Source organism: Agrococcus sp. Marseille-Q4369, assembly GCF_018308945.1.
GTDB lineage: Bacteria > Actinomycetota > Actinomycetes > Actinomycetales > Microbacteriaceae > Agrococcus.
The window spans coordinates 2449404-2561498 of the sequence record NZ_CP070501.1; the positions used below are offsets into that span (position 1 = coordinate 2449404).

107 protein-coding genes, 2 tRNA genes, 4 pseudogenes and 1 other annotated feature (2 of these 114 running past the window's edge) are annotated in these 112095 nt (G+C 71.8%); of the genes and pseudogenes, 77 read left to right on the forward strand and 36 right to left on the reverse strand.

The window, feature by feature from the left end; all coding sequences use genetic code 11:
• Window positions 1-325, forward strand: the end of a protein-coding gene (gene rfbA, locus JSQ78_RS12295) for a glucose-1-phosphate thymidylyltransferase RfbA (RefSeq protein WP_211447950.1). It extends 551 nt beyond the left edge of the window; only the last 325 of its 876 coding nucleotides appear in the window; its start codon lies off the left edge, out of view; the stop codon is at window positions 323-325.
• Between the two features lie 21 nt (window positions 326-346).
• Here the strand turns inward: rfbA and JSQ78_RS12300 are convergent, their stop codons facing one another.
• The gene (locus tag JSQ78_RS12300) at window positions 347-1252 is read right to left on the reverse strand and encodes a glycosyltransferase (protein ID WP_211447952.1); all 906 of its coding nucleotides are present in this window, start codon (window positions 1250-1252) and stop codon (window positions 347-349) included.
• The gene (locus JSQ78_RS12305) at window positions 1249-2244 is read right to left on the reverse strand and encodes a glycosyltransferase domain-containing protein (protein WP_211447954.1); all 996 of its coding nucleotides are present in this window, start codon (window positions 2242-2244) and stop codon (window positions 1249-1251) included. The genes JSQ78_RS12300 and JSQ78_RS12305 overlap by 4 nt, the downstream gene beginning before the upstream one ends.
• 122 nt (window positions 2245-2366) lie before the next feature.
• Here JSQ78_RS12305 and JSQ78_RS12310 point away from each other — a divergent pair, with 122 nt between their 5' ends.
• The 5 genes from JSQ78_RS12310 to JSQ78_RS12330 all read left to right on the forward strand — a co-directional run bounded on the left by JSQ78_RS12310 (window position 2367) and on the right by JSQ78_RS12330 (window position 10580).
• Complete coding sequence (locus tag JSQ78_RS12310) at window positions 2367-4229, forward strand: rhamnan synthesis F family protein (protein WP_211447956.1); 1863 nt, start codon at window positions 2367-2369, stop codon at window positions 4227-4229.
• A 79-nt stretch (window positions 4230-4308) separates the two neighbouring features.
• Complete coding sequence (locus tag JSQ78_RS12315) at window positions 4309-5163, forward strand: ABC transporter permease (protein ID WP_211447957.1); 855 nt, start codon at window positions 4309-4311, stop codon at window positions 5161-5163.
• A complete protein-coding gene (locus JSQ78_RS12320; RefSeq protein WP_211447959.1) occupies window positions 5163-6386 on the forward strand; it encodes an ABC transporter ATP-binding protein in 1224 nt (407 codons plus the stop codon). The genes JSQ78_RS12315 and JSQ78_RS12320 overlap by 1 nt, the downstream gene beginning before the upstream one ends.
• Window positions 6383-7999: a DUF2142 domain-containing protein gene (locus tag JSQ78_RS12325; protein ID WP_211447961.1), complete on the forward strand. Its 1617-nt coding sequence runs from the start codon at window positions 6383-6385 to the stop codon at window positions 7997-7999. The genes JSQ78_RS12320 and JSQ78_RS12325 overlap by 4 nt, the downstream gene beginning before the upstream one ends.
• Before the next feature lie 133 nt (window positions 8000-8132).
• Entirely contained in the window at window positions 8133-10580 is a 2448-nt protein-coding gene (locus tag JSQ78_RS12330; RefSeq protein ID WP_211447963.1) for a hypothetical protein, read from the forward strand.
• A gap of 120 nt (window positions 10581-10700) precedes the next feature.
• Here JSQ78_RS12330 and JSQ78_RS12335 read toward each other — a convergent pair.
• The 3 genes and pseudogenes from JSQ78_RS12335 to JSQ78_RS12345 form a co-directional block, all read right to left on the reverse strand.
• Window positions 10701-11568 (reverse strand): annotated as a pseudogene (locus JSQ78_RS12335) (integrase core domain-containing protein); the annotation flags it as partial.
• Entirely contained in the window at window positions 11565-12398 is an 834-nt protein-coding gene (locus JSQ78_RS12340; protein ID WP_211447965.1) for a glycosyltransferase, read from the reverse strand. The gene JSQ78_RS12340 and the pseudogene JSQ78_RS12335, both read right to left, overlap by 4 nt.
• Complete coding sequence (locus JSQ78_RS12345) at window positions 12399-13622, reverse strand: hypothetical protein (RefSeq protein WP_211447966.1); 1224 nt, start codon at window positions 13620-13622, stop codon at window positions 12399-12401. It abuts the gene before it with no gap.
• A gap of 120 nt (window positions 13623-13742) precedes the next feature.
• Between JSQ78_RS12345 and JSQ78_RS12350 the strand changes: the two genes are divergently transcribed.
• The 3 genes from JSQ78_RS12350 to JSQ78_RS12360 all read left to right on the forward strand — a co-directional run bounded on the left by JSQ78_RS12350 (window position 13743) and on the right by JSQ78_RS12360 (window position 15678).
• Window positions 13743-14459: a glycosyltransferase family 2 protein gene (locus tag JSQ78_RS12350; RefSeq protein WP_249295701.1), complete on the forward strand. Its 717-nt coding sequence runs from the start codon at window positions 13743-13745 to the stop codon at window positions 14457-14459.
• Window positions 14460-14468: 9 nt separating this feature from the next.
• Window positions 14469-14843, forward strand: coding sequence for a DUF2304 domain-containing protein (locus JSQ78_RS12355; RefSeq protein ID WP_211447968.1), 375 nt, complete (start codon window positions 14469-14471; stop codon window positions 14841-14843).
• Between the two features lie 76 nt (window positions 14844-14919).
• Window positions 14920-15678: a polyprenol monophosphomannose synthase gene (locus JSQ78_RS12360; protein ID WP_211447970.1), complete on the forward strand. Its 759-nt coding sequence runs from the start codon at window positions 14920-14922 to the stop codon at window positions 15676-15678.
• Here JSQ78_RS12360 and JSQ78_RS12365 read toward each other — a convergent pair.
• Window positions 15653-16831, reverse strand: coding sequence for an acyl-CoA dehydrogenase family protein (locus tag JSQ78_RS12365; protein WP_211447972.1), 1179 nt, complete (start codon window positions 16829-16831; stop codon window positions 15653-15655). The genes JSQ78_RS12360 and JSQ78_RS12365 overlap by 26 nt on opposite strands.
• 86 nt (window positions 16832-16917) lie before the next feature.
• On the opposite strand from JSQ78_RS12365, the gene manA reads away from it, so the two are divergent.
• From manA to JSQ78_RS12390, 5 genes are all read left to right on the forward strand, one after another.
• Entirely contained in the window at window positions 16918-18066 is a 1149-nt protein-coding gene (manA, locus tag JSQ78_RS12370; protein WP_211447974.1) for a mannose-6-phosphate isomerase, class I, read from the forward strand.
• Between the two features lie 234 nt (window positions 18067-18300).
• Window positions 18301-18666, forward strand: a complete 366-nt coding sequence (locus tag JSQ78_RS12375; protein WP_211447975.1) for a WhiB family transcriptional regulator — start codon at window positions 18301-18303, stop codon at window positions 18664-18666.
• Window positions 18667-18725: 59 nt separating this feature from the next.
• Window positions 18726-20006: an O-antigen ligase family protein gene (locus tag JSQ78_RS12380; RefSeq protein WP_211447977.1), complete on the forward strand. Its 1281-nt coding sequence runs from the start codon at window positions 18726-18728 to the stop codon at window positions 20004-20006.
• A 64-nt stretch (window positions 20007-20070) separates the two neighbouring features.
• Window positions 20071-22845 carry a glycosyltransferase family 2 protein gene (locus JSQ78_RS12385; protein ID WP_211447979.1) on the forward strand — a complete coding sequence of 925 codons (2775 nt, stop codon included), beginning with the start codon at window positions 20071-20073 and terminating at the stop codon, window positions 22843-22845.
• Window positions 22836-24428: a DUF5719 family protein gene (locus JSQ78_RS12390; RefSeq protein WP_211447980.1), complete on the forward strand. Its 1593-nt coding sequence runs from the start codon at window positions 22836-22838 to the stop codon at window positions 24426-24428. The genes JSQ78_RS12385 and JSQ78_RS12390 overlap by 10 nt, the downstream gene beginning before the upstream one ends.
• A gap of 5 nt (window positions 24429-24433) precedes the next feature.
• Here the strand turns inward: JSQ78_RS12390 and JSQ78_RS12395 are convergent, their stop codons facing one another.
• A complete protein-coding gene (locus JSQ78_RS12395; RefSeq protein WP_211447982.1) occupies window positions 24434-24856 on the reverse strand; it encodes a hypothetical protein in 423 nt (140 codons plus the stop codon).
• Between the two features lie 44 nt (window positions 24857-24900).
• On the opposite strand from JSQ78_RS12395, the gene JSQ78_RS12400 reads away from it, so the two are divergent.
• From JSQ78_RS12400 to JSQ78_RS12415, 4 genes are read left to right on the forward strand one after another with little or no spacing between them, the layout of a single operon-like run.
• Window positions 24901-25125 (forward strand): DUF3499 family protein, encoded by a 225-nt coding sequence (locus JSQ78_RS12400; protein ID WP_021064928.1) that lies wholly within the window; start codon window positions 24901-24903, stop codon window positions 25123-25125.
• A 28-nt stretch (window positions 25126-25153) separates the two neighbouring features.
• Window positions 25154-26542, forward strand: coding sequence for a phosphomannomutase/phosphoglucomutase (locus JSQ78_RS12405; protein ID WP_211447984.1), 1389 nt, complete (start codon window positions 25154-25156; stop codon window positions 26540-26542).
• A 48-nt stretch (window positions 26543-26590) separates the two neighbouring features.
• The gene (gene rfbB, locus JSQ78_RS12410) at window positions 26591-27589 is read left to right on the forward strand and encodes a dTDP-glucose 4,6-dehydratase (RefSeq protein ID WP_211447985.1); all 999 of its coding nucleotides are present in this window, start codon (window positions 26591-26593) and stop codon (window positions 27587-27589) included.
• A gap of 2 nt (window positions 27590-27591) precedes the next feature.
• Complete coding sequence (locus tag JSQ78_RS12415; protein ID WP_211447987.1) at window positions 27592-29010, forward strand: sugar nucleotide-binding protein; 1419 nt, start codon at window positions 27592-27594, stop codon at window positions 29008-29010.
• Here the strand turns inward: JSQ78_RS12415 and JSQ78_RS12420 are convergent.
• Window positions 28971-30104: an acyltransferase family protein gene (locus JSQ78_RS12420; protein WP_211447989.1), complete on the reverse strand. Its 1134-nt coding sequence runs from the start codon at window positions 30102-30104 to the stop codon at window positions 28971-28973. The genes JSQ78_RS12415 and JSQ78_RS12420 overlap by 40 nt on opposite strands.
• A gap of 45 nt (window positions 30105-30149) precedes the next feature.
• Between JSQ78_RS12420 and ahcY the strand changes: the two genes are divergently transcribed.
• The gene (gene ahcY / locus JSQ78_RS12425) at window positions 30150-31601 is read left to right on the forward strand and encodes an adenosylhomocysteinase (protein ID WP_211447991.1); all 1452 of its coding nucleotides are present in this window, start codon (window positions 30150-30152) and stop codon (window positions 31599-31601) included.
• An 88-nt stretch (window positions 31602-31689) separates the two neighbouring features.
• Here the strand turns inward: ahcY and JSQ78_RS12430 are convergent, their stop codons facing one another.
• The 3 genes from JSQ78_RS12430 to JSQ78_RS12440 all read right to left on the reverse strand — a co-directional run bounded on the left by JSQ78_RS12430 (window position 31690) and on the right by JSQ78_RS12440 (window position 33013).
• Window positions 31690-32181, reverse strand: a complete 492-nt coding sequence (locus JSQ78_RS12430) for a MarR family winged helix-turn-helix transcriptional regulator (protein WP_211447992.1) — start codon at window positions 32179-32181, stop codon at window positions 31690-31692.
• Window positions 32182-32202: 21 nt separating this feature from the next.
• Entirely contained in the window at window positions 32203-32805 is a 603-nt protein-coding gene (locus tag JSQ78_RS12435) for a hypothetical protein (protein ID WP_211447994.1), read from the reverse strand.
• A gap of 137 nt (window positions 32806-32942) precedes the next feature.
• Window positions 32943-33013 (reverse strand) — tRNA-Gln (locus JSQ78_RS12440).
• Window positions 33014-33130: 117 nt separating this feature from the next.
• Here JSQ78_RS12440 and glmU point away from each other — a divergent pair.
• The 4 genes from glmU (at window position 33131) to JSQ78_RS12460 (ending at window position 37181) form a co-directional block, all read left to right on the forward strand.
• The gene (gene glmU / locus JSQ78_RS12445) at window positions 33131-34513 is read left to right on the forward strand and encodes a bifunctional UDP-N-acetylglucosamine diphosphorylase/glucosamine-1-phosphate N-acetyltransferase GlmU (protein WP_211450641.1); all 1383 of its coding nucleotides are present in this window, start codon (window positions 33131-33133) and stop codon (window positions 34511-34513) included.
• Between the two features lie 11 nt (window positions 34514-34524).
• Entirely contained in the window at window positions 34525-35502 is a 978-nt protein-coding gene (locus JSQ78_RS12450; RefSeq protein WP_211447996.1) for a ribose-phosphate diphosphokinase, read from the forward strand.
• A 66-nt stretch (window positions 35503-35568) separates the two neighbouring features.
• Window positions 35569-36006 carry a hypothetical protein gene (locus JSQ78_RS12455; RefSeq protein WP_211447997.1) on the forward strand — a complete coding sequence of 146 codons (438 nt, stop codon included), beginning with the start codon at window positions 35569-35571 and terminating at the stop codon, window positions 36004-36006.
• A 47-nt stretch (window positions 36007-36053) separates the two neighbouring features.
• Complete coding sequence (locus JSQ78_RS12460) at window positions 36054-37181, forward strand: methyltransferase domain-containing protein (RefSeq protein WP_211447999.1); 1128 nt, start codon at window positions 36054-36056, stop codon at window positions 37179-37181.
• Window positions 37182-37202: 21 nt separating this feature from the next.
• Here JSQ78_RS12460 and JSQ78_RS12465 read toward each other — a convergent pair whose 3' ends face one another.
• Window positions 37203-39707: a tetratricopeptide repeat protein gene (locus JSQ78_RS12465; protein ID WP_211448001.1), complete on the reverse strand. Its 2505-nt coding sequence runs from the start codon at window positions 39705-39707 to the stop codon at window positions 37203-37205.
• 190 nt (window positions 39708-39897) lie between these two features.
• Between JSQ78_RS12465 and JSQ78_RS12470 the strand changes: the two genes are divergently transcribed.
• Both JSQ78_RS12470 and JSQ78_RS12475 read left to right on the forward strand, forming a co-directional pair.
• Complete coding sequence (locus tag JSQ78_RS12470; protein WP_211448003.1) at window positions 39898-41070, forward strand: hypothetical protein; 1173 nt, start codon at window positions 39898-39900, stop codon at window positions 41068-41070.
• Window positions 41071-41225: 155 nt separating this feature from the next.
• Complete coding sequence (locus tag JSQ78_RS12475) at window positions 41226-42497, forward strand: APC family permease (protein WP_211448005.1); 1272 nt, start codon at window positions 41226-41228, stop codon at window positions 42495-42497.
• Window positions 42498-42593: 96 nt separating this feature from the next.
• Here JSQ78_RS12475 and JSQ78_RS12480 read toward each other — a convergent pair whose 3' ends face one another.
• From JSQ78_RS12480 to JSQ78_RS12490, 3 genes are all read right to left on the reverse strand, one after another.
• A complete protein-coding gene (locus tag JSQ78_RS12480) occupies window positions 42594-43520 on the reverse strand; it encodes a putative endonuclease domain-containing protein (protein WP_211448007.1) in 927 nt (308 codons plus the stop codon).
• Between the two features lie 151 nt (window positions 43521-43671).
• Window positions 43672-45075, reverse strand: a complete 1404-nt coding sequence (gene gnd, locus JSQ78_RS12485; RefSeq protein ID WP_249296070.1) for an NADP-dependent phosphogluconate dehydrogenase — start codon at window positions 45073-45075, stop codon at window positions 43672-43674.
• A 254-nt stretch (window positions 45076-45329) separates the two neighbouring features.
• Window positions 45330-46928 (reverse strand): transposase, encoded by a 1599-nt coding sequence (locus tag JSQ78_RS12490; protein WP_211448008.1) that lies wholly within the window; start codon window positions 46926-46928, stop codon window positions 45330-45332.
• Between the two features lie 49 nt (window positions 46929-46977).
• Between JSQ78_RS12490 and JSQ78_RS12495 the strand changes: the two genes are divergently transcribed.
• On the forward strand, window positions 46978-47589 hold the full coding sequence (locus JSQ78_RS12495) for a TIGR03557 family F420-dependent LLM class oxidoreductase (RefSeq protein WP_211448010.1): 612 nt from the start codon (window positions 46978-46980) through the stop codon (window positions 47587-47589).
• A 6-nt stretch (window positions 47590-47595) separates the two neighbouring features.
• Here the strand turns inward: JSQ78_RS12495 and JSQ78_RS12500 are convergent, their stop codons facing one another.
• The gene (locus JSQ78_RS12500) at window positions 47596-48498 is read right to left on the reverse strand and encodes an NAD(P)-dependent oxidoreductase (RefSeq protein ID WP_211448012.1); all 903 of its coding nucleotides are present in this window, start codon (window positions 48496-48498) and stop codon (window positions 47596-47598) included.
• Between the two features lie 112 nt (window positions 48499-48610).
• On the opposite strand from JSQ78_RS12500, the gene JSQ78_RS12505 reads away from it, so the two are divergent.
• The 16 genes from JSQ78_RS12505 to JSQ78_RS12575 all read left to right on the forward strand — a co-directional run bounded on the left by JSQ78_RS12505 (window position 48611) and on the right by JSQ78_RS12575 (window position 64368).
• Window positions 48611-49408, forward strand: coding sequence for an IclR family transcriptional regulator (locus JSQ78_RS12505; RefSeq protein ID WP_211448013.1), 798 nt, complete (start codon window positions 48611-48613; stop codon window positions 49406-49408).
• Between the two features lie 101 nt (window positions 49409-49509).
• Window positions 49510-50916 (forward strand): MFS transporter, encoded by a 1407-nt coding sequence (locus tag JSQ78_RS12510; RefSeq protein ID WP_211448015.1) that lies wholly within the window; start codon window positions 49510-49512, stop codon window positions 50914-50916.
• The gene (locus JSQ78_RS13930) at window positions 50916-51266 is read left to right on the forward strand and encodes a DUF2437 domain-containing protein (protein WP_249295703.1); all 351 of its coding nucleotides are present in this window, start codon (window positions 50916-50918) and stop codon (window positions 51264-51266) included. The genes JSQ78_RS12510 and JSQ78_RS13930 overlap by 1 nt, the downstream gene beginning before the upstream one ends.
• On the forward strand, window positions 51167-51712 hold the full coding sequence (locus tag JSQ78_RS12515) for a fumarylacetoacetate hydrolase family protein (RefSeq protein WP_249295706.1): 546 nt from the start codon (window positions 51167-51169) through the stop codon (window positions 51710-51712). The genes JSQ78_RS13930 and JSQ78_RS12515 overlap by 100 nt, the downstream gene beginning before the upstream one ends.
• A gap of 17 nt (window positions 51713-51729) precedes the next feature.
• A complete protein-coding gene (locus JSQ78_RS12520; RefSeq protein ID WP_211448017.1) occupies window positions 51730-52785 on the forward strand; it encodes a D-2-hydroxyacid dehydrogenase in 1056 nt (351 codons plus the stop codon).
• Complete coding sequence (locus JSQ78_RS12525) at window positions 52785-53570, forward strand: glucose 1-dehydrogenase (protein ID WP_211448019.1); 786 nt, start codon at window positions 52785-52787, stop codon at window positions 53568-53570. The genes JSQ78_RS12520 and JSQ78_RS12525 overlap by 1 nt, the downstream gene beginning before the upstream one ends.
• Before the next feature lie 24 nt (window positions 53571-53594).
• Window positions 53595-54662 carry a zinc-binding dehydrogenase gene (locus JSQ78_RS12530; RefSeq protein ID WP_211448021.1) on the forward strand — a complete coding sequence of 356 codons (1068 nt, stop codon included), beginning with the start codon at window positions 53595-53597 and terminating at the stop codon, window positions 54660-54662.
• Window positions 54659-55243 (forward strand): gluconokinase, encoded by a 585-nt coding sequence (locus JSQ78_RS12535; protein ID WP_211448023.1) that lies wholly within the window; start codon window positions 54659-54661, stop codon window positions 55241-55243. The genes JSQ78_RS12530 and JSQ78_RS12535 overlap by 4 nt, the downstream gene beginning before the upstream one ends.
• Before the next feature lie 44 nt (window positions 55244-55287).
• A complete protein-coding gene (locus JSQ78_RS12540; protein ID WP_211448024.1) occupies window positions 55288-56697 on the forward strand; it encodes a GntP family permease in 1410 nt (469 codons plus the stop codon).
• 186 nt (window positions 56698-56883) lie between these two features.
• Window positions 56884-57504: a 50S ribosomal protein L25/general stress protein Ctc gene (locus JSQ78_RS12545; RefSeq protein WP_211448026.1), complete on the forward strand. Its 621-nt coding sequence runs from the start codon at window positions 56884-56886 to the stop codon at window positions 57502-57504.
• 17 nt (window positions 57505-57521) lie between these two features.
• Window positions 57522-58097: an aminoacyl-tRNA hydrolase gene (gene pth / locus JSQ78_RS12550; RefSeq protein ID WP_211448027.1), complete on the forward strand. Its 576-nt coding sequence runs from the start codon at window positions 57522-57524 to the stop codon at window positions 58095-58097.
• Between the two features lie 59 nt (window positions 58098-58156).
• Window positions 58157-58630 carry a hypothetical protein gene (locus JSQ78_RS12555; protein WP_211448029.1) on the forward strand — a complete coding sequence of 158 codons (474 nt, stop codon included), beginning with the start codon at window positions 58157-58159 and terminating at the stop codon, window positions 58628-58630.
• 120 nt (window positions 58631-58750) lie between these two features.
• Window positions 58751-62215: a transcription-repair coupling factor gene (gene mfd / locus JSQ78_RS12560; RefSeq protein ID WP_211450644.1), complete on the forward strand. Its 3465-nt coding sequence runs from the start codon at window positions 58751-58753 to the stop codon at window positions 62213-62215.
• Window positions 62212-62871: a nucleoside triphosphate pyrophosphohydrolase gene (gene mazG, locus JSQ78_RS12565; RefSeq protein ID WP_211448031.1), complete on the forward strand. Its 660-nt coding sequence runs from the start codon at window positions 62212-62214 to the stop codon at window positions 62869-62871. Before mfd ends, mazG begins: the two co-directional genes overlap by 4 nt.
• A 25-nt stretch (window positions 62872-62896) precedes the next feature.
• Entirely contained in the window at window positions 62897-63514 is a 618-nt protein-coding gene (locus JSQ78_RS12570; protein ID WP_211448033.1) for a hypothetical protein, read from the forward strand.
• A gap of 125 nt (window positions 63515-63639) precedes the next feature.
• Entirely contained in the window at window positions 63640-64368 is a 729-nt protein-coding gene (locus JSQ78_RS12575; protein ID WP_211448035.1) for a YcnI family protein, read from the forward strand.
• A gap of 127 nt (window positions 64369-64495) precedes the next feature.
• Here the strand turns inward: JSQ78_RS12575 and JSQ78_RS12580 are convergent, their stop codons facing one another.
• Together JSQ78_RS12580 and JSQ78_RS14120 are read right to left on the reverse strand one after the other, a co-directional pair.
• Entirely contained in the window at window positions 64496-64819 is a 324-nt protein-coding gene (locus JSQ78_RS12580) for a zinc-binding dehydrogenase (RefSeq protein ID WP_211448036.1), read from the reverse strand.
• Between the two features lie 65 nt (window positions 64820-64884).
• Window positions 64885-65352, reverse strand: a pseudogene (locus JSQ78_RS14120) (alcohol dehydrogenase catalytic domain-containing protein); the annotation flags it as partial.
• Between the two features lie 165 nt (window positions 65353-65517).
• Between JSQ78_RS14120 and JSQ78_RS12595 the strand changes: the two are divergent.
• Entirely contained in the window at window positions 65518-66204 is a 687-nt protein-coding gene (locus JSQ78_RS12595) for a TetR/AcrR family transcriptional regulator C-terminal domain-containing protein (protein ID WP_211448037.1), read from the forward strand.
• Here the strand turns inward: JSQ78_RS12595 and JSQ78_RS12600 are convergent.
• Window positions 66111-66830 carry a Pr6Pr family membrane protein gene (locus JSQ78_RS12600; protein ID WP_211448038.1) on the reverse strand — a complete coding sequence of 240 codons (720 nt, stop codon included), beginning with the start codon at window positions 66828-66830 and terminating at the stop codon, window positions 66111-66113. The genes JSQ78_RS12595 and JSQ78_RS12600 overlap by 94 nt on opposite strands.
• Before the next feature lie 69 nt (window positions 66831-66899).
• Between JSQ78_RS12600 and JSQ78_RS12605 the strand changes: the two genes are divergently transcribed.
• The 9 genes and pseudogenes from JSQ78_RS12605 to JSQ78_RS13940 form a co-directional block, all read left to right on the forward strand.
• Entirely contained in the window at window positions 66900-68141 is a 1242-nt protein-coding gene (locus tag JSQ78_RS12605; protein ID WP_211448039.1) for a histidine--tRNA ligase, read from the forward strand.
• A 51-nt stretch (window positions 68142-68192) separates the two neighbouring features.
• The gene (gene eno / locus JSQ78_RS12610) at window positions 68193-69473 is read left to right on the forward strand and encodes a phosphopyruvate hydratase (protein ID WP_211448040.1); all 1281 of its coding nucleotides are present in this window, start codon (window positions 68193-68195) and stop codon (window positions 69471-69473) included.
• 61 nt (window positions 69474-69534) lie between these two features.
• Complete coding sequence (locus JSQ78_RS12615) at window positions 69535-69990, forward strand: FtsB family cell division protein (RefSeq protein ID WP_211448041.1); 456 nt, start codon at window positions 69535-69537, stop codon at window positions 69988-69990.
• A 38-nt stretch (window positions 69991-70028) separates the two neighbouring features.
• On the forward strand, window positions 70029-70505 hold the full coding sequence (locus JSQ78_RS12620) for a DUF501 domain-containing protein (protein WP_211450645.1): 477 nt from the start codon (window positions 70029-70031) through the stop codon (window positions 70503-70505).
• A 66-nt stretch (window positions 70506-70571) separates the two neighbouring features.
• The gene (locus JSQ78_RS12625; RefSeq protein ID WP_211448044.1) at window positions 70572-71906 is read left to right on the forward strand and encodes an NAD(P)/FAD-dependent oxidoreductase; all 1335 of its coding nucleotides are present in this window, start codon (window positions 70572-70574) and stop codon (window positions 71904-71906) included.
• A 98-nt stretch (window positions 71907-72004) separates the two neighbouring features.
• Window positions 72005-72601: a TetR/AcrR family transcriptional regulator gene (locus tag JSQ78_RS12630; protein ID WP_211448046.1), complete on the forward strand. Its 597-nt coding sequence runs from the start codon at window positions 72005-72007 to the stop codon at window positions 72599-72601.
• Entirely contained in the window at window positions 72598-73815 is a 1218-nt protein-coding gene (locus tag JSQ78_RS12635; protein ID WP_211448047.1) for an amino acid deaminase/aldolase, read from the forward strand. The genes JSQ78_RS12630 and JSQ78_RS12635 overlap by 4 nt, the downstream gene beginning before the upstream one ends.
• Window positions 73816-73830: 15 nt before the next feature.
• The gene (locus JSQ78_RS12640) at window positions 73831-75123 is read left to right on the forward strand and encodes a D-arabinono-1,4-lactone oxidase (protein ID WP_211448049.1); all 1293 of its coding nucleotides are present in this window, start codon (window positions 73831-73833) and stop codon (window positions 75121-75123) included.
• A 112-nt stretch (window positions 75124-75235) separates the two neighbouring features.
• A pseudogene (locus tag JSQ78_RS13940) lies at window positions 75236-75628 on the forward strand (LemA family protein); the annotation flags it as partial.
• Here the strand turns inward: JSQ78_RS13940 and JSQ78_RS12645 are convergent.
• The gene (locus JSQ78_RS12645; protein ID WP_211448051.1) at window positions 75570-76943 is read right to left on the reverse strand and encodes a winged helix-turn-helix domain-containing protein; all 1374 of its coding nucleotides are present in this window, start codon (window positions 76941-76943) and stop codon (window positions 75570-75572) included. The pseudogene JSQ78_RS13940 and the gene JSQ78_RS12645 sit on opposite strands and share 59 nt — an antisense overlap.
• A gap of 70 nt (window positions 76944-77013) precedes the next feature.
• On the opposite strand from JSQ78_RS12645, the gene JSQ78_RS12650 reads away from it, so the two are divergent.
• Both JSQ78_RS12650 and ilvA read left to right on the forward strand, forming a co-directional pair.
• On the forward strand, window positions 77014-78171 hold the full coding sequence (locus tag JSQ78_RS12650; protein ID WP_249295710.1) for an AI-2E family transporter: 1158 nt from the start codon (window positions 77014-77016) through the stop codon (window positions 78169-78171).
• Entirely contained in the window at window positions 78158-79390 is a 1233-nt protein-coding gene (gene ilvA, locus JSQ78_RS12655) for a threonine ammonia-lyase (RefSeq protein ID WP_211448053.1), read from the forward strand. Before JSQ78_RS12650 ends, ilvA begins: the two co-directional genes overlap by 14 nt.
• A gap of 88 nt (window positions 79391-79478) precedes the next feature.
• Here ilvA and greA read toward each other — a convergent pair whose 3' ends face one another.
• Window positions 79479-79967: a transcription elongation factor GreA gene (gene greA, locus JSQ78_RS12660; RefSeq protein WP_211448054.1), complete on the reverse strand. Its 489-nt coding sequence runs from the start codon at window positions 79965-79967 to the stop codon at window positions 79479-79481.
• Window positions 79968-80022: 55 nt separating this feature from the next.
• A complete protein-coding gene (locus JSQ78_RS12665) occupies window positions 80023-80415 on the reverse strand; it encodes a DUF4307 domain-containing protein (protein ID WP_211448056.1) in 393 nt (130 codons plus the stop codon).
• A gap of 87 nt (window positions 80416-80502) precedes the next feature.
• Here JSQ78_RS12665 and mca point away from each other — a divergent pair, with 87 nt between their 5' ends.
• Window positions 80503-81357, forward strand: a complete 855-nt coding sequence (gene mca, locus JSQ78_RS12670) for a mycothiol conjugate amidase Mca (protein ID WP_249295712.1) — start codon at window positions 80503-80505, stop codon at window positions 81355-81357.
• Entirely contained in the window at window positions 81357-81674 is a 318-nt protein-coding gene (locus JSQ78_RS12675) for a hypothetical protein (protein ID WP_211448059.1), read from the forward strand. Before mca ends, JSQ78_RS12675 begins: the two co-directional genes overlap by 1 nt.
• A 6-nt stretch (window positions 81675-81680) precedes the next feature.
• Here JSQ78_RS12675 and JSQ78_RS12680 read toward each other — a convergent pair whose 3' ends face one another.
• Window positions 81681-82073, reverse strand: coding sequence for an Rv3235 family protein (locus JSQ78_RS12680; RefSeq protein ID WP_211448061.1), 393 nt, complete (start codon window positions 82071-82073; stop codon window positions 81681-81683).
• A 178-nt stretch (window positions 82074-82251) separates the two neighbouring features.
• On the opposite strand from JSQ78_RS12680, the gene JSQ78_RS12685 reads away from it, so the two are divergent.
• Window positions 82252-82821, forward strand: a complete 570-nt coding sequence (locus JSQ78_RS12685; protein WP_211448063.1) for a hypothetical protein — start codon at window positions 82252-82254, stop codon at window positions 82819-82821.
• A gap of 6 nt (window positions 82822-82827) precedes the next feature.
• Here the strand turns inward: JSQ78_RS12685 and JSQ78_RS12690 are convergent, their stop codons facing one another.
• Window positions 82828-83076, reverse strand: coding sequence for a helix-turn-helix domain-containing protein (locus JSQ78_RS12690; protein WP_035254233.1), 249 nt, complete (start codon window positions 83074-83076; stop codon window positions 82828-82830).
• Between the two features lie 109 nt (window positions 83077-83185).
• Here JSQ78_RS12690 and JSQ78_RS12695 point away from each other — a divergent pair, with 109 nt between their 5' ends.
• From JSQ78_RS12695 to JSQ78_RS12705, 3 genes are read left to right on the forward strand one after another with little or no spacing between them, the layout of a single operon-like run.
• Window positions 83186-83797 carry a hypothetical protein gene (locus JSQ78_RS12695; RefSeq protein WP_211448065.1) on the forward strand — a complete coding sequence of 204 codons (612 nt, stop codon included), beginning with the start codon at window positions 83186-83188 and terminating at the stop codon, window positions 83795-83797.
• On the forward strand, window positions 83794-85047 hold the full coding sequence (locus tag JSQ78_RS12700; RefSeq protein ID WP_211448067.1) for a CpaE/TadZ family protein: 1254 nt from the start codon (window positions 83794-83796) through the stop codon (window positions 85045-85047). Before JSQ78_RS12695 ends, JSQ78_RS12700 begins: the two co-directional genes overlap by 4 nt.
• Before the next feature lie 4 nt (window positions 85048-85051).
• Window positions 85052-86560: a sensor histidine kinase gene (locus JSQ78_RS12705; RefSeq protein ID WP_211448068.1), complete on the forward strand. Its 1509-nt coding sequence runs from the start codon at window positions 85052-85054 to the stop codon at window positions 86558-86560.
• 70 nt (window positions 86561-86630) lie between these two features.
• On the opposite strand, the gene JSQ78_RS12710 is transcribed toward JSQ78_RS12705, so the two are convergent.
• Entirely contained in the window at window positions 86631-86879 is a 249-nt protein-coding gene (locus JSQ78_RS12710; RefSeq protein ID WP_021010012.1) for a WhiB family transcriptional regulator, read from the reverse strand.
• A 138-nt stretch (window positions 86880-87017) separates the two neighbouring features.
• On the opposite strand from JSQ78_RS12710, the gene JSQ78_RS12715 reads away from it, so the two are divergent.
• Window positions 87018-87416: a hypothetical protein gene (locus JSQ78_RS12715; RefSeq protein ID WP_211448070.1), complete on the forward strand. Its 399-nt coding sequence runs from the start codon at window positions 87018-87020 to the stop codon at window positions 87414-87416.
• Between the two features lie 9 nt (window positions 87417-87425).
• On the opposite strand, the gene bcp is transcribed toward JSQ78_RS12715, so the two are convergent.
• Entirely contained in the window at window positions 87426-87896 is a 471-nt protein-coding gene (bcp, locus tag JSQ78_RS12720) for a thioredoxin-dependent thiol peroxidase (RefSeq protein WP_211448072.1), read from the reverse strand.
• Window positions 87897-88002: 106 nt separating this feature from the next.
• Here bcp and JSQ78_RS12725 point away from each other — a divergent pair.
• Together JSQ78_RS12725 and JSQ78_RS12730 are read left to right on the forward strand one after the other, a co-directional pair.
• A tRNA-Lys gene (locus JSQ78_RS12725) sits at window positions 88003-88075 on the forward strand.
• Between the two features lie 388 nt (window positions 88076-88463).
• The gene (locus tag JSQ78_RS12730; protein WP_211448073.1) at window positions 88464-89729 is read left to right on the forward strand and encodes a tyrosine-type recombinase/integrase; all 1266 of its coding nucleotides are present in this window, start codon (window positions 88464-88466) and stop codon (window positions 89727-89729) included.
• Here the strand turns inward: JSQ78_RS12730 and JSQ78_RS12735 are convergent.
• Window positions 89709-91019, reverse strand: a complete 1311-nt coding sequence (locus JSQ78_RS12735; protein WP_211448075.1) for an ISL3 family transposase — start codon at window positions 91017-91019, stop codon at window positions 89709-89711. The two genes, JSQ78_RS12730 and JSQ78_RS12735, sit on opposite strands and share 21 nt — an antisense overlap.
• Before the next feature lie 225 nt (window positions 91020-91244).
• Here JSQ78_RS12735 and JSQ78_RS12740 point away from each other — a divergent pair, with 225 nt between their 5' ends.
• Complete coding sequence (locus tag JSQ78_RS12740; RefSeq protein ID WP_211448077.1) at window positions 91245-92555, forward strand: ISL3 family transposase; 1311 nt, start codon at window positions 91245-91247, stop codon at window positions 92553-92555.
• A gap of 4 nt (window positions 92556-92559) precedes the next feature.
• Here JSQ78_RS12740 and JSQ78_RS12745 read toward each other — a convergent pair whose 3' ends face one another.
• On the reverse strand, window positions 92560-93042 hold the full coding sequence (locus JSQ78_RS12745; RefSeq protein ID WP_211448079.1) for a hypothetical protein: 483 nt from the start codon (window positions 93040-93042) through the stop codon (window positions 92560-92562).
• A 2-nt stretch (window positions 93043-93044) separates the two neighbouring features.
• On the reverse strand, window positions 93045-94247 hold the full coding sequence (locus tag JSQ78_RS12750; RefSeq protein ID WP_211448081.1) for a S1 family peptidase: 1203 nt from the start codon (window positions 94245-94247) through the stop codon (window positions 93045-93047).
• A 273-nt stretch (window positions 94248-94520) separates the two neighbouring features.
• Here JSQ78_RS12750 and JSQ78_RS12755 point away from each other — a divergent pair, with 273 nt between their 5' ends.
• Window positions 94521-94754: a hypothetical protein gene (locus JSQ78_RS12755; RefSeq protein ID WP_211448082.1), complete on the forward strand. Its 234-nt coding sequence runs from the start codon at window positions 94521-94523 to the stop codon at window positions 94752-94754.
• A gap of 107 nt (window positions 94755-94861) precedes the next feature.
• Here JSQ78_RS12755 and JSQ78_RS12760 read toward each other — a convergent pair whose 3' ends face one another.
• Window positions 94862-95251: an integrase core domain-containing protein gene (locus JSQ78_RS12760; RefSeq protein WP_211448084.1), complete on the reverse strand. Its 390-nt coding sequence runs from the start codon at window positions 95249-95251 to the stop codon at window positions 94862-94864.
• A 635-nt stretch (window positions 95252-95886) separates the two neighbouring features.
• Between JSQ78_RS12760 and JSQ78_RS12765 the strand changes: the two genes are divergently transcribed.
• The 11 genes and pseudogenes from JSQ78_RS12765 to JSQ78_RS12815 all read left to right on the forward strand — a co-directional run bounded on the left by JSQ78_RS12765 (window position 95887) and on the right by JSQ78_RS12815 (window position 107571).
• Window positions 95887-96333 carry a hypothetical protein gene (locus tag JSQ78_RS12765; protein WP_211448086.1) on the forward strand — a complete coding sequence of 149 codons (447 nt, stop codon included), beginning with the start codon at window positions 95887-95889 and terminating at the stop codon, window positions 96331-96333.
• A gap of 904 nt (window positions 96334-97237) precedes the next feature.
• Window positions 97238-98470 (forward strand): S1 family peptidase, encoded by a 1233-nt coding sequence (locus tag JSQ78_RS12770; RefSeq protein ID WP_211448088.1) that lies wholly within the window; start codon window positions 97238-97240, stop codon window positions 98468-98470.
• Window positions 98461-99015, forward strand: coding sequence for a hypothetical protein (locus JSQ78_RS12775; protein ID WP_211448089.1), 555 nt, complete (start codon window positions 98461-98463; stop codon window positions 99013-99015). The genes JSQ78_RS12770 and JSQ78_RS12775 overlap by 10 nt, the downstream gene beginning before the upstream one ends.
• A 1185-nt stretch (window positions 99016-100200) precedes the next feature.
• The gene (locus JSQ78_RS12780) at window positions 100201-100812 is read left to right on the forward strand and encodes a hypothetical protein (protein ID WP_211448091.1); all 612 of its coding nucleotides are present in this window, start codon (window positions 100201-100203) and stop codon (window positions 100810-100812) included.
• Window positions 100813-101295: 483 nt separating this feature from the next.
• Entirely contained in the window at window positions 101296-102435 is a 1140-nt protein-coding gene (locus JSQ78_RS12785) for a peptidoglycan-binding domain-containing protein (protein ID WP_211448092.1), read from the forward strand.
• A complete protein-coding gene (locus JSQ78_RS12790) occupies window positions 102432-103133 on the forward strand; it encodes an ABC transporter ATP-binding protein (RefSeq protein WP_249295714.1) in 702 nt (233 codons plus the stop codon). The genes JSQ78_RS12785 and JSQ78_RS12790 overlap by 4 nt, the downstream gene beginning before the upstream one ends.
• Window positions 103130-104263, forward strand: a complete 1134-nt coding sequence (locus JSQ78_RS12795) for an FtsX-like permease family protein (protein ID WP_211448094.1) — start codon at window positions 103130-103132, stop codon at window positions 104261-104263. Before JSQ78_RS12790 ends, JSQ78_RS12795 begins: the two co-directional genes overlap by 4 nt.
• A gap of 491 nt (window positions 104264-104754) precedes the next feature.
• Window positions 104755-105108, forward strand: coding sequence for a hypothetical protein (locus JSQ78_RS12800; RefSeq protein ID WP_211448096.1), 354 nt, complete (start codon window positions 104755-104757; stop codon window positions 105106-105108).
• Window positions 105087-105716 carry a hypothetical protein gene (locus tag JSQ78_RS12805; protein WP_211448098.1) on the forward strand — a complete coding sequence of 210 codons (630 nt, stop codon included), beginning with the start codon at window positions 105087-105089 and terminating at the stop codon, window positions 105714-105716. The genes JSQ78_RS12800 and JSQ78_RS12805 overlap by 22 nt, the downstream gene beginning before the upstream one ends.
• A gap of 194 nt (window positions 105717-105910) precedes the next feature.
• Window positions 105911-106312: pseudogene (locus tag JSQ78_RS12810) on the forward strand (transposase); the annotation flags it as partial.
• 635 nt (window positions 106313-106947) lie between these two features.
• The gene (locus tag JSQ78_RS12815; protein ID WP_211448099.1) at window positions 106948-107571 is read left to right on the forward strand and encodes a hypothetical protein; all 624 of its coding nucleotides are present in this window, start codon (window positions 106948-106950) and stop codon (window positions 107569-107571) included.
• 140 nt (window positions 107572-107711) lie between these two features.
• Window positions 107712-107840, reverse strand: a sequence feature (AL1L pseudoknot).
• On the opposite strand, the gene JSQ78_RS14125 is transcribed toward JSQ78_RS12815, so the two are convergent.
• The 4 genes from JSQ78_RS14125 to JSQ78_RS12835 form a co-directional block, all read right to left on the reverse strand.
• Window positions 107798-107968 carry a hypothetical protein gene (locus JSQ78_RS14125; RefSeq protein WP_211448101.1) on the reverse strand — a complete coding sequence of 57 codons (171 nt, stop codon included), beginning with the start codon at window positions 107966-107968 and terminating at the stop codon, window positions 107798-107800. (Overlaps the previous feature by 43 nt.)
• Before the next feature lie 132 nt (window positions 107969-108100).
• The gene (locus tag JSQ78_RS12825) at window positions 108101-108451 is read right to left on the reverse strand and encodes a hypothetical protein (RefSeq protein WP_211448103.1); all 351 of its coding nucleotides are present in this window, start codon (window positions 108449-108451) and stop codon (window positions 108101-108103) included.
• Between the two features lie 314 nt (window positions 108452-108765).
• A complete protein-coding gene (locus JSQ78_RS12830) occupies window positions 108766-110076 on the reverse strand; it encodes a site-specific integrase (protein ID WP_211448105.1) in 1311 nt (436 codons plus the stop codon).
• Between the two features lie 143 nt (window positions 110077-110219).
• Window positions 110220-110756, reverse strand: a complete 537-nt coding sequence (locus tag JSQ78_RS12835) for an SHOCT domain-containing protein (protein ID WP_211448107.1) — start codon at window positions 110754-110756, stop codon at window positions 110220-110222.
• 42 nt (window positions 110757-110798) lie between these two features.
• On the opposite strand from JSQ78_RS12835, the gene JSQ78_RS12840 reads away from it, so the two are divergent.
• On the forward strand, window positions 110799-111068 hold the full coding sequence (locus JSQ78_RS12840) for a hypothetical protein (protein WP_211448108.1): 270 nt from the start codon (window positions 110799-110801) through the stop codon (window positions 111066-111068).
• Window positions 111069-111126: 58 nt separating this feature from the next.
• Here the strand turns inward: JSQ78_RS12840 and JSQ78_RS12845 are convergent, their stop codons facing one another.
• Window positions 111127-111510 carry a hypothetical protein gene (locus tag JSQ78_RS12845; RefSeq protein ID WP_211448110.1) on the reverse strand — a complete coding sequence of 128 codons (384 nt, stop codon included), beginning with the start codon at window positions 111508-111510 and terminating at the stop codon, window positions 111127-111129.
• 126 nt (window positions 111511-111636) lie between these two features.
• Window positions 111637-112095, reverse strand: the final stretch of a protein-coding gene (locus tag JSQ78_RS12850) for an ISL3 family transposase (RefSeq protein ID WP_211448112.1). It continues 852 nt past the right edge of the window; only the last 459 of its 1311 coding nucleotides appear in the window; its start codon lies beyond the right edge, outside the window; the stop codon is at window positions 111637-111639.

The following is a 112095-nucleotide window of genomic DNA, read 5'->3' on the forward strand; positions in this document are numbered from 1 at the left end:
GACGATCGAGCCGAGCGCGCGCGGCGAGCTCGAGATCTCGACCGTCAACGAGCGCTACCTCGAGCGCGGCGACCTGAGCGTGCAGGTGCTCGACCGCGGTGTCGCGTGGCTCGACACCGGCACCTTCGAGTCGATGATGCAGGCGAGCGAGTACGTGCGCGTCATCGAGGACCGGCAGGGCTTCAAGATCGGCTGCATCGAGGAGATCGCCTGGCGGGCCGGCTGGATCGACGACGACCAGCTGCGAGAGCTCGCCCAGCCGCTCGTCAAGAGCGGCTATGGGCGCTACCTGCTGACGCTGCTCGAGCGCGCCGCGCGCGACTGAGCTCGAGCGTCGGGAGCCGAGTCACCACAGCCCGAGCAGCAGCAGCGCGGCGAGCGCGACTCGGTCTGCAGGGCGGCGTCGCAGGCTGCCGACTCCCCGCGCGAGCACGAGCCGGGCGGCGAGGTCGTCGCGCTCGAGAAGCGCGGCGACGGCGTGCAGCCGGGTCCGCTCGGGCTCGGCTGCGACCCGCGCCGCGATGCGGGTGACGACTGCGGCCTCGCGGCGGAAGCCACCCGATCGCAGCCGACGGAGCCGGCGACGAGCCTGCCGCCAACCGAGGTTCGCGCCCGCCACGTTGTCCGCGTGCTGGCGGTAGTCGATGACGGGCGTCGGGTCGATGTGCCACCGCATCCCCGCGGCTCGCACGATCGCGTACACGAGCCAGTCGTGGATGGGCGCTGCCGCCGTCTCCGGGTCCTCGACGACGGTGCGCCGCACGAGCTCGAACGCACGCGCCGAGAGCACGAAGGTGCATCCCGGCCCCGCGCTCTCGAGCACGAAGTCGAGCGATCGCTGCGGCTGCGCCTTGTCGATGAGGATGCGGCGGTCGCCGTAGTCGGCGACGACGTTCGCGCTCACCGCGTCGACGCCGCGGAGCTGGTCGACCTGCGCGGCGAGCCGCTCGACGTGCCAGACGTCGTCCTGGTCGGAGAACGCGACGACGGAGGCTCCGTCCCATGGCGCGTCGGCGATGAGCCGGAGGAAGTTGGCGTGTGCGGAGCCGAGCTCCACGGGCTCGAGCAGCACCACGCGGGGCTCCTCTGCGGCGATCGTCCGCAGCAGGTCGCGCGTGCCGTCGGTCGAGCCGTCGTCCGAGATGACGACCCGCACTTCGACGCCGCGCTGCGCGAGGATGGAGGCGACCTGCTCCTCGAGGAACGACGCCCCGTTGTGCGTCGCCATGAGCACGACGACGAGCTCGGTCATCGGCCCCGGAGCAGTCGACCAGCCAGGCGGGCCGGCGATGTCAGCTTCCACGAGGTGCTCGCGCGCAACTGGGCGACCTCGTCGCCGCGCTGGCGCGCGAGCTCGGTCGCCCGCTCCAGGGCGGCGCGGGCCTCGAGCTCGTCCTCGTGCGCTTGAGCGGCATCCGCCCGTGCCGCGCTCACCTGGTCGTCGAGCCCCGCGAGGCGCTCTCGGAGCTCGACGAGCTCGGCGGCATCGCGCTCGGCGGCAGCGACGCGGCGCTCCAATCGTGCGATCTCGGCGATCAGCGGCCCGGCGGGCCGCGCGGACGCCTTGCCCTGCTCGACGCGTCGGCCGACGTCCATCGGCCACCGGTGGATCGCCGACCCGAAGTTGTCCGCTTCGATGACTCGCGGGTGGAGGCCATGGCTGCGCAGCGCGACCGTGACCGAGAGCTGGTCGCGCCGCGAGTAGCGCAGCACGTGGTCGCACCAGGTGCGCATCGCCCCCGCGACGGCGGGCGTGTGCCGACGCGCGAGCATCGCGGTCCAGAGCGGTCGGTCCGCCAGCGCCTCGGGCGCCGTCGCCGCGTAGTGCATCAGCTGCTCGTGGATGCGCACGCCGTCGTCGTAGCGCAGCGCGAGCACCTCGTCGAACTCGTCGACGACGCGTTCGCGGTAGCTGTGCGCGTGCATGGCGAGGTCATGCTCGCCGAGCCAGTCGTCGAGGATGCTATGGGCATCGCCCAGCAGCTGCACCGCGTTGTCGACGTACAGCGTCTCCTCGTACTCGTCGAGCGCGGGGTGCCCGACGATCTTGAGCATCCGCTGGCTGCGGACGGGGTCCGCGGGCAGCGCGGGCTCCACCGGCACGACCGTCCACGTCGGGCTGCGCAGCGCCGGGTCATCCGTCAAGCAGACGAAGTCGATGCCGGAGTCGGATCGCGCCGAGTCGTGGTTGAGCTGCTCGTAGCCTCCCATGAGCACCGTGTAGACGGCCCGACGTGTTGCCATGACGCCTCCCCTCCCCGTGGGCGGTTCGGCGACCGCCCGACTCATGCTAGCGAAGCGGGCTCGGGCGCCGCCGGTACGATGAGAGCCGCGGCGAGGTGGAGTGCCTTGCGGGGGAGGCCTGGATGCGTCGGCTTGCGATCATCGCCCACTACGACCGAGCCGGTCGGCTCGGGGGCTACGTCGAGCACTTCGTGCGCCACTTGCGGGAGCACGTCGAACACGTCGTGCTGGTCGTCAACGGCACCCTCTCGGACCAGGCGCGCGATGCTGCGGCCGCCTTGGCCGACCACGTCGTCTACCGCGACAACTCCGGCTTCGACGTCTATGCGTACCGTGACGGCTTCGCAGCCGCCGGCCGGCTCGTGCACGAGGTCGACGAGGTGCTGCTGCTCAACACCACGTTCTACGCCCCGGTGCGCCCGCTGGCCCCGGTCTTCGAGCAGATGGAGCGCGCTGATGTCGACTTCTGGGGCATGACCGACCACCCGGAGGTGCGCCCCAACCCGATCACGCGTGGACCGGTGCTGCGGCGCCACATCCAGACCTACTGGGTCGCGGTGCGTCGCCGCATGTACACGTCGACCGCCTGGCGACGGTACTGGAGCCGCATGCCGGAGATCAAGGACTACCTCGACGCGGTCGCCTACAACGAGGGCCGCTTCACCCACTACTTCGAGTCGGCCGGATTCCGGTCCGCGGTCGCGTTCCCCCACTCGCTCATCCCGGTGCAGAACGCCACGATGGAGGCTCCCGAGCTGCTGGTCGAGGCGGGCTGCCCGATCGTCAAGCGCCGGCTGCTCTTCCACGACCCGTTGCACTTCGAGCAGCAGGCCCTCATCGGTCGCGACACGCGCATCGCGCTCGAGCGCAGCGGATACCCGATGGAGCTCGTGTGGGCCGACATGAGCCGAGTGGCCCGGCCGCGCGATGTGCACACGAACATGGGGCTGCTCGAGGTGCTGCCGGACGTGGATGCGGGCGGCACGGACCCCCGTTCGCTCCGCGTCGGCGTGCTCGCGCACGTCTTCTACGAGGACATGCTCGATGAGCTGCTCGACCTCTGCGATCAGCTGCCCGGCGGGTACACGCTCATCGCGACGACGCCTGCCGCCGAGAAGCGCGACGCGATCGAAGCCACGCTGCGCCGGAGGGGTCGTTCCGGCGACGAGGTGCGGCTCATCCCGTCGAATCGCGGCCGCGACATCTCTGCGCTGCTCGTCGGGTGCCGCGACGTCATCGAGGGCGACCGCTTCGACGTTCTGCTCAAGATCCACTCGAAGCGCTCCCCGCAAGCGCACTACAACCAGGCGCGCATCTTCAAGCGGCACCTGTTCGAGAACCTGCTGCACACCCCGGGCTACGCCACGAACGTGCTGCGGATCTTCGCCGACCACCGAACGCTCGGGATGGCCTTCCCCGCGATGATCCACATCGGCTACCCGACGCTCGGTCGAGCCTGGCTGACCAACCGCGAGCCGGCGGAGCGGCTCGCGGACGAGCTCGGCTTCGATGTGCCGTTCGACGAGCTCAGCCCGGTCGCACCCTACGGGTCGATGTTCTTCGCACGGCCCGCCGCGCTGCGGCCGCTGCTGCGGCGGGAGTGGGACTGGGAGGACTTCCCGACCGAGGGCGGCTACCGCGACGGCGAGCTCGCGCACGTGCTCGAGCGGCTCCTCGGCTACGCGGCGATCGAGGCGGACTTCCACGTGCGCACCCTGCTCACCACCGAGCAGGCCGCGACGTCGCACCTGGCGCTCGACTACAAGCTCCAGGAGTCGCTCGCCACGATGCCTGGCGAGGTCTGGGAGCAGGTGCGCCTGGCGCGGGCGATGGGCGGTCACGCGTTCAGCGGCGACATCGCCGGTCTGCTCCGCGTGCTCGCGCGCCGGGCGGTGAGCGCGAGCCCGGCGACCGCTCGGCTCGCCCACACCGTGCTGACCGGGGCCAAGCGCACGCGCGCGAGACTCTCGTCCGCCAGCCGGTGACCTCGAGCGCCTGGGGCCGGCTGTTAGGCTGGTGAGTCGCCCGAGCGTGATGCGAACGCCCGCCGGGATATGGAGGACCATGACCACGCTGCCGAGCCAGTCTCGCGTCACGCTGAACCTGCTGACGAACCTGACGCTCCGCGAGATCCGCAGCGAGTACAAGCGAACCGCGCTCGGCCGTCTGTGGTCGCTCGTCAACCCGCTCGCGCAGATCGCGGTCTTCTCGGTCGTCTTCGGGGTCATCCTCCGTGTGACCGCGGAGCCCGGCACGAACTCGGGCGTGGACTTCTTCCCGCTCTGGATCGGCATCGGCGTGATCTCCTGGGGCTACATCAGCGGGTGCATCCGCGCTGGCATGAACGCCTTGCTCTCGAACGCGGGACTGCTGCAGAAGGTCGCACTGCCGCGCTGGGTGCTCGTGCTGTCGAAGATCCTCTCGCTCACCTTCACGTTCCTGATCGAGCTGCTCGTGATCGCGGTGATCATGGGCGCGATCGGCGGCTGGCAGATCCTGCTGACCCTCCCGCTCATCGTCCCGCTCGTGCTCGTCACAACTGCCTTCGTCCTCGGCATCGGGCTCATGCTCTCGGTTGCGACGGTGTACTTCCGCGACATGGAGCACCTCTGGAGCATCGTCTCGCAGATCTGGATGTACGGCTCCGGGGTCATCTTCCCCGTCGCGTTCGTCGCTGCCGCACAGGAGCGGATGGACGCGGCCGGCTACTCCATCTTCGGCGCTTCCGTCCCCCTGCTGGCCGCGTTCCAGCTCAACCCCGCCGAACGGCTGCTCAGCATGTACCGCAACATCCTCTACGACTTCGCGATGCCGAGCCTCGGTTCGTGGCTGTACGTCTCGGTCTGGGCTGCGGTGCTGCTCGGCCTCGGCTTCCTGATCTTCAACCGGTTCTCCCGCAACATCGTCGAGGAGCTGTGATGGCGAACTCTGCCGTGAGCGTGCGCGACGTCTCGAAGACGTTCCGCGTCTACCACGATCGCAACCAATCGCTGAAGGCGACCGTGCTCAAGCGCGGTCGCGCGAAGTACGAGGAGTTCTGGGCGCTGCGGGACGTCTCGCTCGAAGTGCCGGAGGGCGTCACCTTCGGCCTGCTCGGGCGCAACGGATCCGGGAAGTCCACGCTGCTCAAGTGCATCGCGGGGATCCTCACGCCCAACTCGGGCTCGATCTCCACGCGAGGCCGCGTCGCCGCGATGCTCGAGGTCGGCTCGGGCTTCCATCCGGAGCTGTCCGGCCGCGAGAACATCTACCTCAACGGCTCGATCCTCGGGATGACCAAGCAGGAGGTGGATCGCAAGCTCGACTCGATCATCGACTTCTCGGGCGTCGAGCGCTTCATCGACCACCCGGTGAAGAACTACTCGTCGGGCATGTACGTGCGCCTGGGCTTCGCGGTCTCGATCCACACCGACCCCGACCTGCTCCTCGTCGACGAGGTGCTCGCGGTGGGGGACATGGACTTCCAGGCGAAGTGCCAGGAGAAGTTCGCGGCGCTGAAGCGCGATGGCAAGACCGTGGTCGTCGTCTCGCACGACATGGGCACGATGCGCTCCTTCTGCGATCAAGCGGCGTGGCTCGATGGCGGCGTCGTGCAGGACATCGGGGAGTCGGGGCGGATCGTCGACGAGTACGCCGACGCGAACCACGCGGTGCACCAGATCGAGGGCGATGTCAAGCGCTACGGCAGCGGTCGGGTGCGGTTCACGGGCGCGGCGGTCATCGATGCGTCCGGCGAGCCGACGACCGAGCTCCACCCCGGACAGCCCTTCACGCTGCGGCTCTCGTACACCGCGCCGGAGCCGTTCGAGCGCCCCAACTTCTCGGCGACCATCAACACCATGCACGGTCAGCGCCTGTGGGCCATCATCGGGCAGGATCGGGGCTTCGTGCCGGAGCGACTCGAAGCAGGCGAGGGCACGGTCGACATCGCCGTGGACGGCTTGCCGATCGGGCCGGGGGAGTACGAGATCGGATGCGATGTGCGCGAGATCGACGACCCGAACCCCGCAGACAACGTCAAGGCGATGACGAAGTTCGCCATGGGCAGAGCCAGGCAAGAGACCTACGGGGGCATCCTCGCGGTCGAGTCGCGCTTCGTCGACTTCACGACGGGCACGACCGCCGGCCGCGCAGTCACGTGACGCCCGCAACCGCAGGCCGCGAGCCCCGCAGGCCTTGGCGACGGCTCGTCGCGCTCATCGCAGTGCCCGTCGCGATGGTCGTCGCGCTGCTGTCGTGGGCTGTGTCGTCCCCGCCCGGCTCGAGCCCCGACGACGACTTCCACATGGCGAGCATCTGGTGCGCGGGCGGACCGGTCGACGACCGGTGTGAGATCGTCGACGACGATGCTCGGCTCGTGCCCGACGCGATCTCGCCGGTCGCGGCGTGCTACGTGTTCGTCCCCACGAGCGCGGGTGCGTGCCCGGTCCGCGAAGGGGTCATGACGCCGACCGATCGGGGCAACTGGGTCGACGAGTCGTACCCCCCGCTGTTCTACAGCGCGATGAGCGCCTTCGTGAGCGACGACATCCAGACTTCCGTGGTGCTGATGCGGGCTGCGAACGCGGTGCTCTACGTCGGCGTGATGGTGCTGCTGCTCTTGCTGCTGCCGCCCGCGCTGCGCCCGGTCCTGACCTGGGGTGCCGCGATCTCGATCGTGCCCCTCGGCATGTTCCTGGTGCCGAGCGTGAACCCGAGCTCCTGGGCGCTCATCTCCGCGTCGGGGCTCTGGCTCGCGACGCTCGGGTGGTTCCGGCAGGAGGGCTGGCGGCGCTGGGCGCTCGGCGCTCTCGCCGCAGCGCTCCTCGCCATCGGCGCGGGGGCACGGTCCGACGCAGCGATCTACGCGGTGCTCGGCTTCGGCGCGGCATCGGTGCTCGCGTTCGAGCCCGCGCGGCGCTACGCGATCCGCCTCGTGCTGCCGATCGTGCTCTCGGTCGCCGCGGCAGCCGCCTACTTCTCGACCGGGCTGTCCGGGTCGATCGCCGAGAACGCCGCCTCCAACGAGGGCCTGTTCGAGCGCAGGGCGCTCGCATTCGACAACCTGCGCCAACTACCCGACCTCTGGATCGGTGTGTTCGGCGACTTCGGGGTCGGCGGTCTCGGCTGGCTCGACACCGACATGCCGGCGGTGAGCTCGATCACGGCGGCAGCACTCTTCGCCGCGATCGCGTTCGCAGGACTGCGACGCGGCGGTGTGCGCAAGTGGATCGCGCTCGCCGGGGTCGGTGCGGCGCTCGTGGTGCTGCCGATGTACATGCTGCTGCTCAACGACGTCCGCGTGGGCGAATGGGTCCAGCCCCGCTACATCTTCCCGATGGTCATCATGATCGGGGGACTCGCGCTCGTCGAAGTGCCAGGCCGACGGCTGGAGCTCGGCCGTCCGCAGATCGTCCTTGCCGCGGCTGCGCTCACCCTCGCGCACAGCATGGCGCTGCACGCCAACCTGCGCCGGTACGTCACGGGTGTCGACGTCCTGGGGTTCAACCTCGATCGCGCCGTCGAGTGGTGGTGGGCGACCCCTGTCTCGCCGATGACGCTTTGGGCGGTCGGGTCGCTGGCGTTCGCCGCCGCGGTCGCGACGCTCGTCGCCGTCGGGTGGCGCGGCGGCTCGTCGGCTGCCGCTGCGCGCGCGCACGCCGTCGCGTCAACGCCACCGGCCGCTGGGGCGGACACGGCGGCCGCGGAGGGCGCCGGGGACGCGCGCCCCGCTGCGCCACCGGCTCCCCTGCGAGGTGAGCGAGCACCCGCGTGATCGAGCGGCACTCGCTGGCATGCAGGCCGGCGCGCTCGTCCTCGAGTACGTTTGACGCATCTATCAGGTCACGTCAAATGGGGTTCGTATGCGGTCCGTCCGACTTTGGAGCGCTCTCGCGGCGATCTTCGCGTTGACAACGACGCTGCTGGTCGCCCCGCCGGGAGGCGCGCCGCGGGCAGCGGCGGCGACCGCCGCGGACTTCGATCCGGGCAACCTCATCAGCGACGAGAACTTCTTCGACGGCGATGCGATGAACGCCGACGCCGTGCAGTCGTTCCTCGACGCGCAGCTGCGCAGCTGCACGGCCGGCTACACGTGCCTCAAGGGCTACTCGCAGGCGACGCCGGCCATGGGCGGCACCGCGCGCTGCTCCGCTCTGCCCGCCATGGGCTCGGCGAGCGCCGCCACGATCATCGCTCGCGTGGGCGCGGCGTGCGGCATCAGCCAGAAGGTGCTGCTGGTGCTGCTGCAGAAGGAGCAGAGCCTCGTCACCGATCCCGACCCGACACAGCGCCAGTTCGACCGCGCCACAGGATTCGCCTGCCCCGACACAGCGCCGTGCGACTCCTCCTTCGGCGGGTTCTTCTACCAGGTGTACTACGCCGCCCGGCAGTTCAAGGTCTACTCGGCATATCCCGCGAACTACAACCACATCGCGGGCCGCTGGAACCAGGTGCTCTACCACCCCAACGCCGCGTGCGGCTCGTCGCCCGTCTTCATCGCGAACCAGGCGACGGCGGGACTCTACAACTACACGCCATACCAGCCGAACGCCGCCGCCCTGCGAAACCTGTACTCCACGGGTGACGATTGCTCCGCGTACGGCAATCGCAACTTCTGGCGGATGTGGAGCGATTGGTTCGGCAACCCGGCCGGCCCCTCCGGGCCGCCCTTCGGCAGCCTCGAGGCGGTCAAGGTCGATCGTGACATCGCCGAGGTGTCGGGCTGGGCGATCGATCCCGACGTTCGGGAGCCGATCGACATCCACGTCTACGTCTCCGGGCCGCAGGGCCGCGTCGGCACCGCGGGCGTCGCGAACCTCACGCGCACCGACGTCGGCAACGCGCATCCGAGCTACGGGCCGCAGCACGGCTTCTCGATCGACGTCTCGATCCCCGCCGGGCAGAGCGAGGTGTGCGTCGCGGCGATCAATCGGGGCGCGGGCCAGGACACGTGGCTCGGATGCCGCACGGTCACCGGCGTCGCAGGAACGGGACAGTCGGGCCCGCCGTTCGGCAGCTTCGAGGGCGCGCGCGTCGACGCCGATCTCGTCGAGGTGTCGGGCTGGGCCATCGACCCTGACGTCCTGGGTCCGGTCGACGTGCACGTCTACGTCTCGAACACCTCGGGTCGCGTCGGTACCCCGACCGTCGCGGACAAGCCGCGTCCAGATGTCGCGCGCGTGCATCCCGCCTTCGGTCCGAATCACGGCTTCTCGGTCGAGGTGCGCGTGCCCGCGGGGCAGAGCGAGATCTGCGTGGTGGCGATCAACCAGCGGGTAGGCCAGAATGTCTGGCTCGGCTGCCGAACGGTGGTCGGCGAGCCCGGAACGGGCCGAACCGGTCCGCCTTTCGGCAGCTTCGAGGGTGCGCGCGTCACCGGCGACATCGCGCGCGTCTCGGGTTGGGCGATCGATCCGGACGTCACGCGCCCGATCGAGATCCACGTGTACGCGTCGGGCTCGAACGGCCGCGTCGGCACGAGCACGATGGCGAACCTCGAGCGCGCCGACGTCGCCCGGGCGTACCCGGTGTTCGGCGCGCAGCACGGCTTCTCGGTCGACGTGCGCATCTCGCCTGGTGCTGGTGAGATCTGCGTCGCCGCCATCAACCAGCGCGCCGGCCAGAACACGTGGCTCGGGTGCAAGCCGGTCACGGGTCCGGTGGTGACCGGGCAGTCCGGGCCTCCCTTCGGCAACCTCGAGGCGGTCAAGGCGACGCCGACGGGGGCCGAGGTGAGCGGCTGGGTGATCGACCCCGACACCGCCGCGCCGACCGACGTGCACGTGTACGTCAACGGCCGGGGCGTGCCGCCGGTGCGCGCCGACGGCGCCCGCGCCGACGTGGCGCGGATCTACCCCGTCTTCGGAGCGAATCACGGGTTCTCGACGACCCTCTCGCTCGCCGCGGGCGCGCACGAGGTGTGCGTCTTCGGGATCAACATTGCCGGCCCCGGCGGCAACGTGCTCCTCGGCTGCCGCACCGTCACGGTCGCGGCACCCGCTCCGCCTCCTGCGCCCTCGCCGCAGCCGGGCGTGAACCCGTTCGGGAACTTCGAGGCGGCGACGGTCTCCGGCGCATCCGCCTCGGTGTCCGGCTGGGCACTCGACCCCGACGCGGGACAGGGACCGATTGACGTGCACGTGTACGTCACGAGCTCGACAGGTCGGGTCGGCACCGCGACGGTGGCCAACCTCCCGCGCGCCGACGTGGGGCGCGCCTACCCCTCGTACGGCTCAGCTCACGGCTTCGGCGTCACCGTTCCGATCGGAGCGGGCAGCAACGAGATCTGCGTGGCCGCGATCAACAAGGGCGGCGGCTCGAACGTCTGGCTGGGCTGCCGGACCGTCCGCCGCTAGGGCAGGCAACCAGACAGCCGCCTCGAGGCGCGGCGGGCCCGGAGCACGGCGCCCGCCGCGCCGCCGGGGCCGCCGGGGCCGCCGAGTTGTTCTTTCCCGTGACGTGGTGTGGGCGTTGCATGGGGTGAGGCCGCCGATGCCGGTTTGGGGTCGGTGGTGGTTGTAGTGATGCAGCCAGGTCGGGTAGGCGGCTGCCGGTGTCGCATCTGAGAGGTAGGTCTGGGCGTACGCCCATTCCTCTTCGAGGGTGCGGTTGAAGCGTTCGGCCTACGGGCGGGTACGCGCGCGCCCTGCGATGCCTCACGTCTTCGCCCGGGGGCCTTTGAACGCGTGGGAGCGGTAGCACGAGCCGTAGTCGACTATCACGGCCGTGACCTGGATGCCGAGCGATTCGCAGTGCGCTCTCTCGCGCCACGAATCCGGCCACGGTGTCCTTCCTCTCATCGTCGAGGCCTTCCGAGTAGGCGATGCGGGTGTTGTGGTCGACCGCGTGATGCAGGAACGCGTAGCCGAGCCTCCGCTTGCGGTTGTTGCGGTTGCCGACTGTGCGGCCGAGCTTGCGGGGCCCACCGCCATAGAGGATGCGGCCCTGCTACTTGATGTCGACATGGACCGGCTCGCCCGGACGCGAGAACCCGTAGCGGACCGGCCTGAGCTTGCGCACTGGCAGGCCGATTGTCTGGCCGATCGTGCGTAGCAGCGGCATCTTGAACCGCGCCAAGATCCGGCCGACCGTCGAGCAGGCCACGCCCAGGCGGTAGCCGATCCGGTGCGGTCCCCAGCGGCGGTTGAAGCGCACGCTGATGATGCGACCCTCCATCCTCGTCGGGACCCTACCCGGTGAGCGGTGCGAGCGCGAGGAGCGGTCCGTTATCAGCTCGCCCGCCCGGTACTGGCCGACCTAGCGGCGCGCGGTCCCGGAGACGCACTGGAAGCGATCGGCGACCCGCTCGACCGGCCAGCTCTGATCCACGACCAGGCCGCTCAACTGGCGTCGCGCGAGCGGTAGAACAGCACGCGGTAGCTGCGGCGCATCGCAGACCGAGGGAGGGCGCGGAAGGCCGAGCGAGCGACGAGGTTGAGCCAGGATCGCGGTCGCGATACCAAGCCATATCCCACCAGGTTCCGCTGCATGAGGCGCTCCGCTCGGAACATGCCCGGCGCGGTGCGGCGGCTGAACATGGCGTCCCCGGCTCGGAAGAGCAGCAGTGGCTCAGCGAGGTTTCGGAAGACGGATCCGTGCGCGAGCAGCCGCGCGAAGAGGTCGTAGTCCTCCATGAAGGGGACGGACCGGTAGCCGCCCACCGCGACGAGGTGCTCTCGGCGCATAACGACGCTCGGGTGGTTGATGGGATTGTTCATCCGGGCGTAGCGGACGATCGCGTGATGGTCGAGCGGCAGCGATCGCATGCCGACCACGTTCGTCGGGTCGCCGTCGAACTCGCTCACCGCAGAGCCGATGACGTCGATGCCACCCTCCCGGAGTGCCGCCATCTGCGTCGCCAACCGGTGCGGGACCGAGATGTCGTCGGCATCCATGCGCACGATCCAGGGGTAGCGCGCGACGTCGAGGCCGGCTTGCAGCGCTACGGCCAGCCCGCTGTTCTCGGCCAACGCGACCCGCACGAGCGGTATGTCCTTGCCCTGGTAGCTGTCGAGCACGCGCCGCAGGGGTTCCCCGAGGGGGCCGTCCTCGACGAAGACGATCTCGTCGGGGGCCAGCGTCTGAGAGAACATGCTCTCCAGCGCCTCAGCCAAATGCGCCGGCTCCGCGCGGTGATACGCGGCCATCAGCACCGAGGTTCGCCAGTCTTCCACTTATCGGTTCCCGTCCCGCTGCGCGATTGCAACAGCATGCCATGCTAGCCCGAGCAGCGGCCCGGCGAGCAGGGCGACGATGGTGCGAGCCGTCACGTCGAGCGGCAGCAGCATGAGCAGGGCGAGCGTCGCGATCGTGGCCGCCCACCAGCCGAGCACGTAGGCGCCGTGGCGGTCGTGCGCGAGGGCCGCCGCGCCCGAGAGGAAGAGCGCTGCGGTGGTGCCGGAGGCGAGCGTGAGGCCGGCGAGGTGCACGCCGGGCACGTCGAAGCCCTCGCCCATGAACGCGAGGATCGGCGGGCCGACGAGCCAGGCGGCCGCAGCCCCGAGCGCCGCGATGCCGAGCACCGCGGCGACCGGGAGCGCGAGCGCGCGCGACCTGGCCCCGCGCCGGTCGGCGAAGTAGACCACGATCGCGTTCTGGAAGGAGGTCAGCGGCACGAGCAGCGGCGCGCGCGTGAGCGTGACCGCGAGGATGAGGCCCCCGAGCACCCGTGGATCCTCGGCCGCCGCGGTCGCCTTGAGCAGCACCGGGAAGCCGACGACGAGCGCCGCGGTCGCCGACGCCGCGACCATCGCCTGGAGCACGCGCGAGAGGAAGGGGCGGAGCGCCACGTCGGCGCGCAGGCGCAGCGCGTCGCGGCACGCGGGGGAGAGGGCAACGAGCAGCAGCCAGGTGAGCGATCCGCACACCGTCGCGACGAGCAGGCCGATCTCAGGCAGGCCGAGCAGCGCCGCGGCGAGCGCGACGACGAGCCGGAGCGCGGCGTCGATCGTGAGGAGCGCTCCGTAGAGCCCCCATCGCCCGGCGCCGGAGAGCGCGCCGCTCAGCGCGGCCTGGAGCGTGAAGCTCGCGATCGCGGCCGCGAGCAGGCCGACGCCGACGCCGGTGTGCTCCGGCACGAGCCGCTCCGCCCACGCGGGAGCCGAGAGGAGCACGGCGAGCGCGACGGCGGCGCCGACGACCGTCGCGACGATCGCGGGTCGCGCGCCGCCCGGCCGCTCGGATCCGAGCGCCGCGTGCACGGCGCGGGTCGACTCGTGCATGAGGCCGTTGACGATGCCGGTGAGCGCGAAGAAGGCCGACCAGTAGACGGCGAAGACGTCGTACCGCTCCGCGCCGAGGCTCCTGGCGGCGATGAAGAGGACGAGGTAGCCGGACGCGGCCGAGAAGACCGTCGCGCCCGCGACGCCCGAGAGGCCGGACCTCGCGGCGGTCGTCATGCGCCGTCGGCGCCGCGCGAGCGAGCGGAGGCGAGGCGCGGTCCCATGCGTGCCAGCCTACGTCGCGACCGCGCCGGTGCGGCGCGGCGCTCGCCGCCCGCCCGCCGGTAGACTGCCCGGGTGGCAGCAGGAGGCGACTTCGACGGTGCGCCGCTCGCGACCCCCGAGATCGCTCGCGGCACGTGGCTCGTCGTCCCGCTGTACAACGAGGCGCCCGTCATCCGTGAGGTGATCGAGCACACGCGCCGGACGTTCCCCAACGTCGTGTGCGTCGACGACGGCTCGTCCGACGGCTCCGCCGACGAGGCGCGGGCGGGCGGGGCGCACGTCGTGCGGCACGCCATCAACCTCGGGCAGGGCGCCGCGCTGCAGACGGGCATCCGCTACGCGCTCCAGGACCCGGGCGCGCGCTGGATCGTGACCTTCGATGCCGACGGCCAGCACCGCACGGAGGATGCGCTGCGCATGGTCGAGCGGCTGCGGGTCGAGCCGCTCGACATCGTGATCGGCTCGCGGTTCCTCGACGGGCGCACGAAGCCGGGGCTCGCCAAGCGGCTCGTCCTGCGGACTGCGGTGATCTTCCAGCGCGTCACGAGCGGCGTGCGGCTCACCGACGCCCACAACGGCCTCCGCGCGATGACGCGCGAGGCCGCCGGACGCATCCGCATCACCCAGAACCGGATGGCGCACGCCTCCGAGATCGTCGACCAGCTCGGCGAGCTCAAGCTGCGCTACGCCGAGGAGCCCGTGCACGTCATCTACACCGACTACTCGCGCTCGAAGGGCCAGTCCCTCTGGAACTCGGTCAACATCCTCAGCGAGCTCATCTTCAAGTAGGGCGGGAGCATGGACACCGGCAAGATCGTCATCCAGATCATCCTCATCATCGGGCTCGCGGTGCCCGCGGTCATCCTGGTGCTCCCGACGAAGGGCGCGCGCGGGCTCGCGATCCGGCGGCTGACGATGCTCGCGGCGCTCGTCGTCGGCATCATCGCCGTGATCTTCCCGTCGCTGGCGAACGCGGTCGCGAACGCCGTGGGCGTCGGCCGCGGCGCCGACCTGCTGCTCTACGGGCTCATCATCGTCTTCATCGGCTACGGACTCTCGACCTCGGCACACCTGCGCAGGGTCGACCGGCAGGTCTCGGAGCTCACGAGAGAGCTCGCGATCGCCGAGGCGCGGCCGCCGGCACCGAGCTCGACGGGCGTCGAGGAGCGCTGAGCGCCGCGGCGCGGCCGGGCAGGAATCGCCCACCCGCGCCCACTACGATCGGCTTCCTGCCACTGGACGGAGATCCATGCCGAGAACCATCGTGCTCATGCCGACGTACGACGAGCGCGAAGCGCTGCCGGTCACGGCCGATCGGCTGCTCACGGCCGTGCCCGACGTCACGCTGCTCGTCATCGACGACGGCAGCCCCGACGGCACGGGCGACGTCGCAGATGCGATGGCGACCGCTGACGCGCGGGTGCGCGTGCTGCACCGCTCGAGCAAGCAGGGCCTCGGCGCCGCGTACCTCGCGGGCATGCGGCTCGCGATCGACGAGGGCTTCGACCTCGTCGTCGAGATGGATGCGGACGGCTCGCACCCCGCGGACGCCCTGCCCGCGATGCTCGCGGCCGCTGAGCGCGCCGACCTCGTGATCGGCTCGCGCTGGGTGCCCGGCGGCGGGATCGTCGACTGGCCCGTCCACCGGCAGCTCATCAGCCGCGCCGGCACGCGCTACGCGCAGCTCGCGCTCGGCATCGACGTCGCCGACATGACCGCGGGCTACCGCGTCTACCGCGCCGAGCTGCTGCGCGAGATGCTCGCGTGCGAGATCTCGAGCCAGGGCTACTGCTTCCAGATCGACATGACGCGCCGCGCGGCCGACCTCGGCGCGCGCATCGAGGAGGTGCCGATCACCTTCCGCGAACGCGAGCTCGGCCGCTCGAAGATGTCGAGTGGCATCATCGCGGAGGCGCTCGTGCGCACGACCGCGTGGGGCATCGGCCGGCGCTTCGGCCAGCTGCGCTCGAGCGCCGAGGCGGTCAGGCGAACGCCGACGCTCCGGTGATCGCCTTCCCGACGATGAGCGAGTTCATCTGCGCCGTGCCCTCGTAGGTGTAGATCGCCTCGGCGTCGACGAAGAAGCGAGCGACGTCGTAGTCGGTGACGATGCCGTTGCCGCCGCACACCTCGCGGCACCACGCGACGACCTCGCGCATCCGTGCCGTGGTGAAGGCCTTGGCGAGCGCCGAGTGCGCGTCGCCCTGCCTGCCCTCGTCGAGCATGCGCGAGACCTGCACGCACAGCGCGATCGACGCGGTGATGTGCCCGAGCGACTTCGCGAGCAGGTCCTGCACGAGCTGGTGCGCGGCGATCGGCTTGCCGAACTGCGTGCGCTCGGTCGTGTAGCGCACCGCCGCCTCGTAGGCGCCGATCATGACACCGACGGCGCTCCACGCGACCTCGGCGCGCGTGAGGCGCAGCACGCGCGCGGTGTCGCGGAAGCTCGCGGCGCCCTGCAGCCGCATCGACTCCGGCACGCGCACGCCGTCGAGCACGATGTGGCCGTTCTGCACCATGCGCAGCGCGATCTTCCGCTCGATCTTCGAGACCGAGTAGCCCTCGCTCGACGTGGGCACGATGAAGCCCTTCACCTCACCGTCGGCGACGTCGCGCGCCCAGACGATGACGACATCGGCGTGCGTCGCGTTGCCGATCCAGCGCTTCTCGCCGTCGAGCACCCACTCGTCGCCCTCCCGGCGCGCGGTCGTCGCGAGGCCCTTCGACGCATCCGACCCCGAGAGCGGCTCGGTGAGCCCGAACGCGCCGATCACCGAGCAGTCGGCGAGCCGCGGGAGCCACTCGGCGCGCTGCTCGGGGGAGCCGGCGACGCCGATCGAGCCGGCGACGAGGCCGTTCTGCACGGCGGCGAAGGTCGAGACGGATGCGTCGATGCGGCTCATCTCGAGCGCGATCCAGCCGCGGTAGACGGCGGAGTTCTCGAACCGCGCCGACTCGGCCCACGCGGGGCCGACCACGCCGAGCGCGGCGATGCCGGGGATGAGGTGCATCGGGAACGCGTCGGCGTGCCAGTGCTCGTCGATCTCGGGCCGCACGCGCGTCTCCATGAACTCGCGGATCTCCGCGAGGGAGGCCTGCTCGGCGTCGGTGAGGTCGTTGGCGAAGCCGTAGAAGTCGCTCTCGAGCGGCGTGAAGGTCATGGTGCTCCCGTCAGGATCAGCGGTCGCTCCGCACGCTAGGCCAGCGGCGGGCCGTCCGGTCGGCCGTTGGTAGCCTCGACCCAACTGTGCCCGAAGGAGCCGCCCCCGTGCTTGTGCGCATCACCAACGAGCCCCGCGACTACGCGTGGGGCAGCGCGTCGGCGATCCCCGACTACCTAGGCACGCCGACGACGGGGCGGCCGCAAGCGGAGCTGTGGCTCGGCGCGCACCCCGGCTGCCCCTCGCGCGTCGACGGCCGGCCGCTCGACGAGGTGCTCGACGACGCGGGCGCCCCGCAGCCCGGCATGCTCCTGAAGGTGCTCGCCGCGGCGGCGCCGCTCTCGCTCCAGGCGCACCCCGACGCGGCGCAGGCCGCTGAGGGTTTCGCGCGCGAGGACGCGGCGGGGCTCGCCCGCGACGCCCCGACGCGCACCTATCGCGACCCGCACGCGAAGCCCGAGCTCCTCGTGGCGGTGACGCGCTTCGAGGCGCTCAGCGGGTTCCGCCCGCTCGAGCGCTCGCAGCCGGTGCTCGACGCGCTCACCTCCATCGACGAGCGGGTCGCGCCGTTCGCCGACCGGGCGCGGGCATCGCTCGAGGACGCGGTGGGGTGGATGCTCGCCGGCGGCGACGAGCCGCGCTCGGTCGCGCGGGCGATCGTGTCGGCCGCGGAGCGGCTGCCCGCGGCCCTCGAGTCTGAGCGCGACACCGTGCGCCGGCTCGAGGACGCGTCGCCCGGGGATCCCGCGATCGCGATCGCGCTACTGCTGCACCGCCTCTCGCTCGAGCCCGGGGAGGCGCTCTTCCTCGCCGCGGGAAACCTGCACGCCTACCTCGAGGGCCTCGGGATCGAGCTCATGGGGCCGAGCGACAACGTGCTCCGGGGCGGCCTCACCTCGAAGCACGTCGATCGCGACGAGCTCCTGCGCATCCTCGACTTCACGCCGCTCGACGACCCGCGGCTCGCTCCCGTCGAGCTGCCCGGCGCGACCGGCTGGAAGCCGGCCGCGCCCTTCGAGCTGCGGCACGTGCACGGCCGGCACCGCGCGTCCGCGGCGCAGGCGATCGTGCTCGCGGTCGCGCCGCTCTCGATCGCCGCTGGCGGCGAGCGGCTCGAGCTCGCGCGCGGCGAGGCCGCCTTCGTCTCGGTGGCGGGCGACCTCGAGCTCGAGGGCGACGACGGGTGGGCGGCGCTCTCGGGCGCGGCCGAGCCCGCCCCTAGGATCGCCGCATGACCCTGGGACGCCGTGCGCGCCTGGCGGGACCGGTCCTGGAAGCGCGCCCTCGTGCCGGTCGTTCCGCGGGCGCGTCGGGCGCTGCCACGGCGGCCGCAGCACCGCGACACGCCGCGGCGCGGCCGCCCTCGGCGACACGCCACGCCTATGATCGCCGACTTGACGCGGCGCGAACTACACCGATGTAATTGTCCTCAGCGGGCCCGGCCGGGGGCCGCAGAACCGGGGGACGCCATGCGAGAGGGACAGCAGCGCAACGACGCGCCGACGCACCGACAGCACTCGATCACGAACGGTGCGCTGCACCGCCCGATCCCGACCGACTGGTTCGTCGATCCCGTCGAGCTGGGCGTGCCCGGGGTGCGTCACGCCGAGGTCGACAGCGCGCTCGCCTGGCAGGCCGACGCCCTGTGCGCCGAGACCGACCCGGAGGCGTTCTTCCCGGAGAAGGGCGGCTCGACGCGCGACGCCAAGCGCATCTGCGAGTCCTGCGAGGTGCGGGCCGAGTGCCTCGAGTACGCGCTCGAGAACGACGAGCGCTTCGGCATCTGGGGCGGGCTCTCCGAGCGCGAGCGCCGGAAGCTCCGCAAGCTCGCCTGATCGCGCTGCAGCACCCCGTCGCGGCTGAGCCCGCGAGCCTCGCATGGCACGATGGGTCGGTGCCCAATCAGCGCCGCCGCGCCCTCCTCGCCACCTGGGTGGTGGTGCACGCGGCGGCGGGGGATGCGGTGCGCAACCTCATCGGCTACCCGGCATGGGGCGTCCTCATCGTCGCGTCGATCGCCTGGGTCGTCGTCGAGCTCGTGCTCCTGCGCGTGCGGCTCTCGCGCCTGCCGAACTCGATCGCGATGTTCACGGTGCTCGCGGTCGTCTCGGCCACCTGGGCGATCTCGCCCGGAGCGAGCCTGCTGGGCTCGATCGGGCTCATCGGGATGGTCGCGAGCGCCATCTTCATCGCCGCCCTCCCGTACCGGCTCATCCTCGCGGTCTTCCACTGGAGCCTCCAAGGGCTCCTTCTCGCATCGCTCGCCTTCGAGCTTTTCGTGTCGCTCGCGCTATCCGGCCCGCTGTTCCCGCTCTGGTCGGACTACCCGCCCGGGACTACAGCGGAGTTCTCCTGGTCGAGCGGGCTGCTTCTCCAAGGCGGACGCATCCAAGGGGTGATGGGCAACGCGAACCTGCTGGCCATGCTCGCACTCGTGGCGCTCGTAGTCGCGGCCTGTCGCGCTATTGCAGGGATGGACCGGCTATGGCCGATCTGGATACTCCTCCCGATCGGGATGCTCGTCCTCGCGCGCAGCGCGACCGTCACCTTCGCCCTTCTCGCGGTCGCGATCATCGGCGGCCTCATCGCCGCGTGGGTGCGCTGGCGGGGCGCTGCGTTCTACCGGATCTTCGCGATCGTCATCGCGGCAGGGCTCGTCGCGCTCGGGCTCATCATCGCGAACTGGGCGCACGTCGCCGACTTCCTCAACCGCGACGCCGACCTCACCGGCCGCTTCGACATCTGGGGGCGCGTCGTCGACCTCGCCCTCTCGAGCCCCGTCGTCGGCGTCGGCTACCTCGGCTACTGGCAGCCGTGGGTGCCGCCGTTCCACGTGCTGGGCCGCGTGGGCGACGTCGCCTACCTGCAGGCGCACAACGTGTGGCTCGACGTCTTCCTCCAGCTCGGCATCGTCGGCGTCATCCTGTGGGCGGCGATGCAGTGGCGCGCGATGGTCAACTGCCTCGGCGCGATGTACCGCTCGCGCCCCGAGGAGTACGCGATGAACGCGGCGCCGCTGCTGCTGTGGGTCGCGTTCTTCGTGCAGGGCCTCGCGGAATCCCGCCCGTGGCTCGAGTACGGCATGATCCTGCTCCTCATCCTCACGATCGGGCGACGTCGGCGCGAGATCGTGCCGCGCGCGCCGAAGACGGTCGCGATCGGCACCATCGGCTGACCGATCGCGCGGCACACCGGCCCCAACCCGCCGGCACGGAGAGCCGCGCGCCTAGCCTTGCCGGGTGCATCCGAGGGTCTTCGCCGTGCTCGCGACCAGCAATGGCGCCGAGTACCTACCGGCGACCCTCGACGCGATCGCGGCGCAGCGCGTTGCGCCCGACGCGCTCATCGCCGTCGACGGCGGATCGAAGGACGCCTCGCGGCGGCTGCTCGAGGAATCGAGCGCGCACAGCGTCGTCATCGCACCGAGGCTGCCCTTCGGGCAGCTCGTCGCGCGCGGCGTCGGAGCGCTCCCCCCCGCCGAGGCGGGCGACTGGCTCTGGCTGCTCGCACACGACGCGGCGCCGCATCCGCGCGCGCTGCACGCGCTGCTGAGCCACGTCGAGGTGCACGAGAGCGTCGCGCTCGTCGGGCCGAAGGTCATGCGCGCCGACGACCCGGACCGATTCGCCGAGTTCGGCGAGTCGATGACGCGCTTCGGTCGCAGCCTGCTGCTGCGCGAGGGTGAGCTCGACCAAGGGCAGCGCGACGACGATTCCGACACGCTCGGCGTCGCCGAGACCGGCATGCTCGTGCGGCGCGACGTCTTCGACGCGCTCGGCGGGTTCGATCCCGTGCTGCGCTCGATCGATGCCGGCCTCGACCTCGGCGTGCGCGCGCGGCTCGCCGGCCATCGGGTCGCCCTCGAGTCGCGGGCGCGCGTGCGGAGGGCAGGCGGCCCCGAGCACTTCGCGGCGCGCGCGGTGAGCGACGCGCAGCGCGTCGGCACGGCGCGGCGCGCGCAGCTGCATCGGCGGCTCGCCTACGCGAACCCGCTCGCGCTCGTCGTGCACTGGCTGCTGCTCGTACCGCTCGCGGTGCTGCGCACGATCGGCCACCTGCTCGCGAAGCGGCCCGCCGCGGTGCTCTCGGAGTGGCGCGCGACGCTCGCGACGCTCGTCTCGATCGCGCCCGTCGCCCGGGCGCGGCGCCGCATCGCGCGGTCGCGCACCGAGCGCTGGAGCGCGCTGCGCGGGCTCCGCGTACCGTGGCGCGCGATGCGCCTCCAGCGGCGGGCGGTCGGCGACCCCGAGCGGATGCGCGCGGTGCCCGACGAGCGCGTCGGCTTCGTCGAGGGTGCGGGGCTCTGGGTCACCGCGCTCGCCGTCGTCGTCGGGATCGTGCTCTCACCGCAGCTCATCACGGCGGGTGCCGCGACCGGCGGGTCGCTCCTGCCGCTCTCGAGCTCCCTCGGCGAACTCTGGGGGAGCGCGCTCGGCGGGCAGCGCGATGGGCTCGGCGCCGTCGAGGGCGCGGCCGACCCGTTCGCGCTCGTGCTCGCGCTGCTCGGCTCGCTGACCCCGTGGCGCCCGTCGACCGCCATCGTCCTCCTGCTGCTGCTCGCCCCGGCGATCGCCTCGGTCGTCGGCTTCTTCGCCGCGCGCAGGCTGACGCTCTCGCGCTGGGCCCCCGCGGTCGCCGCCGCCGTGTGGGCACTCTCGCCGACCCTCCTGCTCGCCATCACCGAGGGCAGGCTCGGCGCCGTCGTCGCGCATGTCGCGCTGCCGCTCGCCGTCACCGGGATGCTGCGTGCACACCGCTCGTGGCGCGCCGCTGGCGCCGCCGCCATCCCGCTCGCGCTCGTCGTCGCGAGCGCGCCGGTGCTCGCGCCCGCGCTGCTGCTGCTCGTCGTGCTCGCCGCGTGGCTCGGCTGGCGCTCGCCGCTGCGGCCGCTCGTCGCGGCGCTGCCCGCGGCCCTGCTCATCGCCCCGATCGTCGTCGAGCGCTGGCGCGCCGGCGTCCCGCTCGCGGCGCTCGCCGACCCCGGCGTGCCCTTCCGGAGCGAGCCGCCCACGGCGGTCGAGGCGGCGCTCGCCGCGCCCGACGGCACGCTCGCGAGCCTCGAGACGGCCGTCTCGGGCCTCGCGCCCGGCGTCGACGCGGGCTGGATCGCGCTCGTCCTGCTCGCGCCCCTCGCGCTCGCGGCGCTCGCGGGCGTCGTGCTGCGGCCGGCGCGAGCGTGGCCGGCCGTGGTGCTGCTCCTCGCGGGCTACGGCACCGCTGTGCTCGCCTCCCGGCTCGCGGTCACGACGCTCGAGGGCGAGAGCGTCGCGGTGTGGGCAGGGCCCGGCGCGTCGCTCATCCTGCTCGCCCTCGTCGTGCTCGCGGCGATCGCGGTCGACGTCGACGACCGCGTCGGCGCCGTGCCGGGCGGCATCGTCGCGCTCGCGGCAGTCGCTGCCGCGCTGCCCGTCGTCGCGAGCTCGTTCCTCGCGCCGGCGACGGTCGTGCCCGCGCCCGAGCGCCGCATGCCCGCGTTCGTCGACGCCGCGGCCGCCGAGGATCCGGGCGTCGGCACCCTCGTGCTGCGGCCGCTCGCGGAGGACGTCCTGCTGGTGCACGTCGAGCGCGGGACGGGCGAGACGCTCGACCGGGTCTCGACCGCCGAGGGCACGCGCGAGCGTGCCGACGAGGTCGAGGCGGAGCTCGCCCAAGCGGCGGTCGACCTCGCCTCCGGCGCCGACGTCGACGTGTCGGCGCTGCTCGACGAGCACGCGATCCGCTTCGTGCTCGTCGAGCAGGAGCGCGAGGGAGCGGCGGGGCTGCACGACCGCGCCCAGCGCTCGCTCGACGCCCGCGGCGACCTGCAGGCGATCGGCGAGACGGAGGCCGGCCTGCTCTGGCAGCGCACAGAGGCGCCGGCATCGGCGCCGGCGCCGGTGCCCGCGTGGGCCAGCTGGCTGCTCGCCGCCCAGCTCGGGGCGATCGCGGGCGCTATCGTCGCCGCGCTGCCGTCGCTCCGGCGCGGAGCGCGCGTGCGGACGAAGCGGCTCGAGGGAACGGGGGCATGGCAGTGAGCGACCGCGACGGGCCCGGCGCGATCGACGACTCGCAGGAGTTCGACGACGACTCGCCCATCGGCGACGACGCGGAGCCGCGCCACCGCGCGCCCTCGCCGGAGGAGCTCGCGGTCGAGGCCGAGGCACCCGCCGCGGCCGGCGACATCGCGACCGACGTCGCGCTCACCGACCGAGAGGCCGCCGCCAACGACGCCGTCGCGAGCACCCGTCGCGTCGAGCGCCGCGACGTGCTGCGCTGGGTCGGCAGGGCCGCCGCGGGGCTCGGCGCGGCCGTGCTCATGGCGGGCGCGGTGCTCGGCGCCGGCGCGCTGCCGCCCGAGTCCCTCGAGGTCACCGAGGCGCCCGTCACGCACGTGCAGCCCTCCTCGCCGCTCCAGTCGCGCGTGTGCGCCGGACCGGCGCTGCGCGTCGGCACGAGCGACGGCAGCGATGCGCTCGCGCTCTCGACCGTCGCCGAGCCGGAGGTCGCGATCGGCAGCCTCGGCGGCGAGATCGCGCAGCAGCGGCTCTCGGTGCCGGGCCGCGACGACATCTCGGGCGGCACCGCGATCGCCCAGCGGGGCGAGCCGACGACGCTCTCGGCCGCGCAGTCGCTCCCCGTCGACGTCGACGACGTGCGCGGCCTCGCGGTGAGCGAATGCGGCGAGACGCGGCTCGACCAGTGGCTCGTCGGCGGCTCGACCCGCACGGGCAGGCAATCCACGCTCACGCTCGCCAACGCATCCCAAGTGAGCGCGAGCGTCGACGTGACGGTCCACGGCCCCGAGGGCCCGGTCGAGTCCGTCGGCTCCACCGGCATCAGCGTGCCGCCCGCCTCGCACGCCGTGCTCGACCTCGCCGCGATCGCCCCGGGCGTCGACGACGTCGTCGTGCACGTCGTCTCGACGGGCGCGCCCGTCTCCGCGCACCTGCAGCAGTCGACGACTCGCGGGCTCGAGCGCGGCGGCTTCGAGATGGTCGATCCCGTCTCGGCGCTCACGACCGCGCTGCTCCCCGGCTTCGCCGTGACCGAGGCGACGGGCATCGAGACCCAGTCGGGCTTCGACGACGCCGTCCCGACGCTGCGCCTGCTCTCGCTCGAGGGCGGGCAGGTGCGGGTCGTGTTCGAGGCGGAGGACGGGTCGGTCATCGAGTCAGAGGGCGAGCTCGAAGCCGGCCGGGTCACCGACTTCCCGCTCGAGGAGATCCCGGCTGGCATCACCACCATCCGCGTCTCGGCAGACAGCCCGATCGTCGCCGGCGCGCGGCAGGTCGCGATCGCGGCGGACGGGAACGACTTCGACTGGGTCGCGGGCGGACAGCCCCGCTCGGGCAGCGCGGCGATCGCGGTGCCGCCCGGTCCCGGCGCGACGCTCCACGTCGTGAGCGCGTCGGAGGAGCCGCAGCAGATCACCGTCGACGGGCGAGCGGTCGAGCTGGGCTCGCTCGGCGTCCACCGGCAGCCGGTCGAGCCCGGCTCCGTCGTCGTGGCGGGCGAGGCGCTCGTCGTGAGCGTGGGGTACCGCGACGGCAGTCGGGTCGCGGGCTTCACTGCGAGCCCGCAGGGGCCGACGGCGGGGGGCGTCACCGTCGTGCACTGAGCGCGTCAGTGCTGGCGCCAGCGATCCGGCGCGACCTCCCACGGGTCGCGGCCGATGAGCTCCGCGGCGGCGCGGAACACCGCGCCCTCGATCGCGATCTGCCGGTGCCACTCGTCGTCGATGTGCACGCGCGGCAGCCGCTGGAGCGGCAGCCGGTAGACCGTGATCGTGCGGCGCGACGGATCGACCGCCCACTCCGGCACCTCGTCGACGCGCTCGGCGAGCGCGCCCGGCGGCATGTCGGCCCACTGGAAGCGCACATCGCCGAGCTCTGCGGGCCACAGCGCCTGCACGTAGTCGGCGGCATCGGCGGCGATGTCCTCGAAGCGCGTCTCGCGCGACGACAGGAACGGCAGCACCGGCCCGGCGAGCGACGATCGCGCCTCACGGCCGTGGCGGGATCCGCGAGAATGCTGGCGCGCGGGCATGCCGCCATCCTACGTCGCCGAGAGGCGGCACTACGCTGAGGCGGATGGACGAACGGATGTGCTCGAGGCCCGGCTGCCGCCGGTACGCCGACCGCACCGTCACCGTCGACTACGGCGCGCAGCTGCTCGTCGTCGGCCCGCTCCAGCCCGCGAGCCGGCGGGGCGCGATCGAGGGCAGCTACGACCTGTGCGAGCCCCACGCCGAGCGCGCGACCGGCCCCGCCGGGTGGCAGGTCGCCCGGCACGAGCCGGGCCGCGCGGCCTGGTAGCCCGCGCAACCACGAACGAAGGAGAACCATGACGCTGTCCGAGATCGTCAAGGCGTACGACGTGCGCGGCCTCGTCGACGGCCAGCTGACCGAGGAGGTCGTCCGTGCCCTCGGCGCCGCCTTCGCCGACGAGGTCGGCACCGACGCGCCCATCGCGATCGGCCACGACATGCGCCCCTCCTCCCCGGCGCTCGCCGCGGCCGCCGCCGAGGGCGCGATGGCGCGCGGCGCTGACGTCGTCTCCCTCGGGCTCTGCTCGACCGACGGCTCCTACTTCGCCTCCGGCAGCCTCGACGCGCCCGCGATGATGTTCACGGCATCCCACAACCCCGCCGCCTACAACGGCATCAAGTTCTCGCGCGCCGGCGCGCGCGGCGTGAGCCTCGAGACCGGCCTCGCGGCGATCCGCGACGGCGCCCAGCGCTACCTCGAGCACGGCATCCCGGCAGCCGATCGCCGCGGGTCGCGCAGCGAGCGCGACATCCTCGCCGACTACGCCGCCCACCTCCGCTCGCTCGTCGACCTCTCGCGCATCCGGCCGCTCAAGGTCGTGGTGGATGCCGCCAACGGCATGGGCGGGCTCACCGTGCCCGCGGTGCTCGGCGAGGCCGCGGGGCTCGGCGCGCTGCCGATCGAGGTCGTGCCGATGTACTTCGAGCTCGACGGCACCTTCCCGAACCACGAGGCGAACCCGCTCGACCCGAAGAACCTCGTCGACCTGCAGGCGGCGGTCGTCGAGCACGGCGCCGACCTCGGCCTCGCGTTCGACGGCGACGCCGACCGCTGCTTCGTCATCGACGAGCGCGGGGGAGCCGTCTCCCCGTCCGCGGTCGCCGCGATCGTCGCGGAGCGCGAGATCGCGCGCGTGCGGGCGGAGGGCGAGGAGGACGTCGTCGTCATCCACAACCTCATCACGAGCCGCGTCGTGCCCGAGGTGATCGCCGCCGCCGGGGCGACCCCGGTGCGCACGCGCGTCGGTCACTCCCTCATCAAGGACCGGATGGCCGAGACGGGCGCGGTCTTCGGCGGCGAGCACTCCGCGCACTACTACTTCCGCGACTTCTGGGGCGCCGACAACGGCATGCTCGCCGCGATGCACGTGCTCGCGACGCTCGGCGCGCACGACGAGCCGATGTCGGAGCTCGCCGCGCGCTACTCGCCCTACGCCGCCTCGGGCGAGATCAACTCGACCGTCGATGACATGCCGGCCGCATACACGCGCATCGTCGAGGCGTTCGCCGGCCGCGGCGACCTCGACGAGCTCGACGGGCTCACCATCACGGCGCCCGATGGCGCGTGGTGGTTCTCGGTGCGGCCGTCGAACACCGAACCGCTCCTGCGGCTCAACGCCGAGGCCGAGACCGAGGCCGAGATGGTCGCGATCCGCGACGAGGTGCTCGCGCTCATCCGCGCCTGAGGCTGGCTCGGGCCGAGCCGCCCGCCGACGGACAGTACGCTGGAGCCCATGAGCAAGCTCCTCGTGACCGGCGGCGCCGGCTTCATCGGCTCGAACTTCGTGCACCACGTCATCGCCAACAGCGACCACGACGTCGTCGTGCTCGACAAGCTCACCTACGCGGGTGACCGGGCGACGCTCGAGGGGCTGCCCGAGGACCGCGTGCGGTTCGTCGTCGGCGACATCGCCGACACCGAGGTCGTCGACCCGCTCGTCGCCGAGACGGACGCGGTCGTGCACTTCGCGGCCGAGTCGCACAACGACAACTCGCTCTCCGACCCGTCGCCGTTCGTGCACACGAACCTCATCGGCACGTTCACGCTGCTCGAGGCGGCACGCAAGCACGGCACGCGCTTCCACCACATCTCGACCGACGAGGTCTACGGCGACCTCGAGCTCGACGACCCCGCGAAGTTCACGCCCGAGACGCCCTACAACCCCTCGAGCCCCTACTCGTCGACGAAGGCGGGCTCCGACCTGCTCGTGCGCGCGTGGGTGCGCTCGTTCGGCCTCGAGGCGACGATCTCGAACTGCTCGAACAACTACGGCCCGCGCCAGCACGTCGAGAAGTTCATCCCGCGGCAGATCACCAACGTCATCGACGGCGTGCGGCCGCGCCTCTACGGCGCGGGCGAGAACGTGCGCGACTGGATCCACGCCGACGACCACTCGAGCGCGGTGCTGCGCATCCTCGAGCGCGGCCGCATCGGCGAGACCTACCTCATCGGTGCCGACGGCGAGCGCAACAACCTCGAGGTCGTGCAGGCGATCCTGCGCCTCATGGGCCAGGAGGCGGATGCGTTCGACCACGTGAAGGACCGCGCGGGCCACGACCTGCGGTACGCGATCGACGCGACGAAGCTGCGCGACGAGCTCGGCTGGGAGCCGGCGTACACCGACTTCGAGGCGGGGCTCGCCGCGACGATCGAGTGGTACCGCGAGCACGAGTCGTGGTGGCGCCCGCAGAAGGCCGCCGCCGAGGCGAAGTACGCCGCGGCAGGCCACTGACGATGGCCGACGTCACGACGGGCAAGCAGCTGCGCGTGCGCGAGACGCCGATCCCCGGCTTCCTCGTCATCGACCTGCCGGTGCACGGCGACAACCGCGGCTGGTTCAAGGAGAACTGGCAGCGAGAGAAGATGCTCGCGCTCGGCCTCCCCGACTTCTCGCCGGTGCAGAACAACATCTCGTTCAACGCATCCGTCGGCACGACGCGCGGCATCCACGCCGAGCCGTGGGACAAGTACATCTCGGTCGCGACCGGCCGGGTCTTCGGCGCGTGGGTCGACCTGCGCGAGGGCGAGTCGTTCGGCGCGACCTTCACGATCGCGATCGACCCCTCGATCGCGGTCTTCGTGCCCCGCGGCGTCGGGAACGCCTTCCAGGCGCTCGAGCAGGACACGGCCTACACCTACCTCGTCAACGAGCACTGGTCGGCCGAGGCGCAGGACGAGTACACGTTCCTGAACCTCGCCGACCCGACCGCGGCGATCGAGTGGCCCATCCCGCTCGACCGGGCTGAGCTGAGCGACAAGGACCGCGCGCACCCGATGCTCGACGAGGTCGAGCCGATGCGGCCGCGGCGCACGCTCGTGCTCGGCGCGAACGGGCAGCTCGGCCGGGCGCTGCGGCAGCAGTGGGGCGCCCGCACCGACGTCGACTACGTCGGTCGCGACACCGTCGACCTCGCCGACCCCTCGACGCTCGACGCCGTGCGCTGGTCGCAGTACGACACGGTCGTGAACGCCGCCGCGCACACCGCGGTCGACGGCGCCGAGACCGACGAGGGCCGCCGCGACGCGTGGGCGGCGAACGCGAGCGGTCCCGCCCGCCTCGCCGCGATCGCGGCCGAGCACCGCCTCACGCTCGTGCACGTCTCGAGCGACTACGTCTTCGACGGCACGGCGCCCGAGCACGACGAGGGGGAGCGGCTGGCGCCGCTCGGCGTCTACGGGCAGTCGAAGGCCGCGGGCGACCTCGCCGTCTCGGTCGCCCCGCGCCACTACATCCTCCGCACGTCGTGGGTCGTCGGCGAGGGCAAGAACTTCATCGCCACGATGGCCTCGCTCGCCGAGCGCGGGATCGACCCGTCGGTCGTCGGCGACCAGGTGGGGCGGCTCACGTTCGCCTCCGAGCTCGCGCGCGCGATCGACCACCTGCTCTCGAGCCGCGCGCCGTTCGGCACCTACAACGTCTCGAACGGCGGGGAGCCGGCGTCGTGGGCCGACATCGCCGCGCGCGTGTTCGAGCGCACCGGCCACGACGCATCCCGCGTCACGCCCGTCACGACCGCGGAGTACTACGCGGGCAAGGAGGGCATCGCGCCCCGCCCGCTGCAGAGCACGCTGAGCCTCGCGAGGCTCGAGTCGACCGGCTTCGAGCCGCGCGATCAGCTCGAGATGCTCGACGAGTTCGTGCACTCGCTCTGACGCGCCGCGAGGTGGCCGCGCACCCGGCGCCGCTGCGCTCGGAAGCGCGGCATCTCGAACACGTGGCGCAGCCCGATCCTGCGCAGGCCGCGCTCGAGGCCGAGCGAGACGATGACGACGAGCAGCAGCTCGACGATCGGCAGCAGGAAGGCGAGCCAGGGGTTCGCCGCGATCGTCTCGAGCACGTCCGGGGTGTCGCGCAGGAATCGGTTCGCGGCGATGATGAGCAGCGGGTGCAGCGCGAAGATCGCGAGCGTGTTGCGGCCGACGCGCCGGACGGGCTTCAGCGCGCGCCAGTGCGCGATGCGCGGCAGCAGCATGAGCACCGCGGCGACGCACACCGCGCTCATGACGAGGTGGCTGATCGCCGGCAGCGGCAGCTCGCGCCGGAGCGCGACGAGGGCGATCGCGAGAGCCAGCACCGCGATGCCGTGCCGCCAATCGGTGCGCTCGGTGAGAGTCCGGATCGCCTGTGGCGCGCGCGCGCCGACCACGAACGGCAGGAAGCCGGCGATGATGCTCTTCCACGAGCCCACGTCGACGAGCTCGACGGAGATGGCGGAGAGCGCCGCGGCCCCGACCACGAGCCAGTCGGGCAGCCGCTGGGTGGCCTTCGCGAGGAGGAAGAAGGCGGCGAGCGCCCAGATGTACCAGAGCACGCCGGTCGGCTGCCACAGCTCCGAGACGAAGTAGCCCCACGCGTCGTACTCCTCGCCGTCCCAGACCGCGAAGCCGAGGAGGGTCAAGGCGGTGATCGCGAGCCAGACGACGTAGAGGTAGGCGCGGGGCGCGATGCGGCCGGAGATCCCCGCGCGCCAGGAGCGCTGCAGCATCCGCGCCGAGAGGTAGCCGGAGACGACGAAGAACAGCGGCATCCGCAACGGCGTCGTCCAGTCGACGATCGGCTTGTGCCACGTCGTCGCGGCGGTGCCGTGCAGCAGGGGCACGAGCTGCAGGTACATGAGGTGCATCGCCACGACGAGCAGCACCGTCGCGCCGCGCGCGAGGTCGGGCCACAGCGCTCGAGCGGCGATCGGGGCCGTCGCGTGATGGGCCGCCGACGCTCCGGTGGCGAGGCTCGGCGGACTGGGCATGGAGGATCGAGTCTACCGTCCCGCCCGCGTGGGAGGATGGTCCCCATGACCGACACCGCATCCCGCACCCTCGAGCACGGCACGATCGAGCACCGGGTGCGCGACCTCGGACTCGCCGAGGCCGGCCGCCACCAGATCCGCCTCGCCGAGCACGAGATGCCCGGGCTCATGGAGCTGCGCCGCCGCTACGCCGACGCCCAGCCGCTCGCCGGCCAGCGCATCGCCGGCAGCCTCCACATGACGGTGCAGACGGCGGTGCTCATCGAGACGCTCGTCGCGCTCGGCGCCGGGGTGCGCTGGGCGAGCTGCAACATCTTCTCGACCCAGGACGAGGCCGCTGCGGCCATCGTCGTCGGCTCGGGCACCCCCGAGGCGCCCGCGGGCGTGCCGGTGTTCGCCTGGAAGGGCGAGACGCTCGAGGAGTACTGGGACTGCGCGAACCGCATCTTCGACTTCGAGGAGGGGCCGACGCTCATCCTCGACGACGGCGGCGACGCCACGATGCTCGTGCACCGGGGTCGGGATGCCGAGGTCGCCGGGGCCGCGCCCGTCACGCCCGAGGGCGCCTCGGACGAGCTGCGCGTCTTCGGCGCGCTCATCGCCCGCACGCTCGCTGAGGACCCGCAGCGCTGGAGGCGCATCGCGGGGCAGCTGCAGGGCGTGACCGAGGAGACCACGACCGGCGTGCACCGCCTCGAGCAGCTCTTCGTCGAGGGCCGGCTCCTCTTCCCGGCGATCAACGTGAACGACTCGGTGACGAAGTCGAAGTTCGACAACCGGTACGGCATCCGGCACTCGCTGCCCGACGGCCTCAACCGCGCGACCGACGTGCTCATCGGCGGCAAGACCGCGTTCGTGGTCGGGTACGGCGACGTCGGCAAGGGCGCCGCCGAGGCGCTGCGGGGTCAGGGGGCGCGCGTCATCGTGAGCGAGATCGACCCGATCTGCGCGCTGCAGGCGGCGATGGACGGCTTCCGCGTCGCGCGCGTTGAGGACGCGCTCTCCGAGGCCGACATCTGGGTCACGACGACCGGCAACGAGCACGTCATCACGCTCGAGCACCTGCAGGGCATGAAGCACCTCGCGATCGTCGCGAACGTCGGGCACTTCGACAACGAGATCGACATCGCCTCACTCGAGCGCTCCGGTGCCGAGCGCATCGAGATCAAGCCGCAGGTGCACGAGTGGCGCATGCCGTCGGGCCGCTCGATCCTCGTGCTCTCCGAGGGGCGCCTCATGAACCTCGGCAACGCGACCGGCCACCCGTCGTTCGTGATGTCGAACTCGTTCTCGAACCAGGTGCTCGCGCAGATCGAGCTCGCGACGAAGTCGTACGAGCTCGGCGTGCACCGGCTGCCGAAGGTGCTCGACGAGGAGGTCGCGAGGCTCCACCTCGAGGCGCTCGGCGCGAAGCTCACGACCCTCCGCCCCGAGCAGGCCGCCTACATCGGCGTCCCGGTCGAGGGGCCGTTCAAGCCCGAGCACTACCGCTACTGAGCCTCCGCGCTTCGCCGAGGCGGCCGTCGAACTTCCCCGAACCGGGGGCTTCCCGCGCGGGAGGCCCCGGTTCGCGGAAGCTCGCCGTTCAGACCATCGCGTCGCTGAGCACCCGCAGCAGCTCGGCGAGCCGCGCCTGGTCGTCGGCGGGGATCCCGCGCAGCAGGCGGCGCTCGGCGTCGAGCAGGGCGTCGAGGGCGACGTCGACCCGGTCGATGCCCTCCTCGGTGAGCGTCACGAGCCGCACGCGCCGGTCGCTCGCGCTCTCGACGCGCTCGACGAGACCGGATGCGACCAGGTTGTCGATGCGGTTCGTCATCGTGCCGCTCGTCACCATCGTCTGCGCGATGAGGTCCTTGGGGCTCAGCGGGCCGTCGGCGCGGCGGAGCGCCGCGAGCACGTCCCACTCCCACGGCTCGAGGCCCGCGAGCTGGAACGCCTCTGCGCGGATGCGCGCGAGCTGGCGGGAGATGCGCGTCATGCGGCTCAGCACGTCGAGCGGGGTGACGTCAGCGTCGGGCCGCACGCGCATCCACTGCTCGATGATGCGATCGACGTCATCGCCGCGGAGCTCGGTCATGGCGTCAGTCTCGCACGCCGCTCACCACGGGTAGGGCGGCGCGGCGAGCACCGTGACCATCACTGCGATCGCGATGAGCACGGCGAGCACGAGCGTCGCGCCAGGGCGCCGAGCGTGGAGCGGCAGCTCCGCAGGGAGCTCACCGCTGCGCCGGAGGATCGACAGCGGAGCGAAGGGCACGCCGAGCGCCGCACGGAAGGCGTCGACGTCGGCGGAGGCGAGCCCCTCGGTGCTCGCGCTCGCGAGCACGCGGTTGTGGCGGTCGACGAGCCACCAGCGCTCGTGCGCGCGAGTGATGGGGACGCCGCGCGACGAGGCGCCGCCCGCGTGCTGCACGGCGACGCCGGCGATGTCGGCGATCGGGACAGCGCGCGACGCGCGAGTGCCGAAGCGGAACGCCGCGTCGAGACCGGACGGATCGAGCGCCCACGCCGAACGCGCCACGCGGTGCTCGACGAGGACGAAGGCGGCGATCGCGACGAGGCCGAGCAGCGTCCAGCCGATGCTGTAGAGCGCGAGGAGCGTGAACACCGCGATGCCGAGGAAGGTGAGCGCGCGTCCCCCGACGGATGCGTAGCGGCGGCCGACGCGCGCCTCGGCGCGCAGGCGAGGGGCGTGGGTCACTGGACCACGGTGCCATGAGTGGGGGTGGGCTGCGCTCTCGCTCGCGGCGACGCGGGGCGGCGGTTCGCCGTGCGCTCCGCCCTCGCTCGCTGACGCTCGCGACTGGTGGCGTCGCAGACGACCCACCGGGTCGTCTGCTCCGCCACCAGGATTCGAACCTGGACAAACGGCTCCAAAGGCCGCTGTGCTGCCGTTACACCATGGCGGAAGGCAGGATCCAGGGTACTGGCGGCCGGTAGCCTGAGCGGACGACCACCGCCAACGATGGGAGACCGCTGTGCCGTCGATCGCCGTCATCGTGCTCGCCGCAGGCGCCGGCACGCGCATGAAGAGCCGCACGCCGAAGCCGCTGCACCCGCTCGCGGGCAAGCCGCTGATCGCCCACGTGCTGAGCGCTGCGGGCGAGCTGCACCCCGACCGCATCGTCGCCGTCGTGCGCCACGAGCGCGACCGGATGGCGGAGGCGGTGCTCGAGTTCGCGCCGCACGTCGTCATCGCCGACCAGGACGAGGTGCCCGGCACGGGCCGTGCCGTCGAGCAGGGCCTCGACGCGCTCGCCGACTTCGACGGGCACGTCGTCGTGCTCTCGGGCGATGTGCCGCTCATCGACGCCGACACGCTCCGCGCCCTCATCGAGCGGCACGAGCGCGAGGGCAACCAGCTGACCCTGCTCTCGGCCCACTTGCGCGACCCGAGCGGACTCGGCCGCATCGTCCGCGACGAGGCGGGCGCCTTCGTCCGCATCGTCGAGCAGAAGGACGCGAGCGACGCCGAGCGCGCCATCGACGAGGTGAACGGCGGCATCTACGTCTTCGACGCGACCGCGCTCCGCCAGGCGCTCCGCACGATCGACCGCGCGAACGCGCAGGGCGAGATGTACCTCACCGACGCGGCCGTGCGCATCCAGGCGACCGGTGGCCGCATCCAGGCGGTGCCAGCGCCGGACGAGTGGGCGATCTGGGGCATCAACGACCGCGTGCAGCTCGCCGCCGCCGCGCACGTGCTCAACGACCGCATCATCCGCCGCTGGCAGCGGGGCGGCGTCACGATCGTCGACCCCGCCTCGACCTGGATCGACGTCGACGTCACGCTCGCCGAGGACGTCACGATCCTCCCCGGCACGCAGCTGCACGGCGCGACCGCGATCGCCGCGGGCGCGACGATCGGCCCCGACACGACGCTCGTCGACACCGAGGTGGGGGAGGACGCGGTCGTGAAGCGCACGGACGCGACCCTCTCGGTCATCGGCGCGCGCGCATCCATCGGCCCGTGGGCCTACCTCCGCCCGAACTCGGTCGTCGGCGAGGACGGCAAGATCGGCACCTTCGTCGAGACGAAGAACACGCAGCTCGGCGCGGGCAGCAAGGTGCCGCACCTCTCGTACATCGGCGACGCGACGATCGGCGAGGGCTCGAACATCGGCGCGGGCACGATCACCGCGAACTACGACGGGGTCGAGAAGCACCGCACGACGGTCGGTTCGCACGTGCGCACGGGGAGCGACAACGTCTTCGTCGCCCCGGTGACGATCGGTGACGGCGCCTACACTGGAGCAGGCACGATCGTCCGCAAGGATGTCGAGCCGGGCGCGCTGGCGATCTCGGTCGCACCGCAGCGCACCATGTCGGGCTGGGTCGAGTCGAACAGGCCGGGCACGAAGGCAGCCGACGCGGCAGCAGCGGCGGGCACGCAAGCACCGAACGCCTAGGAGGCACCCGAGTGGGATCGATCGTCGCGAAGAACCGCAAGCACCTCGTGCTCGCGACCGGCAGGTCGCACCCCGAGCTCGCGCGGGCGGTGGCTGCGGAGATCGGCACCGACCTCATGGAGGTCGACAGCCGCACCTTCGCGAACGGCGAGATCTACGCCCGCTACACGGGCTCGGTGCGCGGCTCCGACGCGTTCATCCTGCAGTCGTACGGCCGCCCCGTGAACGAGTGGCTCATGGAGCAGCTCATCATGGTGGATGCGCTCAAGCGCGCGAGCGCGAAGCGCATCACCGTGGTCATGCCGTACTACCCCTACTCGCGTCAGGACAAGAAGGGCCGAGGCCGCGAGCCCATCTCGGCGCGCCTCATCGCCGACCTCTTCAAGACCGCCGGCGCCGACCGCATCATGTCGATCGACATCCACGCCTCGCAGATCCAGGGCTTCTTCGACGGGCCCTTCGACCACCTGTTCGCGATGCCCGTGCTGCTCAAGCACTTCCAGGACACGATGCCGGCCGACAACCTCACGGTCGTCTCGCCCGACATGGGCCGCGTGCGCGTCGCCGACGTGTGGAGCGACAAGCTCGGCGCGCCGCTCGCGATCATCCACAAGCGCCGCGACCCGCTCGTGCCCAACCAGGTCTCGGTGCACGAGATCGTCGGCACGGTCGAGGGCCGCACGTGCCTGCTCGTCGACGACATGATCGACACTGGCCGCACGATCGTGAAGGCGGCGGAGGCCCTCAAGGCCAACGGGGCGACGAACGTCGTCGTCGCGGCGACGCACGCGATCTTCTCGGAGCCGGCCCCGCACATCCTGAACTCCGACTTCATCGACGAGGTCGTCGTCACCGACACGCTGCCGCTGCGCGACGACCAGCGCTTCGACAAGCTCCGCGTGCTGTCGATCGCGCCGCTGCTCGCGCGCGCGATCACCGAGGTCTTCGAGGACGGCTCGGTGACGAGCCTGTTCGACGGCGCCGCCTGACGGTCGGGCCACGGGCTGAGGGGCCGCTCAGGCAGCCTCGGTAGAGTCCTGACCACGGAGGTCCTGATGGCGACATGGCTCGGTCCCGCGCTCAAGTTCATCGGCGGGAACGCGGTGCGATACGGCCCGCTCGCGCTCGCGTGGCTGCAGCAGAACCCCGACGTCGCCGACCGCATCCAGGAGCAGGTCAGCAAGCTCCGACGATCGGATGCTCAGAGCCCCGAGGCGATGCGGAAGACGCTCGAGTCGATGCGCGAGCAGGTCGAGTACTTGCGCGACAGCGCCGACGACGGTCCCGAGCGCGTCCGCGCCAAGACGTGGGCCGCGTCGCTCACCCGGCTCGAGCACGCGGTGAAGATGCTGAGCGCGGGCGCCTCGAAGGCCGACCTCAAGCGGCTGCGCGCGAGCATCGACCAGCTTCGCGGCGAGATCCTCGACGCCTTCCTCGCCGAGCAGATCGAGGACGCCGGCGGGCCCGCACCGCTCGAGCGCGGGCACGGCTGACCGCCGGAGCGCCGTCGGCGACGGAGCCCGCGGCGTAGGCTGGCGGGATGCAGCTGGGCAAGTCGATCGCGCTCGACTGCGCCTACTTCGACACCGACCGGTGCCACTCCTGCACGCTGCTGCCGACGCCCTACGAGCGGCAGCTCGCCGAGAAGCAGGCGGCGGTCGCGGCGTCGCTCCCGGAGACGGCATGGGATGCGCCGCACGCCAGCGCCGTCGGCGGGTTCCGGAACAAGGCCAAGATGGCGGTCGCCGGCACCGTCGAGGAACCCACGATCGGCATCCTCGCGACCGACGGCTCGGGCATCGACCTGCAGGCGTGCCCGCTGCACGAGGAGCCGATCGTCGCGGCGATGCCCGTGCTCGAGCGGCTCGTGCGCGAGGCTCGGCTCACGCCCTACGACGTGCCGAGCCGGCGCGGCGAGCTCAAGCTGCTCATCGTCACCGCTTCGCCCGACGGCGAGCTGGCCGTGCGGCTCGTCCTGCGATCGACGGAGTCGCTCCCGCGCCTCCGCAAGCACCTCGACGTGCTCGACGCGCTGCCGATCGCATCGCTCTCGGTCAACCTGCAGCCCGAGCACAAGGCGGTGCTCGAGGGCGAGGAGGAGCTGCTGCTCGCGGGCGAGGGCGTGCTGCCGATGCGCGTGAACGGCATCGGGCTCCGGCTGCGGCCGCGCAGCTTCTTCCAGACGAACACCGCCGTCGCGGCTGCGCTCTATCGCGAGGCGACCGCCTGGATCGACGAGGCGGATCCCGCGAGCCTGCTCGACCTGTACTGCGGCGTGGGCGGCTTCGCGCTCCACGCCGCCCGCCCCGGCCGCCGGGTCTCGGGTGTCGAGGTGACGGCCGAGGCGATCGACGCGGCGCGCGAGAGCGCCGCCGAGCTCGGGGCGGATGCGTCGTTCACGGTCGGCGACGCGACCGCGGTCGACCTCGAGGGCGCCCGGGCGCCCGAGCTCATCGTGGTGAACCCGCCGCGCAGGGGCATCGGGCATCTCGCCGCGCGACTGGACGCATCCGCCGTCGACCGCGTGCTCTACTCGAGCTGCAACCCGGCTTCGCTCGCGCGCGACCTCGCGGCGATGCCCGGCTTCCGCCCCGTGCGCGGGCGCGTCTTCGACATGTTCCCGCACACGGGGCACGCCGAGGTGCTCGTCGAGCTCGCGCGCCGCTGAACCGACTGCCGCCGGGCCCGCTCAGCCTCGCGCGTCGACGGCGAGCCGGGCGAGCTTGGCACGCACGCCCTCCTCGTACGGCGCCCCCGCCACGGCGTAGCGCGCTGCCGCCCGCTGCCAGTGCCGCTCGGCCTCGAGCGGCTCGCCCGCAGCGAGCGCGGCATCGCCCAGGTCCTCCTCGCAGCCAGCGACCGTCACGACGTCCCCGAGCGGCTCGCTCGAGCGCAGCGCCTCCGTCAGGACGCTCCGTGCGTCGTCGATGCGGCCGAGGCCGAGACGAGCGGCGCCGAGGGTGCGCAGCAGCTCGACCTCGACCTGGCGCATCCCGGCGGCCCTGGCGGCCTCGAGCCCGTCGGTCGCGAGCGCGGCCGCCTCGTCGAAGCGGCCGAGCGCGCACACGGCGGCCGCGAGGTTCGAGGTCGCGGCGAGCACGCCGGGCACGAAGCCGAGCGCGCGCATCGCCTCGAGCGCCCGCTGCGCCTCGGTCTCGGCCGCGGCGTCGTCGCCGAGGTCGTGGAGCAGCTTCGCGAGGTTCACACCGCCGCGCGCCGCACCGGCGACATCGCCGCACGCGGCGCTGATGGCGATCGACCGCTCGAGCGCGGCCCGCGCCTCGGCGAAGGCGCCGGTGCGCAGGTGGAGGAGCGCGGCGGTGTTGCGGAGCCGACCCTCGCGCCACATGTCGCCCGCGCGTGCGGCCGCGACCATCCCGGCCTCGAGCGCTCGCCGTCCCGCCTCGATCGCGCCCTGCTCGAGCAGGCACAGCGCGAGGGCGTTCGAGGCGAGCGCCGCCTCCTCGTGCCATGCCTGCGTCTCGCGGTCCAGCTGCGAGAGCACCTCGGTGGCCTCGGCGACCCGGCCCGCGGTCGTGAGGACGACCCCGAGGTCGACGAGGGCGCGCAGCTCGCCGGTGGGGTCGCCGCGCTCTCGGGCGACGCGCAGCGCCTCTCGGTGCAGGGCCTCCGCGTCGTCGGTGCGCCCGGCCCGCAGCAGCACGTCGTCGAGGGCCTCTGCGATGTGGCCGATCGCCGCGGGCGCGCCCTGCGCCGGCGCGTCGAGCGCGGCGTGCAGCAGCAGGTCGGTGGAATCCGCGAGCCAGCGCTCGGCGCCATCGCGGTCGAGCTCGACGTGTGCGACCGCCGTGCGCGGTGATCGACCCGCCCCGAGTCGCGCTTCGCTGATCGTGCGATGGGCTGACCACGTGAGGTCGATGAGCCGCTGCCGCAAGCGCTCGGCCGCCGCGCGCCGCACGGAGGCGGGGTCGGCCTCCAGGCCGCGATCGGCGGCGTGCACGCGCACGAGCTCGTGCATCGTCACGCGCCCGCGCTCGCTCCAGCCGACGAGCCCGTGGCGCTCAAGCTCGGCGAGCGCGACATCGACGTCGCTCGGCGGCAGCCCGGCGAGCGCCGCGACGCTGTCGCGATCGAGCAGCCCGACCGGGTGCGCGGCGATGGCGCGCAGCAGTCGGCGAGCCGCGTCGGGCAGCGACTCGTAGGTCAGGTCGAGCGAGCGCGCGACCGCCGAGTCGAGCCGGAGCGCGGCGCGGCGGGCGCGGGCGAGCTCGAGGTGCTCGGCGACCGCCCAGTCGGGGCGGGAGGCGATGCGGGCCGCGGTGATGCTCACCGCGAGGGGCTGGTGCTCGGTGAGCTGCAGCAGCGCGGTGATCGACGGCCGGTCCTCGTCGATCACCGCGGGGCCGGCGACCGCGTCGAGCAGCGCGAGCGACTCGGCGGGAGTGAACAGCGGCAGCTCGGTGACGCGGAAGCGCGTCGTCGAGGGGCGCGAGCGGCTCGTGACGATCGCTGCCGCGCCCGCGGGGTCGGGGAGGATGGCGTTGACCTGCTCCGCCGACTCGGCATCGTCGAGCAGCAGCAGCGTCGCCTGCGCGCGCAGGAGGGAGGGCAGCAGTCGACGAGCCGCCGCCGTCGGGAGCGAGCGGCTCGACTCGCCGAGCAGCCGCAGCGCGGCGCGCACGACGGCGTCGGGATCCGCGGGCGGTCCGGCGGGGCTGTGCCCGCGCAGATCCGCGACGATGACGCGAGCGATGCTCCCCGCCGCGAGCGCGTCGTGCGACGCGCGCAGCGCGAGCGTCGACTTGCCAGCGCCCGGCATCGCGTGGATCCAGTGGCTGGACGGCTGCTCCCGCAGCGTCGCGAGCTCGCGCGCGCGCCCGATGAACAGCGGCACGGGCGTCGCCGGCGCATCCGTCACCTGGACGATGCCGGCGGACGCAGCCCGCAGCTGCATCGCGCCCATCGCGCTCGACCAAGCCTGGACCGTCGCGGGATCGCTCGCGAGCGCGCGCACGATCGCGACGACGAGCTCGGTGTCGAACCGCTTGCGGCCCTCGCGGAAGCAGTCGTACACGGTCGCGCGCGACACGATCGCCGGACCCGCGCCGCGGCGGCCCCGGCGCAGCGTGCTGACGCGACGAGCGATCTCCGCGAACGAGGGGTCGCCGGCCTCCGCGCGGAGCGCGCGCAGACGATCGGGGACGTCGTCGACGCGCAGCGGCGGACTCGTCATGGCGCTCCTCGTCGGCGGGGTGTCGATGCGCTCGATTCTGCCCCAGGTCGCAGGCGCGGCTGGGCGCCCGGGCCGTCCCGCGTCCGGGGTTGTTGGGGATCCGAGCGGGCGCGCTCCCGTCGAGCCACTGTGGGACCGGACGGCGCGGCGCGTCGCGTCGACGCCGGGACTCGAGCACGGGAGGCCGCGGATGGGCGAGACGACGAAGGACGAGGCACGCGGTCCGCGAGGCCGGGGTCGCGCGCGGCGGACGCTCGCATGGGTCGCCGGCGCCGCGGCCGTCGCGGTCGCGACGGGAGCGGGCGTCGCGGTGCCGATGGCGGTCCACGCGCAGCGCGTGCAGCAGTACGGCGCGCTCGCGGAGCAGCGGGATGCGCTCGAGGCAGAACGCGCGGCCGCGCAGCGCGCGCTCGACGCGGCCGTCGCGCTCGAGGCGGGGCAGCGGGAGGAGGCGACCGCGCTCGCCGCAGGCGCGATCGAGCTCGCGCACGCGGGTGAGGCCATCCTCGGCGCCGAGCACGTCGAGGCGCTCACCGCCGGCGGCGGCGAGGCCACGGCGGCACTCCGATCCGAGCACGCGGACGCGTCGGCTCCGGCGCGGGCTGCGGGCGCCGCGAACCCCGAGGAGCGCGAGGCGCTGCGGGGCGACCTCACAGCTGCGGTCGAAGCCCTGCGCGAAGCCGATGCCCAGGCGCTCGCCGAGGCCGAGGCCTCGGGGGAACCGGCGCCCGAGCTGCTCGCGCCTGCATCGCTCCTCGCACTCGACGTCGCGACCGCCGAGCGCATCCTCGCGGTCCCGCTCGAGCCCGCGCGAACGCGCACGGTCGCCGACGACGACGTGACCGATGAGGTGATCGACGCGATCGGTGCTGAGATCGAGGCGACCGCCGCAGCGCTCGAGCAGCTGCGCGCGTCGCTGCGCGCCGAGGAGCAGCGCATGGATGGCATCGCCGACGCCGTCGCGCCGGCGGTGGACGCCCTGCGCGCGACCGCCGACGCCGCGGTCGAGCAGGCGGCGGTCGTGGGGGAGCAGACCGCGAAGGCGCCCGAGCAGACCGCGGTCATGCACGCGGCGGCGGCGAGCGCGCACGAGCTCGGCGCTGACGCTGCGCCCTCGGTGCTGCTCGAGCGCCTGCGCGGCTACGCCGAGGTCGCGGAAGCGGCGCAGGCCGCGCATGCCGAGGCCGTCGCCGCGGAGGCGGCGGAAGCCGAGCGGCGCGCCGCGGCCGCTGCCGCAGCCGCTGCGAGCCGCCCGGCGGCGTCGACCAGCCGGGGTGGCGGCGGCTCGAACCAGCCGCGGCTCTGCGCGCGCTACCGCCCGAGCTGGGGCGGCGGCGGGAGTCTCGTGCTCGTCTCCTGCTGATCCGCTGAGCCGCTGAGCCGCTGAGCCGCTGAGTCGCCGAGTCGCCGAGCCGAGGCGAGCCGAACCGCGCCGCCCCGAGTCCGTGCCGCGCGCCGCGGCCGCGCGGCACGGGCCGTTCACCCGGCCGTTCACCCGGCCGGTCTAGCCTCGACGCCGTGACGACCCTCGAGCGCCGCATCGGCGTCCCCGGCGCGATCGCTATCGGGCTCGGGTCGATGATCGGCGCCGGCCTCTTCTTCGTCTGGGTGCCCGCGTCGCAGCTCGCGGGCAGCTGGCTGTGGGTCGCGCTGCTGCTCGCGGGGGCGGTCGCGACGCTCAACGCGATGTCGACCGCGCAGCTCGCGATGCGGCACCCCGTGTCGGGCGGCGCCTACGCCTACGGCCGCGCCGAGGTCTCGCCCGCGGTCGGCTTCGCCGCCGGCTGGATGTTCCTCACCGGCAAGACCGCCTCCGCGGGCGCGATCGCGCTCATCGCCGCCCGGCACGTGTGGCCGGAGCAGGCGCCGTGGCTCGCGGCCGGCCTGATCGCCGCGCTCGCGCTCGTCAACATGGCCGGCATCCGCTCGACCGTGCGCGTCACGACGGCGATCGTCACGATCGTGCTCGCGCTCGTGACGGCGGCGCTCGTGTGGTCCGCGCTCGGCCTGCCGACCGCATCCGCCGCGGGCCTCGAGACCGTCGCGCCCGTCGCCGCCAGCCGGGTCGAGGGTGCGCCGGAGGGACCGTTCGGCGTGCTGACCGCGGCGGGTGTGCTCTTCTTCGCGTTTGCGGGCTACGCGCGCATGGCGACGCTCGGCGAGGAGGTGCGCGACCCCCAGCGCACCCTGCCGCGCGCGATCGGCGCGGGCCTCGCGATCGTGCTCGTGCTCTACGGCCTCGTCGCGTGGGCGACGACGGCGAGGCTCGCGGATGCGCTGCCCACCGCGGCCGCGCCGGTGGCCGACCTCGTCGGCGCGGGATGGCTGCACGTCGCCCTGCTCGGCGCGGCGACGCTCGCGAGCCTCGGGAGCCTCACGGGCATCCTCGCGGGGCTCTCGCGCACGGGGCTCGCGATGGCGCGCAACCGCGACCTGCCCGGCCCGCTGTCGTACGTCTGGCCCGCCACGAGCGCGCCGGTCGTCGCCGAGGCGGTCACCGCCGCGGCTGCGATCACCGGGGTGCTGCTGCTGCCGCCCGGGCAGCTCGTGGCCTTCTCGTCGACGTGCGTGCTGACGTACTACGCGGTCGCGCACGTGAGCGCGATCCGCGGCCGGACGGCGGATGCGACGGAGCGGCGGGTGCGCTGGTGGCTGCCGCGCTGGGTGCCGGCCGCCGGCCTCGCGCTGTGCGCCCTGCTCGTCGTCACCCTGCCGTGGCCGGGTGTCGTCGCGGCCGCCGCGTGGCTCGCGCTCGGCCTCGCGGCCCGCGCCCTCGTCCCCCGCCGCTGACCGCCTCGCCGCCCCGCCGAATCCGCAGAGTTCCGGAACTCTGCTGTTCCGAGGGCCGCGAACCGCAGAGTGCCGGAACTCTGCTGCTCCGGTGCATCAGGCGGTGCGGTCGCGGAGGACGGCGGCGAGATCGCTCAGCCAGACGTCCGGAGTCGGCACGAAGTCGCGGTTTGTAGCCCGGACCACATGCAGCCCGATCCGCTCGAAGTCGCGGTACTTCTGGATATCGCGGTCCCACTGCTCCTTCGAGCGATGCCCCTTGCCCTCGTACTCCTCGACGACGCGAGCATCCCGATGCAGAAGGTCGGCCCTGCCGAGCAGCCGGCCGGTCTCGGGGTCGTGGACGCTCGCCTGCACCTCGGGCTCCGGCATCCCCGCGTCGACGATGAAGAGCCGCATATCGCTCTCGCGCGGGGACTCGACGCCGAGGCGGACTCGCGGCAGCGCCGCACGCAGCCGAGCTGCCCCAGGGCGGCCGGCCCAGCGATCGACGACTGCCCGCAGTTCCTCGATCGTCGCGAGCGGGCCCGGCGCGCGCCGATCCGGGTAGTGCTCCGCGTCGGAGACGATCGCATCGCCGAGCACGACGAGCTCGTGCTCGGTGCAGGTCGGCGCGAGGAGCGCCCAGGCGAGCGCGGGTGCGACGACCCGCACGCCCTCGAGCTCCCAGGTGTCGAGCGCGGAGTCGGAGACGCGACGTACGCGGATGCCGGGTCGGTCGGGCGTGCCGCGTCCTTTCGGCGCGACGACGTCGACGCCGAGCGAGTCCCGCAGGCGCCACGGCACCGGCAGCCCGAGCACGGCGAGCGCCATGACACCTCCGATGCTCTGCCACGGCTGCAGCAGCGGGGCGAAGGCGGCGGCTCGCTCGAGCAGCGACTCCGGCTGCGCAATCGAGCGCACCCCGAAGTGCGGTACCGCGAGCCGCGGGCTCCTGAGCCGCGCGGGCGTCATGCCCGCGCGCACCGCGTCTGCCACGAGGAAGCCTCGCGCGTCGAGGCCGGGCGGCAAGGATCGATCCACGCGCGGATCGTGCCAGCGTCCTGTCCTCGTGCGTCGCCGCTCTCCACAGCCGCGCAGCGCCCGCGCTTGGCCGGAGCGCAGAGTGCCGGCACTCTGCGCCTCAGAGTCTTCGGAAGCGCAGAGTTCCGGCACTCTGCGGCGGGGCGCCGCGTCAGTGCGTGTCGACCGCGGCGATCTCCGTGCGGTCGCCCGACCACTGCGTGTGGAAGGTGCCCTCGCGGTCGACGCGGCGGTAGGTGTGCGCGCCGAAGAAGTCGCGCTGCCCCTGCACGAGCGCGGCGGGGAGCCGCTCCGCGCGCAGGCCGTCGTAGTAGGCGAGGCTCGACGAGAACGCGGGGGAGGGGATGCCGGCCTGCGCGGCCGCGACGACCACGCGTCGCCACGCCTCCTGGGTGCGGGCGATCGCGTCGCGGAAGTAGGGCGCGACGATGAGCGCCGGCAGCGCGGGGTCGGCGGCGTACGCGTCGGTGATGTCGTTCAGGAAGCGCGCGCGGATGATGCAGCCCGCGCGCCAGATGCGGGCGACCTCGCCCTTCCGGATGTCCCAGCCGTACTGCTCGGCGGCCGCGACGATCTCGTCGAAGCCCTGCGAGTAGGCGACGATCTTCGACGCGAACAGGGCCTGGCGCACGTCCTCGATGAACGCATCCGCATCGTCGACCTGCCACGAGCCCGAGGGCCCCGGCAGGTCGCGCGCAGCCGCCCGCTGGTCGAGCCGCGATGAGAGCGAGCGGGCGAAGACCGCCTCGGCGATGCCCGAGACCGGCACGCCGAGGTCGAGCGCCGTCTGCACCGTCCAGGCGCCGGTGCCCTTCGCGCCGGCCGCGTCGAGGATGACGTCGACGAGCGGCTGCCCCGTCGCGGCGTCGACCTGGCGCAGCACCTCCGCGGTGATCTCGATGAGGTACGACTCGAGCTCGCCCCGGTTCCACTCGTCGAAGACGTCGGCGATCTCGGCCGGGCTCTTGCCCGTGCCGCGGCGGATGAGGTCGTAGGCCTCGGCGATGAGCTGCATGTCGGCGTACTCGATGCCGTTGTGCACCATCTTGACGAAGTGGCCCGCGCCGTCGGCGCCGATGTGCGTCACGCACGGCTCGCCGTCGGCGACCGCGGCGATCGAGCGCAGGATCGGGCCGAGCGTCTCGTACGACTCGACCGTGCCGCCCGGCATGAGCGACGGACCGTTGAGGGCGCCCTCCTCGCCGCCCGAGATGCCGCAGCCGACGAAGTGGATGCCCGTCGCGCGCACCGCGAGCTCGCGCCGGATGGTGTCGGTGAACAGCGCGTTGCCGCCGTCGACGATGATGTCGCCCGGCTCGAAGACCCGCACGAGCTCGTCGATGACCGCGTCGGTCGCCCGTCCCGCCTTCACCATCACGATCGCGGTGCGCGGCCGCTGGAGCGAGGCCGCGAGCTCCTCCATCGTCGCCGCCTTCACGAAGCCGGCCTCGGGGTGCGCCGCGATGAGGTCGTCGGTCTTCGACGTCGTGCGGTTGTAGACCGCGACCGTGTTGCCCTCGCGCGAGGCGAGGTTGCGGGCGAGGTTCGAGCCCATCACGGCGAGGCCGACGACGGCGATGTTGGCGGTGGTCACAGCAGGTCCTCCTGGAGGCTCGGGGTATGGCCAGGCTAGCGAGGGGCGGATGCGCGAGGCACGCGAGTCGCGGATCCCGCGCGGGCGAGCGGCTGAGCGAGCGCATCGTCGGCGAGGGCTGGCCAGAGGTGAGGCTGTCGCGCGAATGTCGTCCGGGTCGACGGCGACGGGTATCGGCAGTCGCGGCGAGCGCGCGGGGCGTGCCCGCCGGGCAGCTATGCCCCTGCGGTGCGCAGCTTCAGGAGGTTGTGTGCGGCGCAGATGAGGCGCCATTCGCTCTGGACTGCGTCGATGCCTCGGCGGGTGAATCGTCGGTAGCCGAGGTTGCCCTTGATGTTGCCGAAGACCGGTTCAATCGTGTGCTGGCGCTGGGCGTAGAGGGCGGAGCCGCGTGGCTCGGCGAGCTTCTCGTCCATCACGGCCCTCGCGATCGACGGTTCGACGGCCTCGCCGCGGACGTGGGCGAGCATGGAGTTGATCCGGGTGCCGGAGACCATGAGCTCGCCGGCGGCTTCTCGCTTGTTGATCTCGCCGCGATTCAGGCGCTCGATCACGGGCAGCCATTCAGCCGGCGTCGGTTCCGCAGCGCGCCCAGCTCGAGGTCCGTCCTTGCCGAAGTAGCGCTTGGTCATGTCGCCGACCCACGTGTAGGAGACGCCGAGGATCTCGCCCGCCTTGCGCTGGGAGAGCTCGCCCCGGTTGACCTTCGCCAGCACTGACAGCTTGTGGTCGGCGGGTCGCTCGGCACGGTGATCGGCGGGCTTCTTCGTCGCGATCAGCACCTCGGCGCCGACATCGGCGGTGCCGTTCGCGGCGGTCCAGGAGCCGGCGTCGGCGACGAACGTGCCGACCGGCTCGTCGTGGCCGGCGTCGGCGAGGTTCTCGGTGACCGCGGTCGCCATCGGCACGAAGTGCGGCTGGTCATTGGTGGTGACGGTGACCTCGGCGGCGACCACGATCTGGCCGCCCGCGGTCGCCGCGGTCTGCGCGTTGTAGCCCTGCATCGCGCCGCGCCCGGTGTTCGGGATGATCCGCGAGTGCGGGTCGGTGGTGTTCGCCCGTCGCGGCTTCGCCCGCCGCGCCGTGTCGGGCCGCGGTTTCGGGCCGGTCAGTTGCTTGCCTGAAGCGGCCTCCTTCCGCTCCCGCTCCGCGACCCGCGACTCGTAGTCGCGCGCCTTCTCCCGCTCCAGCTCGTCCAGCGCGGCCCGAATCCGCTCGCGCCGGTCCCGGCCGCCGGACCATGCCGCGGGCAGCTCGTCGCCGCGGCGATCGCCGAACAGGGCGTCCTCGGCCGCGTCGGTCTGCTCCGCCTCGTCGAGGATCTCGGCGGCGAGATCCTCGCGCGAGCGGTTCGCGAAGAACGACGCGTCCGCGGCGATCTTCGTCCCGTCGATCGCGATCATCCCCGCATCGACGATCCCCGCCTTCACGCAGAGCCCGAGCACCTGCCCGAACAGCGCCGCGATCGCCTCCTGGTGCCGCGATCGGAACCGCGCCAGCGTCGCGTGATCCGGCGTCTGGTTCACCGCCAGCACGCGGTAGGCGACGTCCTCGACCAGCTTCCGCTCGATGCGCCGAGAGGAGCGCTCGCCGGTGCAATAGGCGTAGAGCAACACGCCCAGCATCAGCGCCGGATCGTAGACCGCGCCGCCGCGACCATCGGCCCGGTACGACGCGTAGAACGCTGTGAGATCGAGCTCCGCGACCGTGTCCAGCACGAAGAACGCGAGGTGGTCTTCAGGGAGCCACTCCCGCACCGACGGCGGCATCAGGAACAGCTGATCGAGATCCCCAGAGCGCACGTTCACGGCCATGGCCCATTCTCCCGCGACCCCTCCGCAGACCCACGCAGGCACGCCATTCATGCGACAGCCTCAGGTCGGCGACCGCCACCGGCGGCTCCGCGAGGCGCTCGAGATCATCCGGATGCTGTGGTCGGGCGGGGTGCACTCGTACCGCGGGGAGTTCCTGCGGCTCACCGACGCTCGCGTCTACGACCTGCCGGAGGTGCTGCCCGAGATCGTCGTCGCGGCGGGCGGTCCGCAAGCGGCGGAGCTCGCGGCCGAGCTCGGCGACGGCATCTTCTCGACGGATCCGGATGCGTCGCTCGTCGAGGCGTGGACGGCCGCGGGCGGCGACGGTCCCCGCTACGCCGAGGCGCCGACCGCGTTCGCACCCGACCCGCGCACGGGCGCCGAGTCGGCGCACCGCGCGTTCCGCTTCGGCACGCTCGGCTGGAAGGTGCTCGCCGAGCTCCCCGATCCCGCCGCGTTCGACGCGGCGACCGCCGCGATCGACGTCGACGCCATGGAGGAGGCCTTCGCGTGCGGGCCCGACGTCGAGCGGCACCTCGAGGTGATCGAGCCCTACCGCGAGGCGGGCTTCGACCACATCGCGCTCATGGACGGCGGGCCGGACCCCGACGCCTTCCTCGCGTTCTTCGCCGACGAGCTCGGGCCACGGCTGCGAGCCTGACGCGCCTCAGCGCTCGGCGATCACCCGTCGCGTCACCGAGATGTCGCGCTCGCCGTGCCCGCGCTCGACGATCTCGTCGAAGAAGGCGCGGAGCGCCGGCAGCAGCGCGGGGTTCGTGCCGGTCGCCTCGGCGACGTCGGCGGCGAAGCCGAGGTCCTTGACGAGGTAGCGCGCGATCCCTGACGGCGAGTCGTCGCCGCGCACGAGCCGGTCGCGACGGCTCTCGAGCAGGTTCGAGCCGGCGTAGCCACCGCCGAGCAGCTCCCACAGCGCGTCGAGGTCGAGGCCGGAGCGCTCGGCCAGCACCGTCGCCTCGCCGAGGGCGCTGATCGTCGCGGCGACGACGAGCTGGTTGCACGCCTTCGCCACCTCGCCGGCGCCGAGCGGCCCGAGATGGACGGCCCGCCCGCATGGCGCGAGCATCGCTGTGGCGCGCGCGGCGTCTGCGGGCTCGCCGCCGAGCATGATCGAGAGCGAGCCGGCCTCCGCGCCGTCGACGCCGCCCGAGACGGGAGCGTCCACGACCCGGACCCTGCCGCCCGTTGCCGCCGCGAGCCGGGCGGCGAGCTCGCGCACGCCCGTGGGCGACGAGGTGGAACCGACGAGCACGAGCAGCTCGCGGTCGTCGCCGAGCCCCGCGAGCAGGCCGTCGGGGCCCGCGAGCGCCGCGTCGAGCTCGGGCAGGTCCGGCAGCATCGACAGCACCGTCGCCGCCCGCTCCGCGAGCTCGCGCGGGCTCGCTGCCCACGCGGCGCCCGCCTCGACGAGCGCGGGGCGCGGCGACCGGCTCGAGACCACGGTGCTGCGGCCCGCGGCCAGCAGTCGTCGCACCATGGGCTCGCCCATCGCGCCGATGCCGATGACGCCGAGGGTCTCGTCCCGCGGCGAGGGGGTCGCAGCCGTCTCCATGGCTCGAGGCTACGGGCGAGCGACCGCGCTGACCAGCATGGCGAACGATGTCCAGTCCTGTGGCAGGGCCGTAGGGTGGCGGCGACGACTCGACCGCGAAGGAGCGGAAGCCATGCCCCAGCCCGACGTCCCGACCGAGCGCGATCGCGATCCGGCGCCCGCGGTCTCGCGCGCCCTCCGCATCCTGACCGCCCTCGCCGACGCCGACGGCGCGCCGATGACGCTGAGCGACATCGCTCGCGCGCTCGGCCTCGCGAAGTCGTCGACCGCGAACCTGTGCGCCGCGCTCGAGGACGGCGGCATGCTCGAGCGGGAGGCGGGCGGCTACCGGCTCGGGCGCCGCACCGCCGAGCTCGGCGGCGCGTTCGCACAGCAGTTCAACCAGGTGCGCGAGTTCTACCGCGTCGTGGCGGCCTCGCCCGTGCTGCACCGCGAGGTCGTGCAGATCGCGATGCTCGACGGCACCGACGCGCTCTACCTCGCGCGCCACGAGGGCCGCTCGCCCTACCGGCTCGGCACGCCGCTCGGCTCGAAGCTGCCCGCGGCGCTCAGCGCCACCGGCGTCGCGCTCCTCGCCGAGCTCGACGATGACGCAGTGCGCGCACTGCTCGCGCCGACGGAGCCGTTCCCACGCTTGACGCCCGGCAGCATCACGACCGTCGATGAGCTGCTGCCGCAGCTGGGCGAGGTGCGCGAGCGCGGCTACGCCGTCGACCGCGGCGGCTCGTTCGGGGGCATCACGGGCGTCGCCGTCGCGCTCGAGCCGTGGGCGCCCGCCGACCCGCCGCTCGCGATGGGGGCCGCGCTGCCCGCGGAGCTCGCCGATGACGAGCGGATCGACGCGGTCGGCGAGGGCCTGCTCGCGGCGGTCGCGGTGCTCACCAACCCGCTCCGGGGTCCCGGGGCCTGACCGAGCCTCGTCGCTGTTCAAGCAGTTGAACGGCGTTCAGTGGGCTGGTACAGTCGCCGGAAGCAACGACGCACTTGCACGACTGTCGAAGGAGATGGACCGTGTCCGACACCACCGCGCAGCACCCCGCGCACACCGACGACCCCGAGTACGCGGCCAACCTGCGCAGGGCGACGCTCGCCTCGAGCGTCGGCAGCGCGCTCGAGTACTTCGACTTCGCGCTCTACGGCCTCTTCTCGGCGCTCATCTTCGGGCAGCTGTTCTTCTCGAACCTGCCGCCGGAGTTCGCCGTCGTCGCCTCGCTCGCCTCCTTCGGCGTGGGCTTCCTCGCGCGCCCGCTCGGCGGCCTCTTCTTCGGCACACTCGGCGACCGCCTCGGCCGCAAGTGGGTGCTCGTCGTCACGATCGGGCTCATGGGCGGCGCGACGACGCTCATCGGCGCCCTCCCGACCTACGACCAGATCGGCATCTGGGCGCCGATCCTGCTCACCGTCCTGCGACTCGCGCAGGGCTTCGGCGCCGGCGCCGAGCAAGCGGGCGCGACCGTGCTCATGGCCGAGTACGCGCCCGTCCAGCGGCGCGGCTTCTTCTCGGCCCTGCCGTTCATCGGCATCCAGCTCGGCACGCTGCTCGCGGGCCTCGTGTTCTCGCTCATGTCGCTGCTGCCCGACGAGGTCTTCTTCGGCTGGGCGTGGCGCATCCCGTTCCTCGCCTCGTTCCTGCTCATCCTCGTCGCGCTCTTCATCCGCCTGCGGCTGCGCGAGACGCCGACGTTCGTCGAGCTCGAGAAGCACGACCAGATCTCGCAGCGCCCGATCCGCGAGATCTTCACGAAGGGACTGCCGGGCGTCACCGTCGGCGTCGGCCTGCGCATGGCGGAGAACGGCGGTTCCTACATGTTCCAGACGCTCGCGCTCGCGTTCGTCGCCGGCAACTTCCTCGCCAACCCCGTCGACCGCGGCGTCGCGGCCTGGGGCGTCACGCTCGGCGCGCTCATCGCGATCTTCGTGCTGCCGCTCACCGGTCACCTCTCCGACCGCTTCGGTCGCCGCATCATCTACCGCGCGGGCGCCGTCTTCATGCTCGTCTACGCCTTCCCGGCGTGGTGGCTGCTCTCGCTCGGCGACCCGGTCACCGTCGTGGTCGTCATCGCGCTCGGCGTCGGCATCGCCGTCAACACCATGCTCGGCCCGCAGTGCGCGATGCTGCCCGAGCTGTTCGGCAACCGCCACCGCTACCTCGGCGTCGCGATGGCACGCGAGATCTCGGCGGTGCTCGCGGGCGGACTCGCCGGCGTGCTCGGCGCCTACCTGCTCGCGGTCTCCGACGGCGACTGGCTGCTGCCGGGCGTCTACATGGCGACGCTCGCCCTCATCACGACCGCCTCGACGTTCCTCGTGCCCGAGACGCGCGGCCGAGACCTGCTGCGGCTCGACGACGCGGTGCGCATCTCCGAGGACGAGTCGCGCAGCGCCGCCGACCTCGAGGCCGCGACGCAGCGCGCCTGATGCGCATCGCGAGGGTCGCCGTCGGCGACGCCGTGCTCCATGCGCGCGCCGACGGCGACGCGACCGCGGTCGGTGCCTGGGTGCCGATCGAGGATCCGTACCTGGCGCTCGGCGAGGGCCGGCTCCCGGCCGACATCGGTGCGCCGGTCCCGAGCGCCGAGGCGCGACTGCTCGCGCCGGCCGCGCCGACCGTGCTCGTCGGCATCGCGCAGAACCGCGGCTCGACCGATCGCCCGCTGCCCGTGCAGGCGTGGCTCAGAGCCCGCGCTCCGTCGTCGCGCACGGCGAGCCCGTGCGCGTCGGGCGCGACGCGGGCCGGCTCGTCGTCGAGGCCGAGATCGCGATCGTGATCGGCCGCGACACGGGCGATCCGGCGTCGCCCCTGCTCGACGAGCGGAACGCGCACGAGTTCGTGCTCGGGGTGACGGCCGTCGACGACATCTCGTATCCCGATCGCGCCGAGCTCGACGAGCGCAACTTCGAGTCGAAGGGCGGCGACGGATCGACCCCGCTCGGCCCCTGGATCGACACCGACGCCTCGATCGACGACCTCCCGCTCGCGCTCGAGCTCGACGGTGAGCGGGTGCGCGACTCGAGCGCGAGCGCGATGCCCGTGCCGGTGCGCGAGTCGCTCGCGTACGTCGCGCGCTGGGTGCGACTCGGTCCGGGCGACGTCGTGATGGCCGGCGCCCCGCTCTCGAACCACGAGGCGCATCCAGGCCAGACGGCGACGGTCGTCGTCGGCGACCTGCGCCTCGGTTGCCCCTGCGCTGAGCGCGCCCCATCACTAGCCTGAACCGAGAAGGAGTCGCCATGCCCGAGCACACCCTGAAGGTCGCCGTCGCGGTCAGCCTCGACGACGCATCCGCTGATCGCATCCGCGAGCTCGAGCCGCGGGTCGAGCTGCTGCGCGACCCCGCGCTCACGCGCCCGTGGCGCTGGCAGGGCGACTGGGAGGGTGACCCCGACTGGCAGCGCACGCCCGAGCAGCAGTCGAGGTTCGAGGCGATGCTCGACGAGGCGGATGCGCTCTTCGGCCTCCCGGACGTCTCACCCGCCGCGCTCGCCCGCACCGTGCGCGCGAACGAGCGGCTGCGCTGGGTGCACACGACCGCCGCGGGCGGCGGCGGGCAGGTGCGGGCCGCGCAGCTCTCCGAGGAGGAGCTCGAGCGCGTCGTCGTCACGACGAGCGCCGGCATGCACGCGTCGACGCTCGCCGAGTGGGCGCTCTTCGGCGTGCTCGCCGGGGCGAAGGGGCTGCGGCGACTCGAGGCCGACCAGGCCGCCCGCACGTGGGGCGACGGCCGGCGCCTCATGCGCCACGTGAGCGAGATGACGGTGCTCGTCGTCGGGCTCGGCGGCATCGGCAAGGTCGTCGCCGAGCGCTTCGCGGCGCTCGGCGCGACCGTGTGGGGCACGACCCGCTCGGGCGAGCCCGTCGCGCACGTCGACCGGCTCGTGCCGATCGACGAGCTCGCCGAGGCGGCGGCGCACGCCGACGCGATCGTGTCGACGCTGCCCGGCACCGAGCGCACGACCGGGCTCCTCGGCGCCGACGTCTTCGGCGCGCTCCGCGACGACACCGTCTTCGTCAACGTCGGCCGCGGCACGGTCGTCGACGAGGATGCGCTGCTCGACGCCCTCGACGCCGGCCGGGTGGGCTTCGCGGCCCTCGACGTCACCGCCGTCGAGCCGCTCCCCGCGCAGTCGCGGCTGTGGGAGCACCCGAGCGTGCTGCTGAGCCCCCACACCGCGGCGCTCTCGGTGCAGGAGCCGCGCCGCATCGCCGAGCTCTTCGCCCGCAACGCGACGCGCCTGCTCGAGCGCGAACCGCTCGAGAACGTCATGAGCACGAAGGAGTTCTACTGATGCCCGAGCCCCGCACCGGCACCGCGCTGTTCGACCTCGCGGGCCGCACCGCGCTCGTCACGGGCTCGAGCCAGGGCATCGGCCGCGCGCTCGCGCAGGGCCTCGCCGAGGCGGGAGCGACGGTCGTGGTGCACGGTCGTGATGCGGCGAAGGCCGAGCGCGCCGCCGCCGAGATCGCCGAGTCGACCGGCCGCAAGACGCACGTCGCGCTCTTCGACGTGACGGATGCGGCTGCGGTCGACGCCGGGGTCGCCGACGTCGAGGCGCGGCTCGGCACCCCGGACATCCTCGTCAACAACGCCGGCATCCAGCGGCGCAACCCGATCGCGGAGTTCACCGACGAGGACTGGCACGACCTCGTGGCGACGAACCTCACGAGCGCGTTCCTGCTCTCGCGTCGCGTCGCGCGCGGCATGGTCGAACGCGGCTCGGGCCGCATCGTCTCGATCGGGAGCGTGCAGTCGCAGCTCGCGCGCCCGTCGATCGCGCCCTACAGCGCGACGAAGGGCGCGATCGTCATGCTCACGAAGGGCCTGTGCGCCGACCTCGCGCCGCACGGCATCGGCGTCAACGCGCTCGCCCCCGGCTACTTCGCGACCGAGCTGACGCAGCCGCTCGTCGACGACCCGGAGTTCTCCGCGTGGGTCGCGGGGCGCACCCCGGCGGGCCGCTGGGGCAGGGTCGAGGACCTCGTCGGCACCCTCGTGTTCCTCTCGAGCGACGCGAGCGCCTTCGTGAACGGGCAGACGATCTTCGTCGACGGCGGCATGACCGCCGTCGTGTGACCGGGGTGTGAGAGGAGCAGGCGGATGAGCGACGAGCGGAAGACGGACAACCTCGGCCTCGTGGCCCACGCGAAGGAGGACGTGCGGGTCGACGCGCTGCCGGAGCCGGCGCCCGCGGCCGACGAGGCGGTCGTCGGGATCGCCTTCGGGGGCATCTGCGGCTCCGACCTCCACTACTGGCTGCACGGCGCAGCGGGACAGTCGATCCTGCGCGAGCCGATGCTGCTCGGCCACGAGATCGTCGGCACCGTGCTCGAGCAGGCCGTCGACGGCACCGGCCCGGCCGCGGGCACGCGCGTCGCCGTGCACCCGGCGACGCCGATCGACGACGGCTCCGCGCCGTTCCCGGCCGATCGGCCGAACCTGAGCCCCGCGGGCACGTACCTCGGCTCGGCCGCGCGCATGCCCCACACGGCAGGCGCCTTCGCGCGCCGCGTCGCGCTGCCGGCTCGCATGCTCCGCCCGCTCCCCGCCGGCCTCGACCTCCGGCTCGCCGCGCTCGCCGAGCCCGCGGCCGTCGCGTGGCACGGCCTCGGCCAGGCCGGCGACGTCGCCGGCAAGCGCGTGCTCGTGATCGGCACCGGTCCGATCGGCGCGCTCGCGATCGCGGTCGCGCGGCACCACGGCGCGGTCGAGGTCGTCGCGACCGACCTGCACGAGCACCCGCGCGCGCTCGCCGAGCGACTCGGCGCGCGCGCGATGGACGCGCGCGACGCCGACGGCATCGCCGCCCTCCACGCCGACGTCGTCATCGAGTCCTCCGGCACCGTGCCGGGGCTCGCCGCCGCCATCAGCGGCGCCCGTCGCGGCGGCACCGTCGTCATGCTCGGGCTCCAGCGCGCGGGTGACATCGCCGTGCCGATGGCGAGCGCCATCACGCGCGAGCTCACGCTCATCGGCTCCTTCCGCTTCAACGACGAGATCGACGACGTGCTCGAGGCGCTCGCCGACGGCTCGCTCGACGCGGCACCGGTCATCAGCCACGAGCTGCCGATCGAGCGCGGCCTCGACGCGCTCGAGCTCGCGCGCGACGCATCCGTATCCTCGAAGGTGCTGCTCACGTTCGGCGAGCACGAGGGAGTGGATCCATGAGCGAGACGCGATACCCGTCCATGATCATCATGGGCGTGCAGGGCTCCGGCAAGACGACGATCGGGCAAGCGCTCGCCGACCGCCTCAACATCCAGTTCATCGACGGGGACGACCTGCACCCGGCGGCGAACAAGCAGAAGATGGCCGGCGGCACGCCGCTGACCGACGAGGATCGCGTGCCGTGGCTCAAGGCCATCGGTGACGCGATCGCGACGGGGCGCGCTGAGGGACGCATCACGATCGTCGCGTGCTCGGCGCTCAAGCGCTGGTACCGCGAGCTGCTGCGCGCGAGCGACCCGCAGCTCGTCTTCGTGCATCTCGAGGGCGACAAGGGCCTGCTCGCCGACCGCATCGCGCACCGCGACCACGAGTACATGCCCTCGACGCTGCTCGACAGCCAGATCGAGACGCTCGAGCCGCTCGCCGAGTGGGAGCACGGCATCGCCATCTCCATCGACCAGACCCCCGCGGCGATCGTCGACGAGGTCACGCGCATCCTGATCGGCCGAGCGGCCGGCCGCACCGTCGAGCTCGGCCCCGAGACCACGATCACCGGCACGATCCACCTGCCCGGGCGCTGACCGCCGGCATCCACGCACCGCACAGCACACGAAGGAGACGCACGATGGACGACCTCGTCCTCAACTGGGACCTCGGCACGGGAGGCCTGCTGCTGCTCGCGGCCGCGTCCATCGCGCTGCTGCTCGTCCTCATCATGGCGTTCAAGATCCACGCCTTCCTCGCCCTGATGATCACGAGCCTGCTCACGGCGTTCGCCGCCGGCATCCCGTTCGACCGGCTCATGCCCGCGCTGCAGTTCGGGTTCAACCCGACGCTCGGCAGCGTCATGCTGCTCGTCGCGCTCGGCGCGATGCTCGGTCGCATGATCGAGACCTCCGGCGGCGCGAGGGTGCTCACCGACAAGCTCATCGGCTGGTTCGGCGAGCGGCGCGCGGCCATGGCCGTCGGCGTCGCGAGCCTGCTGATGGGCTTCCCGATCTTCTTCGACGCGGGCCTCGTGGTGATGATGCCCATCATCTACGCCGTCGCTCGCCGCTTGGGCGGATCGCTCCTGACCGTCGCGTTCCCCGCGGCGCTCGCCTTCAGCTCCATGCACATCTTCGTGCCGCCGCACCCGGGGCCCGTCTCGGCATCCGCCATCCTGGGCGCCGACGTCGGCCTCGTGCTCGTGCTCGGCCTCGTCGTCGCGATTCCCGTCTGGTACATCGTCGGCGTGCTCTTCGGCGGCTGGGTCGGCCGCCGGTACGACATCGGCGTGCCGTCGATCCTCTCGGGCTCCGAGGAGGAGCACCGCGGCATGGAGTCGAACCCGGCGTTCGGCAAGATCGTCTTCCTGCTCGTCCTGCCGCTCGTGCTCATCCTGCTGAACACGGGCCTCAACATGTACGCCGCGACGACGGACGACGCGGATGCGTTCAAGGCCGAGCCCGTCGTCGCGCTGCTGCGCACCCTCGGCGAGACCCCCGTCGCGCTGCTCATCACCGTGATCGTCTCGATGTGGCTGCTCGGCTGGGGCATGGGCAAGGCGGGCACGCTCATCGAGAAAGTCGCCGACAGCGCGCTCGGCCCGATCGCCTCGGTCGTGCTCGTCACGGGCGCGGGCGGCATGTTCGGCGGCGTGCTGCGCGTCACGGGCATCGGCGACGCGATCGCCGACTCGCTCAACTCGATCGGCATGCCGGTCATCGTCGCAGCCTTCCTCATCTCGCTCATCGTGCGCATCGCGCAGGGCTCGGCGACCGTCGCGCTCACGACGGCCGCGTCGCTCATGGCGGGCGTCGTCGTCGACGGCGGCTTCAACCCCGTCGAGGTCGCCGCGATCGTGCTCGCGACCGCCGCGGGCTCGGTCGGCTTCAGCCACGTGAACGACTCGGGCTTCTGGCTCGTGAGCAAGTTCTTCGGCCTCGACGTCAAGACGACGCTCAAGACCTGGACGGTCGCGCAGGGCCTCATGGCGATCGTCGGCTTCGTGCTGAGCTTCGCGATCTACCTCATCGCGGGCGCCTTCGGGTGATCCGGGAGCGCGGGCGTCGGCCGATCCGGTCGGCGCCCGGCAGATGCGCTAGGCTCGGAGGCTGAACTTCGGCGAGGGATGCGGACGCATCCGTGATCGACGCGGTGGCAGCAGCAGGCACAGTCCTCACGCTTGGCGCGTTCGAGTCGACCTACGACGGGCTGCGGCCCACCAAGGAGCACCTCCATGAGCGACAACAAGCTCGAGACCGAGCCCCGCACGTCCTTCGGCAAGGGCGCGGCCCGCAAGATCCGCGCCGCAGGCAAGGTCCCCGCGGTCCTGTACGGCCACGGCACCGAGCCCAAGCACCTCACGCTCGACGCCCACCAGGTCTTCCTGCTCGTGCGCCGCTCGAACGCCATCCTCGACCTCCAGGTCGACGGCGCGTCGCAGCTCGCGCTCGTGAAGGACGTGCAGCGCAACCCCGTGCTGCAGGGCCGCGACGCCATCGAGCACCTCGACCTCCTGATCGTCAAGCGCGGCGAGAAGGTCATCGTCGACGTGCCCGTGCACCTCGAGGGCGAGTCCTACCCCGGCACGATCAACAACCTCGAGGAGACCGCGATCTCGGTCGAGGTCGACGCGCTCAACATCCCCGACTCGATCGTCGTCTCGATCGAGGGCCTCGAGGAGGGCGCGCAGGTGCTCGCGAGCGACATCCAGCTGCCCGCTGGCACGACGCTCGTCACCGAGCCCGACACCCTCGTCGTCGGCATCATGGTGCCGGCCGCGCCGACGCTCGACGACGAGTCGGCCGAGGGCGACGTCGTGCCGAGCGGCGAGGCCTCGCAGCAGACGGACGCGTAGTCTCCCGCGCGCACGCCGTGACGGAGTCGTGGCTCGTGGTCGGGCTCGGGAATCCCGGGCCCGACTACGCGCGCACGCGCCACAACATCGGCCAGATGGCGCTCGCCGAGGTCGAGCGGCGAGCCGGCGCGACGCCCAAGCGCCACGGCCGCGCCGCCGCCCTCGTCGCCGAGTCGCGCATCGTCGGCGGACCGAAGGTCGTCACGGCGTTCCCGACCACCTTCATGAACCGCTCCGGCGGCCCCGTCGCGCAGCTCATGGACTGGTACGGGGTCGAGGCCGAGCACGTCATCGTGCTGCACGACGAGCTCGACCTGCCGCTCGGCGAGATCCGGCTCAAGCAGGGCGGCGGCCACGGCGGCCACAACGGCATGCGCGACATCATCGCCGCCCGCGGCGGCGACGTGCTGCGCGTGCGGCTCGGCATCGGCCGCCCGCCCGGGCGCCAGGACCCCGCCGACTTCGTGCTCAGGCCGTTCGCGAAAGCGGAGCAGGCGGAGGCCGATCTGCTCGTCCAGCTCGGCGCGGACGCGGTCGAGCGCATCATCGCCGAGGGCTTCCTCGCGGCTCAGCAGCGCATCCACGCCCGCTGAAGCCGAACGCTCGACCGCCCGCCGCTAGCATGGGATGCCGACCGGAAGGAACCTCGCCAGTGCGCCGAACCGCCATGCTCGCGACCGTCGTCATCGCGGCGAGCGTCGCCCTCACGGGCTGCTCGAGCGGCGGCAGCGATGAAGAGCAGGTGCAGGGCCCGCACGGCTACACGCTCTCTGCGCGCAGCCCCGACGGATCGCTCCTGTGGTGGGACCGCTCGCCCGAGTCCGGCCTCACCGACCTCATCCTCGAGGACCCCGACGGCCGCTTCCTCGCCTCGTGCCTCGGTGCGGGTCCGCTGCTGTGCGTCGCGGGCCCGGAGACGGCGAAGGGCGCGCTCGTCATCGCGCCCGTCGGCGCCGAGCGCGCAGTCATGACGTGGTACGGCCAGGAGGTCGAGCTCGCCCGCGGCGAGAACGTCCCCGAGGACGCGCCGCCCGTGTTCGTCGGCGTCATGCCGCCCGCGCAGGCCGAGGGCGGCTACTCCCTGCAGGTCTTCGACGGTGCCGGCGCCGTCGTGATGAGCCAGTGACAGCGGGCCAGTGAGGGTGGGCCAGTGAGCCTCGAGCCCCTCCTCGAGCTGCTCGAGCGCGGCGCGCTCGCCCCGGTCGTCGAGGCCCGACGGGGCGGAGCGCTCAGCGGCATCGAGGCGATGCGCGCACCGGTCGTCGCCTCGCTCGCGAGCGGCTCCTCCCGCCCGCTGCTCGTCATCACCGCGACCCGGCGCGAGGCCGATGCCGTGCGCGACGACCTCGAGGCCTGGCTGCCGAGCGCGCAGGTGCTCACGCTCCCCGCGTGGGAGACGCTCCCGCACGAGCGATTGAGCCCGTCGGCCGAGACCGTCGGCCAGCGCGGCGCAGCGCTCCGCGCGGTCGCTGAGCGCGACCCCGCAACGCCGACCGTCGTCATCGCCTCGGTGCGCGCCGCGCTGCAGCCGGTCGCCGACAACCTGCTCGACATCGAGCCGGTCGAGCTCGTCGCGGGCGCTCGCGGCGTCGACCTCGCCGAGCTCTCGCGCCGGCTCGTCGACCTCGCCTACCTGCGCGTCGACATGGTCACCCGCCGCGGCGAGTTCGCCGTGCGCGGCGGCATCGTCGACGTCTTCAGCCCCGCCGCCGACCACCCCGTGCGCATCGAGCTCTTCGGCGACGAGGTCGAGCAGATGCGCTGGTTCCACGTCGCCGACCAGCGCAGCGACCCGACGCCCCTCGAGCGGGTCGTGCTGCCCCCGAGCCGCGAGCTGCTGCTGACGGATGCGGTGCGCGCGCGGGCGCGCCAGCTCGCCCCCGAGTTCCCCGGCATCGCGCAGATGCTCGAGAAGATCGCGGAGGGCATCCCGGTCGAGGGCATGGAGTCGCTCGCGCCCGCGCTGCTGCCGCGGCTCGTGCCGGTGACCCACTACCTGCCCGACGCGGGCGTCGTCGTGCTCGGGCCCGAGCGCATCCGGGATCGCGTCGCGAGCCTGAACGAGACCAACCAGGAGTTCCTGCAGGCCGCGTGGAGCGCCGCGACCGCGGGCGGGGAGGCGCCCGTCGACCTCAGCAGCGGCTTCCTGAGCCTCGACGAGCTGCACGACGCGGTCGACGGCCCGTGGTGGACGCTCTCGACCCTGCAGGCCGACGAATCGGTCGACGCGATCGACGCGCACGCCGTGCCGAGCTTCGCCGGCCGCGCCGATGGCGCCGTCGAGCACCTCCGCGAGCGCACGCGCGACGGCTGGCGCGTCGTCGTCACCGCGGCCGGCCACGGCATGGTCGAGCGCGCCGTGCAGGTGCTCGGCGAGCACGGCGTCGCCGCGCGCGAGGTCGACGCGCTGCCCGCCGAGCTCGAGCCCGGCATCGTGCACGTCACGCGGGCTGCGATCGAGCACGGCTTCTCGCTGCCCGAGGAGCGCGTCGAGCTCGTGAGCGAAGCCGAGTTCTTCGGCCGCGCGGTCGGCGTCGACAGCCGCCAGCCGCACAAGCTCGCCGGCCGCCGCCGCTCGGTCGTCGACCCGCTGCAGCTCAAGGCGGGCGACTACGTCGTGCACGAGACGCACGGCGTCGGCCGCTTCGTCGAACTCACCCAGCGCACCGTCTCGAGCGGCGGGCGGAACCCCGTCAAGACGACGCGCGAGTACCTCGTGATCGAGTACGCGCCCTCGAAGCGCGGCCAGCCGGGCGACCGGCTCTCGGTGCCGACCGACCAGCTCGACCAGCTGAACCGCTACGTCGGCGGCGAGGCGCCGCAGCTGTCGAAGATGGGCGGCAGCGACTGGCAGCAGGCGAAGTCGAAGGCGCGGCGGGCCGTGCGCGACATCGCGGTCGAGCTCGTGCAGCTCTACTCGAAGCGGATGGCCTCGCGCGGCCGCGCGTTCGGCCCCGACTCGCCGTGGCAGCGCGAGCTCGAGGACGCCTTCCCGTACGCCGAGACGCCCGACCAGCTGACGACGATCGACGAGGTCAAGCGCGACATGGAGCGGCCGGTGCCGATGGACCGGCTGCTCTCGGGCGACGTCGGCTACGGCAAGACCGAGGTCGCGGTGCGCGCCGCGTTCAAGGCCGTGCAGGACGGCACGCAGGTCGCCGTGCTCGTGCCGACGACGCTGCTCGTGCGGCAGCACTTCGAGACCTTCGCCGCCCGGTTCGCCGGCTTCCCGGTGCAGGTGCGCGCGCTCAGCCGCTTCCAGACCGACAAGGAGGTGCGCGAGACGATGAAGGGCATCGCCGACGGCACCGTCGACGTCGTCATCGGCACCCACCGCATCCTCGGGGAGTCCGTGCACTTCAAGGAGCTCGGGCTCGTCATCATCGACGAGGAGCAGCGCTTCGGCGTCGAGCACAAGGAGAAGCTCAAGGCGCTCAAGGCCAACGTCGACGTGCTCGCGATGTCGGCGACGCCCATCCCGCGCACGCTCGAGATGGCGGTCACGGGCATCCGCGAGATGTCGACGCTCGCGACGCCGCCCGAGGCGCGCCACCCCGTGCTGACCTTCGTCGGCGCCTACAACGAGCAGCAGGTCGCCGCGGCGATCCGCCGCGAGCTGCTGCGCGAGGGCCAGGTCTTCTTCGTGCACAACCGCGTCTCGTCGATCAACCGCGTCGCGGCGCAGCTCGCGGAGCTCGTGCCCGAGGCACGCATCGGCGTCGCCCACGGCAAGATGGCCGAGTCGCAGCTCGAGCGCGTCATCGTCGACTTCTGGGAGAAGGAGTACGACGTGCTCGTCTCCACCACGATCGTCGAGACAGGGCTCGACATCCCGAACGCGAACACGCTCATCGTCGATCGCGCCGAGCGCTACGGCCTCAGCCAGCTGCACCAGCTGCGCGGGCGCGTCGGCCGCGGCCGTGAGCGCGCCTACGCCTACTTCCTCTACGACGCCGACAAGCCCCTCTCCGAGACGGCGCACGACCGGCTCGAGACGATCGCGGTGCACAACGAGCTCGGCGCGGGCATGCAGGTCGCGATGAAGGACCTCGAGATCCGCGGCGCGGGCAACCTGCTCGGCGGCGAGCAGTCGGGGCACATCGCGGGCGTCGGCTTCGACCTCTACTTGCGGATGGTCGGGGAGGCCGTCGCGGTCTTCCGCGGCGAGGAGGACGAGGGCCCGCGCGAGCTGCGGCTCGAGCTGCCCGTCGACGCCGTGATCCCCGAGGACTACGTCGATTCCGAGCGGCTGCGGCTCGAGGCGTACCAGAAGATCTCTGCCGCGGCCTCGGCGCGCGACGACGGCGCGATCGACCAGGTGCTCGACGAGCTGCGCGACCGCTACGGCGAGCCGCCCGCGCAGGTGACGTCGCTCATCGCGATCGCGCGGCTGCGGCGCAAGGCCCAGCGCGCGAAGCTCTCGGAGGTCATCACCGTCGGCCCCAACCTGCGCGTCTCGCCCGCCGAGCTCGCGGAGTCGACGCAGCTGCGGCTGCGCCGCATGTACCCGGGGGCGAAGCTCAACGCGCAAGCGGCCACGCTCGTCGTGCCGATCCCGACCGCGGGCGGCGGCCGGCTCGCCGGCACGCAGGCCGAGCCGCTGCCCGACGCCGAGCTCATCGCGTGGGTCGATGCGCTGCTCGCGGCGATCTTCCCGCCGCCGAAGGAGCCATCGAGCCCGCCCGCCGACGACGGCACGGCATCCGCATGAGCGCGCTCGACGAGCTCGTCGCGGTCATGGCCCGACTGCGCGGCCCGGGCGGCTGCCCGTGGGACGGCGAGCAGACGCACGCGTCGCTCGCGCCCTATGTGATCGAGGAGGCGCACGAGCTCGTCGAGGCGATCGAGGCGGGCGACGACGAGCACCTCCGCGAGGAGCTCGGCGACGTGCTGCTGCAGGTCGTCTTCCATGCCGACATCGCGCGGGCCGAGGGTCGCTTCGACCTCGACGACGTCGCCCGGACGCTCACCGAGAAGCTGCGCCGCCGTCACCCCCATGTCTTCGCCGATGTCGCGGTCGACGGAATCGGCGACGTCGTCGCCAACTGGGACGCCATCAAGCGCGCCGAGAAGCCCGAGCGCGGCAGCGCGCTCGACGGCATCCCCGCGAGCCTGCCGGCGCTCGCTCGAGCGCAGAAGTCGATCCGGCGCGCGGGCCGGGCGGGACTCGCGCTCCCCGTGGAGACGACGGATGCCTCGGCGCCCGAGACCGAGGAGGAGCTCGGTCGTGCGCTCCTCGCGCTCGCGCGCGGCGCGGCCGAGCGCGGACTCGATGCCGAGCGGGCGCTGCGCACCGCGACGCGCGAGCTCGAGCAGCGGCTGCGCGCCGCGGAGGCCGCGGAGGGCTCGGGCGACGTCGCGAGGTGATGCGGCGGTGCGGGAGGATGGGAGCGTGACCCCAGCCCCGCGAGACGAGCGCCTCGAGCGGCGTCGTCGCGCGATCCTCGCGGCGCTCGTCGTCACGGTCGTCACGACTGCGCTCACGGGCAGCGCCCACGCGCTCGGCGGCGGCGCGCCGCCCGACGCGCTGCTGCTCGCGACTGCCGCAGTGCTCTCGCTCGTCGTGCTCGCGCCCGTCCTCGGCGCGGGCGGCCTCGCCGCGACGCTGCCGAGGCAAGCGCTCGCCGTCGCCGCCGCGCAGCTGCTGCAGCACGTGCTCTACGCGCTGCCCGAGGCGACCGCGCCCGCTGTCGTGGCAGGCCACCCGCACGCGGGTCACCCGCAGCGCGGGAGCCTCGCGGGCGCCGTCCTGCACGAGCACGCAGCGATGCCGCTCGCGCACCTCGTCGCGGGCGCGCTGACGCTCGGGCTCCTGCGGCTCGCGCCGCGGCTCGTGGACGCCCTGCTCGAGGCCGTCTCGCTGCGCGTCGCGCTCGCGGTGCTCGCGTGGACGGGCCCTCGGCCGCGGCCCACCGCATCCATCTCGACCGAGCGCCGCGCGAGCCGCCGCGCGCTCGACGTGCTCCGCGGCTCGCTCGAGCGGCGCGGGCCGCCGCTCGCGACCGCCTGACGCGACCCCTCCGCGCGCCGCGAGGTGCGCGATCCCGTCGCGCGCCCGACGGCGCGCGACCCCGGCGACCGCACCCGCGGCCGCCCGCAGTCGAGCGCGCCCCGCGCGCGCAGCAAGGAGCACCCATGTCCACGTCCACCGACCGAGCCCGCCGACGCATCCGAGCCGAGCGGCGCATCCGACCCCTGCCCACGCTGACGGGCACCGCGATCGCGGCCGCCCTCGTGCTCGCCGCGCCCATCGCCGCGAGCGCGCACGTGCACGCCGAGCCGACGAGCACCGAGCCCGGCGCGCGCGCCGACATCGCCTTCGCGATCGGCCACGGCTGCGACGGCTCGCCCACGACGGCCGTCGAGATCGAGGTGCCGGCTGAGATCGCGGCGGTCGGCCTCATCGCGAACCCCGGGTGGGACGTCGCGATCGACACCGCGGACGGCCTCCGCACCGTCGTCTTCACGGCCGACGAGCCGCTGCCCGACGGGGTGCGCGACACGCTCGAGCTGAGCGCGACGCTGCCCGACGACGCCGAGGACGGGACCGTGCTCGCCTTCCCGACGCGGCAGCTGTGCGAGGTGGGGGAGTCGGCGTGGACCGACGCCGACCAGTCGTCTGACACCCCGGCGCCCATCGTCACGATCGGCGGCGCGGCTGAGCACGCGCACGGTGGGTCCGCGGAGGGCGCGGAGGCCGAGCACGACGCCGATGCCGGTGGCGAGCACGCCGGCACCGAGGCGACGGCCGCGTCAGCGGGCGATGCGTCGAGCGCCGCGATGCCGATCGCGATCGCCGCACTCGTCGTCGCGCTCGCGGCAGCGGCGCTCGCCGCCTTCGCCGCGTTCCGCCGCCGCGCCTGATCCCGAGCAGAGTTCCGGCACTCTGCGATCCGCACGCACCGGATGCGCAGAGTGCCGGAACTCTGCGATCTCGCGGGCTCGGATGCGCAGAGTGCCGGAACTCTGCGATCGAGCTCTCGGCAGGGAGCTAGGGGCGCACCACGACGTTGCCGACCTTCCGGCCGGAGTCGACGATCGCGTAGGCGCGGGCGATCTCGTCGAGCGGCATCGACTCCTGGATCACGGGGTCGAGCTCGCCGCTCGCCACGAGCGCGAGCAGCCGCGCCATGTGCTCGGGGCGCGAGCCCGAGACGCCCGCCTTGACCCGGCCGCGGGCAGTGATGAGCTGCCACAGCGAGGCGAGCACCAGGACGAGCGAGCCGTCGTCGGAGAGCAGCGCTCGGCCGGCCGGGGTCGAGACCGCACCGACGGTGTCGACGACGACGTCGAAGGGCCCGCTGATCTGCGCCACCGGGTCACGGTGTAGTCGATGACCCGCTCGGCGCCGAGCCGGCGCACGAGCTCCGCGTTCCGACCGCTCGTCACGCCCGTCACCCGGGCGCCGGCCATCCTGGCGAGCTGCACCGCGCTCGAGCCCACAGCGCCGGAAGCGCCGAGCACGAGCACCGATCGCCCGGCCCGCACCGGCACGACGTCCTCGAGGTAGTGGAGCGCGGTGCAGCCGCCGAAGAGCACGGCGGCGGCCTCGTCGTGCGTCACGCCCGCGGGCTTGCGCACGAGGCGCTCGACGCGCACGGCGACGAGCTCCGCGTGCGCGCCGAGACGCGCGCCGGTCATGCCGGCGACCTCGTCCCCGACCGCGAGGGCCGTGACGCCCTCGCCGATCGACGCGACGGTGCCCGAGAGCGCCACCCCGAGCACGGGCCGACGCGGGCGGCGGATGCCGATCCCGAGCCGAGCGGGGAGGGCGAAGCCGCGCGGGAAGCGAGCGGCGCGTATGCGAGCATCGCCCGACGTCACCGCAGCCGCGGCGACGCGCACCACGACCTCTCCGGCGCGAGCGACCGGGTCGGCGACCTCACGACTCGAGCGACGCTCGGCGGACCGTACCGCTCGACGACGACTGCACGCATCCGGTTCTCCTTACACCTGTAAGCCTGGGTGGCGAGAGCGCATCCTTACACCCGTAAGCACGCAAGGGGGCATCGCATGGCGAGCACGGCGAAGGGACTCTCGCGCGAGCGCGTCGTGGAGGCGGCCGTCGCGGTCGCCGACCGTGCCGGGCTCGGCGGCGTCAGCATGCGCAGCGTGGGGCGGGAGCTCGGCGTCGAGGCGATGTCGCTCTACCACCACATCGCGAGCAAGCACGCGCTGCTCGACGCGCTCGGCGACTGGCTCATGGTGCAGGTCGAGCGGCCGTCCGCCGACGTGCCGTGGCGCGAGGGCATCCGCGCCCGCTGCCACTCGCTGCGCGCCGTGATGCGCGACCACGCGTGGGGGCCGACGCTCGTCGAGTCATGCCGCTCCCCGGGAGCGGCCCTGCTCGGCCACCTGGAATCGGTGCTCGAGTGCCTGCACCGGGGCGGGTTCCCGGTGCAGCTCGCGGCGCACGCGTTCTCGGTGCTCGACGCCTACGTCTACGGCTTCGTCCTCACCGAGCAGAGCCTCCCCTTCGAGCCGGGCGGCGGCGTCGACGACCTCGCGATCGAGCTCGCGCTGCCGGCGGACGCGTACCCGCGCATGACCGCGCTGATCGAGCACGCGATCGTCGGCCGCTCGTACGACTACGGCGACGAGTTCTCCTACGGGCTCGAGCTCGTGCTCGACGGGCTCGAGGCGAGGCTCGCGGAGGCGGGCCCGGCAGCCGGCGGCGCGGGGCTGCCCGACTCGCGGTAGCGCACCCGCCCGATCGCCGCGACGGCGAAGATCCCGACGATGAAGGCGAGCAGCACCTGCCCGGTCGGCCAGACGAGGCCGGCCCAGCCGCCGTGCTCCGAGGGGTCGAGGAAGGGGTACGGGAACCAGCCGTCGACGAGCCCGCCGCGCAGCCACGCCGCGACGAGGTATCCGACCGGGTACGCCATCCACCACGCCGCCGCGCCGAGCGAGATGCGCCGCGCGGTCGGCACGAGCAGCCAGTCGAGCCCGACCATCCACGGGAGGAAGCGGTGCTGCGCGGCGTTGGTGAACTCGATCGACCACGCCCACACCTCATCGGGCTCCGCGAGCAGCACCGCGTAGACGAGCCCCGTGAGCACGATGTACGCCGTGATCGCGCCGCGCACGTGGTCGAACCACCGCGGCCTCCGCTCGCTCGGCACGAGCAGCATCCACGCCATGAGCGCGACGACGAAGATGTTCGACTGCACCGTGAAGTACGCGAAGTGCTCGGTGGGCGGCTCGCCCGACTGCAGCATGTTCTTGATGTTCCACGCCTCGGCGAACACGGCCGTGAGCAGGATGAGGATGCGCCACGCCACGACGGGCACGGCGCGGTCGGTGAGGGCTCGGGGTCGTCGCACGCCGTCATCGTGCCACCCGCGGATGCGCTGCCGCACGAGGGCGCGCTCCCGGTGCGGGAGAATGGCGGCATGGCAACCCAGGTGCACCCGCCGCGCGGCATGCGCGACTTCCTGCCCGTCGAGAAGCGCCGCCGCGAGCGCGTGCTGCGCGTCATCCGGGACGCCTACGAGGATCACGGCTTCGAGGAGATCGAGACGCCCGTCGTGGAGGACGCCGAGCGGCTCCACGCGGGCCTCGGCGGCGACAACGAGAAGCTCGCGTTCGCGATCATGCGCCGCGGCCTCGGCGTCGACGACCTGCGCGGCGCGAGCGCGCCGCTCGAGCTCGCCGACCTCGGCCTGCGCTTCGACCTCACGGTGCCGCTCGCGCGCTTCATCGCGACGAACCGCGCGGCGCTCCCGCCCGTCTTCCGCGCGATCCAGATCGCGCCCGTCTGGCGCGCCGAGCGGCCCCAGCGCGGCCGGTACCGCCAGTTCATGCAGTGCGACATTGACATCGCCGGTGAGCCGGGCGTCACGGCCGAGCTCGAGCTGCTGTCGGCGACGGCGGATGCGCTCACCCGCCTCGGCATCCCCGACGCGTTCGTGCGCATCAACGACCGGCGCATCCTCTCGGCCGCGCTCGAGCACGCGGGCGTCGCCGAGTCGCTCCGCGAGGGCGCGCTCATCACGGTCGACAAGCTCGACAAGATCGGCACCGACGGCGTGACCGCCGAGCTCGCGGAGCGCGGCATCGACGGCGAGCGGCTCATGGCGACGCTCGGGGCGATCCGCGCCGGCGAGCTGCCCGCCGGCTTCGACGGCGCCGTGCTCGACGACGTGCGCTCCCTGCTCAAGGCGAGCGTCGGCATCCGGCTCGAGTTCGACCCGACGCTCGTGCGCGGCATGGGCTACTACACGGGACCGATCTTCGAGGTCGCGCACCCCGAGCTGCCGTTCTCGATCGGCGGCGGCGGCCGGTACGACGGCATGATCGGCCGCTTCCTCGGCCAGTCGATGCCGGCCGTCGGCATCTCGCTCGGCTTCGAGCGGCTCGTCGACCTCGTCGAGCTGCCCGGCGGCGCCGGCCGCGACGCCCTCGCGCTGCTCGTCGACAAGCAGGTCGAGCCCGCGGCCGCGATCGCGATCAAGCGCGACCTCGTCGCGGCGGGGGAGACGGTGCGCATGCAGCGGCGCCCCAAGAACGTGACGGGCCTGCTCGCCCAGCTCGCCGCATCCGGTGCCGACCGCTTCGCCTTCGTGCGGTCGGGCGACTCGGCGGCGACCCTCGAGATCAAGCCCATCGGCCCCGCATCACCTTCGGCTGAGTAGGCTCGGGGACGGCCGACCCCGACGCGCCGACACCGACACCAAGGAGCACCCGTGGCACTCATCGACACCCTGCAGGCCCGCGAGATCCTCGATTCGCGCGGCAACCCGACCGTCGAGGTCGAGGTGCTGCTCTCGGACGGCACCGTCGGCCGCGCCGCCGTGCCGAGCGGCGCCTCCACCGGCGCGTTCGAGGCCTACGAGCTGCGCGACGGCGACGCGGGCCGCTACGCGGGCAAGGGCGTCGAGCAGGCGGTCGACGCCGTGAACGAGGAGATCGCCGACGCGATCGAGGGCCTCTCGGCCGACGACCAGCGCATCATCGACACGACGCTCATCGAGCTCGACGGCTCGGGCAACAAGAAGAACCTCGGCGCCAACGCGATCCTCGGCGTCTCGCTCGCGGTCGCGAAGGCCGCCGCCGACTCCGCCGGCCTGCCGCTGTTCCGCTACCTCGGCGGCCCGAACGCGTTCCTGCTGCCCGTGCCGATGATGAACGTCATCAACGGCGGCGCCCACGCCGACACGGGCGTCGACATCCAGGAGTTCATGATCCTGCCGATCGGCGCCGAGACGTTCCGCGAGGGGCTCCGCTGGGGCACCGAGACGTACCACGTGCTAAAGAGCATCCTCAAGGAGCAGGGCCTCTCGACGGGCCTCGGCGACGAGGGCGGCTTCGCGCCCGACCTGCCGAGCAACCGCACGGCGCTCGACCTGCTCGTGCAGGCGATCGAGAAGGCCGGCTTCACGCCCGGCACCGACATCGCGCTCGGCCTCGACGTCGCCGCCTCGGAGTTCTTCGACAACGGCGTCTACCGCTTCGAGGGCCAGGACCGCTCGTCGGCCGACATGGCCGACTACTTCGCCGAGCTCGTCGACGCCTACCCGCTCGTCACGATCGAGGACCCGATGAACGAGGAGGACTGGGAGGGCTGGACTGCCATCACCGAGCGCCTCGACGACCGCGTGCAGCTCGTCGGCGACGACCTCTTCGTCACGAACCCCGAGCGCCTCATCGACGGCATCGAGCGCGGGGCCGCGAACGCGCTGCTCGTGAAGGTCAACCAGATCGGCACGCTCTCCGAGACGCTCGACGCGATCCGCATCGCGACGCAGGCGGGCTACGGCTCGGTGCTCTCGCACCGCTCGGGCGAAACGGAGGACACGACGATCGCCGACATCGCGGTCGCCGTCAACGCCGGCCAGATCAAGACCGGCGCGCCCGCTCGCAGCGAGCGCGTCGCGAAGTACAACCAGCTGCTGCGCATCGAGGAGGAGCTCGGCGAGGCGGCGGAGTACGCCGGCGCCGGCGCCTACCCGCGCTTCGAGGGCTGACGCAGCTCGACCGGCCGCGGGCCTGACCGCGCGAGAGGGCACCCACCTATATCCTCGGCGGGTGCCCTCCGCCCGTCCCGCCCCGCAGCTGCGCGTCTCGTGGCTGCTGCTCGTGGTCGTCGGGCTCGTGGTCGCGGGCTTCGTCGTGCTCGCGCCCTCCGTCGGCCTGCTGATCGAGCAGCGCCGCGACATCGCCGCGCTCGAGGAGCAGGTCGCCGCGCAGCAGGCGAACGTCGAGTCGCTGCAGGAGCAGCAGGCGCGCTGGGACGACCCCGCCTACATCGAGGCGCAAGCGCGCGACCGGCTCTTCTTCGTCTACCCGGGGGAGACGAGCTTCGTCGTGCTCGACGACCGCACGACCCTCGAGACGGCATCCGCCGACGTCCCCTCGGCGACGCTCGAGGAGCCCGAGGACGACTGGGCGGCCGCGGCGGCGTCGTCGTTCCTCATCGCGGGGCTCACGACGGCCGGGCCGTCGAGCTTCGGCGAGCCCACCGAGATCGGCGAGCCCCAGTGACCGCGATCGACCCCGCGAGCGAGCGGGACCTCGAGATCATGGCCGCGCAGCTCGGCCGCACGATGCGCGGCGTGCTCGGCATCGGCGCGCGCTGCGCGTGCGGGGCGCCGACGGTCGTCGTCACGAGCCCCCGCTTGCCCGACGGCTCGCCCTTCCCGACGTTCTACTACTTGACGCACCCCGCCGCGACGGCCGCCGCGTCGCGGCTCGAGGCCGACGGCACGATGGCGCAGCTGCAGGAGCGGCTCGCCGAGCCGGCGATCGCCGAGGGCTACGCCGCCGCGCACCGCGCCTACCTCGCCGACCGCGAGGCGCACGGCGTCGTCGACGAGATCGCGGGCGTCAGCGCCGGCGGCATGCCGTCGCGCGTCAAGTGCCTCCACGCCGTGCTCGCGCACTCGCTCGCAGCCGGCCCCGGCGTCAACCCCATCGGCGACCTCGTGCTCGAGCTCGCCGACTGGTCGCCGCGAGTGTGCGCGTGCGCGCCCGACGCTCGCGGGCGCGACGAGGGATAGCAGATTCTCAGGGGCGGTAGAATGGTCGCCGACCCCTCATCTGATACCGGGAAGAAGTGTGTGTCCGTGAACAAGATCCTGATCGTCGGAGGCGGCTACGCCGGCCTGTACACCGCTCGGGGGCTCGAGCGACTGCTGGGCGAGTCCGAGGCTGAGATCACGATCGTCGACCCGCTGTCCTACATGCAGTACCTGCCGTTCCTGCCGGAGGTCGCCGCGGGCTCGATCGAGCCGCGCCACGCGGTCGTGCCGCTGCGCCGCCACCTCAGCCGCACGCGCGTCGTGCAGGCGAAGGTCACGGGCGTCGACCACGCGAACAAGGTCGCCACGATCCAGCCCGAGGTCGGGGAGGCGTCGACGATCCAGTACGACGTGCTCGTCATGACCGCCGGCTCCGTCTCGCGCACGTTCCCCATCCCTGGAGTCGCCGACGAGGCGATCGGCATGAAGACGATCGAGGAGGCCGTCGCGGTGCGCGACCGCCTGATCTCGAACTTCGCCAAGGCTGCGCAGCTGCCCGCGGGCCCCGAGCGCGACCGCCTGCTCACGACCGTCGTGGTCGGCGGCGGGTTCGCCGGCATCGAGACGATCGCCGAGCTCCGAGACCTCGCCACCCACCTGCTCTCGCGCTTCCGCGAGATCGCGTTCGAGGACGTCAAGTTCCACCTCGTCGAGGCGATGGGCCGCATCATGCCCGAGGTCTCCGAGAAGACCGCGCTCTGGGTCGTCGACGACCTCCGCAAGCGCGGCGTCGACGTGCACCTGGACACGCAGCTGCAGAGCGCGCTCGAGGGCGTCGTCGAGCTCTCGACCGGCGAGCGCTTCGGCTCCGACCTCATCATCTGGACCGCGGGCGTCATGGCGAACCCCGTCGTGCGCACGACCGACCTGCCGCTCGACGACCGCGGCCGCATCACCGCGCTCCCGACCCTGCAGGTCGCGCGCGACGGCGTGGTCGTCCCGGATGCGTGGACGGCCGGCGACGTCTCTGCCGTGCCCGACATCTCCAAGACCCCCGGCCCCGGCGGCTTCTGCGTGCCCAACGCGCAGCACGCCGTGCGCCAGGCGAAGCTCCTCGCGAAGAACATCGCCGCGGTGCTCCGCGGCGACGCCCCGCGCGAGTACATCCACGACAACGAGGGCGCCGTCGCGGGCCTCGGCCTCTGGAACGGCGTCTTCCAGAAGGGCAAGATCGCCATCAAGGGACCGCTCGCGTGGCTCGCGCACCGCGGCTACCACGGCCTCGCGATGCCGATGTGGGAGCGCAAGCTGCGCGTCTTCGGCGACTGGATCGGCGGCTTCCTGCTCGGCCGCGACATCGCCGAGATCTCGCAGCGCGAGCGGCCGCGCGAGGCCTTCGAGACCTTCGCCTCCCGGCCGAAGCCCAAGGTCGACGCCTGATCGTCTGAACCAGCCTCAGCGCCGCGCCCCACGGGGCGCGGCGCTGTCGTACACTGCATCTCGGACGCCTGTCCAGGACGGCCGAGATCGGAGCCCGAGTGACTCGCAAGCCGGCCAGCGTCCGCCGCCAGGACCTCGTCGAGGCGGGGCTGCGCGTCATCGCCCGTGAGGGGATGCACGGGGCGACCGTGCGCGCGATCGTCGCCGAGGCGGGCGTGCCGCTCGCGACCTTCCACTACGTCTTCGCCTCGCGCGACGAGATGATCGGCGAGGCCTACGCCTACCTCGCGGAGGTGCCCGGCACGGGCGCCGCGCTCCCGGAGGACTCGACCGTCGAGGACGTCGTGCGCGCCTCGTTCCAGCGATGGTTCGAGCGGTTCCTCGAGCACCCCGAGTACGAGCTCGCGATCATGGAGATCATGGCGTACTGCAGCCGGACGCCCTCGCTCGCGCACCTGCCCGGCAAGGTGCAGGAGCACTACCTCGCGGCAGTCAGCGAGCTCCTCGAGCACGTGCGCGGCCAGCTGGGCGTCACGGCGCCAGCGATGCCGACGAGGGATGCGGCGAGCCTCGTCCTGCATGCCACGGACGGCCTCACGTACGCGTGGCTCCGCACTCGCGACTCGGCGGCGGCGCTGCGCTGGATCGACGGCGTCGTGCCGATGCTCGCCGCGGCCGTCGGGGACGAGCGATGAGCACCCTCCGGCTCTCGGACGCCCGCCCCTGGGGCTCCGAGGGCCACTGGCAGCGCATGGACGCGGCCACCGAGCACCTCGACGGCCCGTTCGCGGCCGTCTCCCTCGACGCCCTAGCGCGGAACGCGAGCGACATGGTCCGGCGCGCCGGCGGCACGCCCTTGCGCGTCGCCACGAAGTCGGTGCGGAGCCGGCCGGTGATCGAGGCGGTGCTCGCGACGCCGGGCTGGCGCGGCGTGCTCTCGGGGACGCTGCCGGAGGCGCTCTGGCTCGCGGAGACGGTCGACGACGTGGTCGTCGGCTACCCGACGACCGATCGCGACGGACTCCGCGCGTTCGTCCGCGACGAGCGAGCGCTCGAGCGCGTCACGCTCATGGTCGACAGCGTCGACCACCTCGACCTCATCGACCGCGTCGTCCCGGGCCATTCGGCGGTGCGCGTCTCGATCGAGCTCGATGCGTCGCTGCACCTCGGGCCGATCTACGCCGGTGTGCGCCGGTCACCGCAGCGCACGCCCGCCCAGCTGCTCGCCCTCGCTCGCGAGGTCGTCGATCGGCCGGGCTTCCGGCTCGTCGGGATCATGGCGTACGAGGCGCAGATCTCGGGCGTGCAGAACACCGTGCCGCGGGGGCTCGTGCCGCCCGCCGCGCTCCGCCTCATGCAGCGGCTCTCGGCGCGCGAGCTGATCGAGCGCCGCGGCGCGGCGGTCGCCGCCGTGCGCGAGATCGCCGAGCTCGAGTTCGTCAACGGCGGCGGCACGGGATCGATCGACACGACCGCTCGAGAGGAGGCGGTGACCGAGATCGCCGCCGGCAGCGGGCTCTTCGGGGCTCACCTCTTCGGCGGCTATCGCGCCTTCTCCGTCGCCCCGGCGCTCGCCTTCGCGCTCCCGGTCGTGCGGCGGCCTGGGCCGGGGTGGGTGACGCTCCTCGGCGGCGGCTGGGTCGCCTCGGGCCCGGCGGGGCACGACAAGCAGCCCGTCGCGACGTGGCCGGAGGGGCTGCGCCTCGACCGCGAGGAGGGCGTGGGGGAGATCCACACGCCGGTGCACGGCCGCGCTGCCGACCGGCTCGCGATCGGCGACCGGGTCTGGATGCGGCACGCGAAGGCGGGCGAGCTGTGCGAGCGCACCGACGAGCTGCACGTCGTCTCGGGCGCGGAGGTCATCGCCAGCGTCCCCACCTATCGTGGCGAGGGCAGGAAGCTGCTCTGAGCTGGGAGGCCGTGCGTGACGTGGAGGAACTGGGGACGCTCGCAGCGCGCTGAGCCGAGCGAGGTGCACGTCGCCGATCGCGTCGACGACGTGCGTCGATCGCTCGAGCGGGTGCGCGAGCGCGGCGGCACGGTCCGGCCGGTCGGCAGCGGCCACTCCTTCTCCGCCGTCGCCCGTCCCGACGACGCCCAGCTCCGCATCGACGGGCTCCGCGGCCCCGTGTCGGTCGACGTCGAGGCGCGCCGCGCGACCGTGCTCGCCGGCACGACCGTGCGCGAGCTCTCGGTCATCCTCGACGAGCACGGACTCGCGATGGACAGCCTCGGCGACATCGACGCGCAGACGATCGCAGGCGCGATCTCGACCGGCACGCACGGCACGGGCCTGCGGCACCGCTCGATCGGCGCATCGGTCGTCGCCGCGACGCTCGTGACGGCCGACGGCGAGCTGCTGCGCGTGAGCGAGACGGAGCGCCCGGAGCTCCTGCCCGCCGTGCGACTCGGCCTCGGCGTGCTCGGCGTGCTCGTCGACGTGACGGTGCAGGCCGTGCCGGCCTTCGCGCTCGAGGCGATCGAGTCGACCGTGCGGTTCGACGTCGTGCTCGACGAGTGGATGAGCCTCAACGAGCGCACCGATCACTTCGAGCTCTTCTGGTTCGCGGCGACGCGGCTCGCGGCGACGAAGTCGAACACGCGCGTCGCTGGCCCGCTCTCGCCGCGCCCCTCGTTCGCCCGCTTCCTCGACGAGCGCGTGCTGACCGACTACGGCCATCGCGCGCTCCTCTCGATCGGTCACGCCGTGCCGCGCACCGCGCCGGCGCTCAACGACCTCGCCGCGCTGCTCATGCCGCGCGGGCGCTTCGTCGAGCCGAGCCACGACGTGTTCAGCGCGCCCCGCCGCGTGCGCTTCCGCGAGCTCGAGTACGGGCTGCCGGTCGAGGCGGTGCCCGAGGCGCTGCGCGAGATCGACCGGGCACTGCGCCGCGTCGACCTCGTGCCGACCTTCCCCTTCGAGCTGCGCGCGACCGCGGCCGACGACGCGCACCTGTCGACGGCGAACGGCAGGGCCACGGGCTACATCGCCGCGCACCGCTGGTGGCGCGAGGATCCGCGCCCGCTGTTCGAGCTCGTCGAGCCCATCCTGCTCGCGCACGACGGGCGCCCGCACTGGGGCAAGCTGCACTCGCTGCGCGCCCCGCAGCTCGCGGCGCGAGTGCCGGGCTTCGCCGCGTTCCTCGCCGCGCGCGACGAGCTCGACCCCGAGCGGCTCTTCTCGAGCGCCTGGACGCGACGCGTGCTCGGCGACTGACCCGCTTAAGGTGGATCGCATGGATCCCCAGCTCATCACCTGGATCGTCGTCGGCGCCGTCGTCGTCATCGCCGTCATCGCGATCGTCTGGATCGTCTCGGCCTCGGTCTCGATGCGGCGGCTCGGCACGAGCGTCGACGAGCGCTGGACGGCGCTCGCCGAGACCCTCGAGCGCCGACGCTCGGTGGCCGCGCCGCTGCTCGAGGTGGCGAGCGAACCGCAGCGGGCGCAGGTGACGGATGCGTTCGCGGCGCTCGAGCGCGCGACCGGCCCGGGGGAGAAGGCCGCGGCGGAGGCGGAGCTGCAGCGGTCGCTGCGCCCGCTCGTGCAGGCGGCCGCATCGCAGCCGGTCGGGTCGTCGGCGGCGGACGCGCGGACGGCGCTCGCGGCGCTCGACGACGACGCGCAGGCCAGGCGGCGCGACTACAACACGGGCGCGCGCGAGCTCAACGCGAAGGCCCGCCGGTTCCCGACGTCGCTCTTCGCGGGCTCCGCGGGTGGGCGTCGCGACTTCTTCGAGGTCGACCAGTCCGGAGCGGTCGCCGAACCGCCCCGCATCCAGTTCTGATGACGGAGCGAAGCCCCGCCGCTCGATCACACAGCCCCGCTCGCCGCCCCCGCCACCTCCCGCGCCCACGTCCCGGCCCCGCGACCTCCACCCGCTCGAGCCCCTGCCACCCCGCCGCCTCCTGCAGCACCGGCGCGATCCGCTCGGCGAGCTCGCCCGCCCGCTCCGCGTGCGCCGGCTCGACGTGCGCGTGCTGCACGCGCAGCACGCCCGCGCGGCGGTCGCTCTTGAGGTCGACGCGGCCGACGAGGTGGTCGTCGACGAGCACGGGCAGCACGTAGTAGCCGTGCTCCCGCTGTGCCGCGGGCGTGTAGATCGAGATGCGGTAGGCGAAGTCGAAGAGCCGCTCGGCGCGAGGTCGGTGCCAGACGAGCGGGTCGAAGGGCGACAGGAGCGCGGTCGCGCGCACGGCCCTCGGATTCCGCGCGCCGGCGCTCCGGTATGCGGGGCGGCCCCAGCCCTCGACCTCGACGGGCTCGAGCTCGCCCGCGTCGACCAGCGCCGCGATGGCGACCTTCGTGTCGGCGATCGGCAGCCGGTGGTAGTCGGCGAGGTCGTCGACGGTCGCGATGCCGAGCGCGATCGCCGCGCGGCGGACGAGGGTGCGGTGGGCGTCGACCGCGTCGAGCTCGACGCGAGCCGCCTCCGGCAGCACCGCTTCGGCGACGGCGTACCGGCGCTCGAAGCGAGAGCGGCCGACGGTGACGAGGTCTCCCCGACGGAACAGGATCGCGGTCGCCCAGTACGCATCCGACTTGTTCCACCACCCGCCGGGCAGCCGCTCGTGCGCCGGGTGCTCCATGTCGCTCGGGCGCATGGGGCCGCGCTCGGCGAACTCGGCGCGCACGTCGTCGATGAGGGTCGCGTGCTCGGCCGCCCACCGCTCGGTGTTGCCGCGCATCGACTCCCGCCGCTTCCACGCCCAGAGCGGCCAGTCGGCGACGGGGATGACCGCCGCCTCGTGCGCGACGTACTCGGTGTAGGCGCCGAGCGAGCGCCCGTGGTCGTGGTGCAGGAGGCGGTCGAGCGCCGAGCGCTCATAGGGGCCCAGGCGCGCGAGCAGCGGCAGGTAGTGGCTGCGCTCGAAGACGTTGACCGAGTCGAGCTGCAGCAGCCCGAGCCGCGCGATCGCCCGATCGAGCGTGCGCGGGCCGACGCGGCCGCGCTCCCCGGGCATCGCGCCGTCGAGGCCGCTCGCCGCGATCGCGATGCGTCGCGCCTGCGCCGCGGAGATCCTCGTCGGTCGCGTCATGCGAGGCAACCTAGCAAGGGCCGCCGACGCATGCCGGTCGCGTGAGGCTCCCCGACCGTAGGATCGACCAATGATCTTCGGACGCCCGCGCGAGGTGCAGCCCCAGCCGATCGTGACCCCGGCTCCGCTCGGCGTGCCGAGCGGGATGCGGATCGCCGGCAGCTGGGCGTGGCGCATCGTCGCGATCGCGGCCGCGACGGCGATCGTGCTGTGGCTCGTCGTCATCTTCCGCATCGTCGTGATCCCGCTCGTGATCGCGGCGCTCCTGACGACCGCGCTCATGCCGATCGTCGACCGGCTGCATCGCGCCCGCTGGCCCCGCGGGCTCGCGGTCGCGGTCACGATCGTGGGCCTGCTCGTCGCGGTCGTCGGGCTCGGCTGGCTCGCGGTGTCGCAGATCCGCGGCGAGTACCCGGAGCTGCAGGAGAAGGCGGTCGACTTCTGGGCCGACACGCAGGACTGGCTGCTCTCGCTCCCGTTCGGCATCACGCAGCAGGACCTCGCCGACTTCGGCACCAACATCCTCGGCACGCTGCGCGAGGACGTCTCGTCGATCGTCTCGCAAGCGCTCTCGGTCGGCTCCACGGTCGGGCAGGTGCTCGCCGGCGCCGTGCTGACGATCTTCGCGCTCATCTTCACGCTCAAGGACGGGCGGCCGATCTGGCGCTGGATCATCGGCATGCTGCCCCGCGCCGCGCGTCCCGCGACCGACGGCGCCGGCCACGCCGGCTGGGTGACGCTCGGCAACTTCGTGCGCGTGCAGGTGCTCGTCGCGTTCATCGACGCGGTCGGCATCGGTCTCGGCGCCTGGATCCTCGGCCTCTTCTTCGACGGCATGCCGCTCGTCCTGCCGATCGCGATCCTCGTCTTCCTCGGCTCGTTCATCCCGATCATCGGCGCGGTCGTCACGGGCGCGATCGCCGTGCTCGTCGTGCTCATCTCCTTCGGCATCTGGCCGGCGGTCATCATGCTCGGCATCGTGCTCCTCGTGCAGCAGATCGAGGGCAACGTGCTGCAGCCCATCGTGATGGGCACGGCCGTCAAGGTGCACCCGCTCGCCGTCGTGCTCGCGGTGGCCGCGGGTTCGACGATCGCGGGCATCGCGGGCGCCTTCTTCGCCGTGCCGGTCGTCGCGTTCCTCAACGTGTTCATCTCCACGATCGCCTCGGGCTCGTGGCGCACGAACCCTCGCCCGACTGTGGAGGACGTCGTCGATGAGCAGCGCTGAGCCGGCGCTCGCGCTCGCCGACTTCGAGGCGGCCCGGGAGCGCCTCGTCGGCATCGCGCAGGAGACGCCGATGGAGCGCTCGCGCTACCTGAGCGGCATGCACGGCGCCGACGTCTTCCTCAAGTGCGAGAACCTGCAGCGCACGGGCGCCTACAAGATCCGCGGCGCGTACAACATGCTCGCGAAGCTGCCCCCGGAGGCGCGCGAGCTCGGCGTCGTCGCGGCCTCGGCGGGCAATCACGCGCAGGGCGTCGCGTTCGCCGCGACCGCGCTCGGCATGCCCGCGACGATCTTCATGCCGGTCGGGGTCGCCCTTCCCAAGCTGCAGGCGACGCGCGACTACGGCGCGGCGGTCGAGCTGCGCGGCCTCGACTTCCAGAGCGCGCTCACCGCGGCGCTCGAGCACGTCGAGCGCACCGGTGCGACGTTCGTGCCGCCCTACGACCACCGCGACGTGATCGAGGGGCAGGGCACCGTCGGCCTCGAGATCCTCGACCAGGTGCCGGATGCGTCCACGGTCGTCGTGCCGATCGGCGGCGGCGGGCTCGCGGCCGGCGTGGCATCCGCCATCCGGCTCCGCGCGGCCGTGGAGGGCCGCGCGGTGCGCATCGTCGGCGTGCAGGCCGAGCGCGCCGCGAGCTACGTGCCGTCGCTCGCGGCGGGGGAGCCGACCACGATCGACGCGCTCCCCACGATCGCCGACGGCATCGCGGTCGCGAGGCCCGGCGCGCTGCCGTTCGCGATCATCCGGGACGCGGTCGACGAGGTCGTCACCGTGACCGACGACGACATCGCGCGCGCGATGATCATGCTGCTCGAGCGGGCGAAGCTCGTCGTCGAGCCCTCGGGAGCGGTCGCGACGGCCGCGATCATGACGGGGCTCGTGGCATCCGACGGTCCGACGGTCGCGGTGCTCTCGGGCGGCAACATCGATCCGCTGTTCATGGAGCGCGTCATCTCGCGCGGCCTCGCGGCATCGCAGCGCTACCTCAAGGTGCGCATCGCGCTGCCCGACCGGCCCGGCCAGCTCGCGATCATCGCGCAGATCGTCTCGGACGAGCAGGCGAACGTCGTCGAGGTGCTCCACTCGCAGCACAACGCCTGGACGTCGATCAGCGACGTCTCGATCGACATCTCCGTCACGACGCGGGGCCCGGAGCACGCCGAGCGCGTGCTCGAGGCGCTGCGGCGCGCGGGCTACGAGCCGCAGGTGCTCTGAGCCGCAACAGCTCCGTGCCGAACGCCCGCACGCGAGAGAGGCGCAGCCCCCGCGGGGACTGCGCCTCTCTGCTCGAGCGGGTGCGGGCCTAGCCGCGGTACGTCTGGACGTCCTTGATCTCGACCTCGATGGTCGCGCCCGTGGGCGTCTCGTAGCTCGCGGTCTCGCCGATGCGCTTGCCGATGATCGCGCGGCCGAGCGGGCTCGCCTCGCTGTAGACGTCGAGGTCGTCGCCAGCCTCGGCGATCTCGCGGTTGCCGACGAGGAACGTGGCCTCGTCGCCCGCGATCGTCGCGGTCACGACGGTGCCGGGCTCGACGACGCCGTCGGCCTCGGGCGCCTTGCCGACCTTGGCGGTGCGCAGCAGCTGCACGACCTGCGCGATGCGGGCCTCGACCTGCGCCTGGTCGTCCTTGGCAGCGTGGTAGCCGCCGTTCTCCTTGAGGTCGCCCTCGTCGCGAGCCTCTTCGATGCGCTTGGCGATCTCGGCGCGCACGGGGCCCTGGAGGTGCTCGAGCTCAGCCTGCAGGCGGTCGTACGCCTCCTGCGAGAGCCAGGTCTCCGTGGTGCCGTTCATGTCGTCTCCTGATATGCACAGAACCGGCCCCGAGTGGGCCGGTCCGTCACTCACTCTATGACAGCCAGCACTCCGAGACCAATCCTGTGGTCGGTCGCTCGGTCGTGCGCACGTCGAGCACGTGGGTGGAGGTGCGGGCCTCGACGGCCGGCAGGTCGGCCTCGCGCCACCCCACGATCGTGTAGGAGCTGTTGAGCGCCTCGACCGCGCACGTCACCGGGGTGCCCGGCTCGACCGTCACCTCGAAGATCACCTCGATCGTCGAGTCGTCGACGATCTCGAAGGCGATGTCGCGCGTCTGCAGCGTCGTCCGTGAGGGATCGGTGCCCACCCACCACACCCACAGCGTCGCGGTGAGCAGCACCGCGATGCCCGCGGCGATGCCGAGCACCCGCTCGCGGCGCGACCAGGCGCGCGTGCGCCCGTAGCGCGCTTCGAGATGGGTCATCGGGGCCTGTCGTGGGAGGATGGACGGTGGATCCAGCCTACTCGCCGCGCCGATCGGCGCCGCGGGGCTGTGGGGAAGGGAGAGGCCGTGCGACGGCTGCTCGCGGTGCACGCGCACCCTGACGACGAGTCGAGCAAGGGCGCGGCGACGCTCGCCCGGTATGCCGCGGAGGGCGCTGAGGTCACGGTCGTCTCGTGCACGGGCGGTGAGAGCGGGAGCGTGCTCAACGAGTGCTTCGAGGACCGCGCTCGCGCGGCCCGCGACATGGCGGGTCTCCGCCGGCTCGAGATGCGCGCGGCCCAGGATGCGCTCGGCATCGATCACGTCTGGCTCGGCTACGTCGACTCGGGGCTGCCCGACGAGGGGGAGCCGCTGCGCGCGCTCTCGTTCGCGACGATCCCGGTCGAGGTCTCCGGCCGCCCGCTCGTGCGGCTCATCCGCCGCTTGAAGCCGCAGGTCGTCGTGACGTACGACGAGACGGGCGGCTACCCGCACCCGGACCACATCCGCTGCCACGAGGTGACGATGTGGGCCGTCGAGCACGCGGCCGCCGGGCTGCCGGAGCTCGGCGAGCCGTGGGAGGTGCAGAAGGTCTACTTCGACCGCTCGATGACGGGCGTGCGCCTGCAGGCGCTGCTCGCCGCGCTCGAGGGGGCGACCCCCGACGACGAGCGGCTGCCGTTCGTGCGCGAGTGGGCTGCGCGGCTCGCGGAACGGCCCGCGACGATGACGACCCGCGTGCACGTGGGCGACCACTTCGAGGCGCGCGACACGGCGCTGCGGGCGCATGCGAGCCAGGTCGACCCCGAGTCGCGCTTCTTCTTCTGGCCCAACGAGCTGCTGCGCCAGGCGTGGCCGACCGACGACTACCAGCTGGTGCGCTCGCGTGTCGCCGCAGCGGACGATGAGGACGACCTGTTCGCGGGCGTCGAGGAGGACTGATGCTGCTGCGCACGCCCGACGAGCTGGGCTTCGACCCCAACCAGGTCACGCCGGGCTGGATCGGCTTCACCGCGACCGCGCTCGTCGGCCTGGTCATCATCCTGCTCATGTTCGACTTCAACCGCCGCGTGCGCCGCATCAACAACCGCGCCGAGGCGAAGGAGCGCATCGAGGCGGAGCTCGCGGCGCGCGATGCCGACGCCGCCGAAGCCGTGGAGGGGGCGGACGCGCTCGCCGAGGGTAGGAGCGATCCTGAGGAGGACCGCGCCGCCGACGCCGGCGAAGCGCAGGCGGACTCCGGCCGCACCGGCGCCTGACCGGCATCACAGCACGTTCACGGATGTCGCGCGCCACTTGCCGTCGAGCCCCTCGAGCCGGATCGCGACAGCGCGCGTGCGCCCGGCCGAGCGCACGACCGCGGCGCCCTCGACCACGCCGTCGGCCGGATGGCACGCCCGCACGCTGCTGACCTCGAACCCGGGCACCGTGCGGCTCAGCTGGCGGCCGCGACGGCGGCGAGCGGCGAGCGCCCGCTCGGTCAGCTGGTCGTAGGTCACCTCGGTCACCCAGCGCGCGATCTGCTGCACGTCGCGCACCCCGAGCAGGATCTCGACGACGCATGCCGTGAGGTTCTCGAGCAGCGGCACCGGATCGGGCAGCTCGGCTGACGAGCACGGCTGGAAGTCGAAGAACTCCTCGGCGTCGACCGAGGTCATCCGCCTCCTATGGGTCTCCACGCGCCGCCCCCTCGCATCCGCCGTCCCCCAGCGGCGGTCCGAGCCGGCACCGTCGTGGGGTGAAGATAGCCGTAACGGCGTTCCTCGCGTGATGGGGAGTTCTGCCCTGTGGAGAACGCCGGGCGCGCCCCGAGCGGCGGCGGTTAGATTCGCCCGCGTGCGGTTCGAGGACCTCTTCGACGATCTCGAGAGCCAGCTCGAGGCCGAGCTGGGCGCCGAGCGGCGCGACCTCGAGGCCGAGGAGGAGCGCTTCCGCATCGGCCGCCTCGAGCTGCGCGACCGCATCGCCGCCGCTCCGCGCACGCTCGACCTCGCGCTCCGGGCCGGCGGGAGGCTGCGGCTGCGGCGGATGGCGCTCGGCCGCGACTGGCTCAACGGCATCGTGCTCGAGGGCGCGCCGGCCGAGAGCGGCGCGATCGTGCCGCTGCACGCGATCGTTGGCGTCGAGCTCGATCACGACGGCGCGGTCGCGTCCGCTCGCGCCGTCCGCGAGCCCGGGGACCTGCAGGCGCGGCTGAGCTTCGGCTTCGCCCTGCGCGACCTCGCCCGCCGCCGCGCGACCGTCATCCTCGAGGGCAGCGCCCCGCTCGCGGGCACGATCGACCGCGTCGGGCGCGATCACCTCGACCTCGCGGTGCACGAGCCGGGGGAGCGGCCGCGTCGCTCGAGCGTGCGCGCGTGGCGGCTCGTGCCGTTCTCGGCCTTCGACTGGGTGCGGCTGCCCTGAGCCCGGCTAGTGCTGCCCGAAGAGGTCGGCGACGCTCGCCGACTGCGCCTGCCGCCACAGGCCGCGGCGGCGCTCGAGCTCGAGCTCCCGGTCGATCCACGCCTGCACCTCGTCGTCGGCGATGCGCCACGCGCCGCGCACGCGCACCCCGACGAGGTCGCCGGCCTCGAGCAGCTCGACGACCGCGGTCGGCGACGTGCCGAGCACCTCGGCGACGTCTGCGACGGCGAGGAATCGCCGCGGTGGGATCGACATGGCCCCATTGTGAGCCAGTCGCGGTGGGAGTGCCCCGAGCCTGTGGAGAACTTCAGCGAAGTCCTGCGCGGCTCTGCGACGCTCGAGCGATCCGAGAGGGGAGGACGCCGTGTCCGCTCGCCGCGCGTGGCTGGATCCGAGGCTCGTGATCGGCGTCGCCCTCGTGCTCGCCTCGCTCGCAGGCGTCTGGCTCGTGGTGCAGCAGTCGTCGAGCAGCGATCGCGCGTGGGCGGCGACGCGCACGCTCCTGCCCGGCGACACGATCGCGGCCGGCGATGTCGAGCCGGTCGACGTGCGGCTGCCGCAGTCGCACGAGCGCTACCTCGACTCGAGCGTCGAGCCGATCGGCATGCTCGTCGCCTCGACGGTGGGCGAGGGCGAGGTGCTGCCCGTGCGCGCGGTGGGCGAGGCCCGGGCAGTGTCGCGATCGGCCGTCGTGATCGAGGTCGACGGCGCGCTCCCGACGGCGGTGCGGGCGGGCGCGCTCGTCGACGTGTGGACGGCGGCGCCGTCCGACGACGGCTTCGACGCGCCGTCGGTGCTCGTCGACGAGGCGATCGTCGTCGGCCTCGTCGAGGACGACGGCATCCTCGCGTCGGCCGCGGCGCAGCTCGAGCTGCTCGTGCCGAGCGATGCGACAGCGCCGCTGCTCGAGGCGATCGCCGACGAGCACGCGCTGAGCGTCGTGCCGCTCGCGCAGCCGGTCGAGGCGGCGCCGTGAGCGTCCTCGCCGTCTCGGCGCCGCTCGAGCGGGAGGACGCGATCGTGCGCGAGGCCGCGCGCCACGGCCATCGCGTGGCGATCCGCGCCGCGACCGCCGCCGACCTCGTCGACCGGCTCGCCGCCAGGCCGGCCGATGCCGAGCCCCCGATCGACCTCGTGCTCGTCGTCGCCGATGAGCACCACGTGAGCCGCGCGCTCGTCGAGGCGTGCGACGCGCGGGGCCTCCGGCTCATCGCACTCGCCGACGATGCCGCGGAGCGAACCAGGGCGCACACGCTCGGGATCGATGTCGTCGGCTGGGCCGACGGGTTCGCGGCGATTGAGGCGGCCGCGACGCCGTCGGCCGGCGCGCAGCCCGCGCGATCCCGGTCGCGCGGCAGGGTCATCACCGTCTGGGGCCCGGCCGGCGCGCCGGGCCGCTCGACCGCGGCGATCGCGCTCGCGGCCGAGCTCGCGCTGCTCGGCCGCAGGACCGCGCTCGTCGACGCCGACACGACGAGCGCCTCGATCGCGCCCGCGCTCGGGCTGCTCGACGAGTCGCCCGGCTTCGCGGCGGCTGCGCGGCTCGCGCGGGCGGGCAGCCTCACCGTCGACGAGCTCGACCGCATCGCGCAGCAGGTGCCCACGATGGGTGGCGTGCTGCGGGTGCTCACGGGCATCGGGCGCGCGAGCCGCTGGCCCGAGCTCGGTGGCGATCGCGTCGCGGAGGTGCTCGAGCGCTGTCGCGATTGGGTCGACGCGACCGTCGTCGACGTCGCCTCGAGCCTCGAGCAGGATGAGGAGATCTCGAGCGACATGTTCGCGCCGCGGCGGCACGCGGCGACGCTCGCCGCGCTCGAGGCCGCCGACGAGGTCGTGGTCGTCGCAGGCGGTGATGCGGTCGGGATCGTGCGGCTCGTGCGAGCGCTGCCCGAGCTGCGGGCGATCGTGCCGAGCGCGCGCCTCCGCGTGGTCGTCAACAAGGTGCGCCCGTCGGCGATCGGCGTCGCGCCCGAGCGGGCGGTGCAGGAGACGCTGCGGCGGCTCGCGCAGGTCAGCCCCGCGGCGTGCTGGCCCTTCGACGGCCGGGCCGCCGACGCGGCGCTGCTCGAGGGGCGCCCGCTCGTCGACGTCGCGGGCCGCTCCCGGCTGCGGCGACGCGTGCAGGAGCTCGCGCTCGCACTGCAGCCGCTCGAGGTGCAGCCGAGCCGGGCGTCGCTGCGCGCCGCCGAGCGGCCGCGGCGTGCGTGGAGGGCCGCGCTACGCTGATCCGGTGACGAGCCTCACGTCGATCGCCCAGCGGTACGGGACCGTCAGCGACGACGATCTGCGCTGGCTGCACCGGCTCGTCTCCGACTTCCAGCTGCTCGCCGATCTCGCGATCGGCGACATCGTCCTGTGGCTGCCGACCGGCGACGACGACGGCTTCATCGCCGCGCAGCATGCGCGCCCGGCCGGCGCGGCGACGCTCTTCTACCGCGACATCGTGGGGCAGCCGGTGCGGAATGCGTGGCGCGAGCAGGTGTCGCGCGCGTTCGAGGAGGGCGTCGCGCTCACCGGCGACTCGCCCGTGTGGGGCGCCGAGGGCGACGCGAAGGTGCGCGCCATCCCCGTGCGGCGGCGCGAGGTCGAGCCGTCGACCCGGGTGGTCGAGCGACCGCTCGCCGTCATCACGCGGCACTCGAACTACGCCGACACGCGCAGCGCCGGTCGGCTCGAGCGCACCTTCAAGGAATGCGCCGACGAGCTCTTCCGCATGATCGCGAGCGCCGACTTCCCCGACCAGGCCGCACCCACCGAGCCTCGGCGCGGTGCCGTGCGCGCATCCGACGGCCTCATGCGGCTCGACCAGGCGGGCGTCGTCACGTTCGCGAGCCCCAACGCGCTCTCGGCGTTCACGCGGCTCGGCTTCGACGGCGAGCTCGAGGGCGAGTCGCTCGCCGAGATCACGACCGATCTGCTCGACGACTCCCACGAGGTCGACGAGGCGCTGCCGCTCGTCGTCACCGGCCGTGCGCCGTGGCGCACCGACATCGAGACGCGCCACGTGACGCTCTCGCTCCGCGCCGTGCCGCTGCGCACCGGTTCCCAGCGCCTCGGGGCGATCGTGCTCGTGCGCGACGTCACCGACCTGCGCGTGCAGGAGCAGACGCTCATCACCAAGGATGCGACGATCCGCGAGATCCACCACCGGGTGAAGAACAACCTGCAGACCGTCGCGGCACTGCTGCGCATCCAGTCGCGGCGCACGAAGAGCGAGGAGGCGCGCACCTCGCTGCAGGACGCCGAGCGCCGGGTCTCGTCGATCGCGGTCGTGCACGACACGCTCTCGGAGGGGCTGAGCCAATCGGTCGACTTCGACGCGGTCTTCGACCGAGCGATGAAGCTGACGAGCGAGCTGGCGTCGCTGCACTCGGCGCGGGTGCGCACCGAGCGCATCGGGTCGTTCGGCGTGCTGCCGAGCGGCTACGCGACGCCGCTCGCGCTCGCGCTCACCGAGCTCGTGACCAACGCGGTCGAGCACGGACTCGCGGGCAAGCAGGACGGGCTCGTGCGGATCACCGCGCGACGCGCGGACGGCTGGCTCACCGTGCAGGTCTGCGACAACGGCGTGGGGCTGCCCGCGGGCCGCGTCGGCTCGGGGCTCGGCACGCAGATCGTGAAGACGCTCGTCACCGGCGAGCTCTCGGGGACGATCGACTGGGGAGCCCGCGCGGTCGAGGGCACCGAGGTCACGGTGCGGGTGCCGCTCGCCTACATCCGCGAGCCCGACGAGGACTGAGCCCGACGCATCCGCCCACGAAGAAGCGGGGCCGCCCTCAGGCGACCCCGCTCTCGACGTTGCTGCTGCGTCAGCCGGCGCGACGGGCGCGCGCGGCGCGGCGCTTGAGGGCGCGGCGCTCGTCCTCGGAGAGGCCGCCCCACACACCGGAGTCCTGGCTCGTCTCGAGCGCGTACTGCAGGCACATCTCGGTCACCGGGCACGTCGCGCACACGGCCTTGGCCTTCTCGATCTGCTCGAGGGCCGGGCCGGTGTTGCCCACCGGGAAGAACAGCTCGGGGTCTACCGTCAGGCAGGCAGCGTCATCACGCCAGTCCATACATGTGCTCCTTGTACATTGGAGGGGGAGAGCGCGCTCGCGGAACAGCCGCAGCGCAGAAGTCTTTGGGCGCTGCAGCACTGCCGCCCGACATTCCATGCTTCCACAGGCACTCCGGAGAGGCAAGGGTTTTCTGCTGTGAGCGATGACGCGAGGGTGCGCCCGAAGACCGCGACGACCGTCGGTCTGCTGCTGCTCGTCGAGGGCCTCGGCATGATCGCGCTGGCCGTCTGGCTGGCGTTCGGAGCGCTCGGGAGCGCCGCCGAGCACATCGCCGGCGGTCTCTTCCTCGCGGTGCTCGCGGCGGGTGCGGCACTCTTCCTCGCGCTCGCCGGCAAGGCCATGCTCGACGGCCGCGCGTGGTCGCGCGCCGCCGCGGTCGTCTGGTCGGTGCTGCAGCTCGGCGTCGCCCTCGGCACGTTCGACGGCGGCGAGGGCCCGGTGTGGCTCGCGCTCATCCTCGCCGGCCTCTCCGCCGCGATCTTCATCCCCGCGCTGCGCGCGAGCGTCACCGGCTGGCTGCGCCGCGAGGAGTGAGCGGGCGGCTCAGCCGCGGAAGGCGAGCCGCTTGTCGAGCATGTCGAGGTGGCCCTTCGCCTTGGTGTTGTAGAAGGCGTGCGTGATGACGCCGTGCTCGTCGAGCACGAAGGTCGAGCGGCGCACGCCCAGGACGATGCGGCCGTAGCTGTTCTTCTCGCCGAACGTGCCCCACGCGCGGTGCACGTCGAGGCCCTCGTCGCTCAGCAGCGGGAAGGTGATGCCGTCCTTGTCGCGCGCCCTGGCGAGCTTCTCGACCGGGTCCTTCGAGATGCCCACGACCGCGTAGCCGTGCTCGCCGAGGTCGGGCAGCGCGTCGCGGAAGTCGCACGCCTGCTGCTTGCACGCGACGGTGAGCGCCTCGGGGTAGAAGTAGACGATCACCTTGCGCCCGCGGAGATCGGCGAGCGAGACGCTCGAGCCGTCCTGGTCGGGGAGGGTGAAGTCGGGAGCGGGCATGCCGGGCTGGAGGTGGGTCATCCCCTCCATCCAAGCAGAGCGGATGCGTCGGCCCGCCCGGGCAGGGCGGCCCGGTGGAGGCGGGTCCGGCGACTGTGCTATCGTTGTTCCTCGGTCGAGAGACCATGCACCTCTAGCTCAATTGGCAGAGCAGTTGACTCTTAATCAATTGGTTCCGGGTTCGAGTCCCGGGGGGTGTACGAACGGAAGGGCCCCTGACTGGCAGAAATGCCCGGTCAGGGGCCCTTTTCGCGTCCCCTGGCCCTTGCGTGGAGGAGGCCAGGATGACACCGCAGTTGCACGAAACCCCGCCCGGGTTGTTGGAAACCCCGCTGCGCCAGTTGGATCCCGCGCCGGTTCGGGCCGGATCACGGCACACATCGAGCCCTCGACGGCTCCCCGCAGATGTGCTTGCTGACCGATCCGAGAAGCCACGGAGGCGCAGCATGCCCACCATCCCGACGACCGCGAACTACCGCGGCGCTGAGCGCCACGCTGACGGCGCGCGCGTCATCCGCCGTGAGGCGCGCACCAATGGGTAGGCCGCCGCTTCCGCGGAACACCTGGGGCAAGATCAGAGTCACGCACTTGGAGGATGGGCAGGTCAAACTGAACGGGTGCTACCGCGACCGGGACGGTGAGAGGCGCCGATTCCAGGCCGTTGGTGCGACCGAGCTCACGGCTCGCCGGGAGCTCGAACGTAAGGCTGACGCAGCCGTGCCGATCAAGGTAGAAGCGGCACCTGATCTGCCCAACGTCCCGTCGAAAGGCTCGACCCTGCGGGAACTCGCCGAGTTCTGGGTGGCGATCACTGGGGCGGAGGGTGAGCTCGCTCCCCAGTCGATCGACACGTACGCAAACACCGTACGACTGATCATCGTGCCGAGGCTGGGGCATCTGATCCTCGATGAGTTGACGGTCGCGGCCATCGCGATCGAGCTACTCAACATCCGGAAGAAACGCAGCATCTCTGACGCGATCAAGACCCGCACAACCTTGTCGCTGATCTTTCAGCTCGGCCTCCGTTATCAGTTGGTCACAACGAACTTCGCGACCGCGACGAAGACGATCAAGCAGCCTGCCAGGCCGATAGTCGCCCTCAGCGACGGTGATCCTCAGATCTTTTTGGACTCCCTACGCGCGTGGACCTATGCGACGCCGGCCCACGGGCCGAGACGATCTCGTTTGCTCCTGAACGTGATGACGGTGCTACTCGGGACTGGCATGCGTATCGGTGAAGTCCTGGCGATCCGTCCCGCCGACATCGACTTCGCGGGTCACCGCGTGCTCATCCAGGCGACCGTGAGCTACGCGAAGAGCACCGGCCTTCGTCGACAGGAGCACCCCAAGCACAAGCGCCAAACGAGGTGGATCCCGCTGCCGGAGGTAGCGGAGGCCGCGCTACTCGACGCGATCAACCTCGACCTCCCCGCAACGACGACCGTGTTCCACTCTCGCACCGGGGGCCTCCTCTGGCAGAACAATGTGCGCCGCACGCTCCGGACCTTCATCGAGGAGAGCCAGGTGATGGCGCTGCTCGAATCGGTCAGGGGCGAGAAGCTGACGCCGCACACCCTCCGCAAGACCGTCGGGACCCACGTCGCGCGCACAATGGGAGCGGAAGCAGCGCGGGACCTGCTCGGACACTCGTTCGTAGCAACCACGGAGCAGTACTACGCCAAGCCCGACCCCATCGTTGACCCACGGGTCGGACGAGTTCTGGAAGTGCTGCTCTTGAATACGCGACTGCCCAGCGCAGACGAACTCTGGCGAGCTCTGGGAGCGAAAACGCTGGACCTCATCAATGAGCACATCCGCGTCGAGATTCCGGGCTCATCGCATTTGAGGGTGTAGCAGCGGCCTGAAGCCGCCGGCCTCGAGCAACGATCTCGCGATGTAGTTGGTGAGGTTGCGGAAGCCGAGCGCGGAGCCGCGGAGGTGCTCGAGGCGGCCGTTGATCGCCTCCGTCGGACCGTTCGAGGTCCCGGGTCGGTCGAAGTAGGCGAGCACGTCGAGGGCTCGCTGCTTGAGTGTTCGCCCGAGCGTGATCACCTCGCGCAGCGCCGCGGGCACGCCGCTGCTGACCGTGTTGATCAGCTCGGTCATGAGCGTGCGCACGGCCGCGCGGTCGGGTTCCCGGTAGGCGGCGACCATGCGCTGATAGATGCCCCAGGTGACCTCGACCGCGAGATGCCGCTCGTCAGCGAAGAGCGCGTCGAGCCGTTGCTGCTGCCGTAGCGTGTGGAGCGCCGCGCCGGTGTGGAGGGTGCGGCGAGCGGCGTAGAGCGGATCGCCCTTTCTGCCCCGATGCCCGTGGATCTGCTGCTGGATCCGCCGCCGGCAGCTGTCGAGCGCGTTCCCGGCGAGCCGGACGACGTGGAACGGATCCATCACGGCGACCGTCTCGGGCAGCTCCTCGGTGGTGGCGGTCTTGAAGCCGGAGAACCCGTCCATCGCGACGACCTCGACCCGGTCGCGCCAGGCCTGGGATCGGGCGGCGAGCCAGTGCTGGAACGCCTGCTTCGAGCGGCCCTCGACCATGTCCAGCAGCCGCGCCGGCCCCGTCCCGTCGCGGATCGGCGTGAGGTCGATGATGACGGTCGCGTAGCGGTCGCCGTGACGCGTGTGGCGCCAGACGTGCTCGTCCACGCCCAGCACCGCCACGCCGTCGAAGCGGGCAGGATCATCGAGCAGGCGCCGCCTGCCCTCCTCGAGCACGGCGGTGTTGGCGGTGTGCCAGGCGACGCCGAGCCCGGCCGCGACGCGCGAGACCGTGAGGTGGTCGAGCACCAGCGCGTCCAGCGCCCACCGCAGACCGGTGCGAGAGATCTTCGACCGCGGCTCCGCCGCCCGCGTGGTGTCCTGCCGCCAGATGCGGCCGCAGCCGGTGCAGCGGTAGCGGCGGACGCGGACCAGCAGCGTGGTGGGCCGGTGCCCGAACGGCGCGTGCGCCAGCCGCCGCGTGACCGTGTCGCGCGGCACCCCTTGGCAGCCGCAGTCGCGGCACCACTCGTCGGCCTGCACGACCCGGCAGAAGAGCACCGCGCGGTCGGGCTCGAGGCGTTGGCCGATGGCTTCTAAGCCGAGCTCGTCGAGTCGGCAGAACGTGGTCAGGCAGGGCGCGTCAAAGGTAGCGTTGGACACGTCGAGGTCTTTCGGACGGTGAGCGTAGGAACTTCCATCCTGGAAGACCTCGACCCCTACCCGGCCAGCGACGCACCTCGACCGTCTACACCGTCATCTGCGATGAGCCAGATTGGCTCTTCGCAGATGACGGTGTAGCCGGGATCGAGCGCGTCGTCGGCGGGTAGGTGTCGAGGCCTCCCAGGATGGAGGTTCCTACGCCGGCCATCCGAGAGAGACCTCGACGTGTTCCACGCTACCTTCGCGACCCCTGACCTGACCACGTTCTGCGGCCTGGACGAGCTCGGTCTGGAGGTCGTCGGGCAGCGCCTCGAGCCGGATCGGGTGGTGCTGGAGTGCCGGCTGGCCGAGACCGATCCGTGGTGCTGGAGCTGCGGCGCCGAGGGCGTGCCGCGAGGCACGGTGACGCGTCGGTTGGCGCACGAGCCGTTCGGTCACCGGCCGACGACGCTGCTGGTGCGCGTGCGCCGCTACCGCTGCTCACCGTGCGGCCGGACGTGGCGGCAGGACACGACGGCGGCAGCGCCGGCGCGAGCGAAGCTCTCCCGCGGCGGTCTGCGGTGGGCGCTGGAGGGCATTGTCATCGACCACCTCTCGATGGCCCGCGTCGCGGCCGGGCTGGGCGTGGCCTGGCACACGGCCAACGACGCGGTGCTGGCCGAGGGACGGCGGCTGCTGATCGACGACCCGGCACGGCTGGAGGGCGTGACCACGCTCGGCGTTGACGAGCATGTCTGGCGTCACACCAGGCGCGGCGACAGATACGTGACCGTCATCATCGACCTCACCCCGATCCGCGACGGCACCGGCCCGGCACGCCTGCTCGACATGGTCCCTGGCCGCTCGAAGCAGGCGTTCAAGACCTGGCTCGCGGCCCGCCCGACAGCGTGGCGCGACCGACTCACGGTGGTGGCGATGGACGGCTTCGCCGGCTTCAAGACCGCTGCCGCGGAAGAGGTGCCGGACGCGGTCGCGGTCATGGATCCGTTCCACGTCGTCCGCCTTGCCGGCGACGCGCTGGACGACTGCCGCAGGCGCGTCCAGCAGCACATCAACGGTCATCGAGGCCGCAAGGGCGATCCGCTCTACGGCGCCCGCCGCACCCTGCACACCGGGCTGCGGTTCCTCACCGATCGGCAAGGCGCGCGACTGGACGCGCTGTTCGCCGATGAGGGGCATGGCGCGGTCGAGGTCACGTGGGAGTTCTATCAGCGGCTCGTGACCGCCTACCGCGAGCCCGACAGGGCGAAGGCGAAGCAGTTGATGCAGGCGCTGATCGAAGCGATCGGATCGGGCGTCCCGCAAGCGCTCAAGGAGATCGGCAAGCTCGGGCGGACGCTGAAGCGACGGGCCGCCGACGTGCTCGCCTACTTCGACCGACCCGGCACTTCGAACGGTCCGACGGAGGCGATCAACGGTCGCCTTGAGCACCTCCGCGGCTCCGCGCTCGGCTTCCGGAACCTCAGCAACTACATCGCCCGGTCCCTGCTCGAAGCCGGCGGCTTCAGACCGGTGCTACACCCTCAAATGCGATGAGCCACTAATGGCCTACACCGATGAGGGGGTGCCCGGCGCCGCAGCGTTCGACGTATTCTTCTGGTGCGACATCGGCGGTCACCTCCTCTTCGCTGAACGTGAGGGGCTCGCCGAACAGGTGCGTTATGCCTTGGCGATCGGTGAAGCTGTCCTCTCGGACCTCCACCCCTTCGACGAACACCGCAGCTCGCTGCTCCGTCTCGTCCGCGAGAGTCATGACCAAGCACCCGTCAACGACTGTCAAGCTGCCCTCCACCGGCAGTGCGCCGCTGTCCGCCCCCGCTTGCCGGAGGAAGGTGACCGAGCCTGCCTGATCGACCCACAGAGTCAGTTCAGGACCGGCCGGCCCCACAGTCGGCCCGTCGGCGGCTTGCGTCGCCTCCGCGCTTGCCGCGGGCGGCGTTGCCTCAGGCTCGTTAACATCTGACGTGCACGCCGTCGCCGCGATGGCGAGCAGCAAGACCGTCGCGATCGCGATGGGACGCATGGCTATCGGTAGACGACGACGCCGAGCGGCCCGAGGTTGTTGCCGCTCGTGCCCGTGAACAGGTCGTAGGAGGTGCCGTTGGCGCTGCCGTAGCCGGACGTGATGCCGTACGCCACCGATCCGACGAACCACGGTCCGCCAGAGTCGCCGCCGCGGACGTACTGATTCCGGGTCTTGAACAGGCCGCAGATCGTTCGTCCAGCCCACACACCGGTCGAGCAGTAGCCGGAAACGGTCACTGTCGAACAGCTCTGACCGGTCACGGCACCGTACTTGCAGACGCTCGAGCCCACTGACGGCTCCGTCTGGCCGGAGGCGGTGAAGTAGACGCCGGACTGCACCTGGAACTGCTTCGTCGGCGTGCCGGAGAGCCACAGCACGCGCAGGTCACGGTTGCTCATCGCGCTCGAGCCGGTAACGGCCTGCCCGTCGTACGTGCTCGGCCAGCTGTCGCAGTGGCCGGCGCTCAGCACGCCATAGCGCAGCGGGGTTCCCTGTCGGACGATGAAGCCGGCGGTGCAGCCGGGGGGCGAGTACGAACGGCCGCCGCGGGCTGCTGCAGACTCAGGCATCGCGTCGGGGTCGACCGTCACTTCGACTCGCAGACCCTGAAGTTCGCTCGACGACTCGGCTGTGGATCGAGCCGCGGCGAGAGGTGCCTCGACCTCGCGATCGAGCGTCACGTAGATGACGCCGGCCTCCACGTCGACCTCGCTCGTGCCGATGGCGCCGTGGTCGCGGTAGTAGGTGTCGAGGATGTCGGTTTGGATCGTCTCGAGGTCGATGGCCGAGGGCGAGTCGATTTCAACGGCGCTCGCCGGCACGTCCAGCGCGTCGAGCGCGGTCTGCACCTCTTGGCCGTTGCCCTCCGTCACGAGGATCTGTCCCTCGCCGCCGAGCCAGCGGGACTCCACGATCGCCTCAGGCACCGATGCGCGCAGCTGCTCCGCGGCCATGTCGAACTCGACCTGACCCCGCATATCGGCGGCCATGGTGTCGGCGTCCAGACCCTCTCGCTCCGCGAACTCGGTGATCATCTGCACTGCCTCGGCGTCCCAAGCCGCCTCTTGAATAGCCTGCTGGCTGCGCGGCGAGTGGAGGCGGTCACCGTGGCCCTCCGAGGCCGTCGCGGGTGCCACCACGCCGGCCAAGAGCAGGGCAGCGATCGCAGTCGCGGCCGCTGTGTGTCGTGCAACTTTGGGCATAGCGTCCTCCTGTTCGGATTTTTCTGAGTATGGATCGAGTCAGGTGAAATCTATGTAACGCTTGAGTAACGACTTGCATAGCTCGCCACATCGGTTTGGTCCGACTGATTTCATGACGACATGATCAGGCGCTCCTCGTCAATCGGACATGCCTTCGCTGGCGCGGCCCTCTCTGTCTCGCTGCTGAGCGGCTGCTCTTCCACACCCGAGCCGCTGCCGACCGCGAGTGCCCCGAGCAGCACGGCCGCTCCAGAGCCCTCCTCGACGGCACCAGTGAGCGCCACCGCCTCCGAGGCGATTCAGATCGAAGTCGCACGGGCCGTCACCGAGATCAGCGGCTCTGAAAGTGGCAGCGCGCTCGACCCTGAAGACCCGGGCACGCTCCTCGTGGAGGTGTACGACCCGCGCACCTCCATCGACGGCGACGTGGTCGCAGAACTGGAATCGACGGTCACCGCCATCTGTGCTGAGCACGGCCTCGGCGTCTCCTTCACCTACGGCCCGTGACAAGCGTTTGAGTCGATGGATCAAAAGGTTGGGGGTTCGAGTCCCTCCGGGCGCGCACTGTGATGTCTCAGGACATCGTGAACGACTGAACCCCCGCTTGCGGGGGTTCAGTCGTTTTTCGGTTGGTAGCTCTTGTGGGGGTCGAGGGTGTATTCGCCGAGGACTTCGCCGTCGTGGGTGATGACGGTGGCGTGGTCGTTGTGGACGAGGCAGATGATCTCGGTGCGCTTGTGGGCGCGGCCGATGCCGAGGTGGAGCATGCGGTTGGCGTGGCGGAGCGAGATCTTGCCGGCGTGGTCGACGGTGTCGTAGCGGACGCGCCAGAGGTCGGGGTCGTCGGGGGCGGTGGGTGCTGCCTTGGGGATGAGTTCGTAGGCGAACGCGGGGGTCTTGCGGCCGATGCCGCGGTGGGCTCGGACGTGGTTGTAGTAGTCGCGGAATGCGTCCAGGACGGCTTGGAGCTCCTCGATGGTCGCGACGGCGATCCTGACCGCCACGACTGGGATTGTGCCGTATCGCACAGCATGCTTTACTGCAATGCATGGCAAACCTATAGGGTGAGCGAGCACAAGGGAGTCTCATGCAACGGCGCAAGAGAGCGGTGACCATTGGAGCGGTGGGAGCGATTGCTTTCGCTGTCAGCGCCGGAGGGTATCCGGCTCTCGCGGCCCCCCATCCGGAACCTTCCGACCAGCCTCAGATCTCGGTGCAACAGCTACCCGCGGAAGAGCCAGAGGTGGTTCCCGCGGTCGGCGAGACCGTCGTAGTCGTAGAACACGACGGAATTACCACGTACTACGGGATCAGCGCATCGTGCACTGAATCTATAACTGCCTATACTCCAACCAAGTCTGGAGGCTCTGCGCGGGCGTCGCTTCAGTTCCAGCGCAGTAGTGGGTGCTCCGGAACGGTCTCGAGGACCGCGCGCTTGCAGTGGCAGGGTTTTCTGGGGGCCTGGCAGGACCGAGGTAACAAGACGAGCTCGGCTGCACCTGGAACCAACACCATCATTTTGGTGAGCTACCCGTGCCAGAACTCTAATGCCACCGTGTGGCGGTCGCTGGGTCTCTACGGTTCTGTAGGCAACCCAACTACATCTTCGGCGGTTACGCTGACGTGCGGAGGGTGACGGATGAACAGAGCAACTAGGGCCACATCAGGTGCAATTGGCGAGGGTCTGGTTGGCATTGTCGCCGGCGTCGGGACATACTTCGCCGCGAGCCTGGTTTCTGCGTGGGCCTACAATCCGCCGGGTGATCCTGCTCCTGCATCGATCGCAGCCCTTCTCGTTGCGGCGGCAGTCGTGGGCGCGGCGTTTTTACGCCCTCGCGTTGCCCTAGTCGGCGGCGTCACCATGCTCGCACTGCTGTTTCTGGGATTCGTCGTCGGCGCGTCCAGCTCACTAGTCATGACGCCCGGACTGGACTTCGCCGCCTTGCTAAAGCACGGCGGACGGAGCGCGGTTGTGGCGGCATTGACGGGTGCTGTCCTGGTAGTTTCGCTGCTTTCGCTCCGCGAGCAACGGCTTCGCTCGACGTCTGACGTCGGCGATGCCAGCGAGGTGCTTGCCCAGAGGTAGCGGCAGCCACGCGCGGCGCGAAACCGGCGGCAAGTAGGTCGCCTTGCTGTCGGTCGCTCGCGAGGTGGCGGCTGGCGATGCCGAGAGTTCGCCGAGAGTGCGTCTTTTGGGCGCTCGCGCTCACTTACCATCCCCGCACGCGTCCCCTCCTGCTTTGAGCCGAGCTCGCGGGAGGCAGCGCGTTGGTTCACGCTCTCGAAGAGTGCAGTCGCGGCCGTGCGGCCCTGCCGGGTTCAATAGGCGCGGGTGGCGGCTCTTGTGGCACGAGGGGTCGTGACTGTGGAGCATCGCCGCCTGCCAGCGCGCGGTTGCTGAGGTGCTCGTAGAGCGCGAGGACGCCCGGCGCTGACACTCGCGAGCTGCGTGCCGCCGGCCGGCGCCCGACGCACCCCGGGCGAGCGCGCCGTCACCGTGCTCGTGTCGGCTGAGGGCATGTACCTCCAGGCCCGCGACGGGCCAACTCGGGGGACAGAGCTGTGGCTGAAGTGACTTCATGCCGACCTGGGACGCCGTTCCGCGGCCGACAGCGCTGGCCCTGGCTCCCGGGGAGGTCCCGTTGAGTGCTCCTGCCCGTCCTGACTCGTGGCGTCGGAGCGTCATTGGATTGGCGCTAGCGGGGTTCGCCGGAGCTACGTGCCTCATCGTGCTGCAAATCTGGGCGCCGTAAATCGAAGACGGCTGGTTGCTCAAACTATCCGGCGGGTCCCACGAGCCGACTCTTCGAACCGTTGCTGATCTTGATCGTGTACGGGTGGTGGTTCCCCAGTGTGGTCATCGGCGCTGCCGGTGGCCTCCGGGCCTCCTCGAGATGCGGCCGCGGGTGGGGCGTCGCAGCGGTCCCGCCAAGAAGTGTGCTTGCGGTGAGCGGGCCTCAATCCTATGCTTCGGCAAAGAAAGGACGCTCATGCGCCGCTCGCCACTCCTTTTCATCGCACTCGCAGCGGTCTGCGCGAGCGCAACTCTCGTCGTACCAGTTCCGTCGGAACGCGCGATCGCGGAGACGCTGCTCCCCGACGACCCCGCGCTCACCGCATCCGCGATTTCGCCCGCGGGACCGGCCAACCAGCCCTCTCGGTATGCAGGAGTCACGACCACGGAACTCGAAGACCTATCGGTGCTCGCCAGCAGCCTCAGCATCGGCCTGGAGGAGGCGGTGCAGCGATTCGCTGGAGTAACGCAGTTCAACACCGCCGTCAACAGTCTGCCGGCGACCGCTGTGGTGCACGCCGAATGGCAACAGGGCTCCGGCTCGCTTCACGTTCGCCCAGGTCAAGCTGGCGCGGCTAGAGATGCCCTCGAGGCTGCCGGCGCAGACGCGAGTGTGAGCGCCGTCGACCTCCCCAACGTGGTGGAGCAAGAGGAGCTGCAGCAGGCAGTCATCGAGCGGCTGCAGCGCGATGCCTTCGTTCCCGTCAGCACCCACTTCGATGTCCTTGCGAGCACTCCCACGATCTACGCTCAGCTGCCGCTCTCGGAAAGGGGATCCTCGTGGAACGCCCGGGGCGTCCAGTCGGACGCCGCTGACGCCGCGAGCGAGCTCGGCGTCGCTGTCGAAGTGACGTACGCCGAAGAACCGGTCGGGGAGCTCGCGGCGAGTGGCGGAATGCCCCACGCCGACTGCACGGGAGGGCTCATCATGCGTTCCACGAGCGTCACCGGCACCTACGGGATTATGACTGCTCATCACTGCACGACAGTCCCTTCGTCCTACGACGGTGCCGCGATCGGTGGAACCAGCATCTCGACCAACCGGGACATCCGCATCAACCGCTTCACCAGTGGCACTGCGGTCAACCAGATCAGGAACAACTGGGGCACCTATCGGACGATCACTTATTCGGGCAACCCGGCCAATGGCTCGCCAGTCTGCAAGTTTGGAGTCAAGACTGGGCAGTCGTGCTCCACTGTTGCCTCGTCGGGCAACTGCTCCTCGTTCTTCCCCGGATACACGTTCTGCGCCCTTCACAGGACCGCTACGAGGTACGTGGAGAAGGGCGACTCCGGCGGTCCGTGGTACTACGGCAATACCGGTTGGGGCATTACCAGCGGTACGAACAAGCTGGCCGGCTACGATTTCTTCACCGGGGCCGGCGCGGCTAACTTCAATTACCTTTCGTACGCAGTCAAGTGGAACTGAATTCGCGTCGCGGCCTCGTCGCGCTCCTCCTGATCTTCGCGCTCACCGGATGCACAGTCAGCTCCGATCCGTCGTCAACTCCCGAGACGCCGGAGTCCACGCAGCCGCCCGCTGAGAGGAGCGCCCCTGCCTCGACGCCGCCAACGGTCGATCCGCACCCGAGCGAAGGCGCGGCGCCCGACGATGACCCGGCGCCGACGGCGGCCCAACTGTCATGGCAGCACTCGGCCGGCGTCACTTACCTCGTCGCAGATCAAGGGGACAGCGACGCGATCGCCCATGAGGTCATCTTCCGAATCGACGAGGGCGGCTGTCTGCGAGCTGACGTTGCAGACCGCGGGGAGGGTTTGTTCGTGGCGCTTCACCCCGGTTACGTCGTATCCGCGAAAGGCATCGAGAGCGACGAGGGCGCAGTGGCGCAGTTTGGAGAGCCGGTTAGCGCGCAGCAGATGGCCGCGGGCGCCGTCCCCGCCGAATACGAGGAGAGGTGCGGGCCGACTCAGCCCACCTCCATATTCGCTCCCGAGAGCATCAGCGGGCGCTAGGAGCGGCTAGGGTCGGTCGCGCTCGCGCCGCCCGACCCGACCCACGAGGCCGCAGGCCGAGCCGCCGCGATAGCGGCAACCGGCCGCCGACCCTGAGCCGAGGTGCCGGGGGAGCGATAAGGAGGAGGGCTCGCCCCCTCCGGGGGCTCGCTCACGAAGCGCTGCTGCTCGCACCGACACGTAGCGGATCGCTCTTCTCGTACTGATCGCAGCTGCCCGCTGCTCCGACTCGAGCTCCTCGTTGCTGGCCGCGGATGCCCTCCGGGCCTCCTCCGTATGCACCCGCCCGGCGCCCACCCTCGCCTCCGCACCTGCCTGCCCGGCACCTGCTCCTCTGCACCGGACCTCCGGTAGCCCGCCGGCGGCGGGCACGTCCCGCCTCCCGCGATTCGCTGCTGCTCGCAGCGCCTCGCTCCTTCTCGTCGGCCTCCGGCCTCACCGGCTCCGCCTCCACTCCGCCCGGTCTCGCCGACCTCTCCGGCATCACTTACTGTCCGCTGACCCCTGGGTCCGCCGGCGGACCCTCCTGCACCAGACTCCGAGAGGACGTGACGCTCCGGCCCGCTCCGTCTCGCCGGGCTCCGCCCTCACCCTCCGGCACACCGAACCCTCCGATGTCCGCCGGCGGCGGGCGCCCGCTGACCCTGGCTGCGATGCGCTGCTGCACGTCCCGAGTCGCAGCGGATCGCCTCCCCGCAGATGCACCCGGTGAGACCACCTCCGGCCCCGACGACGAAGCACCGGGCAGCGATGCGTACGCCCCGCAGCTGCTCGGAACGGTACGGGCGCCCTCCGGGCTGAGCATCCGCCGGAGCCAGAGCCACCCGCCGAACCGGACAGACGCCGGTCAGCCCTCGACTGCCACCGGGGTTCGGGGCGGCGCCCCGAGCAAGCGCACCCACCGGTGCTGCAGCAGCGATGCGATGCGGGAAGCATCCAGCAAGGCCACACGGTGGCCGCAGCTGCTCCCCATGGGTGGAGGAGTGCAGGGCGCCGCCGGCGCACGGAACGACGGAAAGAAGCGATGAGGGCGGGGAGCCGCGCCGCGGCGAGTTGTCCCGGTTCGGCCCGGGGAGGGCCGGGGCCCGGTTTCGGGGCGCCGTCTTGGGCTTCCACCGGAGCAAGAATGTTGCGCGGACGGCGACTTTTCCGCCCGGTGGAGTCCCAAGCCGCGGGGCGTGCCGCATGGATCATCCCGTGGTCTCCTCCTTCGCCTTCATGCGCGCCGGCACCTTGCACGCCGAGGCCGAGCGGAAGCTCTCCCAGTCCGTCTCCGAGGCGCTCTCCACCGCAGCCGCCGGCACGACGCTCCTCGCCCTCTGCGACGACGAGGGCGGCATCACCCGACTCTTCGTGTCCTTCGGCGACAACGCCGAGAACCGCGCATTCCGCTTCGCCACCAGCCTCAACGCCTCCCCGACCCCGCACCGCCTCCCCGAGGACCTGACCCGGCAGGAGCTCCGCTGCCTCGCATGGGTGTCGGGCCGATCGAGCGTCGAGTCCGGGACGCGGGCCAGCACCGACCTCCAGGCCGTCGCCGACGCGATCGACACGAACCTCCTGCCCGGCGATTGGGTCGCCATGTCGGTGCGCGCGCCGGCCGCGGCGACGCTACCGGAGCTTCGGACTCACCCCACACTCAACGGCGAAGCGCCGGAACAGGCGTCGCTGAGCGAACGACTCCCGGCACTGCCACAGGTAGCGTTAACTTTTCTCGATGCTGCAGCCGTCGACGCTCCGCATGTGCGCGAACTGCTGCGCGCCCAAGTTGGGAGCATCGCGATGCGCTGCGGCTGATTCGGGTTTGCGCAGACGAGCACCTGGAGTCGGAAGTCGGCACGCCCTCAACGCGCGCATGCGCTGAGGACAGCGCTTGCGCTCAAAACTGCGATGACCGAAAAAGACGCCTTCGCTTGACTCCTTTCGACGCTGATGAAGTGGTGCTCGTCAGATAAGGCATCGCGCTTGCCTCGCGAGGAGGATCTGCTCCGCTCGTGAGCGCACCGAGTATCGCTTGTTATGGAGTGGCCGAGCAAGGATCTCGCGACAGGTCTCGAGTCAGGTCGATCTACACGATTGCCTTAAGCTGTAGGTTGTTCTGTCGATTGTTGCTGACGGACCACCGCCCGGTTCTTGCACGACGACGAGCACACGGGAAGTTGAAGCGCTCATGTTCGACTTGGGCAACTGGCAGATGTGAGGCGAGCGTATGAGACCGGATCTCGGGTCTTGATGGCAAAGGCGGCTCCGCGGCATAGGCTTCTCGCAAGGAGGACTATCGTGGCGACTTCCGACGTGATCGAACGCGAGCGGCCGTACGCTGGCGTGACCGTCGACCAGCGGCGGCGCCGCGCGTCCGATGGGTGGGTGCGCGGCATCGGGATCGCGACTGTGGCGCTGCTCGTAGGTTTCGCCGCGGGCTGGGCGGGCACGACGGTGCTGGCGCCGCCGCAGCAGGTCCTCGAAGCCGAGGCGTTCTCTGCCGTGGCGGTGGTGCCTGGCGAGGTGGGCTCGTCGATCACACTCAACTCCATTGCCTCGTGGGCAACGAGCCCGGTCGCCGTCAATGGCGCAGCCGGCATCGTGACGAGCGTCGACATCACGGCGGGTGCCAGCGTCGAGCGTGGCCAGCGTCTCTACTCCGTCAACCTCCGCCCGGTCGTAGCAGGGCAGGGCGAGATTCCCGCCTACGGCCCGATCTCGCCAGGCGATGCTGGCGCGCAAGTGTCGCAGCTGCAGCAGCTGATGACCGACCTGGGCTTCTGGCGCGGCGCGATCAACGGCCGCTACACCGCGCCGTTTGCGACCGCGGTGCGCAACTGGCAGCGCGCATCCGGCTACCCGGTCGACGGCGTCGTGCAGGCCGGCGACATTGTCTGGGTGCCGCAGCTGCCCGCCCGCATGTCCTTCGACGGTGACACGATCGCGACAGGGCGCGTCGTCGCGGCTGGCGAGGGTGACGTGGTCGCGCTCGGCAGCGCGCCGACGTTCACCATCCCGCTGCAGCGGGCGCAGACGCGTCTTGCCCCGACAGGTACGCGCGTGATCGTGCAGGCGCCCGACGGGTCGCTCTGGGACGCGGTCGCCGGCGCGCACACGGTTGACCCGATGTCGAGCGAGACGGTGCATGTCGCGCTCGCCGCGCCTGATGACGGCCCGGTGTGCGCGGATACGTGCGATCTGATCGGCGCGGAGGGTCAGGCGACGCTTCTGAGCGAGGTCGTCACAGTGCCACCCCTCGCCGGGCTGGTCGTGCCGGCGTCGGCGATCACCACTGGCGTCGACGGGCGCGCATTCGTCACCGACGCGGAAGGCGCCCAGCACGAGGTGACGGTGGTGCAGTCGGCGAGGGGGATGGCGCTGATCGAGGGCGTTGCTGAGGGGCTCGAGGTGCGCATCCCGGCTGCGCAGGGGCAGTGAGCTCCGAGGCGGTGCGCGCCGCGGCGGAGCGCGCGGCGGCTGCGGCAGCGGCGGCTCCGGCGACACTGCTCGCAGCTCGCGATGTGGCGTTCGGCTACGCGCAGGGCGCTCCCGTGATCGCCGGGTTCGACGACGACTTCGTTGCCGGTGAGGTGGTGGCACTGACAGGCCCGTCGGGGCGCGGCAAGTCGACGCTGTTGTATGTGCTCGGGCTGATGCTCGCGCCGACGGCTGGTGTGGTCGAGGTTGACGGGCGCGACGCGTCACGATTGCGCGACGGCAGGCGAGCGAGATTGCGGGCGGATGTGTTCGGGTTCGTTTCCCAGGACGCCGCGCTCGACGCGACCCGCACTGTGCTCGACAATGTGCTCGAGACCAGCCTCTACCGCGGCCAGCCGCGCGCCGGGCATACAGATCGCGCCTACGCGCTGCTCGACCGCTTCGGGGTATCGGTGCGCGCCGACCACAAGCCCGGTCAGATCTCCGGCGGCCAGGCACAGCGCATCGCCGTCTGCCGGGCGCTGCTGGGCGACCCCCGCATCCTGCTCGCCGACGAGCCCACCGGCAATCTTGACGCCGCATCGTCGGCGATTGTCGTGGGCGCGCTGCGCGAGCAGGCCAACAGGGGCGCGGCCGTCGTGATCGCCACCCACGATCGCGACGTGATGGCGCAGTGCGACCGGCGGATATCGCTGTGACGCTCGCGGCAGTGTCACGCGAAGCGGTCGCGACCGCCTGGGGGACGAAGGTCGCCTCGCTCGTGTCGATCGTGATGGTCGCCGGTATGGTGATCGCGGTGCTACTCACCACCGGTCGCACCGTCGGTGCGCAGCAGGGCGTCGTCGACACGCTCGACGACGCCGGCACCCGCGCCATCGTGGTCCGGGCGCAGGAGGGCTCGGGCCTCGACACCTCGTCGCTCGCCAGGCTGGAGGGAGTGTCGTCAATCGCATGGCTGGGCGGCTTCGGCTCCGCGCAGGATTCGACGAACACACTCGTGCCCGGCGGCACGAAGGTGCCGATCCGCTTCGGGTTCGGCATCGACCTGGTGACGCTCGGCGTCACCGCGCCCGGCCTGCCTGGCACCGCCTATGCGTCCGCCGTCGCGCTTGAGCAACTGGGCATGCACGCCGCGGCCGGCTCGGTCACGACCGTCGACGGCATCGATTACTCGATCAGCGGCCGCATCGAGGTGCCCGAGCACCTGGCGTTCCTCGAACCGCTCATCGTCGTGCCGGTCGAAGCCCAGCCCGCGCCCGTGCTCAGTGGAGGCGCGACCAGCGCGCAGGTGGTGCGCGGCGAGGATCTCGCGATCCTCGTCGCGATCGCCAGCGACGCCGCGCACGTCGCGGGCGTCACCGACGCCGTCCGGGGCGTGATCGACGTCACCGACCCGCAGTTGGTGACGATCGAGACCAGCCAGCAGCTTGCGCAGTTGCGGCAGCTCATCGACGCGCAGCTTGGCGGCGCCGGCCGGGCGCTCGTGCTCATCATCTTTGGCCTCACCGCCGTACTTGTCGCCGCGATCCTCTACGGCCTCGTCATGATGCGGCGCAAGGACTTCGGCCGCCGCCGCGCCCTCGGCGCCAGCCAAGGCCTCATCGTCGGGCTCGTGCTCGCACAGGTCGCCGCACTCGGATGCGTCGGGGCACTCCTCGGGGGCGCCGTTTCGTTCACCGCCATGGCAGTCGGCGGTGACCCGCAACCCCCACCCAACTACTACGCGGCGATCATGATTCTCGCCGCCGTCACCGCCGCGGTCGCGGCGGTCGTTCCTGCCGCTGTGGCTGCGCGGAGGGACCCGGTCCGCGAGTTGCGAGTGCCGTAGTGTCGGACTGGTGAGCGGGATGGGCCGAAGCCTCCGCTCAGGTGAGGTACAAGTCCATCGAACCGCTCCGCGATGTCCGGACGTGCACGTCGTGTCTCTACGTGGCGGGGAGCACACCTTGTTGTGCGGCGTTCTAGACCTTCTCGCTCTCAGCAGATCGATCCGAGGATGCTCGCGGTCAATCTAGTGCACACGGAGAAGAGCCGCCAGCTCGAAGTGCTTGGCGTCGCGCGGCGGAACAGTTGAGTCCTGTGTGCGCGCACTTGCGATCCGGACAGCGCGTGAGCGCGTTGACCACCGAAGCCGCGAGCCGTCGCGCCGGTGCTGGGCAGCCGCTGCGTGTGGCCGCAATCCGACCCTGCGCGCCGAGTCGGTCTCGTGAACGCAGGGTGCAAATCGATACCATTTCGCAACCCTGCGGCTCTGTCCCGGCTTGCCGTGTTGAGCTTGTCTTCAGCACAACGAAAGTATTCTTCGATGAAGGAGCGGCAATGAACAAGAGTCAGAAGACTGCGGCGGCTTTGAGCGCGGCGGTTGTGATGTTTGCCCTAGCTGCGACGCCTGCCTCCGCGGCATCCTGGGTCGGATCTCACGCGTGCTCGTCGAGCCAGCGCGTCGTGATCCAGACGGCGATCGACGGCGTGGCGGGGTCCGAGACCACCACCACGCGCCACAACCAGATTTATGCGGGAGCCAATCACTACTTCAATTTCGTGGGCTTCGGGACCAAGACGTCGCACTCCGGCTCGTCGTCGTCGGCGCAGTACCACGCGAACACCAACCCGTCTGCGGCAGCGTGGGCTCCGAACTCCTTGGTGAAGACGTGCGGGCCGAAGCCCGCCTGATCGCGCTCATCTGCGCCGTCGCGCTTGGGCTCAGCGCGTGCTCGACGGAGCCCAATGAACTTTCGCCCGCGCCAACCGAAGATGCTCTCGACCAGAGTCCAGGACCCGCTCCGGCCGCGCAGCCAGGACCGAACCTGACTGAGTACCACGAAGCGGTCGCGACATGCCTTCAGGCGGCGGGATGGGCGGTCACCGCGAGCTCGCAGTTTGTCTACGCTGAAGTCCCCCTCGGTCAGGAGAGCGCGTACGAGGAAGCTGCGGGGACGTGCGAGAGTGACAATGTTTCGCTCATTCCGGATGGGGCACCGGTCGACGACGCCCTGCTGAGGCTGAACCACGAGCGGCACGAAGCAGCGTATAACTGCCTGCTTGACCATGGCTACAGCCCGGACGCGCTGCCCGCATTCCAGAGCTGGGTCGATCAGCGTTCCGGTGACCGCCCGTATCGCACGTACGCCGGAGTCGACCCAGACCAGGTGATTGCTGCGATGGAAGTCTGCCCGGAACCCGAATCGGTGTTCGTCTATCCCGAGATCGAGATATACGCGGAGCAGGTTGACTACGCAGAATATCGTGAAGCCATCGACGGGTCCGTGACCGGAAGGTAGCCCTGGGTTCGCTGAGCGCGAAGGTCCCGCCACGGTCACGCGTTCCCTACGATCCGCTTCGTTGGTAGCAGCGCTTAGTGGCGCACCCGGCGGCGGGCGAAGCGCGTGGACGCAGGTAATGATCCTCCTCATCGCCGGCAAGGTCGCCTGCTCGCGCGCCATGCACGCCACAAAGCGAACGGAGGTCGCCGTTCCTCACCGACCGGCAGCGGCGGCGGCTCGACTCCCTGTTCGCCGACGATCGGCACGTCGCCGTCGAGATCACCCGGAGCATCTGCCAGCACAGGGTCGCCGCCCCTCGCGAACCCCACCGGGCCGCGGGCAGCGCGCTCATTGTCGAGCTGATCGAGACCGTCAGCAGCGGCCTCCCAGCCCCGCTGCAGGAACTGATCACACTCGGCAGGATGCTCAAGCAGCGCGCCGCAGACGTGCTCGCCTACTTCGACCGACCCGGCACCAGCAACGGCCCGACCGAGGCGATCAACGGACGCCTCGAGCACCTCCGCGGCTCCGCCCTCGGCCTCCGCAACCTCACCAACTACATCGCCCGATCGCTACTCGAAGCCGGCGGCTTCAGACCGCTACTACACCCTCAATGCGAAGAGCCTGATAAGTCTTGGTGCCTCCGTGCAGTCGGTAGCGGCTCTCGACGGACTGCCTTCGAATCTCTGGGTGCCGCTGCCGTGGGCACCTCGGCGCCCGCCCGCTGCTGCTGTGACGACCTACCACATCCGCATACCGACGGCAGCCGGTCCGACTTGTCGCGTAACTTTCAGTGCACCCGACGAACCCGCCTCCGCCCAAGCCCCTTGACACCGGCACACTCTGTTGCAAGGGTTCACTCAATAGTGCACGCGTATCCGCGATGCGGATTAGCTTGACTCAATCGAGGAGGATCGCATGGGGAAACGCTTGAGGCAGTCGTGATTGCAGGGCTGGCGGTTGCGGCCGTACTGGCGCCGGCGGGCGTCGCGCATGCAGCGGCAAGCCAAACTTTTGGATACCTCTCGTGTGCGTCCGGCGTCGGTATGTCCGGCACCACGACTGGCTACTCGACACATTCGATCGTCTACTCGACTTCAGCGTCGTCCATGTCGAGCAGAAGCTACCCCCACACTGGATACTTCCACACGAATCAAACGAGATGGGCGTACACCGTGTCCTATTCCGGCAGGCTATACGCCACTTGGCAAATACAAACCCAGTCGATCCGGATGGGATGCGACATTAAGTGAGGGTCCGGATCGCGGCAGTGGTGGCCATCGCAGTCTCTATGCTGGTGGCTAGTTGCGCACAGAGCGACGGCGCCTCCCCAACCGCGACGCTCAGCGCGGAGGAGATAGCTCAGCTGGAGGAGCAACAGGAGCAGTTGGCGCTGTCACTGACAGCGGCGTACCCGAATGCTGAGCTTCCATCGGTTGATATCGTTCGCCTGATACATCCGAACGAAGCCCTCGTCACGCTTGCCGAGTGTCTCCGTGACAGCGGATTCGATGCGACCGTCGAGGGCGAAGGTGTCGACGCGTCGTATCCCTTAGTGCAGGCCGAAGCGTACGCGCTGGCACACTACGCCTGCAATATGGAGTACCCGGTGCACCCGTATCACTCGGCGCCCCCATCGAACGATGAGCTTCTGCTCATCTACGACTACTACGTCAACAGCCTGGTGCCATGCCTGTCTGACCACGGTTATAGCACGTCCGAAGCGCCGAGCAGCGCCCAGTTCGTCGAATCGAACTGGACTAACGCTTGGCTGCCGTATTCCGAAATTGGCATTGTCTCGGATGAAGAGTGGCAACGTTTGCGAGCCGATTGCCCCGAGCTGCCTTCGACCTTCCGGCCGGACCGCGGGTAGCGTCGCCTGTTTGATGGTGGTCAAGGCGAAGACGGAGGTGCCTGCTGCCACGTGCCATGGTGAGTTGGCCTGCTTAAGCGAGCGTGCTTAGCGTTCGAACGCTTCGATGGCGGCCGCCTGCGGGCCTCGTAGTACGTCGACGGGTCGATCTGGATCCCGTGCCCAGTCAGCACGCGGCAGATCGGCTCGACCCCGAACACGTCACGGTGCTCGTCGATGAACGCGGTCAGAACTTCGGTGGGCGGTCGAGCTCCGCCGCGAAGAAAGCCGAAGCCGCCTTGAGGATCTCGTTCGCCCGCCGCAGCGCCGCCTTCTTCTTCTTCAGTTCCCGGATCTGCGCGAGTTCCTGCGTCGTCTTGCCAGAGCGGGCGCCGCCGTCGACCTCCGCCTCGCGCACCCACTTGCGCAGCGTCTCCGGCGACCCGATGCCGCTCTTCGCTGTGCGATCGTCCGGATCGCCTCGAACTCGCTCGGATACCGGCTCTCGGACATCGACTCGGCGACCGCCAGGACAGCGCGCTCACCAAGCTCACGCGGAGATGAGGCGTTGGACGTCCGACTGTCGGGCGGCATCAAATTGCGTGACCCCCCAACACCGCAACGCGAGCACCTTCCTCCGGCGTTTCAGGACTGATTGAGCGGATCGGCAGCGTGTCATCGAGAGTCGCGCCCACCGGATCGTCCTCGGGAACGCCGCCGTCTCCATCTGCGCATTGAGCTGCGGCACCATGAGGCCGAGCTTCGATGCGAACGCCCTGATCCGGCCGTGGCGCTGCCACACGGGCCAGTCCTCGCGGATGCTCAGTTGCTGCAGGGTCTGCCTTAGCATCGTCCATGCGGCGGGCGCATAGCGCTTCGCGCGCCAGCCGATCAGCGCCATGTCGAGCGTCTCGCGTCGGTGCGGGGGTAGCGTCCTCGCGGTCTCCGCCTGCCGCTGCGGGACAGCCGCCGGCCGAGTCGGAGCTCGTCCTGGTCGTCGCCGATCGTGAGCGGCCGGTGTCCGTGCTCCTTGAAGAACGCGGCCGTGCTCTCGAGCAAGCCCAGGCCTCAGAGAACGCCGGCTCGTGATCCCAGGCGGAGATGGCTTGGTCGATCGGCCGGCTGCGCGCGGGGGAGCGCAGCATTCAGCGGTGCGACGGCGGCCGGCCGGAGAATCGTTCTCTGCTCCCCGTCGGGATGGCCCACGGCGGTCGCCTAGGTCTCGATTCTGCTCTCTTGAGGCCGACATATGGAGGCTCGGTCCGCTGGGGAGGTGCGGCGAAGGCGACGTCCAGGAACGCGTCCAGAAACCGGATGACTCGGCGGGACGAGCCGGGTCGCGAAGGGCGCTTCGTCGCCGAAGAGTCGACGCGGTCCGCAGCGATTTATACTAGGTGTCGACGCGTCCGAGATCAATTGGTTCCGGGTTCGAGTCCCGGGGGGTGTACAGCGAGAGGGCCCGGCGTGTTGCCGGGCCCTTCTCATGTCCAGGGGTCGCCACTCTCCATTTACTCTCCACTTTGGCGGAGGCGCGCGAGCACCGCGCGGGGGTCGGGGCCCTCGTGCAGGCGCTCGATGTAGTGAGCCTCCGTCGTCTGCCGCGAGGCGTGCCCGAGCTTCTCGGCGGCCGCCTGCGAGCCGAGTTCCCGAGCGAGCGTGGTCGCGACCGCTTTGCGGTAGCCGCGCGGCGTGACGGCGGCGTGCTCGCTCTCGAGCAGCGCCTCGCGCCAGGAGCGGCGCGCGTTGTTCGGCGAGCGGATGCCGCCGCCGCGCGCACAGCACCCAGTCGGAGTCGGCGATCATTCGGCGCGCGAGGAGCAGGCCGACAGCGTCGTCGGGCAGCGTGAGGCGTCGGCGGCCGTGCTCGGTCTTCGGATGCGCCTGCCGCACGACGCGGCCGTCGTCGCCGCTGACGAGCGTGCCCGTGATGGTGAGCTTGCCGTGCTCGAGGTCGACGTCCTGCCAGCGCAGCGCGAGCACCTCGGAGGTGCGGGCGCCGGTCGCGATCAGCAGGTCGGCGAAGTCGCGGAGGAACGGCAGCGTGCGCGGGCGCTCGTCGTAGGCGCGGAAGCGCTCGCGCATCGCGTCGATCGCGGCCGCGTCGGGCGCGGTGACGGGGGAGCGCTTGCCGGTCGGCGGCTTGGTCGACTCGGCAGCGTTCGCGCTCGCAGCGCCGTGGCGCACGGCATAGCCGAGCATGTGCGAGAAGAGCACCTTGTGGCGCTTCGCGACCGAAGGTCCGCGCTCATCGGCGAGCGTCTTGAGGTAGCGGTCAAGCCAGGGCACGGTCGCCTCGCGGATCCGCAACTGACCGACGTTCGCCTCGATCTCGTCGAGCGAGCGCCGGTAGCCGAGGCGCGTCGACGTCGCTGGCTCGCTGTCGAGGAACTCCGGCCACCATGCGGCCGAGAGCTGCGCCACGGTACTCCCCGCATGGATCTCCGCGCTCGTGTCGGTCAGCCCTTCGTGCAGGGCGTCCTCGAGGTGGGCCGTGGCCGATGCCGTCGTGCTGCCGTAGCGCTCCATCCGCCGTCGGCGCCGGAGCGCGTCGCGGTAGTAGGCGTTCGCAAGCCTCGGAGCGAATGACAGCCGTGTCGTTCAACCGTGCTACGCTACGCGTGCGAGATGAATGGGCCCGGATGGACTCCGGGCCCATTCGCATGTCCGGCTCAGAATCCGAGCAGCTGCCGCTTCTTCGCCTCGAAGTCCTCGTCGGTGATGATGCCCTGGTCACGGAGCGCCGCGAACTTCTGCAGCTCGGCGGCGACGTCCGGCTCCGCGGACGCCGGTGCAGCGCTGGGGCGCGCGTCTGCCGAGGGCAGCGGCGGAACGACAGCAGGAGCATCGCCGCCGAGCATGAGGGTCTGCACGAGGTCCTTCACCTGCGCCGCTTCGGAGTGTGACACGTTCATCTCGAGCGTGTTGCCCGTCGTGATGAAGGTCAGCAGCGTGTTCCGCAGCCCGCGCCTCGACGTGATCGAGGAGATCGTCTTGATCGGGATGACCTCGCCGTCGTCGACGGTCTTGGCTCCGGTGACGAGGTAGGACAGGCCCGCAGTCGCCGCGCCGGCGATGTGGCGCGTACGGGCGCTCACCCAGCCCTTGCGGCTCCACTCGATGCGGTCGCGATAGACGCGCACCTTGGCATTCTTGCCGGCGATGTGCGAAGTGAACTCGAGGACAGGCGTCGTTGCAATGTCAGTCATGGATGCAACCTATCCGGGGCGACGCCGTCGCGGAGGGCGAAGATGAGCGACGCGCTGGGACAACACGTGCCCGCTTGGTCCGGGCGCCGCGCGCAGGAGGCGCTGGCTCGCGTCAACTCGATCGGCCGGCGCAGGAAGACGCCGTGCTGCATCTGCGGACAGCGCATCGACTACTCGCTACCGAGCAAGAACGCCGACGGCTGCATGGTCCAGCACGTCAAGTCGCGCAAGCTCTTCCCACTCCTCACCTGGGATCCGCGTAACTGGACGCCCGCGCACCGCAGCTGCAAACCTATCTGCGGGCACCAGTGAGCATGACGAGGGCTCGGGAGTCACCTCGCAGGAGTGGTGATGCGCCGCGTCGTCCTGCTCAGTCCGCGCCGGCCGAGTGCTCGCCGAGATCGCGCGAGAGCGCCAAGATCAAGCCTGCGCTCGAGGCTATGGAGAGCCACAAAGCGAAGATGTAGAGCGAGCCGAGTTGAGGTTCGTCGCCCACCAGAGGCACGAGGGCGATCGTGACTACGAAGAAGAAGATTGCGAACGTAGCGCCCAGCAGTGACGCCTGCACCATGATCGCCCACCTGCGATCGTCCCGCTCGCGCAGCTTCTGCGATCGCTTCTGCCTAGTTCTGCCGGTGTACTCGCGACGCCTCAAGGCACCTCTGCGTGCTGTCGAGAGCCCGACAGCGATGACCAGGACCGCAAGTATCTGCGCGAGGGAAGAGGCCACGTTCACGTCGTAGATCGCACTCACGTCGCCACCCTATGGATAGCCAGGCAAGGCACGAGCGGCGTCCCGCTGAAGCAGCCGACGGCCAGAGGAGTCGATGCACCGCTGTCGCCACGAAGGCCGCCAGAAAATCCAGCGCTCGAAAGCGGCTCATCGCATTTGAGGGTGTAGCAGCGGCCTGAAGCCGCCGGCCTCGAGCAACGATCTCGCGATGTAGTTGGTGAGGTTGCGGAAGCCGAGCGCGGAGCCGCGGAGGTGCTCGAGGCGGCCGTTGATCGCCTCCGTCGGACCGTTCGAGGTCCCGGGTCGGTCGAAGTAGGCGAGCACGTCGAGGGCTCGCTGCTTGAGTGTTCGCCCGAGCGTGATCACCTCGCGCAGCGCCGCGGGCACGCCGCTGCTGACCGTGTTGATCAGCTCGGTCATGAGCGTGCGCGCGGCGGCGCGGTCGGGTTCCCGGTAGGCGGCGACCATGCGCTGATAGATGCCCCAGGTGACCTCGACCGCGAGATGCCGCTCGTCAGCGAAGAGCGCGTCGAGCCGTTGCTGCTGCCGCAGCGTGTGGAGCGCCGCGCCGGTGTGGAGGGTGCGGCGAGCGGCGTAGAGCGGATC

Excerpts from the sequence above, each read along its gene's own strand:
- JSQ78_RS12300 (WP_211447952.1), bottom strand. The coding sequence starts at position 1,252 with ATGACCGAGCTCGTCGTCGTGCTCATGGCGACGCACAACGGGGCGTCG.
- JSQ78_RS12305 (WP_211447954.1), bottom strand. The coding sequence starts at position 2,244 with ATGGCAACACGTCGGGCCGTCTACACGGTGCTCATGGGAGGCTACGAG.
- JSQ78_RS12310 (WP_211447956.1), top strand. The coding sequence starts at position 2,367 with ATGCGTCGGCTTGCGATCATCGCCCACTACGACCGAGCCGGTCGGCTC.
- JSQ78_RS12315 (WP_211447957.1), top strand. The coding sequence starts at position 4,309 with ATGACCACGCTGCCGAGCCAGTCTCGCGTCACGCTGAACCTGCTGACG.
- JSQ78_RS12320 (WP_211447959.1), top strand. The coding sequence starts at position 5,163 with ATGGCGAACTCTGCCGTGAGCGTGCGCGACGTCTCGAAGACGTTCCGC.
- JSQ78_RS12345 (WP_211447966.1), bottom strand. The coding sequence starts at position 13,622 with ATGACGACCGCCGCGAGGTCCGGCCTCTCGGGCGTCGCGGGCGCGACG.
- JSQ78_RS12355 (WP_211447968.1), top strand. The coding sequence starts at position 14,469 with ATGGACACCGGCAAGATCGTCATCCAGATCATCCTCATCATCGGGCTC.
- JSQ78_RS12360 (WP_211447970.1), top strand. The coding sequence starts at position 14,920 with ATGCCGAGAACCATCGTGCTCATGCCGACGTACGACGAGCGCGAAGCG.
- JSQ78_RS12365 (WP_211447972.1), bottom strand. The coding sequence starts at position 16,831 with ATGACCTTCACGCCGCTCGAGAGCGACTTCTACGGCTTCGCCAACGAC.
- JSQ78_RS12375 (WP_211447975.1), top strand. The coding sequence starts at position 18,301 with ATGCGAGAGGGACAGCAGCGCAACGACGCGCCGACGCACCGACAGCAC.
- JSQ78_RS12390 (WP_211447980.1), top strand. The coding sequence starts at position 22,836 with ATGGCAGTGAGCGACCGCGACGGGCCCGGCGCGATCGACGACTCGCAG.
- JSQ78_RS12395 (WP_211447982.1), bottom strand. The coding sequence starts at position 24,856 with ATGCCCGCGCGCCAGCATTCTCGCGGATCCCGCCACGGCCGTGAGGCG.
- JSQ78_RS12400 (WP_021064928.1), top strand. The coding sequence starts at position 24,901 with ATGGACGAACGGATGTGCTCGAGGCCCGGCTGCCGCCGGTACGCCGAC.
- JSQ78_RS12405 (WP_211447984.1), top strand. The coding sequence starts at position 25,154 with ATGACGCTGTCCGAGATCGTCAAGGCGTACGACGTGCGCGGCCTCGTC.
- rfbB (WP_211447985.1), top strand. The coding sequence starts at position 26,591 with ATGAGCAAGCTCCTCGTGACCGGCGGCGCCGGCTTCATCGGCTCGAAC.
- JSQ78_RS12415 (WP_211447987.1), top strand. The coding sequence starts at position 27,592 with ATGGCCGACGTCACGACGGGCAAGCAGCTGCGCGTGCGCGAGACGCCG.
- JSQ78_RS12420 (WP_211447989.1), bottom strand. The coding sequence starts at position 30,104 with ATGCCCAGTCCGCCGAGCCTCGCCACCGGAGCGTCGGCGGCCCATCAC.
- ahcY (WP_211447991.1), top strand. The coding sequence starts at position 30,150 with ATGACCGACACCGCATCCCGCACCCTCGAGCACGGCACGATCGAGCAC.
- JSQ78_RS12430 (WP_211447992.1), bottom strand. The coding sequence starts at position 32,181 with ATGACCGAGCTCCGCGGCGATGACGTCGATCGCATCATCGAGCAGTGG.
- glmU (WP_211450641.1), top strand. The coding sequence starts at position 33,131 with ATGAAGAGCCGCACGCCGAAGCCGCTGCACCCGCTCGCGGGCAAGCCG.
- JSQ78_RS12455 (WP_211447997.1), top strand. The coding sequence starts at position 35,569 with ATGGCGACATGGCTCGGTCCCGCGCTCAAGTTCATCGGCGGGAACGCG.
- JSQ78_RS12460 (WP_211447999.1), top strand. The coding sequence starts at position 36,054 with ATGCAGCTGGGCAAGTCGATCGCGCTCGACTGCGCCTACTTCGACACC.
- JSQ78_RS12465 (WP_211448001.1), bottom strand. The coding sequence starts at position 39,707 with ATGACGAGTCCGCCGCTGCGCGTCGACGACGTCCCCGATCGTCTGCGC.
- JSQ78_RS12470 (WP_211448003.1), top strand. The coding sequence starts at position 39,898 with ATGGGCGAGACGACGAAGGACGAGGCACGCGGTCCGCGAGGCCGGGGT.
- gnd (WP_249296070.1), bottom strand. The coding sequence starts at position 45,075 with ATGGGCTCGAACCTCGCCCGCAACCTCGCCTCGCGCGAGGGCAACACG.
- JSQ78_RS12490 (WP_211448008.1), bottom strand. The coding sequence starts at position 46,928 with ATGGCCGTGAACGTGCGCTCTGGGGATCTCGATCAGCTGTTCCTGATG.
- JSQ78_RS12495 (WP_211448010.1), top strand. The coding sequence starts at position 46,978 with ATGCGACAGCCTCAGGTCGGCGACCGCCACCGGCGGCTCCGCGAGGCG.
- JSQ78_RS12500 (WP_211448012.1), bottom strand. The coding sequence starts at position 48,498 with ATGGAGACGGCTGCGACCCCCTCGCCGCGGGACGAGACCCTCGGCGTC.
- JSQ78_RS12505 (WP_211448013.1), top strand. The coding sequence starts at position 48,611 with ATGCCCCAGCCCGACGTCCCGACCGAGCGCGATCGCGATCCGGCGCCC.
- JSQ78_RS13930 (WP_249295703.1), top strand. The coding sequence starts at position 50,916 with ATGCGCATCGCGAGGGTCGCCGTCGGCGACGCCGTGCTCCATGCGCGC.
- JSQ78_RS12520 (WP_211448017.1), top strand. The coding sequence starts at position 51,730 with ATGCCCGAGCACACCCTGAAGGTCGCCGTCGCGGTCAGCCTCGACGAC.
- JSQ78_RS12525 (WP_211448019.1), top strand. The coding sequence starts at position 52,785 with ATGCCCGAGCCCCGCACCGGCACCGCGCTGTTCGACCTCGCGGGCCGC.
- JSQ78_RS12530 (WP_211448021.1), top strand. The coding sequence starts at position 53,595 with ATGAGCGACGAGCGGAAGACGGACAACCTCGGCCTCGTGGCCCACGCG.
- JSQ78_RS12535 (WP_211448023.1), top strand. The coding sequence starts at position 54,659 with ATGAGCGAGACGCGATACCCGTCCATGATCATCATGGGCGTGCAGGGC.
- JSQ78_RS12540 (WP_211448024.1), top strand. The coding sequence starts at position 55,288 with ATGGACGACCTCGTCCTCAACTGGGACCTCGGCACGGGAGGCCTGCTG.
- JSQ78_RS12545 (WP_211448026.1), top strand. The coding sequence starts at position 56,884 with ATGAGCGACAACAAGCTCGAGACCGAGCCCCGCACGTCCTTCGGCAAG.
- mfd (WP_211450644.1), top strand. The coding sequence starts at position 58,751 with ATGCGCGCACCGGTCGTCGCCTCGCTCGCGAGCGGCTCCTCCCGCCCG.
- mazG (WP_211448031.1), top strand. The coding sequence starts at position 62,212 with ATGAGCGCGCTCGACGAGCTCGTCGCGGTCATGGCCCGACTGCGCGGC.
- JSQ78_RS12575 (WP_211448035.1), top strand. The coding sequence starts at position 63,640 with ATGTCCACGTCCACCGACCGAGCCCGCCGACGCATCCGAGCCGAGCGG.
- JSQ78_RS12595 (WP_211448037.1), top strand. The coding sequence starts at position 65,518 with ATGGCGAGCACGGCGAAGGGACTCTCGCGCGAGCGCGTCGTGGAGGCG.
- JSQ78_RS12605 (WP_211448039.1), top strand. The coding sequence starts at position 66,900 with ATGGCAACCCAGGTGCACCCGCCGCGCGGCATGCGCGACTTCCTGCCC.
- JSQ78_RS12620 (WP_211450645.1), top strand. The coding sequence starts at position 70,029 with ATGGCCGCGCAGCTCGGCCGCACGATGCGCGGCGTGCTCGGCATCGGC.
- JSQ78_RS12635 (WP_211448047.1), top strand. The coding sequence starts at position 72,598 with ATGAGCACCCTCCGGCTCTCGGACGCCCGCCCCTGGGGCTCCGAGGGC.
- JSQ78_RS12645 (WP_211448051.1), bottom strand. The coding sequence starts at position 76,943 with ATGACGCGACCGACGAGGATCTCCGCGGCGCAGGCGCGACGCATCGCG.
- JSQ78_RS12650 (WP_249295710.1), top strand. The coding sequence starts at position 77,014 with ATGATCTTCGGACGCCCGCGCGAGGTGCAGCCCCAGCCGATCGTGACC.
- ilvA (WP_211448053.1), top strand. The coding sequence starts at position 78,158 with ATGAGCAGCGCTGAGCCGGCGCTCGCGCTCGCCGACTTCGAGGCGGCC.
- greA (WP_211448054.1), bottom strand. The coding sequence starts at position 79,967 with ATGAACGGCACCACGGAGACCTGGCTCTCGCAGGAGGCGTACGACCGC.
- JSQ78_RS12665 (WP_211448056.1), bottom strand. The coding sequence starts at position 80,415 with ATGACCCATCTCGAAGCGCGCTACGGGCGCACGCGCGCCTGGTCGCGC.
- JSQ78_RS12675 (WP_211448059.1), top strand. The coding sequence starts at position 81,357 with ATGCTGCTGCGCACGCCCGACGAGCTGGGCTTCGACCCCAACCAGGTC.
- JSQ78_RS12680 (WP_211448061.1), bottom strand. The coding sequence starts at position 82,073 with ATGACCTCGGTCGACGCCGAGGAGTTCTTCGACTTCCAGCCGTGCTCG.
- JSQ78_RS12690 (WP_035254233.1), bottom strand. The coding sequence starts at position 83,076 with ATGTCGATCCCACCGCGGCGATTCCTCGCCGTCGCAGACGTCGCCGAG.
- JSQ78_RS12710 (WP_021010012.1), bottom strand. The coding sequence starts at position 86,879 with ATGGACTGGCGTGATGACGCTGCCTGCCTGACGGTAGACCCCGAGCTG.
- bcp (WP_211448072.1), bottom strand. The coding sequence starts at position 87,896 with ATGACCCACCTCCAGCCCGGCATGCCCGCTCCCGACTTCACCCTCCCC.
- JSQ78_RS12745 (WP_211448079.1), bottom strand. The coding sequence starts at position 93,042 with ATGCGTCCCATCGCGATCGCGACGGTCTTGCTGCTCGCCATCGCGGCG.
- JSQ78_RS12750 (WP_211448081.1), bottom strand. The coding sequence starts at position 94,247 with ATGCCCAAAGTTGCACGACACACAGCGGCCGCGACTGCGATCGCTGCC.
- JSQ78_RS12765 (WP_211448086.1), top strand. The coding sequence starts at position 95,887 with ATGAACAGAGCAACTAGGGCCACATCAGGTGCAATTGGCGAGGGTCTG.
- JSQ78_RS12770 (WP_211448088.1), top strand. The coding sequence starts at position 97,238 with ATGCGCCGCTCGCCACTCCTTTTCATCGCACTCGCAGCGGTCTGCGCG.
- JSQ78_RS12780 (WP_211448091.1), top strand. The coding sequence starts at position 100,201 with ATGGATCATCCCGTGGTCTCCTCCTTCGCCTTCATGCGCGCCGGCACC.
- JSQ78_RS12800 (WP_211448096.1), top strand. The coding sequence starts at position 104,755 with ATGAACAAGAGTCAGAAGACTGCGGCGGCTTTGAGCGCGGCGGTTGTG.
- JSQ78_RS12825 (WP_211448103.1), bottom strand. The coding sequence starts at position 108,451 with ATGGCGCTGATCGGCTGGCGCGCGAAGCGCTATGCGCCCGCCGCATGG.
- JSQ78_RS12830 (WP_211448105.1), bottom strand. The coding sequence starts at position 110,076 with ATGGAGCGCTACGGCAGCACGACGGCATCGGCCACGGCCCACCTCGAG.
- JSQ78_RS12835 (WP_211448107.1), bottom strand. The coding sequence starts at position 110,756 with ATGACTGACATTGCAACGACGCCTGTCCTCGAGTTCACTTCGCACATC.
- JSQ78_RS12840 (WP_211448108.1), top strand. The coding sequence starts at position 110,799 with ATGAGCGACGCGCTGGGACAACACGTGCCCGCTTGGTCCGGGCGCCGC.